A 114054-nucleotide genomic window follows, 5' to 3' on the forward strand; every position below is an offset into this window, starting at 1 on the left:
CACCCGCACGGCGACGCCTCGATCTACGACGCCTTGGTGCGCATGGCGCAAGACTGGTCGCTGCGGGTGCCGCTCGTCGACGGACAGGGCAATTACGGCTCCATCGACGGCGATCCGCCGGCGGCGATGCGCTACACGGAAGCGCGGCTCACCAAGGTGGCGCACGAACTGCTGGAGGATATCGACAAGGATACGGTCGATTTTCAGGACACCTACGACGCTTCCGGCAGCGAGCCGCGCGTCCTGCCGGCGCGCTTCCCCAATTTGCTCGTCAACGGTTCGGGCGGCATCGCCGTTGGCATGGCGACCAACATTCCGCCGCACAATCTCATGGAAGTGTGCAACGGCGCCATTGCGCTCATCGACAATCCGGCGATGGATTTGCCGGACCTGATGGAAATCATTCCCGGCCCGGATTTCCCCACCGGCGCCATCGTGCTTGGCCGCTCAGGCATCTACAGCGCCTACGCCACCGGTCGCGGCTCCATCGTCATGCGCGGCCGCGCCAGCGTCGAGCCGCGCGGTAACGACCGCGAATCCATCGTTATCACCGAGGTTCCCTACCAGGTGAACAAGGCGACGATGATCGAAAAGATGGCCGAACTGGTGCGCGACAAGCGCATCGAAGGCATTTCCGATATTCGCGACGAGAGCGACCGGCAGGGCTACCGCGTCGTCATCGAGTTGAAGAAGGACGCCAACGCCGAGGTCATCCTCAACCAGCTTTACCGTTTCACGCCGCTGCAAACCTCGTTTGGCGCTAACATGGTCGCGCTGAACGGCGGCAAGCCGGAGGTGATGAACCTCACCGACATGCTGAAGGCCTTTGTCAGCTTCCGCGAGGAAGTGATCAGCCGGCGCACGAAATTCCTGCTGAAGAAGGTGCGCGACCGCGCGCATATCTTGGTCGGTCTGGCGATCGCCGTCGCTAATATCGACGAGGTGATCAAGCTTATCCGCTCCGCCCCCGATCCGGCGACGGCGCGCGAGCAGTTGATGGAGCGGCGCTGGCCGGCCGGTGACGTCGAATCGCTGATCCTGCTAATTGAAGATCCGCGCCACCGCATCAACGACGACAAAACCTACAATCTCTCCGAGGAACAGGCGCGCGCCATCCTCGAACTGCGCCTGCAACGCCTGACGGCACTTGGGCGCGACGAAATCGCTGACGAGTTGAACACGATCGGCGCAGAGATACTCGACTATCTCGACATCTTGTCGTCACGCCTGCGCATCCAGCAGATCGTCAAGGACGAACTTGCCGCCGTGCGCGACGAGTTTGGCACGCCGCGCCGCACCGAGCTTACCGACGGCGGCTCGGATATGGATGACGAAGACCTGATCCCGCGTGAGGACATGGTCGTGACCGTCAGCCACACCGGCTACATCAAGCGGGTGCCGCTGTCGCTTTACCGGGCGCAGCGCCGTGGTGGCAAGGGCCGCTCCGGCATGTCGACCAGGGACGAGGATTTCGTCACGCGCCTGTTCGTCGCCAACACGCATACGCCGGTGCTGTTCTTCTCGTCGCGCGGCATCGTCTATAAGGAAAAGGTGTGGCGTCTGCCCATCGGCAACCCGCAGTCGCGCGGCAAGGCGCTGATCAACATGCTGCCGCTCGAGCAGAACGAGCGCATCACCACCATCATGCCGTTGCCCGAGGATGAGACGAGTTGGGGCGAACTCGACGTCATGTTCGCGACCACGCGCGGCACGGTGCGACGCAACAAGCTTTCGGATTTCGTTCAGGTCAACCGCAACGGCAAGATCGCCATGAAGCTGGAGGAGGAGGGCGACGAGATTCTCGGCGTCGAAACCTGCACCGACAATGACGACGTGCTTTTGACGGCGAATTCGGGCCAGTGCATCCGCTTCCGGGTAGACGATGTGCGCGTGTTCCAGAGCCGCAATTCGGTCGGCGTGCGTGGCATCGCCATGGCCAATGGCGACCGGGTCATCTCCATGGCGGTGATCGAGCATGTCGATGCCGCGCCGGCGGAGCGGGCAGCCTATCTCAAGCGAGCCGCCGTCGAGCGTCGCCTGCTTTCGGGGACTGGCGACGAAGAAGAGATCGCGCTGACCAATGAGGAGGTCAGCGAGGAGGCCGAGCTTTTAGACGACCGCTACGAACATCTGAAGCAGCATGAGCAGTTCGTGCTGACGGTGACGGAGTTCGGCTATGGCAAGCGTTCGTCGTCCTACGATTTCCGGCTGACCAATCGCGGCGGCAAGGGCATTCGCGCCACCGACGTCTCCAAGGTCGACGAGATCGGCAAGCTGGTGGCGGCATTCCCGGTCGGCAACGACGATCAGATCATGCTGGTTTCGGACGGCGGCACGGTTATCCGCGTGCCGGTCGCGGGCATTCGCTTTGCCAGCCGCGCGACCAAGGGCGTGACCATCTTCCATACGGCCGAAGGCGAAAAGGTCGTGTCCGTGGAGCGGATTTCAGAACCGCAGACCGACGATGAAGGGGAAGAGCCTGGCGGCGTCGGAAATGGGGACGCAACCCCCGTTGTCGAAACCGATTCTCCGGATGAAAGCCAAGGCTGAGGATTAAACCTGCACGCGCCGGCGAAAAGCCGGCGGTGCTTTGCAGAAGAACAGGCGTCAGAAGCGGGTGTTGAGGTCGAAACCGCTGGAGCGCTTGGCCTTGGTCCTGACGCGCACGCGCTCGGCCTCCTGATGCAGGCCGAAAAGAGTGGCAATCAGCATGGCGACGGTCATTGCGATAGCGAGCATGTAGATCATCATGGTTTTAATCTCCTGCTTCCTTAACGTTCAGGTAGGAATTTGGTTTCATCCCGGTAAGGGTCACGATAGTGAACGCTCTGTGAAGAACGCGTGATCGACCCGTTCATCGGGCGTTCATCCACCGTCGTCCGATTGCCTTTGACCGGCTGTCTCGCTAGAAGCACCTGCCATGACAGAACGCATTGCCCTTTATGCCGGCTCCTTCGACCCGCTGACCAACGGCCATCTCGATGTGCTGAAGGCGTCGCTTGCGGTTGCCGATACCGTTTATGCCGCCATCGGCGTTCATCCAGGCAAGAAGCCGCTGTTCTCGTTCGAGGAACGGGTTGCCCTCATCGAGCAGGCCACGCGTGAAGAGTTCGGCAGCGACGGCGCGCGAATCAAGGTCGTCGCCTTTGACGGGCTGGTGATCGATGCAGCGAAAAAGCATGGCGCGTCGATCATGATCCGCGGCCTGCGCGATGGCACCGATCTCGACTACGAGATGCAGATGGCCGGCATGAACGAAACCATGGCGCCCGACCTGCAAACCGTCTTTTTGCCGGCAAGTCCTTCAGTACGCACGATTACCGCCACATTGGTCCGCCAGATTGCCTCAATGGGCGGCGACATCCGCCCCTTCGTGCCCGCAGCAGTCGTCGGCGCGCTCACTTCCAAATTCGCGAAATAGCCCCGGAGTTTTCCCAATGCAGCTTAAAAAGCTCGCCGCGTATTTTCTCGTTATCGCCGGATTGCTGGCCGGCTCCGCGACGGCTTTTGCCGCCGAGCCTGAGAACACCATGATCATCACCCTCAAGGACGGCGATGTGACCATCGCGCTGCGGCCGGACCTCGCGCCCAAGCATGTCGCGCAGATCAAGAAGCTGGTTGGCGACGGCGCCTATGACAATGTCGCTTTCCACCGCGTCATCGACGGCTTCATGGCCCAGACGGGCGATGTGCGCTACGGCGACATGAAGGACGGGTATAATGCCGAAGCCGTCGGCACCGGCGGTTCGGACCTGCCCGACCTGCCGGCGGAATTCTCCACCAGCGAACATTTCGTGCGCGGCGTGGTCGGCATGGCGCGGTCGCAGGACCCGAATTCGGCCAATTCGCAGTTCTTCATCATGTTCGCGCCCGCATCCTCGCTCGATGGGCAATACACCATCGTCGGCACCGTCGAGAGCGGCATGGAACTGGTGGACAAGATCAAGAAGGGCGACCAGGCGCAGAACGGCGTTGTCGCCGACCCCGACAGCATGCTCAAAGTGCGCATTGCCGCCGACAAATAAACAGAACCACATTATTGTTTCCAAAAGGATATTTCTGACATGGCTGAGATCAAGGACCGCGAGAACGCGCTCATCATGGAGACGAGCAAGGGCAAGGTCGTCATCGAACTGTTTCCCGACCTGGCGCCCGGCCATGTCGGCCGCATCAAGGAACTGGCGCGCGAAGGCGCGTATGACGGCGTGGTGTTCCACCGCGTCATCGACGGGTTCATGGCGCAGACCGGCGACGTGAAATTCGGCAAGACCGGCAGCAAGGATTTCGCGCCGGCGCGCGCCGGCATGGGCGGTTCCGAGAAGCCGGACCTCAAGGCCGAGTTCTCCAACGTCAATCACGCCCGCGGCACCTGCTCCATGGCCCGCTCGCAGAACCCGAATTCGGCCAATTCGCAGTTCTTCATCTGCTTTGGCGACGCCGCCTTCCTCAACCGCCAGTATACGGTCTGGGGCCAGGTCATCGAAGGCATGGAAAATGTCGACAAGATCAAGCGCGGCGAGCCGGTGCAGGATCCCGACACGATCGTCTCGGTGAAGGTCGCCGCCGACGTCGCCGCGTAAACCCACATGATCTGGGGCGTGCTCTGGGGTGCGTTCGGCGTGGTGGCCGGGTCCTTCCTGGCCATCCAGGCGCCGATCAACGCTGCGCTCAGCCGAGGGCTGGGCATGCCGCTTGCGGCAGCGGCGGCATCCTTCCTGGCAGGCACAGTGGCCCTGTTCGTTGTGACGGCCGTGGTATCCCAGGCGCAAGGCGTATCGCTTGGCTGGCGCGTGCCGCCGCCGTGGATGTTCGTGGCCGGCGGCTGCCTGGGCGCCGCCTTCGTCACCGCCATCATAATCCTGATACCGAAGCTTGGGGCCGCCGCCACGATGGGTTTCGTGGTTGCCGGCCAGTTGTTCGCGGGCATTCTGGTGGACCGTATCGGCTTTCTGGGCCTGGCGGTGCGCGAGATTTCCGTCGGCCGCATCGCCGGCGCGGTCCTTTTGCTCGGCGGAGCAGTGCTCATACGGATTTACTAATGCGCGTCGACCTTTTCGATTTCGATCTGCCGGAGGCGTCCATCGCGCTGCGCCCGGCGGTTCCGCGTGACAGCGCCCGATTGCTGGCGGTCAGGCCGGGCGAGGGGCTCGAGGACCGGCTTGTCAGCGATCTTCCTTCCATGCTGAAGGAGGGCGACGCCATGGTGTTCAACGACACCAAGGTCATCCCGGCCCAATTGAAGGGCATGCGCCGGCGCGGCGAGGCGGTGGCGCAGGTCGAAGCGACGCTGCATATGCGCACCGGCCCGGATCGCTGGCTGGCCTTCATGCGGCCCGGAAAGCGCGTCGCCGAGGGCGATCGCATCCATTTCGGTCATGACGGAAACTCCTGCTTTCTCGGCCAGTTGGACGCAACGGTTCTTGAAAAAGGCGAGGGCGGTGAAGCGCTGCTCGGCTTCGATGTTTCCGGCCCGTTCCTGGACGAAGCGCTGCACAGCGTGGGCCACATTCCGCTGCCGCCCTACATCGCCTCCAAACGCGACGACGACGAGCGCGATGTTCGCGACTATCAAACTATCTACGCCCATGAAGAGGGCGCGGTCGCGGCCCCCACCGCCGGCCTGCATTTCACGCCGGAACTGTTCGCAGCCCTCGATGCAAAGGGCGTTGAGCGGCATTTCGTGACCCTGCATGTCGGCGCCGGCACCTTCTTGCCGGTAAAGGCGGACGATACCGCCGACCACAAGATGCATTCCGAAACCGGCTACGTGTCGGCGGATGTGGCCGAGGCGCTGAACGCGGCCAGAGCGCGCGGTGGTCGGATCATTGCTGTCGGCACCACGTCGCTTCGGCTGCTGGAAAGTGCTGCCGGCAAAGACGGCAAGCTCGCCGCATGGTCCGGGCCGACCGACATTTTCATCACGCCGGGCTATCGCTTCAAAATGGTGGACATGCTGATGACCAATTTCCATCTACCGCGCTCGACGCTGTTCATGCTGGTTTCGGCGTTTTCCGGGCTTGAAACCATGCGCGCCGGCTATGCGCATGCCATTGAATCCGGCTATCGCTTCTATTCCTACGGCGATGCCAGCCTGCTGTTCAGGCGAGAAGCATGACCACAGAATTTTCCTTCAAGCTGCTGGCCACCGACGGCAAGGCGCGGCGCGGCGAAATTTCGATGCCGCGCGGACAAATCCGCACCCCGGCTTTCATGCCGGTCGGCACCGGCGGCACCGTGAAAACCATGTATATGGACCAGGTGCGCGATCTGGGCGCCGATGTCATTTTAGGCAACACCTATCATCTGATGCTGCGCCCCGGTGCGGAGCGTGTCGCAGGACTCGGCGGATTGCACGAATTCGCCCGCTGGCCGCACCCGATTTTGACGGATAGCGGCGGGTTTCAGGTCATGTCGCTGTCGAAACTGCGCAAGCTGACCGAAAAGGGCGTTACCTTCCGCTCGCATATCGACGGCGCGGCCTATGAAATGACACCGGAACGCTCCATTGAGATTCAGGGTCTGCTCGATTCCGATATCCAGATGCAGTTGGACGAATGCACCGCCCTTCCGGCCGAGCACAAGGAAATCGAGCGCGCCATGGAATTGTCGGTGCGCTGGGCCGAGCGCTGCAAGACGGCCTTTGGCGACCAGCCCGGCAAGGCGATGTTCGGCATCGTGCAGGGCGGCGATATTGCCGATTTGCGCGTGCGCTCCGCGCAGGCGCTCGCCGCCATGGAACTGAAGGGCTATGCGGTCGGCGGGCTGGCGGTCGGCGAACCGCAGGCGGTGATGCTCGACATGCTCGACATTACATGCCCGGAACTGCCTGCGAACAAGCCGCGCTACCTGATGGGCGTCGGCACGCCCGACGATATCTTGAAATCGGTGGCGCGTGGCATCGATATGTTCGATTGCGTCATGCCCACCCGCGCCGGTCGCCACGGCCTCGCCTATACGCGGCGCGGCAAGGTCAATCTGCGCAACGCCCGCCATGCCGACGATCCACGCCCGCTGGACGAGGAAAGCGATTGCCCGGCCGCCCGCGACTATTCGCGCGCCTATCTGCACCACCTCGTGCGCTCGCAGGAGGCGCTGGGCGCGATGCTCCTGACCTGGAACAATCTTTCCTATTATCAAAAGCACATGCACGACATTCGCGCCGCCATCGAAGCGCAGGCCTTCGAGGCAAGGGCTGCGGAAATCTCCGAAGGTTGGGCGATGGGCGATATCCCGCTGCGCTGAGCCTGATGAAGCGCGCGATGCTTGAAAGGCCGGCTGCAGTCTGCGACAAGAGCAGGCATCAGCGTACAATAGACAGGACCGTGCCATGAAGGCGTTTTTCGTGCAGATAAAATGCGATCTGGGCAGGGCCTACGACGTGGCGAGCGCGCTTGCGGATGCCGAGATCGCTTCGGAAATCTATTCGACTGCCGGCCAGTTCGATCTTCTTGCCAAGTTCTATGTCGGCGACGAGGAAGATATCGGCCATTTCGTCAATCAGAAGGTGCAGGTCATCGCCGGCATCAAGGACACCTTCACGATGGTGACTTTTCGCGCCTTTTGAGCGCCATTCCGCTGCGTAATCCCTAAATCGCTTGCTTTTCTTGCTTTCCGCATTTGAAATGGCGGCGGCAGGAGAGCGGGCGATTGACAGCTTTCGACGAGATGCTTCCGGAAACATCGGGACTGAGAAGTCCTTATTCCGTGTACGATCGCTGGTTGAAAGAACAGGAGCCGGAAAGGCTCACCCAGAAAATGCAGGACGCCGAGCGCGTCTTCCGCAAGACGGGCATCACCTTTGCCGTCTATGGCGAGCAGGAGGCGGCCGAGCGGCTGATCCCGTTCGACATCGTGCCCCGCATCATTGCCGGCAACGAATGGCGCAGGCTGACCCAGGGCATCGAGCAGCGCGTGCAGGCGCTCAACGCCTTTCTCGACGACATCTACCATCGCCAGGAAATTTTGCGCGCGGGCCGCATTCCCAGGGAACTGATCGCCAATAATGAGGCTTTTCTGCCGGAAATGATCGGCGTGCGGCCGCCGGCCGGCGTCTACACCCACATTATCGGCGTCGATATCGTGCGCATCAGCGAGAACGAATTCTACGTGCTGGAAGATAATGCGCGCACGCCTTCCGGTGTTTCCTACATGCTGGAAAACCGCGAAACCATGATGCAGCTGTTCCCGGAGCTGTTCCAGAAGATCAAGGTTCGCCCGGTCGAGAACTATCCGCAGCTTCTGCGCCAGTCGCTGGCAGCGGTGCGGCCTGAAGGTGTCGAGGGCGTCCCCACCATCGCGGTGCTGACGCCGGGCAGCTTCAATTCCGCCTATTTCGAGCATGCGTTCCTGGCCGACCAGATGGGCGTGCAACTGGTCGAAGGGCAGGATCTGCGCGTGGTTGACGGCCATGTCGCCATGCGCACCACGCAAGGCTACAAGCAGATCGACGTGCTTTACCGGCGCGTCGACGACAATTATCTCGATCCGCTGACCTTTAGGCCGGATTCGACGCTCGGCGTGCCAGGCATCATGGATGCCTACCGCGCCGGCAACATCACCATCGCCAACGCGCCCGGCACCGGCATCGCCGACGACAAGGCGATCTATTCCTACATGCCGGAGATCGTGGAATTCTACACCGGCCGCAAGGCGATCCTCGGCAATATTCCGACCTGGCGCTGCTCGGAGCCGGACAGCCTGAAATATGTGCTCGAGCATATCGATGAACTGGTCATCAAGGAGGTTCACGGTTCAGGCGGCTACGGCATGCTGGTCGGGCCTGCGGCGACGAAGCAGGAATGCGAGGATTTTTCGAAGAAACTCGCCGCAAAACCCTCCAACTACATCGCTCAGCCGACGCTGGCGCTGTCCACCTGCCCGATCCTGACGGAAAAAGGCCTCGCGCCGCGCCATGTCGACCTGCGCCCCTATGTACTGGTGTCCGACCGCATCCAGATCGTGCCGGGAGGCCTGACACGCGTAGCGCTCAAACCGGGCTCGCTGGTGGTCAACTCCTCGCAAGGCGGCGGGACGAAGGACACGTGGGTGCTGGATGATTGAACCTCAATCCTGGGGCTGCTGATGTTGCTCGGTCGTACCGCCAACGGGCTTTACTGGATGAACCGCTATATTGAGCGGGCGGAGAACATGGCACGGCTGGTTGATGCCGGGCTGCGCATGGCGCTGACCAGAACGCAGGAGGCATCCGAGGAGTGGGCCTCGGTGCTGTTGAGCGCCGGCGCCGACTACGCCTATTCGCAGAAATATGCCGATTATACGTCCGCCAACGTCGCCGACTTCCTGCTGCGCGACGTGTCGAATCCGTCAAGCGCCATGGTGTCCATCGAGACGGCGCGCAACAACGCCCGCATGGTGCGCACCGCGTTGACCCGCGAGACGTGGGAGGCCATCAACGAAGCGTGGATGTCGCTGAAGCGGATGCTGGCCACCCCCATCGACGAGCGCGACCTGCCGGCCGTTCTCGACGCCATCAAGCGCGAGACGGCGCTGATCCGCGGTGCGTTCTACGGCACCATGCTGCGCAACGAGATTTTCGACTTCTCGCAGCTTGGCACCTATGTCGAGCGCGCCGACAACACGGCCCGCATCCTCGACGTGAAATATTATGTCTTGTTGCCGTCGATTTCCTGGGTCGGTTCGAGCCTGGACAATTCCCAGTGGGAATCGATCCTGCGCTCCGTGTCGGCGCATCGGTCCTATCGCTGGAACTACGACGCCGCCTACAAGCCGGCCAACATTGCCGACTATCTCATCTTGAACGCGCGCATGCCGCGCTCGCTGACCTTCTGCTATCGCTTCATCGCGGAACATCTGAAATTTCTTGGCGACGATTACAGCGAGCGCCACACTTGCCATGCGACGGCGGAAACGACGCACGCGATGCTGAAGGGCGGCTCGATCAAGAGCATATTCGACACCGGCCTGCATGAATTCCTGACCGACTTTATCCAGTGCAATACGCGGCTCGGCGACGAGATCGGGCAAGATTACCGGTTCTACTGAGCATGATCCCGAAAAGTGGGAAGCGGTTTTCGGATGAGATCATGCGTCTAGGGAAAGTTGGATGAAACTAAAGATCACCCATCGCACCGAATATCGCTACGACGCGCCTGTGCAGTATGCGTTGCAGCGGTTGCGCCTGCTTCCGCAGAGCGGGCAGACGCAGACGGTTCTGGCGTGGTCGCTGGCCATCGATGGCGCGCGCGAGGAGGTGCGGTTCGCCGACCAGTTCGGCAATGACACGCGCCTGCTGAGCGTCGATGGCGAAAGGAATTTCATAACGGTCGAAGCTTCCGGCGACGTGGTCACGCACGACACCGCAGGCGTTGTCGGCCCGCATCAAGGCTTTGCGCCACTGTGGCTTTTCAAGAGCCAGACGCCGTTGACGACAGCCGGCGACGGTATCCGCGCGCTGGTTGCGTCGGTGGATGACGGCACGGAGATCGAGCGCCTGCATCGGCTGATGGTGATAATCGGCGAACGGGTCGCCTATACGCCGGGCAGCACCACCGTGGCGACCCCGGCCGAGGACGCTTTGGCGCTGGCAACGGGCGTCTGCCAGGACCATACCCATATTTTCTGCGCGGCCGCGCGCGTTCTGGGTTTCCCCGCCCGTTATATCAGCGGCTATCTGATGATGAACGATACGGTGGAGCAGGCGGCCAGCCATGCCTGGGCGGAAGCGCATGTTTCGGGGCTGGGCTGGGTTGCCTTCGATGTCGCCAACGGCATCTCGCCGGACGAGCGCTATGTCCGGGTGGCGACCGGCCGCGACTATCGCGACGCCATGCCCGTCTCGGGAATTCGGGTAGGACAGGCGCAAGAAGAGCTTGCGGTCACCGTCACCGTAGAGCAGTAATCCGAAAAATTCGCTGTTAGAGGACTGCATGACCTATTGCGTCGGCCTGAAGCTGGATCGCGGGCTCGTATTCATGTCGGATACGCGCACCAATGCGGGCATGGATTCCATTTCGACATTCCGCAAGATGCATGTCTGGGAGGAGCCGGGCGAGCGCGTGATCGTTTTGATGTCGGCCGGCAATCTGGCGTCGACCCAGGCCGTCGTCAGCCTGCTGGACGAGCGCAGCAAGGCGGTGTCCGACCGGCAGGCAACGGTGCTGGCGACGCCTTCCATGTACCAGACGGCGCGCATGGTCGGCGATACGATCAAGGAAGTGATCGCCAGTTCCTCGCCGGAGGGCGAGAGCGCCGATTCTTCATTCAATGCGTCGTTCATCCTGGGCGGGCAGATCAGGGGCAGCGAACCGCGGCTTTTCATGATTTACCCGGAAGGCAATTTCATCGAAGCCAGTGACGACACGCCGTTCTTCCAGATCGGTGAGACCAAATACGGCAAGCCGATCATCATCCGGGCGTATGAAAGAGCGATGAGTTTTGCCGAGGCGGTAAAGCTGTTGCTTGTCTCGTTCGATTCGACGCTGAAATCGAACCTTTCCGTGGGCCTGCCGCTCGATCTTCTTTTCTATGAGAAGGAAAGCTTCAAGGCAGGCTTCAGGAAACGGATAGGCCAGGACGATCCGTATTACCGCACCATTTCGGAAGGCTGGTCGAACGCGCTGAAGGAGGCGTTCCAGAAGCTTCCGGATTTTCCCGACAAATAGGACGGTCAGCCGCCAGTGCTCCACCGATGAATGCCGCGAAAGCCTTTTCCATTTTCGTTTTTGGTTATAAATAAAGAAAACGAAACTGGAAACCGACCGATGTTTCTTTCGCCGCGCCATTCCGAAATCGTCCAGATGGCCAAGGACAATGGGCGCGTGCTGGTCGACGATCTGGCGACGCATTTTAATGTCACGCCGCAGACCATCCGCAAGGATCTGAACGATTTGTGCGACCAGCGGCTGTTGTCCCGCATCCATGGCGGGGCGCTGTTTCCGTCCGGCATCGAGAACATGGAATATGAGGCGCGTCGCAAGATCGCCGCCGATGAGAAGGATATAATCGGCCGTGCGGCGGCAAGGCTTATTCCAGACAATGCCTCGCTGTTCGTCAATATCGGCACCACGACGGAAGCAGTCAGCAAGGCGCTGCTCGATCATCAAGGGTTGATGGTCATCACCAATAACATCAACGTTGCCAACAGGATGCGCGTCTATCCTTCGATCGAGGTGGTGATCGCCGGCGGCGTGGTGCGCGGCTCCGACGGCGGCGTCGTTGGCGAGGCGGCGGTGGATTTCATCAAGCAGTTCAAGGTCGATTATGCGGTGATCGGTGCGTCCGCGATCGACCATGACGGTGCGCTGCTCGATTTTGATTTTCGCGAGGTGAAGGTAGCCCAGGCGATTATCGCCAATGCGCGGCATGTCATCCTGGTTTCGGACCAGACCAAGTTCGAGCGCACCGCGCCGGTTCGCATCGGGCATCTGTCGCAGGTCGATACGTTCATAACGGATCGCTGCGACATCGCTTCCATTCGCCGTATATGCGCGGAATCCGAAGTGGACCTGATCGAAGCTGCGCTCGAATGAGCGGCGTTTTCAGGCAGTTGTCGCTCCGATATTTCGTTTGACACGCGTTATAATTTCGAAATAATCAAAACGTATTTCGAAATCAGCGATTGCGCTGCAATCCGAAAATATCGGAGGGGTCCGTGGACGCATCGCAGGTCCATGACATTTTTGTCATAGGTGGCGGCATCAACGGCTGCGGCATCGCCCGCGACGCTGCCGGGCGCGGCTTTTCCGTTTTCCTGGCCGAAATGAACGACCTGGCCAGCGGCACCTCTTCCGGCTCGACCAAACTCATTCATGGCGGCCTGCGCTATCTGGAATTCTATGAGTTCCGGCTCGTTCGCGAGGCGCTTATGGAGCGCGAGGTGCTGTGGCGCAACGCCCCGCACATCATCTGGCCGATGCGGTTCGTGCTGCCTTACGCCAAGGGACTGCGCCCCGCCTGGATGCTGCGGCTTGGCCTGTTTCTCTATGACCACATTGGCGGGCGCAAGCTCTTGCCGGCGACCAAGACGCTGGACATGCACACCGATCCGGCCGGCAAGCCGCTGAAACCGCTCTTTCAAAAGGCGTTCGAATATTCCGATGGCTGGGTCAACGATGCCCGGCTGGTTGCGCTGAACGCCCGCGACGCGGCCGACCGTGGTGCTGTCGTCCGAACCCGCACGAAGGTCATCGGTGCGCGGCGCGAGGGGGAACTGTGGTCGATCACGCTTGAAGATGCGCGCACGAAGAAGACCGAAGAGGTCAAGGCGCGCCTGCTGGTCAATTGCGCCGGGCCGTGGGTGGATCATGTGCTGTCCACCGTGGTCGGCCAGAAGGACGCGCACAATGTCCGCCTCGTTCAGGGCAGCCACATTGTAGTGCGCAAGAAATTCGACGATCCGCGCGCCTATTTCTTCCAGAACAAGGACGGCCGTATCATTTTCGCGATCCCCTACGAGGAAGAATTCACGTTGATCGGCACCACCGACCGCGATTTCACCGGCGACCCGCATGTCGTGAACATCAGCGATACCGAGATTGATTACCTGTGTGCTGCAGCAAGCGAGTATTTTGCCGAGCCGGTGCTGCGCACCGATATCGTCTGGACCTATTCGGCGGTCCGGCCGCTCTATGACGATCATGCCTCGAAAGCGCAGGAGGCCACCCGCGACTACGTGCTGAAGGGCGAGGGCGGCGACGGTCAGGCACCGATTCTCGACGCTTTCGGCGGCAAGATCACCACTTATCGCCGGCTGTCGGAATCCATGCTTGAAAAGATCGAAGGCTATTTGGGCAAGCGCGGCAAGCCGTGGACGGCCAGCGCCCCGCTGCCGGGCGGTGATTTTCCGGCAACCGGGTTTGAGGCGGAAGTCGCGAAAGTGGAGAAGGCCTATCCCTTCCTCGATGCGCGGTATGCCCGCCGGCTGACGCGGCTTTACGGCACGCGCGTACGGGCGTTGCTGGGAGAGGCCAAATCGCTTGCCGATCTGGGCCGCGATTTCGGCGCGCAACTGTACGAGGCCGAAATACGCTATCTTTCGCAAAACGAGTGGGCGCAGACAGCCGAGGACGTGCTGTGGCGGCGTACCAAGCGCGGGCTGCATTTCAACGCTGCGCAGACGGCCGCGCTCGACGAATTCATGCAGGGGCTTTGACCCGGTTGATGCGCGACCATTGATTTCAGGGAGGGGGAATGACCGGTTTTATCCTGGCGATAGATCAGGGGACGACATCAAGCCGCGCAATCCTGTTCGACGGAAAGATGAAGATCGCGGGCGTTGGGCAAAAAGAATTCGCGCAACATTATCCCGCCTCCGGCTGGGTCGAGCATGACCCGGAGGAAATCTGGGCGAGCGTCCTCTGGTCGGTCAAGGCGGCGCTGAAGAACGCCGGGCGCGACGCGTCCGGGATCGCTGCAATCGGCATTACCAACCAGCGTGAAACCGTCGTCATCTGGGACAAGGCGACCGGCAAGCCGATTCATCCGGCCATCGTCTGGCAGGACCGGCGCACGGCACCTCTGTGCCAGAAACTGAAGAAGCAGGGGCTGGAGAAGAAATTCACGAAGAAGACCGGGCTTTTGCTCGATCCGTATTTTTCCGGCACAAAAATCGCCTGGATGCTGGACAAGGTGAAGGGCGCAAGAAAGCGCGCCGAGCGCGGCGAATTGTTGGCCGGCACCATCGACAGTTTCCTGATCTGGCGGCTGACCGGTGGAAAAGTGCATGCTACGGATGCCACCAACGCCTCGCGCACGCTGGTTTACAACATCGAGAAGAATGCGTGGGACGACGAACTGCTCGACATCCTGAACATCCCGGCGATCCTGCTGCCGCAGGTGAAGGATTGCGCCGATGATTATGGAGTAACGGACAAAAATCTGTTTGGAGCCGAGATAAAAATCCTCGGCGTCGCCGGCGACCAGCATGCCGCGACCATCGGCCAAGCCTGTTTCCAGCCGGGGATGCTGAAATCCACCTACGGCACCGGCTGCTTCGCGCTGCTCAACACGGGCACCGATATCGTGCGGTCGAAAAACCGGCTTTTGACCACGATTGCCTATCGCCTGAACGGCCGCACCACTTACGCGCTGGAGGGTTCCATCTTTATCGCTGGGGCCGCCGTTCAGTGGCTGCGCGATGGCTTGAAGATCATCGCCAAGGCGGAAGAGACGGGAAAGCTGGCGGCGGCAGCCGATCCGACCCAGGAGGTCTATCTGGTGCCGGCCTTTGTCGGGTTGGGCGCGCCGCATTGGGATGCGGAAGCGCGCGGCGCGATTTTCGGTCTGACCCGGAATTCCGGCCCGGCGGAATTCGCCCGCGCCGCACTCGAATCGGTTGCTTATCAGACGCGCGACCTGCTCGACGCCATGCGCAAGGACTGGAAAGCCGCTTCGTCCGAGACGGTGCTGCGGGTCGATGGCGGCATGGTGGCGTCCGACTGGACGATGCAGCGGCTGGCCGACATTCTGGATGCGCCGGTTGACCGGCCGACAATTCTCGAAACGACGGCTCTGGGCGCGGCCTGGCTGGCAGGGTCGCGGGCGGGAGTCTGGCCGCAAGCGGACGAATTTGCCAAAGCCTGGGCGCTCGACCGCCGCTTCGAACCGGCAATGGCGGAGAAGCAGCGCACCGCCAAGCTCAAGGGCTGGCGCGACGCCGTTCGGCGCACGCTGAGCGCCGGTTGACACGAAAAGGGCCCGCGCCGGTAACAGCGCGGGCCTTTCCAGTCGATCAACTCTACTCAGTATGGCGAGCGGCACTGTTGGCGCGGACCGTTATAGGGCTGGAACGTGTTGTCCGAAGCCCGATAGGATCTATACCGGTCATAGCAATATTGGACATGCGAATTGCCGCTATAAGCCGGTGGCCTGTCATTAGCGATGGCGCCGGAAATAATCGCGCCTGTAGCGAATGCGGCTAGCGGGAACCATAGATTGCCGTGACGGCGGTAGCCTCGGCGATAATGATCGTGGCCGCGATGTCCGCGCCAGTAGCGACGGCTATCGTTACGGGAATGACGCTGCCAATTCCGCCGCTTCCACTGCACTGTTTGCACGTTCGGCGTCGTCATTTGCTGTTGTGGAACATACACGGACGCCGCTTGGGCGGGGATCATTCCCGCACCCGCAAACGATAAGCTCAACACGCCGGCCATTATGCCCGATGTAATCTTGTTCATGACTTTCTCCTCAAAAATTGGTCCCTTTGGTGCAAACAACGATTGGGCAACCCATTCGTTCCGAGCAAGCTCCAGATTGTCAAACCGCGTTGCGTGCGGTTCCGTTGGCAACCGTAACGCAGCGCAACGTTGGCCGGTTGCCAAACCACAGGGATCCACTGTTAAAGCGAGGTCTGATGCCTTGCTTTTTTCGGTTGACCGACCCGAGCAGTCTCCCTATGTTCCGCGCACTTTCCGGGGTGCTTCTGCGCTCGCGAAAGGACGCAATCCTGTCTCGGCGCATCGAATACATGCCCATGGTTTGCGGAAGGTGTATTGCACGCTGCAGGTCGGGCCGCTCGCCGGCATTGCAGGACGGCGATCGATCAAGGCGGGCGGGTAGCTCAGTGGTAGAGCATTCGACTTTTAATCGAATGGTCGTGGGTTCGATACCCACCCCGCCCACCACTGACAAATCAAGCAGTTAGAAAACAAGCGAGACATGGCCCCCGGCATGGCGTTCCAGCCGGCCCGCCAGATCCAGTTCGAGCAGCACCATGAACACCTGCGCCGGATGCAGGCCGGTGTGATGGATGATCTCGTCGGCGGCCACCGGCGTCGGTCCCAGCGCTTCTATGATACGTGCACGGTCGTCCTCGCCGGGCGGCGTTACGGAGAAATCCGGCGGTTCCTCCAGCGGCAGGGCGAACGACGCAGGCATCGCCGAAAGCGGGGAGAGCGCGCTGATAACGTCATCCGCCTCGGTGACGAGAATAGCGCCGTCCTTGAGCAGGCCGTTGGCGCCGCCGGCGCGCGGGTCGAGCGGCGAGCCCGGCACGGCGAACACCAGCCGCCCCATTTCGCCCGCAAGCCGCGCGCTGATCAGCGAGCCGGATCGCTTTGCCGCTTCCACCACCACCAGTCCGAAGGCAGCACCTGCGACCAGCCGGTTGCGGCGCGGAAAGTCCTGCGCGCGCGCTTGCCAGCCGAACGGCATTTCGGAAATGACCGCGCCGCCGCGCTCGCAGATATCCTCGATCAGCCCAATGTTTTCGGGCGGGTATGGCATGTCCAGGCCCCCGGCGAGAACGCCCACCGTGCCTGTCGAAAGGCTACCCTCATGGGCTGCGGTATCGATGCCGCGCGCCAGGCCGGAGACGACGGCATAGCCTTCGCGGCCAAGGTCGGCGGCAAGCGCGCGGGCCATCTTGATGCCGGCAAGCGAAGCGTTGCGTGCGCCCACGATCGCCACCGCCGGCAAGCCGAACACAGCCCCTTGGCCCTTCATCGCCAAAAGCGGCGGTGGGTGGTCGATGGCTTTCAGCAGCGGCGGGTAATCCGCCTCGCCGATGCCGACGAAGCGTGCGCCAGCCTTTTTGGCGGCTTCCATTTCCGCTTCTGCTTCCGCAAGCGAAGGGATGCGCCCGAGGCGGTTCGCACCGCCCGAAATCATCAGCTCGGGCAGCATTTCAAGCGCTGTTTCGGCTGAGCCGAAGCGGTTTATCAGATCGCGAAACGTGGCCGGGCCAACATTCTGGGTGCGGATCAGCCGAAGCCAGGCGAGCCGCTGCCGGTCGTTGAGACGAGGCGCAGCAGTGCGCTCGTTCATCCCTTGGCGCCGATCCGGCCCTCCGTGCCTGCCATCAGCCGGGAGATGTTGGCGCGATGCTTGATGAAGACGATAAGGCTCATGAGCGCAAACAGCATGGCGATTTGCGGCGACGCCTGAAACCACAGTGCTACCGGCACCACGACGGCGGCCGTCAGCGCCGCGAGCGACGAGTAGCGGAAGATGATGGCGACGATCAGCCATACGGCCGCGAATACCAGCGCGCCCTGCCATGCCAGCCCGAGCAGTACGCCGAGATAGGTGGCGACGCCCTTGCCGCCCTTGAAGCCGAGCCACGCCGGGAAAAGATGGCCGATGAAAGCGCCAAAACCCGCCCACAGGCCGAGCCCCGGTCCGAATTCCGCGGCGTAGTGGGCGGCGATCAGCACGGCGGCCGTGCCTTTCAGTATGTCAAGGATCAGCGTGGCGGCAGCGAGGCCCTTATTGCCGGTTCGCAGCACATTGGTCGCGCCGATATTGCCGGAGCCGATGGCGCGCACATCGCCCAGCCCGGCGGCGCGGGTAAGCAGCAGGCCGAAGGGGATCGAGCCGAGCAGATAGCCGAAAATCAGCGCGATAATGTAAAAACTGGTCATGGCTCCCCCAGGTTGGCCGGGCCCATGCCAGCCTAAGCCGAAAACACTGTGCGGCCCGCGACCATCGTTTGCAAGACCTTGCCCTGCAGGCGCGCGCCCTCGAAACAGGTGTTCTTGGAGCGCGAGCGGATGCCGCTTTCGCTGACCACCCACGGCTCGTCCAGATCGACCAGCGCCAGATCGGCGGATGCGCCGGGCTTCAGCGTACCGCCCGGCAGGCCGAACAGCTTTGACGGAGCCGTGGACAGCAGTTCGATCAGCCGAAGCAAGGAAACGTCCTCATTGTGATAAAGCCGGAGCGCGGCGCCCAGCAGCGTTTCCAGCCCGATCGCGCCCGCTGCGGCGTCGGCGAAGGGCAGGCGCTTGGTGTCCACGTCCTGCGGATCGTGCGAGGAGACGATGAGGTCGATCGTGCCGTCTTTCACGGCCTCGACCATCGCCAGCCGGTCGTCTTCGGCGCGCAGCGGCGGCGTCAGGCGGAAAAAGGTCCGGTATTCGCCGACATCGTTTTCATTGAGGCAAAGATTGTGGATCGACACGCCGGCGGAAACATTCGCGCCGTCTGCTTTGGCGCGCGCGATCGCGTTCGAGGCCATCGCGGTGGAGATTTTTGCAGCGTGGTATCCGCCGCCCGTCAGCCGCGCCAGCGCGAGATCGCGCTCCAGCGGAATGATTTCCGACTCGCGCGGAATGCCGGACAAGCCCAACCAGCTTGCATAGAGCCCCTCGTTCATGACGCCCGACGCGGCAAGGTCGGCGTCCAGCGTCTCATGCGCGATGACCGCGCCGAAATCGCGTGCATAGGTCAGCGCGCGGCGCATCACGGCCGAACTGGCGATGGTGTGGCGGCCGTCGGTGAAGGCGACGCTGCCGGCCTCGCGCAACAGGCCGAACTCGGTCATTTCGCGCCCCGCGAGCCCCTTGGTGATGGCGGCGGCGGGATAAACGTTGACGCTGGCCGTGTCCCTGGCGGTGCGCAGCACGAATTCCACCAGCGCCACATTGTCGATCACCGGATCGGTGTCGGGCATCATCACGATGGAGGTGACACCGCCGGCCGCCGCCGCATGGCTGGCCGAGGCAATGGTTTCGCGATGCTCGCCGCCCGGTTCGCCGATGAAAACGCGCGAATCGACCAGACCGGGGATGATCGTTTTGCCGGTGCAATCGATGACGGCAGCACCTTCCGGCGCGCCCTGATTGAGCGCGGATTCTCCTGCCGCCGCTATCTTGCTGCCGTCGATAATGACTGATCCGACCTCATCGATGCCACGCGACGGATCGACGATGCGGGCGCGCTGGAGGATGGTGATGCTCATGCGCCGCGCCCCTCGTTACGGCGCGGGTCGAGCAGCGCTTCCATCACGGCCATGCGCACGGCAACGCCCATCTCCACCTGTTCCTGGATGACGCTTTGCGGACCGTCGGCGATCTCGGAGGCGATTTCGACGCCCCGGTTCATCGGCCCCGGATGCATGACCAGCGCGTCGGGCTTGGCCGCCTTCAGCTTTTCCGCATCAAGCCCGAAATAGCGGAAATACTCACGGATGGAGGGCACGAACGCGCCCGCCATGCGCTCGCGTTGCAGGCGCAGCATCATCACCACGTCGGCGTCCTTCAGGCCTTCGGCCATCGATTTGGCGACGATGACGCCCATGCGCTCGATGCCGGTGGGTAGAAGCGTCGAGGGTGCCACCACGCGTACCTGCGCGCCCAGCGCGTTCAAAAGCATGATGTTGGAGCGCGCCACGCGCGAATGCAGGATGTCGCCGCATATCGCCACGATCAGCTTCGACAGCGGCCCCTTGGCGCGGCGGATGGTCAGCGCGTCGAGCAGCGCCTGCGTCGGGTGCTCATGCGCGCCGTCGCCGGCATTGACCACCGAACAGCCGACTTTTTGTGCCAGAAGCGCGGCGGCGCCGGCTGACTGATGGCGGATGATCAAGATGTCGGGCCGCATGGCGTTCAGCGTCATCGCCGTGTCGATCAGCGTCTCGCCCTTCTTCACCGAAGAACTGGCCACCGCCATGTTCATCACGTCCGCGCCGAGCCTTTTTCCCGCAAGCTCGAAGGAAGCCTGCGTGCGCGTGGACGCTTCATAGAACAGGTTGATCTGCGTTCGCCCGCGCAAGGTCGAGGTTTTCTTCTCCGGCTGGCGCGAGATCGCCACCGCGCGGTCGGCACGGTCGAGCAGCAGCTCTATGTCGGCGGGAGAAAGCGTGCTGATGCCAAGAAGATGGCGATGAGGGTATAGCGGCAGGGGGGGCGCGTCTGTCATCTTAAAGGCGTGCTATAGGGCGCGGCCGCGCACCTCGCAAGCACAGGCTCTGGATTACATGGCTTCTCCCCGGTATTTTCGTCGCGCACGCGCTCGGGCTTAGGCTATAACGCCGCGACGGCGCGGATTCTTTCAACCGGTGCCTTCGAGCATGAGGAGAGGGCGTGAGCGACGAAGTGACGAACCAGCCGCCGCCGCTGACGGGTGGCAATGCCTGGCGCGGCGATCCGCTGCTGATCCAGCTTGCCGAACAGTTTTCCGACCCCGTGCGCAAGGATCTCGACGCGCTCGGCCGCTTCGTGCTGACGCATGAGGCTCAGGATCTGGCGCGCCTCGCCAACACCGAGACGCCGAAGCTCAAGACGCATGACCGCCAGGGCCGGCGGCTCGATCAGGTCGAGTTCCATCCGGCCTATCACGCGCTGATGCGCCGTTCGGTGGCGAATGGCCTGCATTCCTCCGTATGGGAAAATGGCGATGCCGAGATCGGCCGGCGCCATCAGGTGCGCGCCGCGCGCTTTTACCTGACAGCCGAACTCGAAACCGGCCATCTGTGCCCCATCACCATGACCAGCGCCTCGCTGGCGGCGCTGATGGCCAGCCCAAAACTGTTTCGCGAATGGGCCCCGCGCGTCACCACGCGCAAATACGACCAGAGCCAGAAGCCACCGGTGGAAAAAACCGGGCTGACGCTCGGCATGGGCATGACCGAAAAGCAGGGCGGCACCGATGTGCGCGCCAACGTCACCCGCGCCGAACGGGCCGGCAGCACCGGCTTTTACCGCCTCAATGGCCACAAATGGTTCATGTCGGCACCGATGTCCGATGCCTTTCTGGTACTGGGGCAGGCGGCGGAGGGGCTGTCGTGCTTCCTGGTGCCACGCATTCTGGGCGACGGCTCGGGCAACGGTTTTCATTTCCAGCGGCTGAAGGACAAGCTCGGCAACCGTTCGAATGCTTCCTCGGAAGTCGAGTTCGACAACGCCATCGGCGAAATGGTCGGCGATCCCGGTGCTGGCGTCAAAACGATCATGGACATGGTGACGCTGACGCGGCTGGACTGCGCCGTCGCTTCCTCGGCGCTGATGCGGGCGGGACTGGCGGAAGCCGTCCACCATGTGCGCCACCGCCAGGTTTCCGGCGCAAAACTGATCGACCAGCCGCTGATGCAGCGCGTATTGGCCGACATGGCACTCGATGTCGCGGCAGCGACCGCGCTGTCGTTCCGGCTGGCGCGTTCCTTCGACGAGGCGGCGGGCGACCGGGGCGAGGCGGCTTTTGCCCGCGCCATGACGCCTGTGGTCAAATACTGGGTCTGCAAGATCGCACCGCCGTTGCTCTACGAGGCAATGGAGTGCATGGGCGGCAACGGCTATGTCGAGGAAGCGCCGCTCGCGCGCTATTACCGCGAGGCCCCGGTCAACGCGATATGGGAAGGCTCGGGCAACGTCATGGCGCTCGACGTGTTGCGCGTGCTCAACCGCGCGCCCGGCCTGTTCGAGGATGTGCTGGCTGGCATCGACCGCGATCTGGGGGCGGGCGGACGCGGCACTATCGGCGTGCTCAAGGCCGCCATGCAGGTGGCCAGCACCGACGAAGGCTCGGCGCGTCTCTTGACGGAGCAACTGGCGCTTTCGGCGGCGGCGGCGGAACTGCGACGGCTGGGGGCAGGGCGCATCGCCGACGCCTTTGTCGAGACGCGGCTCGCCGGGCAATGGCGCAATACCTACGGCATGTTGGATGCCCGTCACGATGCCCGCATGATCATCGATACGCTGTACCCGCCGACAAGTTGAATTTTAGCGGCTCGGCAAGGGGCGTTTGGCTACCTGTTAATTTCCGTTAACCTTAACAAATGGTTTAGATTGCGGCTTCGGCCGGCAAGGCTCACTGTTATGGTTACCGAAACGGAATCGCCATGCAGCCACTGGTAGTCCTATTATCGATATTTCCGTTGCCAGCCTCTGCACGCCGCGGAAGGGCGTTCTGATGCGCCATTGGATGCGCTATCTGCTGGTGATGTGGGCAGCCCCGCTGGTTCTGTTCTGGGGCTGGTTCTTCCTGTCCTACTACGACATCAATTTTGGCTACGTGATGCTGACGCGCCAGCTCCACGATCTCGTTTTCGAGCTTTATGGCGAAATGCTGGGCATCGATCCCACAATCATCCCCGGCATGATTGCCAAGGCCTGCGTGTTCGATGCGTTGATCGTGCTGGCAATCTGGGCGTTCCGCCGCCGCCGCACCATCGCCGTCTGGTTCAGGTCTGCGCGCGAGCGCTGGCAGGGCCATTCAGCACACGAAGCCGGTCCAAGGCTCCCTGCAGAATAAAGGCGGCGGCTGCCGAATCGATCTTGCCGGCGCGCTTCTTGCGTGAAAAATCCATCTCGATCAGCGTTCGCTCGACTGCCACGGTCGAAAGCCGCTCGTCCCACATCACGAAGGGCAGGTCCGAAAGCGGCTTCATGCTGCGCACGAAGGCGCGTGATCGTTGTGCGCTCGGCCCTTCCGAGCCGTCCATGTTGACAGGCAGGCCGATGACGACCGCACCGACATTTTCTTTTGCGAGCTGCGCAAGCAGTGTCGTCGCATCCAGCGTGAACTTCTTGCGCATGATGACGGGGCGTGGATGGGCGAACGAAAAATTCTGATCCGACACCGCCACGCCAATGGTCTTGTCGCCGAGGTCGAGGCCGGCCAGCGTCTTGCCGCCGGTCAGATAGGCGGGAAGCTCTTCTATCGTGACAATGCCCACAGGCTTTCCTTTGACTTGAACCGACAGGGTTCTATCCTTGGCCCGACAAAAAATCGAGGAGACGCAAGCAATGAAACTGACATGGTACGGCCATTCCGCCTTCAAGGTAGAAACGGCGGATGCGAAAATCCTCATCGATCCGTACCTTATCGGCAATCCGTCCTGGAACGGCGGGGTCGAAGGACCGGCCGAAGGCGTCACCCACGTTCTGCTGACCCACGGCCATGACGACCATATCAGCGGCGCGGTCGAGGTGCTGAAGAAGACCGGCGCGCAGCTCGTCGCCAATTTTGAGATCTGCATGTATCTGGTCGGCAAGGGCGTCAGCGGCGACACGATCAATCCGGGCAATATCGGCGGCACCGTCGATTGCGGCTCGTTCACCACGACATTCGTGCAGGCGCTGCATTCCTCATCCACGCAAGGGCAGGGTGGCGAAAACACCTATCTCGGCAATCCGGGCGGGCTGGTGCTGCATTTCGGCGGCGAAAAGACGCTCTACCACATGGGAGACACCGATATTTTCTCCGACATGGCGCTGATCCACGAACTGCATCAGCCGCAGATCGGTATTGTCCCCATCGGCGACCGCTTCACCATGGGCGGCGCGGTGGCGGCCCTTGCCTGCCAGCGCTTTTTCAAGTTCGACACGGTGGTGCCGTGCCATTTCGGCACCTTTCCGATCATCGACCAGACCGCCGACAAATTCACGGCCGGGCTGGAAGGGTCGGGCATCAAGGTCGCGCTGCCCAAGATCGGCGAGACCATCGAGCTTTGACACAAGCCCGACCTGTTGCGCCGCGCGCCGAGCAAAGCTATAGCGCGGGCTGGTTTTCCAAGGCCTAACCTAAGGGTCCCATTATGTCCGTTGATCTTCCGACAGTGAAGCGCGTCGCGCGCCTTGCCCGCATCGCGGTGAGCGAGGAGGACGCGCAGCGCATGGCCGGCGAACTCAATGCCATCCTCGGCTTTGTCGAGCAATTGAACGAGGTCGATGTGGCCGGCGTCGAGCCTATGACATCGGTGATGCCGATGGCGATGAAGAAGCGCCAGGATGCCGTCACCGATGGCGGCAAGGCCGACGACATCGTCGCCAACGCGCCCGCGACCGAGGAGAATTTCTTCCTCGTGCCGAAAGTGGTGGAGTAGGCGGCAGCGCCGTCTCCACCCCACCTTGAATTTCATGAAGCAGCCTAGCGCTGCATGAGCCGAAACGATCCCGCCATGACCGACCTGACCAGACTGACGATTTCCGAGGCCCGCGCAAAGCTGCGTGGCAAGGAGATCACGGCAAGCGAATTGACCGACGCCTATCTGGCGGCAATCGAGCAGGCTAATCCCTCGCTCAACGCCTATGTCGCAGTGACCGCCGACAAGGCGCGCGCCATGGCCAAGGCGTCGGACGAAAAGCTCGCCAAGGGCGACAGCGGCGCGCTGGAAGGCATCCCGCTCGGCGTCAAGGATCTGTTCGGCACCGAAGGCGTGCATACGCAGGCCGCGAGCCATGTGCTCGACGGCTTCAAGCCGCGCTACGAATCGACTGTCACGGCCAATCTGTGGGCCGATGGCGCGGTCATGCTGGGCAAGCTCAACATGGACGAGTTCGCCATGGGCTCGTCCAACGAGACGTCCTATTACGGCCCGGTCGTCAATCCGTGGCGCGCCAAGGGCTCGAACAGGCAGCTGGTTCCGGGCGGTTCGTCCGGCGGTTCGGCGTCCGCGGTTTCGGGCTTCCTGTGCGCCGGCGCCACCGCCACCGACACCGGCGGCTCGATCCGCCAGCCGGCGGCGTTCACCGGCACGGTCGGCATCAAGCCGACCTATGGCCGCTGCTCGCGCTGGGGCATCATCGCCTATGCCTCGTCGCTCGATCAGGCTGGCCCGATTGCCCGCGACGTACGCGACGCCGCGATCCTGCTCAAATCCATGGCTTCGGTCGATGACAAGGACACGACCTCGGTCGATCTGCCGGTGCCGGATTATGAAGCGGCGCTCGGCAAGCCGATCAAGGGCCTGAAGATCGGCATTCCGAAGGAATATCGCGCCGATGGCATGTCGCCGGAAATCGAGACGCTGTGGCAGAAGGGCATTGCCTGGCTGAAGGACGCCGGCGCCGAGATCGTCGACATCTCGCTGCCGCACACCAAATATGCGCTGCCGGCCTACTACATCATCTCGCCCGCCGAGGCCTCGTCCAATCTCGCCCGTTATGACGGAGTTCGCTACGGCCTGCGCGTGCCTGGCAAGGACATTGTCGAGATGTACGAAAACACCCGCGCCGCCGGCTTCGGGCAGGAAGTCAAGCGCCGCATCATGATCGGCACCTATGTGCTGTCGGCCGGCTATTACGACGCCTACTACATCAAGGCGCAAAAGGTGCGCACGCTGATCAAGAAGGATTTTGAGGACGTCTTCGCCGCCGGCATCGACGTCATCCTGACGCCGGCGACGCCTTCCGCCGCCTTCGGAGTCGCCGATCAAGAGATGGCCGCCGATCCGGTGAAGATGTATCTCAACGACATTTTCACCGTGACCGTGAACATGGCCGGCCTGCCGGGCATCGCCGTTCCCGCCGGCCTCGACGCCAACGGCCTGCCGCTCGGCCTGCAACTTATCGGCAAGCCCTTCGATGAGGAAACGCTGTTCCAGACCGCGCATGTCATCGAACAGGCGGCGGGCACGTTCCAGCCGGAAAAGTGGTGGTAGTGCGTCTTAGTGCGTCCTTCGAGGCTCGCTTCGCTCGCTCCTCATCCTGAGGTGTGAGCGAAGCGAGCCTCGAAGGACGCAGGACGATACTGTAATCGACAAAGCTCCACGCTCCTCATCCTGAGGGACATCTCGAAGGACGCACGACCCCTATGTTCTTCATTCTCTCGAAAATCGTCGGCTTCTTCATCCAGCCGCTCAATTTCGCGATCCTTCTGCTTTTTGCGGGGCTTGTGGCGACCGTCTTCGGCCGGCGCCGGCTGGCGGCGGGCAGCAGCGCAGCGGCCTTGGCGGTGCTGGCGCTCTCGGTCTGGACCTCGCTCGGCGCGCTGATGCTCACCCCGCTGGAGGACCGCTATCCCAAGCCGGCCCTGCCGCAAGCGGTCGATGGCATCGTCGTGCTTGGCGGCGGTTTCGAGGGCGCGATCAATCTGGCGCGCGGCGGGTATGAATTGAACGCCGGCGGCGACCGCTATGTCGAGGCCGCAATCCTCGCCCGCCGCTTTCCGGCGGCGAAAATCGTCGTGTCCGGCGGTGCCGGCGCGCTGGTGCTGGAGGGCGAGAGCGATGGCGATACCGCGCCACGCCTGCTGATCGCGCTCGGCGTCGAACAGGACCGGCTTGTTCTCGAAACACGTTCGCGCAACACCTACGAGAACGCGGTCTTCACCAGAGAGATGGTGACGCCGAAACCCGGCGAGACATGGCTTCTGGTAACATCGGCCTTCCATATGCCGCGCGCCAAGGCGCTGTTCGACAAGGCCGCCTTTGCGACGGTGCCGTGGCCTGTCGACTACCGCACCACCGGCAAGGAAGGCGTCAGCCTCTTCGCCGACAATGCGGCCGATTCGCTTCAGGCAACCACGCTTGCCATCCGCGAATGGGTCGGGCTCTTCGCCTATTGGCTGACCGGCAAGATCGATTCTCCGTTTCCGGGGCCGGCCTGAGCGTTTTTCCCGCGGATGTCGCGGCCGGATCAGGCAAAGTCGGCGCATGCGGCGTGTACGGATGCGAATCCGCAGAAAGAGAGTGCAAGTTCCTATATATAAATCTGTCTGTATGCTCGTTCGGGGTTACTTGGGAGATTTCGCGCGTGTTCCTTTCGGTTTTCGACCTGTTCAAGATCGGCATCGGGCCGTCGAGTTCGCACACGATGGGGCCGATGACGGCTGCCGCCCGCTTTCTCGACGAAATCCTGCATGGCGACTGGCCGCGCCCGGCCGGCGTCGCCGTCGATCGCCTCGGCGCCAGCCTGCATGGCTCGCTCGCCTATACCGGCATCGGCCATGGCACCGATCGCGCCGTCATCCTCGGCCTGACCGGCGAAACGCCGGTGACGATCGATCCCGACAAGGCCGATAGGCTCATCGCCGCGATCACGGCGGACAAGCGCATCTCGCCCCCCGGCCACCCGTCCTACCGCTTCGACCCGGCCACCGATCTGGTCATGGATCGCAAGACGAAACTGACCGGCCACGCCAACGGCATGGCGTTCTACGCCTATGATGCGACCGACCGGCTGCTCCTCAAGCGCATCTATTATTCAGTCGGCGGCGGCTTCGTCCTGTCCGAGGAAGAACTGCAGCGCGCCAAGGCCGGCGGCTCCGTGACCACGGAAGGCAAGAAGGTGCCGTATCCGTTCAAGCGCGCCGACGAAATGCTGGTTATGGCGAAAAAGAGCGGTCTTTCCATCGCCGAGATGAAGCGCGTCAACGAAGAAACCTATATGATGCGCGAAAAGCTGGACGCCGGCCTCGACGGTATCTGGGACGCCATGCGCCGCTGCATCGAGCGCGGGCTTGCGCAGGAAGGCATCATGCCGGGCGGCCTCAAGGTGCGTCGGCGCGCCCGCATGCTGCACGACAAATTGCAGGAACAGTGGAGCCAGAACAAGCCGAACCCGCTGCTCGCCAATGACTGGCTGTCGGTCTACGCCATGGCCGTCAACGAGGAGAACGCCGCCGGCGGGCGCGTCGTCACGGCCCCGACCAATGGCGCGGCCGGCACGCTGCCTTCGGTGCTGCGCTATTGGCTGCATTTCCATCCCGAGGCCGACCAGCCCTCGATCCGCGATTTTCTGCTGACGGCGGCGGCGGTTGGCGGCATAATCAAGACCAACGCCTCGATTTCCGGCGCCGAAGTCGGTTGCCAGGGCGAGGTCGGGTCTGCTTCTGCCATGGCGGCCGCTGGCCTGTGCGCCGTCATGGGCGGCACGCCCGAGCAGGTCGAAAACGCCGCCGAAATCGCGCTGGAGCATCATCTGGGCATGACCTGCGACCCGGTCGGCGGGCTGGTGCAGGTGCCATGCATCGAACGCAACGCGCTTGGTGCGGTCAAGGCGGTGACGGCCGCCTCGCTCGCCATCAAGGGCGACGGCACGCATTTCGTGCCGCTCGATGCCGCCATCGAGACGATGCGCCAGACCGGCCGCGACATGAACGAGAAATACAAGGAAACCAGCCTTGGCGGCCTCGCCGTCAATGTCGTGGAGTGCTGACAAACTGCCTGTGCACAACGCGACTTGGCGTTGAACCGCCGCCGCATCAGCGCTAAATTCCGGTCATGCCCCTGAACATCCTGAAATTGTGCGTCGGTGCCGACAGCGTTGAAGACCTGGAAGAGTGGGTCGCGACCTGCCTCGACGAGCGCCGCCGCAAGGGTGAGCCGCTCGAACACTGGCACACCACACGCATGATGCCGACACGGGGTGCCGAGATCGTCGCTGGCGGCTCGCTCTACTGGGTCGTCAAGGGCAACGTCCAGTGCCGGCAATTGATAACCGAGATTCGCCCGTTCACCGACGCCGAGGGCATCAAGCGCTGCAAGCTGATGCTGGGCCAAGACATCGTTCGCACCGATTGGCAGCCACGCCGCGCCTTTCAGGGCTGGCGTTATCTCAAGCAGGCCGATGCCCCGGCCGACCTTGGCAAGGGCAAGGCGGGCATGGCCGAGATGCCGCCGAAGCTGCGGCTCGAACTGGCTGAACTTGGCCTGCTGTGAGGCAGATGGTCCGGCAGTCGGATATTCTTGCCTGCAAGCCAGGTCGGCACAGGGTGACGGGCTTGCAAGCCGTCCGGCTAGGCCACATCTTGTCTGCATGACCGAAAAGAAATCAACGCTGCCGGCAAGCGCCGACAAATCGGCGGCTATGGCGCGCTCGGACAAGAGCGAGATCGAAGCCTTCGTGCAGCAGGCGCGCGCGCTTGGCGCGACGGCGGCGGGCTCGGGGCGGTTGATCCTGTCGCTCGATGCGACGATGAGCCGGCAACCGACCTGGGATCTTGCCTGCACGCTGCAGGGTGAAATGTTCGACGCCGTCGGCAAGGCGGGCGCGCTTGCTGTGCAACTGGTCTATTTTCGCGGGCTGGGCGAGTGCCGCTCGTCCGCCTTCGTCACCGACACCGGAAGTTTGAAGCGGCTGATGACGCGCATCGAATGCCGCAGCGGTCATACTCAGATCGGCAAGGTGCTTTCCCATGCCCTGAAGCAGACCGCGTCCGCCAAGGTCAATGCGCTCGTCTATATCGGCGATGCGATGGAAGAAAATGTCGATGACCTCGCGGAAAAGGCCGGCCGCCTCGGGCTGCACGGCGTTCCGGTCTTCATCTTTCAGGAAGGCCACGATTCCGGCGCGGAGGCAGCGTTCAAGGAAATCGCGCGGCTGACCAAGGGAGCCTGGTTTCGCTTCGATCGGCGCGCCGCCGCCAATCTCGCCGGGCTGCTGTCAGCGGTAGCCGTGTTTGCGGCCGGCGGCCTGAAGGCGCTGGAGGCGAGGAACAGGCCGGAAGACCGGCTTATGATCCAGCATCTGCAAGGTGGCGGACACTGATGGGCGTCCTTATCGCACTTGTCGCGTTGCTGCTTGTTCTCCTGGGCGCTGTCATGCTCTTCCTGCGTACAGATCCCGCGAAACTGGCCGGCGGCATGAAGACGCTTGTACCTGTGTTGCTCGGGCTGGCCGGTCTTGCCGCGCTGGTGGTTGGCCGCGAAGGTGTCGGCGGCCTGCTGCTGTCGGGCGCGTTCGCCTGGTATGGGTCGATGCGGATGAGGCGGGCGGCAAAGCCGACGGCGGGCAAGCATTCCATGGTGCGCACGGCGGCGCTCGAAATGGAACTCGATCACGGCACCGGCGCGCTGGAGGGGCTGGTGCTTGCCGGTCGCCATGAAGGCAAGATGCTGGGCTCGATGGGGCTTGGCGAATTGCAGCAGCTTTACCGGGAACTGCCGGGCGATCCCGAAAGCCGGCAGTTGCTAGAGACTTATCTTGACGGCCGTTTTCCCGTCTGGCGCGACAACGCGCAGGCGAATGGTGGCGAGGGGCTGGGTGTGTCGCCAGGTTCTGGCGCCATGACTAAGGAGGAGGCCTACAAGATCCTTGGTCTTGAAGCGGGAGCCGCCGCGACGGATGTCCGCAATGCGCACCGCCGCCTGATGCAGCGCCTGCATCCCGACATCGGCGGCACGTCTTTCCTGGCGGCGCGGATCAACGAAGCCAAGGACGTCTTGCTCTCCAACCACAACTGATCTCCTTCGACAAAAAACATTTCCGGGAGAGGACGCCGCCTATTGCTGGACGGCGTAACACTGAATTTTCTGCTTCTTCAGGCCATTGCAGGCCTTCCACGCCGCGCCCTTCGAATCGAAACCGCCGAAGCGGGCGCGGAAATAGGTCACGCCGTCCATCTTGAAGGGCATGGTGAAGGCCGAGGCGTCGGCGAGCAGCCGGGGTGCCTGCTTGGAGGTCTTGTCGAGGATCGCCTTGGCTTCGCCCTTGCTGGGCGAGGAGGCGACCTGCACGGCCCAGCCGGATGGCAGCGAAGCCGTATTGACCGGGTCGACCGGCTGTTCTGCCTCGGCGTAGGCGGCGGCGACCACCGGGGCGGCTGCCTTCTCCCGGGGCGCTTCCTGTTCAGCCATCTTGAAGGGGATGTTTTCCTTCAAGGGCTTCACATTGTCCGGCGCTGAGGCAAGTTCCTCGCGTTCCGGGCGGCTGTCGGGAGTGGGCGCGTCCGTCTTGGGCAGCAGCGACTTCACCAGCGCCACGACAGTCTGGCTGTCTTTGGTCTTGGCGATCAGGTCGCCGCCACCGCCGCGCGGCGAAGCTTTCGGCATATAGGTTTTGATCAGCGCCGCCATCTCGTTGTCGCGGCTGGCGCCCGACGTTCCGCCCATGACGACGGCAACGATGCTGCGCCCACCATCCTTGGCGGATGAGACGAGGTTGAAACCGGACGCACGGGTATAGCCGGTCTTGATGCCGTCGACGCCCTTGATGCGGCCAAGCAGGCGGTTATGCCCGTTGATGCGCCGCTTGCCGTACATGAAGGAGCGTTGCGAAAAATAATCGTAATATTGGGGGAAATGCTCGCGCAGCGCGATACCAAGGATCGCCATGTCGTGGGCCGAGGTGAACTGGCCGGGGTCCGGCAGGCCGTTGGCATTGCGGAAGACGGTGCTCTTCATGCCGAGCGCCCGTGCCTTGGCGGTCATCATGCGGGAGAAATTCGCTTCGCTGCCGCCGAGAAGTTCGCCCAGAGCGGTCGATGAATCATTGGCGGATTTCGTCACCATGGACAGGATCGCGGTGTCCACGCTGATCGCGCCGCCCTTCCTCACACCGAGCTTTGTCGGCGGTTCAGCGGCGGCGTTGGCCGAAAACGGAACCTTCGAGGATTTGCTGATCTTGCCTTTGGCGAGCGCCTCGAATGTCAGATACAGCGTCATCATCTTGGTCAGCGATGCCGGATAGCGGCGTCCGTTGGCGTCCGACGCGTAAAGCGTCTTGCCGGTGTTGGCGTCGACCACGATCGCCGAATGCCGTGCCGCGAACGATGAAGTCGCCCCGGCCACCGTGAATGTCATCGCCAGCGCGAGCATCATCACGGCCTGAAGCGGAGAACGAAATTTGGAGTTGATGCCTGCCGACGCCTGACGCACTGCCACATCCTTTGAATTTTGTTGCAATCGGAGGCGGCAAAGGGTCCAACCTCACTTTTCGAGGCAACCTACGTCGGCAGCGTTACCAATCCGTTTATGGTAACCGGCGCGTTCACCATTTTTGTCGGACTCGACGCGAATTTTAAGAAAATATTGGCTAACTTCGGCACGTGCGCGCCCCTCGCCGCCGATCCATATCGGGGCGCTTACTCTGGAATAGGCGTGCTCCCGCTTCAAGATTTTGAAAATCGCCCTAGATTGAATAGCCAGCCATATTGTCACCCGGCGAGAAGGGCTTAAAATCCCGTACCAAGCACCTACATGTCGATCACATGAGGATGAGTTCAGCGGCCAGAGCCAAGAGGCAGGAATACGTGAATAGACTTTCTGCCATAACGCGCGTTGCGCGCATGCAAGACGGAGAACGCGGCGGCAATGGTGCCGGCCGGGGCACCGCCGTCATTACGCGAACCAAAACCAAAACCAAGAAACCCAGTCTTTACAGGGTCCTGATCCTCAACGACGACTACACGCCGATGGAGTTCGTCGTTCATGTCCTGGAACGTTTTTTCCAGAAGGACCGCGAAGGCGCCACACGCATCATGCTCCATGTTCACAATCACGGAGTGGGCGAGTGCGGTATCTATACATTCGAGGTGGCCGAGACCAAAGTGTCCCAGGTCATGGATTTCGCCCGACAGAATCAGCATCCGCTGCAATGCGTGATGGAAAAGAAGTGAGGTAACATGCCGGCTTTCTCCCAGGGCCTGGAAAAGGCGCTTCACCAGGCATTGACGCTCGCCAATGAGCGTCACCATGAATATGCAACCCTCGAGCACCTGCTGCTCGCACTGACCGACGACGCGGAGGCCGCAGCCGTGATGCGCGCCTGCAATGTCGATCTGGACGATCTGAAGCATACGGTGCTGACCTATATCGACACCGAACTGGACAATCTCGTCACCGGTTACGACGAGGATTCCAAGCCGACCGCCGGTTTCCAGCGCGTCATCCAGCGCGCGGTTATCCATGTGCAGTCCTCCGGCCGGGAAGAAGTATCCGGGGCCAACGTGCTCGTTGCGATTTTCGCCGAGCGCGAGAGCCACGCCGCCTATTTCCTGCAGGAACAGCAGATGACCCGCTACGACGCGGTCAACTACATCTCGCACGGCATCGCCAAGCGCCCCGGCGCTTCCGAGGGCAGGGCGCCGCGCGGCGCCGAGGAAGGTGAGGGCGGCGCGAGCGGTTCCGAGCAGCAGGAGGATCCGGCCAAGAAGAAGCAGCAGGACGCGCTGACCGCCTATTGCGTCAATCTGAACATCAAGGCCAAATCCGGCAAGATCGACCCGCTGATCGGCCGCGCGTCGGAAATCAACCGAACCATCCAGGTGCTGTGCCGTCGTTCCAAGAACAACCCGCTCTATGTCGGCGATCCCGGCGTCGGCAAGACGGCCATCGCCGAGGGGCTGGCCAAGCGCATCGTCGAGGGCGACGTTCCCGAGGTGCTTCTGGACGCAACCATCTTCGCGCTCGACATGGGCACGCTTTTGGCCGGCACCCGCTATCGCGGCGACTTCGAGGAACGGCTGAAGCAGGTCGTCAAGGAGCTTGAGGACTATCCGGGCGCGGTTCTGTTCATCGACGAGATCCACACGGTGATCGGTGCTGGCGCAACATCGGGCGGCGCCATGGATGCATCGAACCTGTTGAAGCCGGCGCTTTCTTCGGGCGCGATCCGCTGCATCGGATCAACGACTTACAAGGAATTCCGCCAGTTCTTCGAGAAGGACCGCGCGCTGGTGCGGCGCTTCCAGAAGATCGACGTCAATGAGCCGACGGTCGAAGACGCCATCGAGATCATGAAGGGCCTGAAACCCTATTTCGAGGAATTCCACAAGGTCAAGTACACGGCCGAGGCGATCAAGGCCTCCGTGGAACTTTCGGCCCGCTACATCAACGACCGCAAGCTTCCCGACAAGGCGATCGACGTGATCGACGAGAGCGGCGCGTCGCAGATGCTGGTGCCCGAAGCCAAGCGCAAGAAGACCATCGGCATCAAGGAGATCGAGGCGACCATCGCCACTATGGCGCGGATTCCGCCTAAAACGGTTTCGGCCGACGACGAGAAGGTTCTGTCCGGTCTCGAAATCGAGCTGAAGCGCGTCGTCTATGGCCAGGATACGGCGATCACCGCGCTGACTTCGGCGATCAAGCTGGCGCGTGCCGGCCTGCGCGAACCGGAAAAGCCGATCGGCTCCTATTTGTTCTCAGGCCCGACCGGTGTCGGCAAGACCGAAGTGGCCAAGCAGTTGGCCGCCTCGCTCGGCGTCGAGCTGATCCGCTTCGACATGTCGGAATATATGGAGCGCCACACCGTCTCGCGGCTGATCGGCGCGCCTCCCGGCTATGTCGGCTTCGACCAGGGCGGCCTTTTGACGGACGGCGTCGACCAGCACCCGCATTGCGTGCTGCTGCTGGATGAGGTCGAGAAGGCGCATCCGGACCTGTTCAACATCCTGTTGCAGGTGATGGACCATGGCAAGCTGACCGACCACAACGGCAAGCAGATCGACTTCCGCAACGTGATCCTCATCATGACCACCAATGCGGGCGCATCCGATGCGCAGCGCGCGGCGATCGGCTTCGGCTCGACAAAGCGCGAAGGCGACGATGTCGAGGCGATCAACCGGCTGTTCACGCCGGAGTTCCGCAATCGGCTCGATGCGATCATCCCGTTCGGTTCGCTGCCGATCCCGGTCATCCACCAGGTCGTGCAAAAATTCGTCATGCAGTTGGAGGCGCAGCTTTCGGAGCGCGGCGTCCTGTTCGACCTGTCGCCGGACGCCATCGCCTGGCTGGCCGACAAGGGTTACGACGAGCGCATGGGCGCACGCCCGCTCGGCCGCGTCATCCAGGAGCACATCAAGAAGCCGCTGGCCGACGAAGTTCTGTTCGGCAAGCTGAAGAAGGGCGGCACGGTAAAGGTCACCGTCGAGAAGAAGGAAACCGGCGAGACCGGCCTAAAGCTCGAATCCATCGCCGACGAAGCGCCGGTAAAGCCCAAGCGCGAGCCGGAAGAGGGGCCGAAGGCCAAGAAACCGGCGGCAAAAAAGCCCGCAGCCAAGAAGGCTGTTGCGCAAAAGCCGACGCCAAAAGGCCCCGATTCCAAGGGCCCTAATGCCAAGAGCAAAGACGGCGGCAAGCGCAGCCTGGTGCCGCAACTACCCCGCAAGAACTGATTTTTGCGACCGCACATGAGAAAAGCCCCGGAAACGGGGCTTTTTTCTTGGCGTGAGCATCGGCTGAGTGCCCGCCGATTTGCTGCCAATATGGTAAAAATTCGATTCAAACTTTGTTGGTAGTTTCTTGTTAGGACTTGGGTTCGGCTTTGTCCGGCGGTGCGTTCTGCCGCCGATCTGTTTTGTCTTGCGTACAGGTTCAGATGCGAACGCCAAGCGTTGTCGCCCTCATTTCGGTATTGTGCCTGGCTGGCTGTACGTCCACTTCCGGTATCGATTCGCTCCAACTGGACCAGCCGTCGAACGAGACGACAAGCTCGGTGGTGCGGCCAAGCGCGCCGATCACTGCCAGCGCGATGGCCTCGGTCGAGGCCGCGCCGGCCTTTCCCGATGCCTCTCCCCCGTCGTCGCCGATGCCGCCCATGGCGCTTGCCGACCCGGATGGGCTGGCGACCAGCGCGGCGAAATCGATCACCCTCGTCGCGCCGACCAAGCCCGCCGTGCAGCCCGAACCGGCGGTCGCCCGCACGATCTACGGCTACGGTTTTCGCGATGCCAAGCCGATCAATTTCGGCAAGCGCTCGCCCCGGCGTCTCGACGTCCACGGCGTCGACGTATCGCGCTGGCAGGGCGACATAGATTGGCCGAAGCTGCGCCGCCAGGGCGCCAATTTCGCCTACATCAAGGCAACCGATGGCGGCGACCATCTCGATCCGATGTTCAAGAAGAACTGGCGCGAAGCCAACGAAGCCGGCCTGCGGCGTGGTGCCTACCACTTCTTCTACTGGTGCCGAACGGCCAGTTCGCAAGCCGACTGGTTCATCCGCAACGTGCCGAAGGTGGACGGCGCGCTGCCGCCGGTGATCGACGTGGAATGGAACGGCGAATCGAGCTGCAAGCGCCGCCCGTCGCGCGCCGCCGTGTTGGAGAAGATGCAGGTCTTCATGGACAGGCTGGAGCGTCATTACGGCCAGCGGCCCATCATCTACACCGCCCCCGATTTCTACGAGGACAATCTGGAAGGCGCGTTCAAGAACCACCCGTTCTGGCTGCGGGCGGTGGCGCAGCACCCGGCAAAAGTCTATCCGGGCCGCAAATGGCTGTTCTGGCAATATTCCGGTTCCGGCCTATCGCACGGCGTGAGCGGCAAGATAGACCTCAACGTATTTCACGGCTCCGAGCGCGAGTGGCGCAACTGGGTGAACGGGCGGCAGACGATAGCCGACGCGGACTGAGCCCATAACTCGCCATCGCCACGCTACCTCAGCCCGCCCCAAGCCTACTTGCTCCAGACCAACGGCACGCGCCACCATCTGGCTCGCGACAAGAAAAGCCTGACTTTTCCGGTGTTCGGAAGCGACAGCCGCCCCAAACGCGTTTCACCGTTGCCACGCCCTGCATTCGCAGTCTGGCCATTTCAAAGAACGCTGCCTTTTGGGCAGGTGGGAAGCGCGACGCGAGGCCGTGCCTTCGATAATTTAGTACATGGCGCGAACCTCGCGTCACGCCGGCGTTTTCCGTTTCCGTCCGGTCCGCTACACCGTCCGGCATTTGCGCCTTCCGGTTTGTGTGCTCGCTCCAGCACGCACGGGCCATAATACCCGCGGGTGACCCTCTGGACGGAACCTCCCCGGGCGACAGGCACGTTTCCCTGCCACCGGAGGCGCCGGTTTCTCCCCATACGCTCACCGTCGCGACCGGCGTTCCCATGGGAGAAACTGCCGGGGATTATGCGGGGAGGCGGGGAGGGTGTGGATATATTTATTTCGAGGGAGCGCTTGGAAAATAAAGTTTCGCCGGCAGGTGCCGATTGGGTTTTACATCTCCGATTTTGCATGTCTCGAAGCAAGGCTGATCGTGGAAATCGACGGTAGCCAGCATGCGGAGTCGGAACGCGACCAGGTTCGCGATGCGGACCTCAAAGCGCGTGGCTTCCGTGTACTGCGCTTCTGGAATGATGAGGCGCTACGCGAACCCGACGCTGTCTGCGATACCATCATCGCCTATGTGCGGGATGTGAACTTGCAGCCGTGGCGGTAACTGGAACACCCCTCATCCGACCTCGCTGCGCTCGGCCACCTTCTCCCACAGGGGGAGAAGGGAGAGTACGTCATCCGCGTCTCCGCCAACCACCGTCGTAGGCGACGGGCGATGGGTTTTAGTGCAGGACTTGCCTTCTCCCCCTGTGGGAAAAGGTGGATTGGCGCGAAGCGCCAAGACGGATGAGGGGTGTTGGCCGAAGCGCGACATTTCAGGCTGAGGAGCCGATGTATCGTGTCTTTCTTACTTCTTCATCCGAGGGGCACACTCAGGCCCCCTCTCCTGATAGCAAGAAGGAGCCTGAGACTGTTACTGTTAGCTTAGCCGAGATTATTGCCGCTCTTGCCGTCTGGATTCGAGACGGGTGTCTTTACACCGTTGATATTACGAACATGATAGTTGTCGTAATTTGCACGTTCAATTTGTCGTACAAACTCACTTCGCGACATATCGGTACCTTTGCGATTGTCGTGAAATCCAACGTTACGTCCACTCGGCGTTTCTCTGGTGACGCTTACGCGTTTGCCTGCCATTGGGTTGTTCCTTTCTATGGCAATGTACCGAAGCTACCTCGACTCCGAGAACCGACTCCCCATATGGTGACCTTGCAACAGGGGATGGGATTTCAGTCTCGTCGCCCCGCGTGGGCTTCGGCTTATTCGCGGTATCCAAAGCCGGTTCGAAAGGATCGGCTTTGGTGTTTCTAGAGCACTCTTGCCTCTAAATATTTTTAGATCTTTTTCTTGGTTTGTTCCCTTTGCCATTTCGGCCCGATCTTGCGACCGGGCCGATGGTTGTTACGTTTCAGATGTAATCAGCTACACCCGCTCGTCGCCCCGCAGGTATCGCACTTCTCGCACGTTCCGTTCCTTACCATGGTAAAGTTCTGGCATTCGGAGCAACTGTTGCCGGTATAGCCTTGCAGCAGCGATTTGGCGCGGCGGTCGGCGGCGAGTTTCTTTGCCTCGGCGGCTTCTTGCGCGGCGGCGTCGGTGAACAGTGCTTCCGGGGCGGCTTCCCGAAGCTGGTTCTCGTCCGACAATTCCTTGGCGCGTTCCTCATAATCGCGCTTGAAGGCGACGGGTTCGTCCGATTTCGGCGCGGAAGCCAGCGCCAGCACATTCGAGCCGGAAAAGGCCGTGGGGGCCGCGCGCTGAGGGGAGGATTTCTCGCCCGCAAGCCCCCCGGCAAAGCCTTTTGGCTCCGTGCCCGACGACACCAGCTTGACCGGCGAAGCGCCGCGCGTCAGCCCCTTGGAGAAGGGCAGCGCCTTGCCTTCGTTGATGCCGCGGCCAAGGGCGGTGTTCGAAAAATCCGTCTCGACATGGGCGAGGTCGCCGCGGTCGAGATAGGAAATAGCCAGTTCGCGGAACACGTAGTCGATGATCGACGTGGCGCTCTTGATGGCGTCGTTGCCCTGCACCATGCCCGCCGGCTCGAACCGGACGAAGGTGAACGCCTCGACATATTCGTCCAGCGGCACGCCATATTGCAGGCCGAGCGAAATCGCGATGGCGAAATTGTTCATCATGGCGCGGAAGGCGGCGCCTTCCTTGTGCATGTCGATAAAGATCTCGCCAAGCCGCCCGTCGTCGAACTCGCCGGTGCGCAGATAGACCTTGTGGCCGCCGACGACCGCTTTCTGGGTGTAGCCTTTTCTGCGGTTCGGCAGCTTTTCGCGGTCGCGGTAAAGCCGCTCGACGACGCGCTCGACGATCTTTTCGGTGACCTGTACGGCGCGCTGCGCGGCGGGTGCCGCGATCAGCGCCTCGAGAGCCTCATCCTCCTCGTCGTCCTCATCGGCGATCAGCGAGGAATTCAGCGGCTGCGAAAGCTTCGAGCCGTCGCGGTAGAGCGCGTTGGCCTTCAGCGCCAGCTTCCACGACAGCATGTAGGCGCTCTTGGCGTCTTCCACCGTCGCGTCGTTCGGCATGTTGATGGTCTTGGAGATCGCACCCGAAATGAACGGCTGGGCGGCGGCCATCATCTTGATATGGCTTTTGATGGACAGCGAACGCTTGCCAATCTTGCCGCACGGCGAGGCGCAATCGAACACCGGCAGATGCTCGGCCTTCAGGAAGGGCGCGCCTTCCAGCGTCATCGCGCCGCAAACATGGATGTTGGCGGCCTCGATGTCCTTGCGCGAAAAGCCGAGCGCCGGCAGCATCTCGAACGAGAAATCGTTGAGCTGCTCGTCGGTGAAGCCGAACGTTTCTTTCACCCAGTCCGCGCCCAGCGTCCACTGGTTGAACACGAACTTGATGTCGAAGGCGGATTTCAGCGCGGCGTTGAGCGCCGTAATCTTCTCGTCGGTAAAGCCCTTGGCCTTGAGCGAGCCGGGGTTGACGGCCGGCGCCTGGTTCAGATTGCCGTGGCCGACCGCATAGGCGTCGATCTCGGCAATCTGGCTTTCGGAATAGCCGAGCGAGCGCAGTGCCTCGGGCACGGCCGCGTTGATGATCTTGAAATAGCCGCCGCCGGCGAGCTTCTTGAATTTTACCAGCGCAAAATCGGGCTCGATGCCGGTGGTGTCGCAATCCATGACCAGCCCGATCGTGCCGGTCGGCGCGATCACGGTCGCCTGCGCGTTGCGAAAGCCGTGTTCCTCGCCAAGCTCGATGGCGCGGTCCCAGGCGGCCTTGGCGTGCGTCACCAGTTCCTTTTGCCAGATGTGGTCGGCATTGAGCGGCACCGGATTGACGGCGAGCTTCTCGTAGCCGTCCTTGTCGCCATAGGCGGCTCGGCGGTGGTTGCGCATGACGCGCAGCATGTTGGTGGCGTTGCGGTCGTAATCCGGGAAAGCGCCGAGTTCAGCCGCCATTTCGGCCGAGGTCGCATAGGAAACACCGGTCATGATGGCGGTAAGCGCTGCGCAGATGGCGCGGCCCTCGTCCGAGTCATAAGGAATGCCCGAGGTCATCAGCAGGCCGCCGATATTGGCGTAGCCAAGGCCGAGCGTGCGGTATTCGTAGGACTGCTTGGCGATCTCCTTCGACGGAAACTGCGCCATCATGACGGAGATTTCGAGCACCATGGTCCACAGCCGCACCGAATGCTCATAGGCGGCGATGTCGATGGTGGCGTCGCTGTTGCGGTAGGGCAGGAGGTTGATCGAGGCGAGATTGCAGGCGGTGTCGTCGAGGAACATGTATTCCGAGCACGGGTTGGAGCCGCGGATCGGACCAGCCGCCGGCGAGGTGTGCCAGTCGTTCATGGTGGTGTTGAAATGCAGGCCGGGATCGGCCGACGCCCAGGCGGCATAGCCGATCTTTTCCCACAGATCGCGCGCCTTCATGGTCTTCATGACGCGGCCGTCCTTGCGGGCGGTCAGGTTCCAGTCGCCGTCCTGCTCCACGGCGCGCAGGAAATCATCCTTGAGCGAAACGGAATTGTTGGAGTTCTGGCCGGAAACGGTGAGATAGGCTTCCGAATCCCAGTCGGTGTCGTAGGTCTTGAAGTCGATCGAGGTATAGCCCTGGCGCGCGAACTGGATAACACGGCTAACATAGTTTTCCGGCACGCCGTCCTTCTTGGCGAGCTTGATCTCGCGCTTCAGCGCGGTGTTGATCGACGGATCGAAGCACTCGTCGTCATGACCTTCGCAATTGACGCAGGCCTTCATGATGGCGTCGAGGTGCTTCTTGACGATCTTCGAGCCGGTGACGAGCGAGGCGACCTTCTGCTCTTCCTTGACCTTCCAGTCGATGAAGGCCTCGATATCGGGATGGTCGGCATCGACGATGACCATTTTGGCGGCGCGGCGCGTGGTGCCGCCGGACTTGATCGCACCGGCGGCGCGGTCGCCGATCTTCAGGAACGACATCAGGCCCGACGAGCGGCCGCCGCCGGAAAGCTTTTCGCCTTCGCCGCGCAGCATCGAGAAGTTGGAGCCGGTGCCGGAGCCGTATTTGAACAGGCGCGCCTCACGCACCCACAGGTCCATGATGCCGCCCTCGTTGACGAGGTCGTCCTGCACGCCCTGGATGAAGCAGGCATGCGGCTGCGGATGCTCATAGGCCGACTTCGACTTGGTCAGCTTGCCGGTGAAGGGGTCGACATAGAAATGGCCCTGGCCGGGACCATCGATGCCATAGGCCCAATGCAGGCCGGTGTTGAACCATTGCGGCGAATTCGGCGCGACGCGCTGCGTGGCCAGCATGTAGCAAAGCTCGTCGCGGAATGCGCGGGCGTCGTCTTCCGCCTTGAAGTAGCCGCCCTTCCAGCCCCAATAGGTCCAGGTGCCGGCAAGGCGGTTGAAAACCTGGCGCGCGTCGATTTCCGAACCGTAGCGCTCGGCTTCGGGCAGCTTGGCAAGCTCGGCCTCATCGGCGACGGAGCGCCACAGGAAGGCGGGTACGTCGTTTTCCTCGATCTTCTTTAGCCGCGCGGGGACGCCGGCCTTGCGAAAATACTTTTGCGCGAGAATATCGGCTGCGACCTGGCTGAACTGCGCCGGCACATCGATATTATCGAGGCGAAACACCACGGAGCCGTCCGGATTCTTGATCTCGGACAGCGCCTTGCGGAATTCGATCTCCGCATAGGCTGCCCCGTCCTGTCCGCCCTTGGTGAAGCGCCGCTCGATCCGCATTGGTCTGGTCCCTTTGATTACGTCTATATATAGCGCTTTTCGACGGGGATTTCCGCCCCCAATTCAAGCCGCGCACAACCCCGTCCGCCGGGCGCCCCAAGACGCCGACAATTCCATTCGCCGTTTCCGCCGAAAAGGCCGCAGAAGCTTCCTGCGAAGCGCTGCTTGCCCGTCGGTGAACCCCGCCAATCTTTCAAAACTGAAACTTTTGTCGATTCCCTCGCTTGAGGGAAGTTCACTCTATCTAGTGTCGAGCCTGCCTTCAAACACTAAATATAGTGTTAACAGACAATTTATTCCAGCCCGCAATTTCTCCCTTTTTTCCCGTCCGAAACTGAAATTCCTAAGCCGCCGCGGCCCAGGTGAAATGGGCGAAATGCGGCTGAAACGCATGAAATCGGGAAAAGGCCGGCCTCAAAACTTTCCGGTCACGCCCGCAACAGGAGCGCATGGCCCATAAAAGGCGACTCGGATTGCGTCGTCAAGAGTTCGTTTCGGGAACTTTCCTGACCCCAACATATTGTGTGTCACTTATGTGGATAACGGGGATAGAAAATGAGCCGGCAATGTTTGGGATTGCCGCGCGGCCGGTTCTGACGGGGCACGGCCTGCCGTCGCCAATGCGTTCCGGACAGACGCTGTCAGGAGACTTTCCGGTCCGCGGAGTGCAGGCCACGCGAGCGAAATGCGATGAATTGCTGGGACGCGCCGGGATCAGACCGCAAAACGGTCCGGGTCGGAGGCGAAATAGGCGATGATCTGGCCAAGATCCGGCTCGTTGACCATGGCGGCGGCCTCGCTGGCGGCCACCCATTTGCGCGTGCGCGCACGCTTTTCCTTCCACCGGTCGGCCACGCTGTCGACCCGCAGCGGGAACACGAGCACTTCGCACGGCACTTCCTCGCCCGAAGCCAACCCTTTGGCGTAAAAATATCTTCCGGCTTCAAGCGTGGAAATGGCGCCGCTCAGGCCGGCTTCTTCCGCGGCTTCGCGCGCCGCGGCCAGGCACAGCGGTTCGCGGGCTTCCGGCCAGCCCTTGGGCAGCACCCAGCGGCCCGTATCGCGGCTGGTGATCAGCATGATCTCGATTGTGTCTTCGAAGCGCCGCCAGGGCAGGGCGGCAACCTGCAGCCGACACGGCACCGTGCCGAAGAGCTTGCGTACTCGTTCAGCCAGGTGGTTGTGGTTCTGCGGCCCGCTTAGCACTTGATTCCATACCCCAATCGGGAATCGTTTGCCGACTCAGGAATCTTACGGCCAATTAGATGGAATAAAAGTAAAAATACGCGGGACCTGGCCGCTTTTATCGAGAGGGGCGGTGCTTTTCCTCAGCCGGCGTGGTCGTCGGCGATGGGCTTCTGGTAGGTGAAGCCCATGTCCCAGGGGAAATAGATCCACGTATCCTGGCTGACCTCGGTGACGAAGGTGTCGACCATCGGGCGTCCCTTGGGCTTGGCATAGACAGCGGCAAAATGCGCCTTCGGCATCATGGCCCGCACGATCGCCGCCGTTTTTCCGGTATCGGTGAGGTCGTCGATGATGAGCACGCCTTCGCCGTCGTTCTCCAGTAGTTCCGGTGTGACTTCCTTCAGCACCTGCAACTGCCCCTGGCTGGTATAGTCGTGATAGGAGGCGACGCAGACCGTCTCGATGACGCGAATGCCAAGCTCGCGCGAAATGATCGCCGCCGGCACCAGCCCGCCGCGCGTAATGCACACGATCGCCCTCCACTGGCCCTTGGTTCCGGCCAGCCGCCACGCCAGCGCGCGCGCGTCGCGGTGGAACTGATCCCAGGAAACGGGAAAGGCTTTTTCGGGAAGGGACATTTTCGCGCACTCCAGCGCGGGAGCCGCGCGATACAGGAAGGAATGCGAGCGGAATTAGCCGGAAAGCCGGACACTTGGCAAGGGCGACAGAGCAAACGGGCAGGGGAGTGTGCGGTTGGCTTGCTATCGCGACAGGAATACGGCGATCTGGCCCGATTGAAGCATGGAATGGGTCACGCCGCCGAACAAAAGCCGCCGCAGCCATGAATTGCTGTAGGCGCCGAGCACGAGCAGGTCCGCGCCCGTTTCCGTCAGCCGGTTCTGGATGACGTCTTCGACGGAACTGCCCTTGGTCTTGCGGCAGGTGATGCTGACGGTCGCACCGTGGCGGGCAAGGGCTGCCGCAATCTCGACGCCAGCCGTATCCATGTTCTCTTCCAGCGTTTCCGGCGGGTCGACGACGAGGATTTCGGTCGTTTCGGCCTCCACCATGAACGGCACCGCGTCGAAGGCGGCGCGGGCTGCCTCGCGCGTGCCGTTCCAGGCAAGCAGAATGTGCTTGAAATTGCCGGCGACCGCGCCCGAACGGGGCACCACCAGAACCGGGCGGCCCGCATCGTAGACGAGCGAGCCGACATCGGCCTTGGAATCACTGTGTGCTTCCCCTTGTGCCGCGATAATCAGGTCGGCGGCGCGGACGGTGGAAATGCCCGAAAGCGCGCTATCACCGGAAAAGCTTTCGAGCGCCCGCCACTCGAACGACAGGCCGGAGCTTTCCACCACCTTCAGGAAGGCGGCGTGCAGCCTGTCGGAGCGCTCCTTGTTCAGGGTTGACGACACTTGCAGGAATTCCGTGTCCGGGAAGCCCGTGGCCGAGGTGTAGGGAATGGGCAGCGTCTCGGCATGAATGCCGATGAGATGGCTTCCAAAGCGCCGCGCGAGCGCAATGGCGCAATCAAGCGCGCGGTCGATGTCCTGTTCGCTCTGGAGAATGGCGGCGATGGTTTTGAAGCGCATGAGAACTCCCCTCCCTTAACCGTGAATCATGCCGGCGTTATAAAACGCGAGCAGGGCACTCAAGTTCCGGCAGCCCGGCCGATGCGCCCGATACCGCCGCTCAATCGGCGTTGGCGAAGCCGGATACCATGGCCTCGACATCGGCGCGGGCAGCGTCCAGTGCTGCTTGCGTGCGCGCCCGCACCACCAGTTCCGTCCAGAACTTGCCGTCACCGTATTTCGGGTAGGAGCCGATGATGGTGTCCGGATGCGCCTTCTGTATGGCGCCGAGCGGCCCGCCGATAAGGCCTTCCCCGTGTGGGCACGGCACCGTGGCCGTCAGCATTTTCGTGCCCACTTTAAGCGTCGGCACGACATTGTCGAGCATTGCCTGAAAGATCGAAGGTACGCCGGCCATGACATGCACATTGCCGATGCGAAAGCCGGGCGCGGTCGAGATAGGATTGACGATGAGATCCGCGCCGCGCGGCGTACGCGCCATGCGCTTGCGCGCTTCGGTGAACTCGATGCCGCGTCCGGCGTAGCTTTCTTCCAGCATGGCGTAGGCTTGGCGGTGATATTGGCACGGCACGCCAAACGCCCTGGCGATCGAATCGGCGGTGATGTCATCATGCGTCGGGCCGATGCCGCCGGTGGTGAAGACATAGGTGTAGCGGGCGCGAACCGCGTTCACGGCGGCGACGATCTCGTCCTCCTCGTCCGCGACGATGCGCACTTCCTTCAGGTCGATGCCAACAGTGGTCATGATGTCAGCGAGGTGGCCGATGTTCTTGTCCTTGGTGCGCCCGGACAGGATTTCGTCGCCGATGACGAGCATGGCGGCGGTAACGATTTCGGTCATGGGAGAACTCCGGCTGGGGCGGCTGCAATTCCATACTCCCGAGCCGGAGGCGGAGCAATGCCGCCCGTCCGGTGAACAATCCGTGCTCTATTAAGTGGCTTACGGTGAACGCTCAGATGCCTAAATGGAGGTGACGGCAATTAGTGCCGACCGAATTTACACACCCCCGACGGGGCAAAGGAGACGACAATGGCAAAAGTGCTGGTGGTTTATTATTCGAGCTGGGGTCACATGGAGCAGATGGCGAAGGCGGCCGCTGAAGGCGCGCGCGAAGCCGGCGCTGAAGTGACCGTGAAGCGGGTCAAGGAACTGGTGCCGGAGGCGGTAGCCAAGGCTGCCTACTACAAGCTCGACCAGGACGCCCCGTTCGCAGATCCGCTGGAACTGGAAAACTACGACGCCATCATCGTCGGCGCTTCGACGCGCTATGGCGCCATGGCCTCGCAGTTGAAGAACTTTTTTGACCAGACAGGCCCGCTCTGGGCCAAGGGCGCGCTGGTCAACAAGGTCGGCTCGGTCATGGTTTCGACCGCCACCCAGCACGGTGGCGCGGAATTGGCGCTGATTTCGACGCAGGCAATGCTTCAGCATCACGGCATGATCATCGTGCCGCTGTCCTATGCCTATCAGGGCCAGATGGGCAACGACGTGGTGCGCGGCGGCGCGCCCTACGGCATGACCACCACCAGCGACGGCGACGGCTCGCGCCAGCCTTCCGCGCAGGAACTGGAAGGCGCGCACTTCCAGGGCAAGCGCGTAGCCGAGATCGCAGCCAAACTGCACGGTTGATTTTTCGCCGATTTTCTATTCGCACTGGAACGGGCGGCTCGTTGAGGCCGCCCGTTTTTCTTGTTCAGTCGGCCAATGCTGCTCGAATCTTTTCCGCGTTTTCGGCCAGCACTTCCGGCTTTTCCATGGCGCCTGTATGCGGCTTCAGCGCGATGCCCTCGAAGCGCGGCAGGACGTGGACGTGCAGGTGATAGACGCTCTGGCCGGCAGCCGCCTCGTTGAACTGCTGGATGGTGACGCCGTCCGCCGCAAACGCCTTTTTTACTGCCACCGCGATTGTCTGGACCACCGCGAACAACGGCCCGAAGGTGGCTGGGTCGGCGTCGAGCAGGTTGCGCGACGGCGCTTTCGGCACCACAAGCGTGTGGCCCTGGCCTTGCGGCATCACGTCCATGAACGCCACCACCGCGTCATCCTCATAGACCTTATGGGACGGAATTTCGCCCTTCAAAATCCTGGCGAAGATGTTGGTGTCGTCATAGGCCATGTCAGTGTCTCGTTTCCATCTGTGTGGGGCCTATCATCGCCTTTAGAGTGACCGCGAATCAATAGGCAGGACGTGCATGACCTGGAATGTTTTTTATCTCACGATCGCGATCATGTTCGAGGTCGTGGCGACGTCGGCGCTGAAACTGACCGACGGCTTCACCAATCTGCTGCCATCGCTGGTCGCGGTGGCGGGCTATGCGCTGGCGTTCTATTTCCTGTCACTGCCCCTGCGAACCATGCCGGTCGGCATCGTCTATGCGCTATGGTCCGGGGCGGGCATCGTCCTCATCACGGCCATTGGCTGGCTGTGGTTTCGCCAGACGCTCGACATGCCGGCGCTGGTCGGCATGGGCTTCATCATGGTCGGCGTCGTCATCATCAATCTGTTTTCGAAGACGGTAGCCCATTGAGCGCCGGATCTTCCTTGCGAAACGGCGTGTGCTCATCCAGATAGTCGCTCATGCGCGCGACCTCGCGGCGTTCGCGCTTGAGGTAATCGGCAATGGCGCTGCGCAGGCCCGGATGCGCGATATAGTGCGCTGAGTGCGTGGTGACGGGGCGGTAGCCGCGCGCCAGCTTGTGCTCGCCCTGCGCGCCGGCCTCGACCACCTTCAGCTTGCGCTCGATGGCGAAGTCGATGGCCTGATGGTAGCAGACCTCGAAATGCAGGAAGGGATGGTCCTCGATGCAGCCCCAGTTGCGCCCGAACAGCGTGTCGGAACCGATGAAATTGATCGCACCGGCAATATAACGCCCATCGCGCTTTGCCATCACCAGCAAAACATCGTCGGCCATGTGCTCCCCAATGAGGGAAAAAAATTCGCGGTTGAGGTAGGGCCGGCCCCATTTGCGGCTGCCGGTATCCATGTAGAAGGCGTAAAAGTCGTCCCAGACGCGTTCGGTAATATCCTTGCCGGTCAGCCGGTCGATGGAAATACCGCCGGCCAGCGCCTCGCGCCGTTCCTTTTTCAGCGACTTGCGTTTTCGCGAAGCTAGCGTGGCGAGGAAATCGTCATAGCTAGAAAACCCCTCGTTGAAGAAGTGGAACTGCTGGTCGGTGCGGTGCAAATAGCCTGCCGTCTCCAGCATGACGGCGTCCTCTTCCGGCAGGAAGGTGACATGGGCGGAAGAAACGCCAAGCTTGTTCGTCACCAGCTTCAGGCCGGAGGCGAGCGCTGCCTTTACCGCATCGACATCTTCGCCGTTGGTGACAAGCAGGCGAGGGCCGGTGGCCGGCGTGAAGGGAACCGAGCATTGCAGCTTGGGATAGTAACTGCCGCCGGCCCGCTCGAAGGCGTCGGCCCAGCCATGATCGAACACATATTCGCCCTGGCTGTGCGACTTCACGTAACAGGGTACCGCACCCAGCAGCCTTCCGTCGGGCGTTTCCAGCCGCAAATGATGGCCCTGCCAGCCAGTGCTTCGCAAGGCGCAGCCGGAATCTTCCAAAGAGCTTAGAAAAGCGTGAGATATAAAAGGGTTGTAGCCGTTTTCTGAATCGGTGCGTGTGGTGCCCGAAAGGCTGTCCCATTCCTGCCGGGTGAAGGCACCGATGCCCGAAGCCACGCGCACCGCGTATTGCGCCGATGCTGCTTCCTCCGCTTGGCTTGGATGATCCATGGGCAATATTTAGGTTTTCAGCGGGTCCATGCAAGCCTGCCGGGAGAACGCATCAGGCAATGCGCACCCCGTCCGGCTCGAAACCCTCGAATGTCATCTGGTCGGCATATTTGAACGTCAGTTCGACCGCCGGCTGGTCATGCACGGTCCAGGTGATGACCGGCATTTTCAGCTTCTCGCGCACAAAACTGACGAACGGGTTCGGCAGGTCGCCGGCAGCATAGGAGGTGAAGGCGATGTCGTGCGCCAGCATCGAAAAATGCGCCTCGATCAGATTGTTGTCGCGGCCATAGGCGGTCAGCCCGCCGGGAATGCCGGGCGCGTCCTTCGAAAAGTCGCGGATCAGCCAATGATCGAACGACATGATCGCGGCTTTGCCCTTGTAGCGGGCAAGCTGCCTGCCGACACGCGCCACCAGCCCCTCGTCCCGGCCCGGTGTACCCTTGACCTCGACGACGATCGGCACGCGGCCACCGACACGCTCCAGAACCTCGCCAAGCGTCGGCACATGATCGGCGGTGCCGCCGATGCGCATCGCGCCAAGTTCGGCCGCCGTGCGCTGCCACACGAAGCCGTCCTCGCCGGTCAATCGCTTGAGGTTGTCGTCATGGATGACGACCGGCACCCCGTCCGACGAAAGATGCACGTCGCATTCGATGGCATAGTTGCGCTCGATGGCCGCGTCATAGGCGGACAGCGTGTTTTCCCACCGCGTCTTGTTCATGTCGTGAAAGCCGCGATGGGCGACAGGCCGGGCGATCAGCCAGGAAAGGTCGTTCATGTGCCGGGCTTTCTCACTCGACTTCGAAGATGGATTCGACTTCGACCGCCGCATTGAGCGGCAGCGCGGCCATGCCGACGGCGACGCGCGCATGCTTGCCGCGCTCGCCCAGCACTTCCGCGAACAGGTCGGAAGCGCCGTTGCCGACCAGATGCTGTTCGGTAAAGTCCGGCATCGATGCGACAAACACGGTGATGCGCACCAGCCGGCGAATTTTTTCGAGATCGCCGAGTGCCGCCTTGGCCTGGGCGAGCACGTTGATCGCGCAATATCGGGCCGCTTCCTGGCCGGTCGCCGTATCGACATCGCGGCCGAGCAGGCCGGTGAAGGCGAGTTTGCCGTCCTTGATCGGCAACTGGCCGGAGGGAAACAACAGATTGCCGGTCCTGACGTAAGGCACGTAGTTCGCGGCAGGCGCCGCCGCCACGGGAAGCGTGATGCCCAGATCGCTCAGCCGCTTTTCGATTGTTTCGCTCATTTTATTTCCCTATTGCTGCATGGTGCCCGTTGGCTGGGGGGAAAGTGCTATTTTTGCCTCGCTTCCGCCACGACTTTTTTCTAGCTGGACCATCTTTCCCCGACGGCTGCCATTAGCCGTCCTTTGTCGGAGCCTGTCCATGCGCGCAAAGCGCCTTGCATTCTACGCCGTCTTGATGGCCGCCACCTCGGCGGCGGTTCCGGCCTTCGCGGTGCCGGTGCTTCAGGCGCACCGCGCCGTCTACGATCTTTCGCTGGACAAGGCCTCCGACCGCTCCGGCATCACCGGCATCACCGGGCGCATGGTCTATGAGTTCAACGGCTCGCCTTGCGAGGGTTACACGGTCAATTTCCGCTTCGTCACGCAGATCGCCACCAGCGAAACCACGAGGCTGACCGACCAGCAGACCACGACCTATGAGGACGCGAAGGGCAAGACGTTTTCCTTCCTCACCAAATCCTTCTCCGACCAGCAACTCGACAAGGAAGTGAAGGGCACGGCCACAAAGGACGCCAAGGGCGTCGAGGTCGATATCGAAAAGCCGCAGAAGGCTGTCGTGCAACTTGCCGCCACGCAGTTTCCGACCCAGCATCTGGTCGAACTGATCGAAAAGGCCGAAAAGGGCGAGAAGTTCTACGAAACGAGCCTGTTCGACGGTTCCGAGGATGCCAACAAGGTGATGACCACCACGGTCGTCGTCGGCAAGAAGACGCAGGCCGCAAAGGGCGATCCTGAGTTGCCGGCGCTGGCCCGGCTTGGCAAGGACAAGTACTGGCCGGTCGACATCGCCTATTTCGACCTTTCCGACAAGGAAAGCGGCGAGGAAACGCCGGCCTACCGGATCAGCTTCAAGCTGCACGAAAACGGGCTGACGCGCGATCTGGTGATGGACTACGGCGATTTTTCGATGACCGGCAAGCTGGTCAACCTGGCCCTGTTCGACACCGCGCCGCAAAAGACCTGCGCGCCTCAATAGTCAGCCGATGGCTGTCTATGTCGATGCCGCGATCTGGAAATGGGCCGACAGACTGTGGTGCCATCTGCTGGCCGACGACACGGAAGAACTGCACCGCTTTGCAGCTCAGCTCGCCATCAAGCGTTCTTCCTATCAGGGACCGCCAAAAACGTCGGCACCGCACTATGACATTACCGGCCTCGAGCGCGACCGCGCCGTGCGCCTTGGCGCGGTCGAATGCAGCCGCGACGAGATCGTCGCGGTATTCCGGCGGGTAAGGGTAAGGAACGGCAAGGTTCCGCGCTGATTGCGACAAGGGCTTTTCCTGGCCCAATGGCCCGGCTGTTTCGTCGACGCCGGTTACGATGGTATGGGTGCCGGGATTGCTCGTAACGGGCAAAAATCAGATTTGAGAGGAACGATCATGGCCGCACAGAAAGTTGCCGTTGTCACCGCCGGCGGTTCCGGCATGGGGGCGGGGGCTGCCAGGAAACTCGCGGCCGATGGTTTTCAGGTCGCCATCCTATCGTCGTCGGGCAAAGGCGAGGCGCTTGCCAAGGAACTCGGCGGCGTCGGCGTCACCGGCTCCAACCAGTCGAACGATGATCTTCAGCGGCTGGTCGATCTCGCCATGTCGACATGGGGCCGCATCGATGTGCTGGTCAACAGCGCCGGCCACGGGCCGAGGGCGCAACTACTCGAGATCAGCGACGAAGACTGGCACAAGGGCATGGACACCTATTTCATGAACGTGGTGCGCCCGGTTCGCCTCGTCACCCCGATCATGCAGAAGCAGAAATCCGGCTCGATCGTCAACATCTCGACCGCCTGGACTTTCGAGCCTTCATCGATGTTTCCGACTTCCGCCGTGTTCCGGGCGGGCCTTGCCTCCTACACCAAACTGTTCGCGGACGCCTATGCCGCCGACAATGTGCGCATGAACAACGTGCTGCCCGGCTGGATCGACAGCCTGCCCGGCACCGAGGAGCGCCGCGAGGCCGTGCCGATGCAGCGCTACGGCACCACCGAGGAGATTGCCGCCACCATCGCCTTCCTGGCGTCGGAAGGAGCCGGCTACATCACCGGCCAGAACATCCGCGTCGATGGCGGCCTGATGCGCTCGGTTTGACGGCAGGCAGGCTCGGCGCTTGCGTTTAGCGCGCTTAGCCTTTATAGGCGCGCTCATTCCACACACGGACTTTGGTGTTTGCCGGGAGAAATCCGACAAAAACCTCCGGTGGCGATAAGGAAATCCATCCTTTCGCCTGTGTCCGTGGAGGCTAACCGGAAAGGACCTATAAGAATGGCTCTGCCTGATTTCAGCATGCGCCAGCTTTTGGAAGCTGGCATTCACTTCGGCCACCAGACTCACCGCTGGAACCCGAAGATGGCGCCCTACATCTATGGCGCGCGCAACAACATCCACATCATCGACCTGTCGCAGACGGTTCCGCTGCTGCACCAGGCTCTCAAGCAGGTTTCCGACACCGTTGCCCGTGGCGGCCGCGTGCTGTTCGTCGGCACCAAGCGCCAGGCATCCGACATCGTTGCCGATGCAGCCCAGCGTTCGGCCCAGTATTACGTCAACTCGCGTTGGCTCGGCGGCATGCTGACCAACTGGAAGACGATTTCGAACTCGATCCAGCGCCTGCGCAAGCTCGACGAGATGCTGGCCGGCGAGGCTCAAGGCCTGACCAAGAAAGAGCGCCTCAACCTCGACCGCGAGCGCGAGAAGCTCGACAAGGCGCTGGGCGGCATCAAGGACATGGGCTCGACGCCCGACCTGATGTTCGTGATCGACACCAACAAGGAAGCGATCGCCATTCTCGAAGCCAAGCGCCTCGGTATCCCGGTTGTCGCCATCATCGATTCGAACTGCGATCCAGACAAGATCGACTTCCCGATCCCCGGCAACGACGACGCGGCCCGCGCCATCCAGCTTTATTGCGACCTGGTCGCCAAGGCTGCCATCGACGGTATCGCCCGCCAGCAGGGCGCGCTCGGCGTCGACATTGGCGCTTCGGCTGAGGCTCCGGTCGAGCCCGCGCTCGAACCGGCACCCGCTGCCGACGAGGCGCCTGCTGCCAACGAGGCGCCTGCTGCCAACGAGGCTCCGGCGGGCGAAGCCCCGCAGGCCTGATTGCCAAGGCCAACCGGCCTTCGCATTTCCTACATTGTGACGCGCTAAGCGTCCGGTATCGCGCATCGCCGATTTTTCGGTGGTGCGCATTCCCGTTTTGAACAAAGAGGCAAAAAATGAGCATTTCAGCAGCACAGGTCAAAGAACTGCGCGACCTGACCGGCGCCGGCATGATGGACTGCAAGACAGCGCTTGCCGAAACCGGCGGCAACATGGAAGAGGCCGTCGACTGGCTGCGCAAGAAGGGCATCTCCAAGGCCGATAAGAAGGCTGGCCGCACCGCCGCCGAAGGTCTGATCGGCGTCGATGCCGGCGTTCGCGAGGCGTCGATCGTCGAGGTCAATTCCGAGACGGACTTCGTTGCCCGCAACGGCGCCTTCCAGGAACTCGTCGCCAATGTCGCCAAGGTGGCGCTGGCCTATGGCGCAACCGAGGCGGTTGCAGCGGCTAAATATCCGGGTTCCGACAAGTCGGTCACCGACACCATCAAGGATGCCGTCGGCACCATCGGCGAAAACCTCGGCTTCCGCCGCTCGGCCAAGCTGACCGTCGAGCACGGCGTTGTTGCGACCTACGTGCATAACGCCGTTGCCGACAATCTCGGCAAGCTTGGCGTGCTGGTCGCCATCGAGACGACCGGCGACGCGCACAAGGCCAACGCCTTCGCCCGCCAGGTGGCCATGCACATCGCCGCGATCAACCCGCTGGCGCTTTCGACCGACGAGCTGGACCCGGCCGCCGTCGAGCGCGAGAAGGCGATCTTCTCCGATCAGGCGCGCGCTTCCGGCAAGCCCGAGAACATCATCGAAAAGATGGTCGAAGGCCGCTTGCGCAAGTTCTACGAGGAAGTCGTTTTGCTGAAGCAGGCTTTCGTGATCAATCCCGATATCACGGTCGAGCAGGCGCTGAAGGAAGCCGAAAAGGAAATCGGCGCACCGGCGAAAATCACCGCCTATCTGCGATTCGCCCTTGGCGAAGGCATCGAGAAGGAAGTGACGGACTTTGCAGCGGAAGTCGCGGCAACCGTCAAAAAGTAACGGCGCTTCAAACGCTTCACGGCATTTGCGCTACCAATGAAACGAAGGGCGCCGCGTGACATCGCGGCGCCCTTCGTGTATCGCAGGCCCAAGCATCCGGAGCAGGCAGGCCGCAAGGCGCGCCATCCGCAAACCACACTCGCCAGAGCCTGCATTCGCCAGAATAATGAGGGACCAATGACGCCCAAGCCGCTTTACCGACGTGTGTTGCTGAAGGCGTCGGGCGAGGCGTTGATGGGCGAGCAGCATTTCGGCATCGACGTTTCGGTGGTCGACCGCATCGCCTCCGACATTGCCGAAGCGCGCGCGCTGGGCGTCGAAGTGGGCGTAGTCATCGGCGGCGGCAACATTTTTCGCGGTGTGGCCGTGGCCTCCAAGGGCGGCGACCGTGTCACCGGCGACCACATGGGCATGCTTGCCACCGTCATCAATTCGCTGGCGCTGCGCACCTCGCTCATCAAGATCGGTGTCGATGCCGTGGTGCTTTCCGCGATCGCCATGCCGGAACTGTGCGAAAGCTTTTCGCAGCGCCAGGCGACCGCCTACATGGACGAGGGCAAGGTGGTGATTTTTGCCGGCGGCACCGGCAACCCGTTTTTCACCACCGATTCGGCAGCAGCGCTGCGTGCGGCGGAAATCGGCGCGGACGCCCTGTTCAAGGGCACGCAGGTGGACGGCGTCTATTCCGCCGACCCTAAAAAGGACCCGAGTGCCACCCGTTTCGAGCGCATCACCCATGCCGAAGTCATCAACAAGGGCCTGTCCATCATGGATACGGCCGCAATTGCGCTTGCGCGCGAAAACAACATACCGATAATCGTCTATTCCATCCACGAAGGGGGCGGCTTCGGCGAAATCCTCAAGGGTGGCGGTCGCTGCACGATTGTCGCGGACGCTTGACGGTACTTTTTTTCCAAAGACGCGGAGCCCGGATGAACGGGCCGAGGAGTTAAAGATGAGCGATTATGACGATCTGAAGCGGCGCATGGACGGGGCAATCGCCGCGTTCAGGCAGGATATCGCCTCGCTGCGCACGGGCAGGGCGTCCAGCAATCTGCTCGACGCGATCCAGGTGCAGGCATACGGCACGGCGATGCCCATCAATCAGGTGGCCAACGTGTCGGTGCCGGAACCGCGCATGATCTCGGTGTCCGTCTGGGACAAGTCGATGGTCAGCGCCGTCGACCGCGCCATCCGCGAGGCCAACCTGGGCTTCAATCCCATCGTCGACGGCACCAATCTGCGGATACCGCTGCCGGAACTGAACGAGCAGCGCCGCAAGGAACTGGTAAAGATTTCCCACACCTATGCCGAAAACGCCCGCGTCGCCGTGCGCCATGTGCGCCGCGATGGCATGGAAACGCTGAAGAAGGCCGAAAAAGACGGCGACATCAGCGAGGACGATCAGCGCAAGCAGGCCGACCAGGTGCAGAAACTGACCGACGATACGATCAGCACCATCGACAGTCTGCTTTCCGATAAGGAAACTGAAATCATGCAGGTCTAGGGTCAGGCTGGCCCGAAAGCGAGAACATGACAACGCCCGCGCATGTCGCGATCATCATGGACGGAAATGGACGCTGGGCCAAGGCACGCGGCCTGCCGCGCCTTGCCGGCCATCGCGCCGGCGTCGAGGCCTTGCGCAAGACCGTGCGTGCGGCCCCCGGCCTCGGCATCTCGTACCTCACGGTCTATGCGTTTTCGTCGGAGAACTGGTCGCGGCCCAAATCCGAGGTCAGCGATCTGATGGGCCTCTTGAAACTGTTCATCCGCCGCGACCTCGCCGAACTGCATCAAGCGGGCGTGCGCGTTCGAATCATCGGCGACAGGGCTAACCTCCAGCCCGACATCAAGGCGCTGCTGGAGGAAGCGGAAACGCTGACCGCCGGCAATGCGGCGCTGACGCTGGTCATCGCCTTCAACTATGGCGGGCGCGACGAGATCGTGCGCGCGGCGCAAAAGCTGGCGAAACTGGCTGTGCGTGGCGAACTCGAGGTCGAGGCGATCACCGCCGACCTGTTCTCCGATTCGCTCGACACCGGCGATATTCCCGATCCCGAGCTTGTCATCCGCACCAGCGGCGAGCTTCGCCTGTCGAATTTCCTGCTCTGGCAGGCAGCCTACAGCGAACTGGTGTTCCTGCCGTGCTTCTGGCCGGATTTCAACGAAGAGCATCTTGTGGACGCGCTGCGCGATTTCGCCCGGCGCGATCGCCGCTTCGGCGGCTTGACGCCTCGGGAAGCGGTTTCATGAGCAATCTTCAGGTCCGTATCATTTCGGCCATCGTCATGGCTGCGGTCGTGCTTGGCCTTACCTGGCTTGGCGGCTTGCCGTTCCGGCTTTTATGCGCGCTGATTTCGGCTGCGGTCTTTTACGAATGGTCGCGCATGGCGCGGCAAAAGCCGGCTACCGGCCTTGGGCTGGTGCCGGAAGCGCTGATGGCGGTTTTCGTGGTGGCGCTGCTTGCCGGGCTTGCGGCGCATATCCTTCTGTTGCTCGTCCTTGCCATGGTTGTCGTCGGCGCGATTCTCGGCGCTGTGGGCAAGACGGGGCAGTGGGAAGCGGGCGGCCTTGCTTATGCCGGGCTATCCGGCCTGACGCTGGCCTTGCTGCGCGACGGCGACCATTCCGGCCTGATGGCGATCCTGTTCCTGTTCGCGGTGGTGTGGGCAACTGACATTTGCGCCTATTTCGTCGGGCGCGCCGTTGGCGGTCCCAAGCTCGCGCCGTCGATCTCGCCCGGCAAGACGCAAAGCGGAGCGCTGGGCGGCACGGTCGGCGGCGTCGTCGCGGGCCTGCTGCTGGCTTTGGGCATGGGGTCCGGCAATCTTGCAACACTGGGCCTGGTGGCGCTGGTTCTGTCGGTCGTCTCGCAAGCCGGCGACCTGTTCGAATCCTGGGTCAAGCGGCAGCACGGCGCCAAGGATTCCAGCACGCTCATTCCGGGCCATGGCGGCGTCATGGACCGCGTCGACGGCCTTGTCGCGGCGGCGCTGGCCCTATACGTGATCGGCTGGATGCTGGCTTCCGCCGATCACCCCGCGCAGGGGCTGTTTCCGGTTTGACCGGCGGGGTTCGGGACATAGCGCCAAAAAGGTCACGGATTTGCCCGCTTTGGATACACAGTCACGGTGCTGCCTGCGCCGCAGGCGTATTGGGGTTGTGAATTGAACGAAATTTTCCACGCGCTTTTCAGCCCGCAGGGCCTTGTTGTGGGAACGCTGGTGCCGTTCCTGTTCGTGCTGACGGTCGTCGTTTTCGTGCATGAAATGGGCCATTATCTCGTCGGCCGCTGGTGCGGCATCGGCGTTCAGGCGTTTTCCGTCGGTTTCGGCCCGGAACTGATAGGCTTCAACGACAGGCGCGGCACCCGCTGGAAGCTGTGCGCCATCCCGCTGGGCGGCTATGTCAAGTTCGTTGGCGACATGAGCGTCACATCCAGCCAGCCCGGTGAGCAGGAAATCGACGCGCTAAGCGATGCGGAGCGCAAGGTCGCCTTTCACACACAGCCGGTGTGGAAGCGCGCGGCGACCGTTTTTGCCGGCCCGCTGTTCAATTTCCTGCTGACCATCGTCGTCTTTACCGTGCTGTTTACCGCCTATGGCCGCTATGTCGCCGAGCCGATGGTGGCGGAAGTGACCGTTGGAAGCCCGGCCCAAAAGGCCGGCATCCTGCCCGGCGACCGTTTCGTCAGCGTCGACGGAACGAAGGTCGAGACCTTTGCCGATGTCCAGCGCCTAGTGTCGGGCCGCGGCGGCGACACGATCACCTTCGTCATGCTGCGCGACGGCCGGGAAATCACGGTTTCAGCAGCACCCCAACTGATGGAGCAGGAAGACGCGCTCGGCAACAAGATCAAGGTGGCGATCGTCGGCGTCGTCAACAATCAGGAACTCGGCCAGCCGCGGCTGATAACCTACGGTCCGGGCGGCGCATTGGTGGCGGCGGTCGAGGAGACCGGGCACATCATCCAGCGCACCGGCCAATTCCTGACGCGCTTTGCCGTTGGTCGCGAGGACAAGTGCCAGTTGGGCGGTCCGGTGAAGATCGCTGGCATGGCCGGACAGGCGGCCAAGCTTGGCTTCGAATGGCTGGTGCAACTTGTCGCGCTGCTGTCGGTCGGCATCGGCTTCCTCAACCTGCTGCCGATTCCACCGCTTGATGGCGGGCACCTCGTCTTCTACGCCATCGAGGCGGTGATCCGCCGCCCGGTGTCGGAACGCGCGATGGAAATGGTCTATCGCGCCGGCATGTTTCTGGTTTTGGCCTTCATGGTGTTCGTTTTCTGGAATGACCTGTTTGGGTGCTGAAATCATGAACAAATTCGTCTCTGGAGCGAACCCGTTGAGGGCGCGTTTACCATGATGGGGCAATTGCGTGACGCGAATGCCACGCATTGAGCCTAAGTAAATACAAATTAACCAGAAGCCTTGCGTGTAGGGAAAATCCGGTTAATACGGTACGAGAAAATAACCGCGAACGTCCGGTCTTCTCGCCGTGGGGACTTCGAGAAAAAGGTTTTATAGCTCGATGAAGGCAGCATCCAAGTTCAAGAGCGCCGCGTCCGCGGTCGCTTTGTCTGCCGCGCTGGTAGTACCCGGCGCGATTGCCGTGCAGTTTGCTGCCGTCGCCGCCGCTGCGGCTGCCGTCGTCAGCAGCGTCAAGGTGAGCGGCAACCAGCGTATCGATGCGGACACCATCCGCAACTATGTCGGCATCAAGCCCGGCAAGGCTTTCTCCAGCGCCGATATCGACGAGGCCGTCAAGACGCTGTTCGGCACCGGGCTGTTCTCGGACGTGCAGGTCAACCAGGTCGGTTCCTCGCTGGTGATCAAGGTCGCGGAATACCAGGTCGTCAATCAGGTCCTGTTCCAGGGCAACAAGAAGATCAAGGACGCGCAACTGTCCAATACGGTTCAGTTGAAGCCGCGTGGTTCCTATTCGCAGGCCACTGTCGATGCCGACGTCGAGGCGATCAGGGCAGCCTACCGGCACATTGGCCGCGATGACGCCACGGTGACGACGCAGATCATGGATCTGGGCGACAACCGCGTGAACGTCGTTTTCGACATCAACGAAGGCGACCGCACCAAGATTGCCGCCGTCAACTTCGTCGGCAACCACGCCTATTCGAGCCGCCGCCTGTCCGACGTCATCAGCACCAAGCGTTCGGGCGTCCTGTCGTTCGTCCTGCGCGACGATATCTATGACGAGCAGAAGCTGCAGGCTGACCAGGAACTGCTGCGCCGATTCTATTTCAACCACGGCTATGCCGACTTCCAGGTCGTCTCCGCCGTGGGTGCGCTCGATCCGTCGACCAACGAGTATACCGTGACCGTCACGGTGGACGAGGGCGCGCGCTATACGTTCGGCGACGTCAGCGTCGATAGCACCATCCCCGAAGTGGACAGCAAGTCGCTGCAGTCGGTAGTCGAGACGCGTAGCGGCGACGTTTACAACGCCAAGGATGTCGAGGATTCCATCATCGGCCTGACCGAGAAGGTGGCCGGTTCCGGCTACGCCTTCGCGCAGGTGACGCCGCGCGGCGACCGCAATTTCGAGAACCACACCATTTCGGTTGTCTATACGGTCGATCAGGGCACCAAGGCCTATATCGAGCGCATCGAAATCCGAGGCAATTCGCGCACCCGCGACTATGTCATCCGCCGCGAATTCGATCTCAGCGAGGGCGATGCCTTCAACCAGGTCATGGTCAAGCGCGCGAAGAAGCGGCTGGAAGACCTTAATTACTTTACGAGCGTCGATATTTCGACGGCACCGGGTTCGGAACCCGACCAGGTTATCCTGGTTGTCAATGTGGTCGAAAAGTCGACCGGCGAGTTCTCGATCGGCGCCGGCTATTCGACGGGTGGCGACACGCCCGGGCCGACGGTTTCCGGTTCCGTCACCGAGCGCAACTTCCTCGGCCGCGGCCAGTTCATCCGCCTGTCCGCTGGCGGCGGACGCCATTCGCGCGACTATGCGGTTTCGTTCACGGAACCGTATTTCCTCGGCCGCCGCATCGCCGCCGGCTTCGACATTTTCCGCTCGACGCGCGAATACGACACCTACGATTCGCAGTCGACGGGCGCCACGGTGCGCTTCGGCCTGCCGATCACCGACAATATCTCCACGCAGTTGGCGTACAACATCTCGCAGGAAGAGTATAAGTTCGCCGACAATTGCGTCTTTCCAGGTACTGTGGACTATAATCCGGCTGCCTGTGATATTTCCTCGGCTATTCGGGACGCCATTATCGATCCGGCAACGGGCGAGGAGCGCGATCCCTGGATCAAGTCTTCGATCAGCGCCGGTTTGACCTACAACACCATCGACGACATGAAGAACCCGCGCGACGGCATCTACGCCAACTTCAACACCGAAGTCGCCGGTGTCGGCGGCGACGCGAAGTTCGTGAAGGTCACTGCGCGCGCGTCTTATTACCGGACCCTCTCGGAGCAGTTGGATCTGGTCGGCCTGATATCGGCCGGCGGTGGCCACGTCGAGAGCTATGGCGACACCGGGCTGCGCGTGTTCGACCACTTCCAGGGTACCGACCGCATGATTCGCGGCTTTGAATACAACGGCTTCGGGCCTGTGGCGTCGGATACCAGCGGCGACCATCTCGGCGGCACGACCTATTTCAACGCCTCGGCTGAAGCGCAGTTCCCGCTGCCGGTCGTTCCGGAAAGCCTTGGCCTGCGCGGCGCGGTGTTTGCCGATGCGGCAACGCTTTATGGCAACGACCTTGCAGGTGTTAACCCCGACTCGACGGGCATGGATTGGCGCGCCTCGGTCGGTGTCGGCCTGCTGTGGGCTTCGCCCTTCGGTCCGTTGCGCATCGATTATGCCGTTCCGGTCAAGAAGAGAGATACGGACGATGTGCAGGAGTTCAACTTCGGTATGTCGACCCGCTTCTGACCTTCCGGTCGCCCTGCTTGCGGACCGTGCCGGCCCGCGAGCGAATGTTCCTATATAGCTGGATATTGCCCAGGAATGACTGATCCGGTGTTTTTCGTGCCTTCACGCCGGCTTACGGTGGGCGAGGTGGCGAATCTTACCGGGGCCGTCCTGGCCGATCCCGGCCATTCCCAGATCGTGATCGATACACTGGCTCCCGCCAGCGAGGGTGGCGCGGGTGCGCTGGTCTTCGTCGAGGGCAAGCGTAATTTCGCGCTGTTGAACGCGCTGAAGGCGGCGGCGATTCTTTGCCCCGCCGAAGCAGCAAAAATTGCCCCGGTGGACGTTGCCGTCCTCGTTCATTCGCGGCCGCAGCAAGCTTTCGCGCTGGTTGGACGGCTGCTTTTCCCGACCGCGGCCATGCCCGGGCCGATGACCTCCGAGACCGGGGTTTCCCCGCACGCCCATGTCGATCCGACCGCTGTTATCGAGCTAGGCGCGATCATCGAGGCGGGTGCCGTCATCGGGCCGCACGTGGCCATCGGCAGCGGCACCGTCATTGCGCCGAATGCCTTTATCGGGCAATCCTGCCAGGTCGGCCGCGACGGCTATATCGGGCCTAGCGCCAGCATCCAGTATGCGCTGATCGGCAATCGCGTGGTTGTCCATGGTGGCGCGCGGATCGGGCAGGACGGTTTCGGTTTCGTCTCGGGCGACAAGGGGCCGGAGAGGATGCCGCAGGTCGGGCGGGTCGTCATCCAGGACGATGTCGAGATCGGGGCGAATTCGACGGTGGATCGCGGCGCCATGTCGGACACCGTCATCGGCGAGGGCACCAAGATCGATAATCTCGTTCAGATCGGTCACAATGTGCGCATCGGGCGTGGCTGCATCATTGCCGGACATTGTGGTCTGTCCGGTTCCGTGACATTGGGCGATTTCGTGATGCTGGGCGGCCGCGTCGGCATTGCCGATCACGTTTCGATCGGCGCCGGCGCGCAGGTTGCAGCGTCTTCCGGGTTGATGCATGACATCCCCGCCGGCGAGCGTTGGGCGGGGCTGCCGGCGCAGCCGACGCGCGAGTTCTTCCGCGAGCTGTCGCTGATCCGGTCGCTGGCGCGAAACAAGAAGGGTGACCAGAATGGGTGAAGGCTCCGTGGTGCTCGAATCCGTCGACATACTCGGCCTGCTGAAACTGCTGCCGCATCGTTATCCGTTCCTGATGATCGACCGCATCGTCGAGATCGACGGCGACGATTCGGCCGTCGGTATCAAGAACGTCACCATTAACGAGCCGCATTTCGCCGGTCATTTCCCCGAGCAGCCGGTCATGCCCGGCGTGCTCATCGTCGAGGCGATGGCGCAGACGGCCGGTGCCATCTGCATCCGCGCCGTTGGCGCGGAACGGCCGTCGCTGGTCTATTTCCTCACCATCGACAACGCCAAATTCCGCAAGCCCGTCGTTCCGGGTGACCAGTTGAGAATCCGCGTCCGCAAGATCAAGATGCGTGGCAACCTGCTCAAATTCGCCTGCGAAGCCACGGTAGACGGGGGCAAGGTTGCCGAGGCCGAGATTTCGGCGATGATGGTGGACAAGGATTGAAATCCGGGTGCTTATGAAAATCCAGACAGTCATTCATCCGTCGGCGGTTGTCGAGGCCGGCGCCCAGATCGGCGCAGGCGTGCAGATCGGTCCGTTCTGCCATATCAGCGCGGACGCGGTTATCGGCGACAATGTCGAGCTGATCGGCCACGTCTCGATCCTCGGCGCGACCACCATCGGGGCTTCCACGAAGGTCTACCCGATGGCGACATTGGGCGGGCCGCCGCAAAACACCAAGCACAAGGGCGGCCGCACCACGCTGGTCATCGGCTCCAACTGCATGATCCGCGAAGGCGTGACCATGCATCTCGGCACCGATTCCAGCCGCGGCGAGACGACGGTTGGCGACAATGGCAATTTCCTCGCCTATGCCCATATCGCGCATGACTGCATTGTCGGCCACAACGCCACTTTCGCCAATGGCGCGACGCTGGGCGGCCATTGCGAGATTGGCGACAACGTCTATATCGGCGGGCTTAGCGCCGTGCACCAGTTCGTGCGGGTCGGCGACAACGCCTTTCTCGCCGGCTGCTCGGCATTCGTCGGCGACGTCATCCCCTACGCCATCGCCGTGGGCAACCGCGCCAGCCTTCGCGGCCTGAACATCATCGGGCTGAAGCGGGCCGGCCTGAAGCGCTCGGACATCCAGTTGTTGCGCCGGTGCTATAACGCCATCTTCGACCGCTCGCGCACGGTTGCCGAGAACGTCGAACACGCCAGGGACGAATTCTCCGCTTCGCCCGAAGCCATGAAGATCATCGACTTCATCACCCATCGTGGCCACCGTCACTACGCCGTCCCGCGTCTCAAGGGCGGGGCCGCTGACGATACCGATGACGAGGACTGAGAACCCGCCGCCTGTCCAGTTCGAGGCCGGTTCGCGGGTCGGGATCGTCGCGGGGGGCGGCAGGTTGCCGGAAGCCGTGGCGCACGCGCTTGAACAGCAGGGCCACAGGCCTTTCGTCGTGCTGCTGGAAGGCGAGGCGGACCCGGACGGGCCGCTTGGCGCTAACGACCATGCCCTTCTAAAGCTGGAGCATTTCAGTTCGCTCGTGCCGCTGTTGAAGCGCCATGGCGTCACCCATGTGGTGCTGGCCGGCGAGGTCAAGCGGCGGCCGAAGCTGTCGGCCATCCGCCTCAACGCCAGTCTTCTCGCCGCCCTGCCACGTTTGGCCATCGAGCTTTCGCTGGGTGACGACGGGCTGCTGCGGGCCATCTTGCGCTACATCGAGCGGCGTGGCGTCAAGGTGGTCGGCGCGCACGAGGTGGTGCCTGAACTGGTCGCCATCGAGGGCTGCCATACCAAGGCCGCACCCCTGCCGTCCGACAGGCGCGACCTGGAAGCCGCCCGCGCTGCCGCCGAAGCCATCGGCGCGCTGGACATCGGGCAGGCCGCAATATCGGTCGGCGGGCGCGTCATCGCGCTTGAAGGCATTGAGGGCACGGACGGCTTGCTGGCACGGGTGCGCGATCTTCGCGACCATGGCCGCATCGCTGGAAAAGCGCGCGGCGTGCTGGTCAAATGCGCCAAGCCCGGCCAGGAGGCGAGGGCGGACCTGCCGTCCATCGGCCCGAACACCATCGACGGCGTCCATGCCGCCGGCCTGGCCGGCGTCGCAGTCGAGGCCGGTCATTCGCTGATCCTCGACGGGCCGGAAATGATCGCGCGCGCCAATGCGCTCGGCCTGTTCGTGGTCGGCCTGCCGCCGAAAGGTGCCGCCCATGGCCGGTGAGCGCGCCCTGACCATCGCCATCGTCTCCGGCGAGGAATCCGGCGATCTTCTCGGGGCCGACCTCGTCCGCGCCTTGCGCAAGGCGACTGGCCGCGAGATCCGGCTGGTCGGGGTCGGCGGGCGGCATTTGCAGGAACTTGGCCTCGTCTCGCTGTTCGACGCCGGCGAAATCGCGCTGGTCGGCTTCAGTGCGGTGGTTCGCGACCTGCCGCGGCTGATCCGCCGGATCGGCCAGACGGCAAGGGCGATTGTCGCAGAAAAACCCGACTGCCTCATCACCATCGACAGCCCCGACTTTTCGCTGCGCGTTGCCAAAAAGGTGCGCGCCGCCGATCCGGCGATCCCCATCGTCCACTATGTCTGTCCAAGCGTCTGGGCGTGGCGGCCGGGCAGGGCGGTGGCGATGCGGCCCTATGTGGACCGCATCTTGTGCGTGCTGCCGTTCGAGGTGGCCGAACTGGATCGCCTCGGCGGCCCTCCCGGCACCTATGTCGGGCATCGCCTGACCCATAATCCGGGCGTTCTGGCGGCAGAGGAGGCGCAAGCCGCACCCCGCGATCTATCCGCGGATCGCGAAAAGACGCTGCTCATCCTGCCCGGTTCCCGGCGCAGCGAGGTGCGCAAACTGATCGGCCCGTTCGGCGAGACGGTTTCGCTGTTGCGCGCGCGCGGGCACCGCCTTCGCCTGTTGCTGCCGACGGTCCCGCATGTCGCGGAACTGGTTCGCTCGGCTGTTGCCGGCTGGGAGCTTCAGCCGGAAATCACCGTCGATCAGGAACAGAAATGGCACGCCTTCGGGCAGGCCGACGCAGCGCTGATCGCGTCGGGCACCGTATCGCTGGAACTGGCGCTGTCCGGGGTTCCGATGATCTCCTGCTACAAGCTCGATCCATTGGCGCGCAGTATTGCGAGGAGAGCGTTGATCGCGTGGTCGGGCTCGCTGCCAAACCTCATTGCCGATAAGCCGCTCGTTCCCGAACGGTACGACAAATTTGTGCATCCGCCGGTGATCGCGCGCGAGCTGGAAGCGCTGTTCGCCGATACCGGCTTGCGCGCGTGGCAGAAGGCTGGCTTTGCCGAAGTGGCACGGCGCATGGCAACGCTGCGCCCGGCAGGCGATCTGGCGGCCGAAGCGGTGCTGGAAGCAGTAGGGCAGTAGGGCAGTAGGGCAGTAGGGCAGTAGGGCAGTAGGGCAGTAGGGCAGTAGGGTGTGCATTCCCTGCATACTGCCCTATTCCCCTAATCTCCTACCTCTTCGCGATCGGCACGTAGTCGCGCTCCGGCGAGCCCGTATAAAGCTGGCGCGGGCGACCGATCTTCTGGTGCGGGTCCTCGATCATTTCCTTCCACTGGGCGATCCAGCCGACGGTGCGCGCAACCGCGAACAGCACGGTGAACATGGTGGTGGGGAAGCCCAGAGCCTTCAGCGTGATGCCGGAATAGAAGTCGACGTTCGGGTAGAGCTTCTTCTCGATGAAATATTCGTCGGTCAGCGCGATCTTTTCCAGTTCCATGGCGATGTCGAGCATCGGGTCGTCCTTGATGCCGAGTTCGGTCAGGACCTCATGCGCGGTCTGCTGCATGATCTTGGCGCGCGGATCGTAGTTCTTGTAGACGCGGTGGCCAAAGCCCATCAGCCGGAACGGGTCGTTCTTGTCCTTGGCGCGATCGATGAATTCAGGGATGTGGTCGACATGGCCGATCTCGCCCAGCATGTTCAGCGCCGCCTCGTTGGCGCCGCCATGCGCCGGTCCCCACAGGCAGGCGATGCCCGCCGCGATACAGGCAAACGGATTGGCGCCCGAAGAACCGGCGAGCCGCACCGTCGAGGTCGAGGCGTTCTGCTCGTGATCGGCGTGCAGGATGAAGATGCGCTCCATGGCGCGCGCCAGCACCGGGTTGACCTTGTATTCCTCGCATGGCACCGCAAAACACATGTTCAGGAAATTGGCGGCGAAGCCGAGGTCGTTCTTCGGGTAAACGAAGGGCTGGCCGATATGGTATTTGTAGGCCATTGCCGCGATGGTCGGCATCTTGGCGATGAGGCGCATGGAGGCGACCATGCGCTGGTACGGATCGGAAATATCGGTCGAGTCGTGATAGAACGCCGACAGCGCGCCAACCACGCCGCACATCACCGCCATCGGATGCGCATCGCGGCGGAAGCCGGTGAAGAACTTGGACATCTGCTCATGCACCATGGTGTGGCGCGTGATGCGGTGGTCGAAATCGTCCTTCTGGGCCTTGGTCGGCAGTTCGCCGTACAGCAGCAGGTAGCAGACCTCCAGGAAGTCGCCATGTTCGGCAAGCTGGTCGATCGGGTAGCCGCGATGCAGCAGGATGCCGGCGTCGCCGTCGATATAGGTGATGGCCGAATCGCAGCTTGCGGTGGAGGTAAAGCCTGGATCGTAGGTGAAGGCTCCTGTCGTCGAGTACAGCGCGCCGATGTCGATGACGTCCGGCCCGACGGACCCGCTTCGCACCTTGAGTTCGTGAGTTTTGCCGCCAAATTCCAGCGTTGCAGTTTTTTCGGTCATCGCAAACTCCTAAAGTTCTGTATGCCGGCTTCCCGATCATACGTTCCTGACATCGACAGGCGGCAATTCAATTGACCTGCAACGGGTGGCCGGTGCGGCTTCCGGCATGGATAAAAACAGTAGTTAATGTTGCACCGCAATAGACCTGTTTCAATCCAAAACTATGACAGCATAGCTGCCCTAATCGATTTGATCTCCAACACGTGACAGACTTTCTTCGCGGCCGAGCACCGCAAGGACATCGAAAACCCCGGGCGAGGTGCTTTTGCCGGTAAGGGCCGCCCGCAAAGGTTGCGCCACGGCCCCGAGCTTGTGTCCTTCAGCAGTCGCGAACGTGCGAATCGCGGCTTCGGCATTGGCCGCCGACCACTCGCCGGACACGCCTTGCAGCGCGGCCAGTGCGCCGCGCAAAATGCCCTTGGCCTCTGCGGTGAGCACGGTGGCTGCTTTCTCGTCCAGCGGCAGCGGCCGCTCCGCAAACAAGAAGGCCGCGCCATCCAGCAGTTCCACCAGCGTCTTGGCGCGCTCCTTGAGGCCAGGCAGGGCTGCAAGCAACTGCGTCTTGCGGCTGGCGTCGAGACGTGCGGCAACCGCGGGGCCGCCTTCGAGATAGGGCAGGGTGGCAACGAAGATGTCGAGCAGGGCCACATCGTCCATGCGGCGCATATGCACGCCGTTGATCGCTTCCAGCTTGGCGAAATCGAAGCGGGCCGCACCCTTGTTGACGTCGGTTATGTCGAACCATTTGACCATGTCGGTCACCGACATGACCTCGTCGTCGCCATGGCTCCAGCCAAGACGCGCCAGGTAGTTAAGTAGCGCTTCCGGCAAATAGCCCATGGCGCGGTAAGCCTCGACGCCGAGCGCCCCGTGGCGCTTCGAAAGCTTGGCGCCGTCCGCCCCGTGGATCAGCGGAATATGCGCCATTTCCGGCACCTCCCAGCCCATGGCGCGGTAGATCACCGTCTGGCGCGCGGCATTGGTCAGGTGGTCGTCGCCCCGGATAATATGGGTGACGCCCATGTCGTGGTCGTCGACGACGACGGCATGCATGTAGGTCGGGTTTCCGTCCGAGCGCAGGATGATGAAATCGTCGAGATCCTTGTTGGGAAAGCGCACCTCGCCCTGCACCAGATCCCGCACCAGCGTCTCGCCGTCTGTCGGCGCCTTGATGCGGATCGCACCCGGCACGCCTTCGGGCGCTTCGGCGGGATCGCGGTCGCGCCAGCGGCCATCATAGCGCGGCGGCCGCCCCTCGGCGCGCGCCGTTTCGCGCATTTCGGTAAGTTCGGCAGGTGTTGCGTAGCAGTAATAGGCCTTGCCTTGCCGCACGAGTTCTTCGGCCACTTCGCGGTGGCGCGGCGCACGCTCGAACTGCGAAACCGGCTCGCCGTTCCATTTCAGGCCGAGCCAGCTAAGGCCGTCGAGAATGGCGGCGGTCGCCGCTTCCGTGGAGCGCTCCCGGTCGGTGTCTTCGATGCGCAGCAGCATCGTGCCGCCGACATGTTGCGAATAGAGCCAGTTGAACAGCGCCGTACGCGCGCCGCCTATGTGCAGGAAGCCGGTGGGCGAGGGGGCAAAACGGGTGACGATCTTGTCGGGCATGTCGAATTCTCGAAGGAAATGGTTTTTGCGCGCGGGGTTTCGCGCCTCGCGCGTTCATGTAGCATAGGAGGTCGAGGGCGCAAGGGGCAGACCCGATGGCTGGACTGGGCCGGGGCAGCACGCACAGCGCCGGCGCAAGTGAAAACGCCGGCGAACGGCTGCTGCTGGGCCTTGCGCCGCCGAAGGAACGCCAGTCGGTTGTCGAACCGCAAAATCTCGCTTTGCCGCACGGCACGGCCGGAAGTTTTGTCCCGACCATTCCGGCGACCATCGATCGCGGCAAAATAGGGCGTCGCCGCTTTGCCGTCGCCACCTTGCCAGGCCGGATAGCGGCTGCTTCCATTACCGAGCTTGATCGCGGCGTCGTGTTTCTACTGGTGCCGGTGTTTCTCGCCATCGGCGTGGCGCTCTATTTTTCGCTCGATGCCGAGCCCGGCTTTCTGCAACCGGTAGCGCTGGTCTGCGCGCTGGCCGGCGTGGCGTTCCTGTCGCGCGCGCGTCCGTTACCGTATCTCTGCCTGACCGCCGCCCTGCTATGCAGCCTTGGCTTCCTCGCAGCCAAGATCGAGACGTGGCGTGCCGGCACCCAGACCATGGGATCGGAAATATCGACTAGCCTGACCGGGCGGGTCGTGTCGGTCGATCAGATGGAAACCGGCCGTGTCAGGCTGACCCTCGACGTACTCTCGACGGCGAGGCCGACGCTGCGTTATGCGCCGGAGCGGGTACGGCTGTCCGCGCGTACGATTCCGCAAGGCGTTACCGCAGGTTCTGTGCTGAACGGTTATGTCCGGCTTTTGCCGCCGACCGGCCCGGTGCGGCCCGACAGCTACGACTATTCCTTCCAGAGTTATTTCGACGGTATCGGCGCGAGCGGCTTCTTCCTGAGCAATCCGAAGCGGGTTGCCTCGGCGTCGATGCCGGTATCGGCAAGGGTGGCGTCCGCGATCGAAAACGCGCGCGAAGCCATTGCCGGCCGTATTCGGCAAAGCGTCGGCGGTCCCGAAGGCGAGATCGCCGCCGCGCTGATCGTTGGCGTGCGCGCCGGCATCCCGGACGCCATCAACGAAGCCATGCGCAAGACTGGCATTTACCACATCATCTCGATTTCTGGCCTGCACATGGCGCTGGTTGCCGGCACGATCATGCTGCTGCTGCGCGGCGGGTTCGCGCTGTTTCCCGATTTCTCCTCGCGCCGGCCGGTGAAAAAATATGCCGCCGCCGCCGCGCTCTTTTCCATCGCCGCCTATCTTGCCATTTCGGGCGTCGTGGTGGCCGCCGAGCGCAGTTTCATCATGCTGGCGGTCATGCTGCTGGCCGTGCTGTTCGACCGCGCGGCGCTGACCATGCGCAATCTGGCCATTTCCGCCATTGCGGTGATCGTGGTGTCGCCGCACGAGGTCGTCGGCCCGAGCTTCCAGATGTCGTTTGCGGCAACCGCGGCCCTGGTCGGCGCCTATGCCGGCTGGTCCGATTACCGGTCGGGGCGGGCAGGCGGCAAGGTGCCCGCGCGCCGCTCTGTCGCAGGCTTCTGTCACGCAAATTCCTGGCGGGAATGGGCGGTCTCGCGATGACGTCCATCATCGCCGGAGGCGCTACGACGCTTTATGCCATGTGGCATTTCCAGCGCGTCGCGCCGCTCAGCCTGTTTGCCAATCTGGCGGTGATGCCCATCGTCTCGGTCATCGTCATGCCGTTTGCCGTGCTTGCCGCGCTGGCCATGCCGTTCGGCGCGGATGGCCCCTTCCTCTATGTCATGGGCAGGGGGCTGGCCGCGATGATCGTCATATCCGACTGGATCGCGGCGCGCTCGCCCATCGACGCGGTCGGCCTCGTTTCCGTCCAGTCGGTGCTGTTCATCACCGGCGCGCTGGTCTTTGCCACGATGGCGACCACCTGGCTACGGCTTGCCGCACTACCCCTGGCGATTGCCGGTCTGCTGGCGGTGCCCATGGTGAAGACGCCGGACGTGCTGGTGTCGGAGGACGCTCGGCTTGTCGCCGTGTCGATCGGCGGAAGCGAACTGGCGGTCAACCGACCTCGACCCAACGCGTTCACCATCGACAATTGGCGCCGCGCGCTCAATGCCGAAACCGTCATTAAGCCGGAGATGGTCAAGGTTAAAACCTCAGGGGCCAAAACCCTCGAGTTCGACCTTGCCGACAGCATGGAACTACCGCCGGGAACGCCGTTCCTGTGCGCGCAAGGCCTGTGTGTCGCCCGTCACGAGGCCGGCGCGCTGGTTGCCCATGCGCAGGACGCCAAGGCGGCCAGACCCGCCTGCGCCTTCGCGAGCGTGATCATCATCGACGACGCGACCGCCTCCGACCCATGCCGCGATCCGCTGGTCACGGTGATCACCAAGCGCCAACTGGCTCGCTCCGGCAGCGTCGAGATATTCTTCAACCGGCAATCGGCAGCAGTACCGGCGGAAATCCGTTTCGCCGTCGAAGAACACTATCGGCCCTGGCACACGCAGCGGAAGTTTTCACGCGAGGCCCGCGGCTTGCCGCCTTATAAAAAGGTGGTTCGGACAAGAACCAAAACGACCGGTGTCACCACAGCGGGCGACGATTGAGCCCAACGCGGCGGCTGTCGAGCGATCTTGCTGGATTAAGTCAGCGTTTTGAACACGACGGCCGAGTAGCATTTGCCATGCCAGTTCAGGAAGGCCGTCGACTCAGTAACGTCGGATCAACCCGACCAGTTTGCCCTGCACCTTGACCCTGTCAGGTCCGAAGATGCGCGTTTCGTAGGCGGGATTGGCGGCTTCAAGCGCGATGGACGCGCCCTTGCGGCGAAACCGCTTCAACGTGGCTTCTTCCTCATCGACGAGGGCGACGATAATTTCGCCGGGATTGGCGGTGTTGGCATTGCGGATGATGACCGTATCGCCGTCGAAGATGCCGGCCTCGATCATCGAATCGCCCTTCACCTCCAGCGCGTAGTGCTCACCGCCCATGATCATGTCCGGCGGAACCGAGATCGAATGCGTCTTGTGCTGGATGGCGTCGATCGGCACGCCGGCGGCGATGCGTCCCATGACCGGGATCGAGACATTGGCGGCGACATCGTCGTCATTGCCCGCGCTCTGCAGCCGAGAGTTCTTGCCTTGCCCGCCCGAATTGCCCTGGCCCGAACCATTCTGACCCTGGCCGCCCTGAATGACGCTGGGCGAAAATTTGCGCGCCCCGTTGAAACTGGGCGTCAGCGATTCCGGCATGCGCAAGACTTCGAGAGCACGTGCGCGGTTGGGAAGCCGCCGGATGAAGCCGCGTTCCTCCAGTGCGGTAATCAGGCGATGAATCCCCGACTTCGAGGCAAGATCGAGCGCATCCTTCATCTCGTCGAAGGAGGGCGGAACGCCGCTCTCCTTCAGCCTTTCGTTGATGAAGAGAAGCAGTTCGTGTTGCTTGCGCGTCAGCATGGCGGCCCCCGGCGGTCCGATATGGAATCGGAAAAACAAAACCAGAACAAACAGTATCTGTTCCAGTTGTGTTCCGCAACCATTTAAAGTTTAATGAATGTGTTGACGATTTGTTCAGCGTAACATCAGCACGCGGCAGGCGTCGCCGGCCTGCGCGGCAGGCGCAAAGGGTTCGCGCACGATCAGGCCGCCCGCTTCAGTCATTCTTCGCAGCATCGACGAATCCTGAACACCGAACGGCGTCGCCACCAGCGCGCCTGTATCGTCGCGCACCGCCGCGCGAACATAGTCCTGGCGCAGATCGTTGGCCGGCATGGGTGCGCCGAGAAGCGCCTCGCGCAGGTCGGGGCGGTAGGCGCGGCCGCCAAGGCGCGCAAGCAGCGGCTTGAGGAAAAGCTGAGAGCACACCAGGCTGGCGACTGGGTTGCCGGGCAGGCCGATGCAGCGGACATTGTCCAGCCGACCCGACATCAGCGGCTTGCCGGGGCGCATCGCCACCTTCCAGAAGTCCAGCACCATGCCCTCCTCGGCAAGCACGTCGTGGACGAGATCGTGGTCGCCGACGGAAGCCCCCCCCAGCGTGACGATGACATCGGCACCGGCTGCCACGGCCTGCCGCACCAGCGCGGCGATGGCCTCCCTGCGGTCCGCCGCAATGCCGAGATCGAGCGCGCGCGCGCCGACCGAATGTGCGGTTGCAGCGACCCCGTAGGCGTTGGACGAGATGATCTGGCCGGGGCCGAGCACGCTGCCCGGTGCGCGCAATTCGTCGCCGGTGGCGATGATGGCGACCAGCGGCCTCCGCACCACGCTCACGCTTGGATGATTGGCGGAGGCCGCGAGCGAAAGGGCCGCCGGATCGAGCAGGCGGCCGGCCTCCAGAAGAACGTCACCGGTAACGAAATCGAGGCCGGCGCGGCGGATGTTGCGGCCCTTGTCCGTCGGCTCCAGCACCTCGACGGTCGCGTTGCCCAGATCGTGGACGTTTTCCTGGATGACGATGGTGTCTGCGCCTTCGGGTAGCGGCGCGCCAGTGAAGATGCGCACGGCCTGGCCCGCGTTAACGCTGCCGGCAAAGCTGCGACCGGCCGGCGCCGTGCCGATCACCGACAGCCGTGCGGGCAGGGTGGCGATATCGGCGAAACGCACCGCATAGCCGTCCATGGCGGATGCGTCGAAGGGCGGCTGGGTGCGCAGCGCCACGATCGGCTCGGCCAGCACGCGGTCCATCGCCTCGAGCAGGGGGACACTTTCGCCGGCCAGCGGCTCTGCGCCGGCCAACAGGCGTTCAAGCGCTTCGGAAACCGGGATCAGCGCCATTTCACGCTTCCGCTTGATAGTGACCGGATTTGCCGCCAATCTTTTCCACCAGCCGGATGCCGGAAATCACCATGGCGCGGTCGACCGCCTTGGCCATGTCGTAGATGGTCAGGCAGGCGACGGAAGCGGCGGTCAGCGCCTCCATCTCGACGCCGGTCTTGGCGGTGACGCGGGCCAGCGCGGTAATTTTAAGGCCGGGCAAAGCATGATCCGGTTCGATGTCGACCGACACTTTGGTCAAAAGCAGCGGATGGCAGAGCGGGATTAGTTCGTGCGTCTTCTTGGCGGCCATGATGCCGGCAATGCGCGCGGTGCCGAGCACGTCGCCCTTCTTGGCGTTGCCGGCGAGGATCATCGCCAGCGTTTCGGGCAGCATGGTCACGAACCCCTCGGCAATCGCCGTGCGGGTAGTCTCGGCCTTGTCGCCGACATCGACCATATGCGCCTCGCCCTGCGCACCGAGATGGGTGAGGCGGCTAGACATGTTCCGCGGCGGTGGCCGCCCCGGTCAGCAGCAGCCGTGTCGCCTGCGCCACATCTTCCTGCCGCATCAGGCTTTCGCCAATCAGGAACGTGCCGATATGGCTCTTTTCCAGCCGCTTGCAGTCTTCGTGCGAAAAAATACCGCTCTCGCTGACCAGAAGCCGGCCCACTGGGACCATCGAGGCCAGCCGCTCGGACACGTCCAGGCTGGTTTCGAACGTGCGCAGATTGCGGTTGTTGATGCCGATCAGCCGCGATTCGAGCTTTAGCGCGCGTTCCAGTTCGGCCTCGTCATGCACCTCGATCAGCGCGTCCATGCCCAGCGCGAAGGCGGTGTCTTCCAGTTCTCGCGCCATGGCGTCATCGACGCTGGCCATGATGATGAGGATGGCATCCGCGCCCCAGGCGCGCGCCTCATAAACTTGATAGGGATCGAACAGGAAGTCCTTGCGCAAAGCGGGCAGGGCGACTGCCGCCCGCGCACCGGTCAGAAATTCCGGCGCACCCTGGAAGGACGGCCCATCAGTCAGCACGGAAAGGCAGGCAGCGCCGCCCGTCTCGTAGGCTTTCGCCAGCACCGGCGGGTCGAAATCGGCCCGGATCAGACCTTTTGAGGGGCTTGCCTTCTTGATCTCGGCAATCAGGCCGAATTTTTTGGCGCTCCGCTTGGCTTCCAGTGCCGCCAGAAAGCCGCGCGGCGCGTCAGCATCGGCGGCGCGCGCCTTAATCTCGGCCAGCGGCGTGCGGGCCTTGGCGGCGGCGATCTCGTCGCGCTTGTAGGCTTCGATCTTGCGCAGGATATCGGCCATGGCTCTATTCGTTCGATACTTTCACAAGCGCGTCGAGCATGGCAAGCGCGCGGCCGCTGTCGATCGTCTGGGCGGCGGTCTGCATGCCGTCGGCAAGCGTCGTTGCCCTTCCGGCAATGACAAGGCCGGCACCCGCGTTCATTAGCACGGTGTCGCGGAACGCGCCTGGCGCTCCGCCGAGCATGGCCCGCAGCGCCTGCGCGTTAGTAGTGGAATCACCCCCGCGCAGATCCTGCTTGTTCCAGCGTTTCAGGCCGACGGCTTCCGGGGTCAGCGTGAAATTGCGGATTTCTCCGCCGACGAGTTCCGCCACCTGCGTTTCGCCGGTCGTGGTGATCTCGTCATAGCCGTCGCCATGGACGACCCAGACATGCTCCGCGCCCAGCGTCTTCAGCGTCTCGGCAACGGGAATGACCCATTCGGGAGAAAACACGCCGACCAGCTGGCGGCTGACGCCGGCCGGGTTGGAGAGCGGCCCCAGAAGATTGAAGATGGTGCGCGTGCCAAGCTCGACGCGGGTCGGCCCGACATGCTTCATGGCCGGGTGATGCGCCGGCGCGAACATGAAGCCGATGCCGGCCTGCTTTATGCAGCGGCTGATGGCTTCCGGCGGCAGGTCGATCTTGACGCCGAGCGAAGTCAGCACGTCCGCTGTGCCGGTCAGGGAGGAACTGCCGCGATTGCCGTGCTTGGCGACCGGCGCGCCGCTGCCGGCGATGACGAAGGCGGCTCCGGTCGAAATATTGAAGCTGTGCGAACCGTCGCCACCGGTGCCGACGATGTCGATCGCATCGGCGGGCGCTTCCACGCGCAACATCTTTTCGCGCATGGTGGCGACCGCGCCGGAAATCTCTTCCACCGTTTCGCCGCGAACGCGCAGCGCCATCAGGAAGCCGCCGATCTGGCCGGGCGTGGCATCGCCCGACATGATGATGTCAAAGGCTTCGCGCGCTTCCTCGAAGGAGAGGGCGCTACCGCCGCCAACCTTGGCGATATGGGCTTTCAGCGTGTTCATCTTGCCAGTGCTTGGCTGATTGCGGTCTGGTCGATCTGGACGGGATACTGCGTCTGCAACTGGGCGACCAATTGGTCCAGCAGATCGTCCGACATGCCGGAAGCGAAGGACTTTTGCATATCCTCCGGTACGGAACTGGCGTCGGCGGCGGCCGGCTCGATTACCTGCTCGACCTTGAACACGATCTGGCCGTCCCCGGTCGGCGCTGGAATAAGGCCGATGCCGCCTTCGCCAACGCCGAAAGTGGCGGCCGCGCCCGCCTTGCCGAAATCGGCGTCGTCGGTGTCGCGCTTGACGCCGCGCTTGGTCTGTTTTTCGAGCTTCAACTCACTGGCGATCGCGTCCAGCGTCTCGCCGGTCTTCATGCGCTTTTCCACGTCCTGAGCCTTTTCGACAAGCAACCTGGTCGTTTCGGCCTGCGTCCAGTTGGCGACGACTTTCTCGCGAACTTCGTCCAGCGTGCGGTCGCGCGCCGGCGTAATCTCGTTCACCTCATAGAACACATAGCCCTGCGCATCCGTGGCCAGTGCCTGGTTTTCCGCGCCCACTTCCGCATCGAACACCGCCTTGATCAGGTCAGCCGATGCCGGCAATCCCTTGACGACGGTTGCGTCGGGCGTCTGCCCGGTGCGGTCTATCGCATCGACGGTGGCGACTTTCAGCTTCAGCTTCGACGCGGCTTCCGCCATCGAGTCGCCGGCGGCACGGGAATCCTCATAGGAATCATGGGCGTCGAGCAGGATTCGGTTGGCCTCGGCCAGCGCCAGATCCTTGCGGATTTCGTCGGAGACGTCGGCTTGCGACTTGACGATTTCGGGCTTGATCTCGGTTACGCGAAGCAGGACCGGTCCAAAACTTCCCTGCACGACCGCGCTGACCTCGTTGACGTTCAGCGAAAAGGCCGCATCCGCCACCGCCGTGTCGGCGATCTTGTCCTTGGACAAGGTGCCGAGCAGCGTGTCGGCCGGCGTCTTGCCCTCGGCCGTGATGAGCTTGTCGAAGGTGCCCCCGGCCTTGAGCGAATCAAGCGCGGCACTGGCGGCGTCGGTGGACTTGAACACCAGTTGCTCGACCGTACGCATTTCCGGGGTCGTGTAGCGCGCCTTGTTCTTCTCGTAATCTTCGTGGACCTGCGCGTCGGTCACGCCGCTCAAATCCATGATGTCTTCCGGCTCGAGCTTCACATAGGAGAATTTCCGGTATTCGGGCGCGGCATAGGTCTTCTTGTTTTCGTCGAAATAGGACGAGAGCGCGCTATCGGAGGGGGCGGCCAGCGGTTCGACCAGCGATTTCGGCAGCGTGATATAGTCCACGGTCCGGTCCTCGCCGCGATAAAGCGCTACGGCGTGAAGGAAGGTGTCCGGCGCTTTCATCCCATCCGACACAGCCTGGACGATCTGCTGGCGCACCGCCACCTTGGCGCGGTTTACCAGATAGTCTTCCGGGCGCATGCCGGCCTGGTTGAGCATGTAGTCGAAGGTGCGGCGGTCGAACTGTCCGCCCGGACCCTTGAAGGCGGGGTCTTCGCGCGTCAATTCCGCCAGGCGGTCCTTGGAAAGGCCGAGGCCGATCTTGCGCGCCTCTTCATCGAGCAGCGCGCCGGAGACGAGCTGCCCCAGCACCTGGCTGTCGATGCCGAGCGCGGTCGCCTGTTCGCGGCTGATGCGCTGGCCGAACTGCTGAGACATGGCGTTGACCTGGCCGTCATAGGCCAGCCGGTACTCGTTGACCGAAACCGACGTGCCGCCGACCGTAATCACCGATTCGTGGCCGGCAAGCCCCCCGGCCATGCGGCCGGATATGCCCCATACGGCAAAGCTGAGCACCAATATCGAGAGCAGGCCCTTCGCGACCCATGAACCTGCAGCGTCTCTTAGCGTACCAAGCATCGTCACTTCCGATTGTTGCGGAGGCGCATTTTGGCGTGCGCCACGTCTGAAACAAGGGCAATAGCGTCCTTAGGCCTAGCTGTCGATTGCTTTGTGACCTGATTTTGATAGGCAAGGGGGAAGCAAGCAGTCTGGAGAACGAAGTCCCATGACCCCTGGAATCCGCCCGCTCGTCGCCGGCAACTGGAAGATGAATGGCACCAGCGCATCGGTGAACGAGCTGAGAATGATCGGCAACGGCTTCCTTGGCGGGCTTGACGCCGAGGTGGAAGCACTCGTGTGTGTTCCGGCAACCCTGCTGGCGCACGCCGCCGAGATCCTGTCGCGCAGCCCGGTAAAGGCCGGCGGCGAAGATTGCCATACGGAAGAGCACGGAGCTTTCACCGGATGCATTTCGGCCGAGATGCTGAAGGACGCAGGCGCAAGCCATGTCATCGTCGGCCATTCGGAGCGCCGCGCCATGTTCGGCGAGGATGACGCGACCGTCTGCGCCAAGGCCGCCGCCGCATGGCGCGCCGGGCTGGTCGCCATCATCTGTATCGGCGAGACGAACGAGCAGCGCCAGCAGGGACAAGCCCTCGACGTGCTGGCGCGCCAGGTGGCCGGGTCGGTGCCGACGACCGCTACGCCGGCCAACACCATCATCGCCTATGAGCCCGTCTGGGCGATCGGGACGGGCCTGACCCCGACCGTTGCCGACGTGGCCGAGGCGCATGCCCACATTCGGGCGAAGCTGGCGGAAAAGCTTGGATCGGGCGCCGGCAAGATGCGCATTCTTTATGGCGGCTCGGTAAAACCGTCCAACGCATCCGAATTGCTCGGTGTCCACAATGTCGATGGCGCGCTCGTTGGCGGCGCCAGCCTGAAGGCCGCCGATTTTCTCGGCATTGCCGAAGCCTACAGGCGCGTTTGAGGCAGATAACGACGTTGCAAACGCCCCCGCGCCTCCCATATTCGGGCGGCGGGCTTGGAAATGCCATCAAAGCAATGTAATGACCCGCCAAATCAACGGTCGCGCCAGTGGCCGCACTAGGCATTGCCAGGATCGTTCATGGAAACCATACTGATCGTCATCCACCTCATAGTCGTGATCGCGCTTGTGGGCGTGGTGCTGCTTCAGAAGTCTGAAGGCGGCGGCCTCGACATCGGCGGCGGTTCCGGCTTCATGACGGCGCGTGGTGCGGCCAATACGCTGACACGGGCGACGGCGATCCTGGGTACCATCTTTTTCGTGACGTCGCTTTCGCTGACCCTTCTCGCCCGCTACGGCGAAAAGGCGACCGACATACTGGATCGCGTTCCGGCACCAATAACCCAGCAGAACGGCAACGGCGTGCTCGACCAGCTGCCCGGAACCACGACGCCGGCGAAGCCCGCGGATACTGCGCCGACGCCTCCTTCGGATAACGAGGCCGCTGCACCCGCGACGCAGCCGGCGCCTGCCACGTCCGCTCCGGCAACGCCCGCTCCGGCATCAAACGGCACGACGGAGCCCGCAGCGCCGCAGGTTCCAAACTAGAATCAGGCTCTTTCTGCCAACTCGATCCTGCCGCGACCTGTTGTTGTTTGAACACAGTCGCGGCAAATGCCGCGCGATCACGAAGATTCGACCCGCTGCCGGCTCATCCCCTGCTTGAGCGCTTCGCGCTTATTTGATTTAGGTAATTTGCGGCACAGTCGACGCCCTTGGGGGACGTCGGGCGCAGCCGTGGGCAACAAGCTTTGTACGATCGGATATTCGCCATGCAGCTTCGCAGCTTCATTCTTGTTGGGTTTTGTGCGGCATTTTCGATGAGTTCCGCCGCCTTTGCCGGAGCGCCGGCAAGCATTGCCGCACCGCAGGCGGTTGCAAAAACGGATGTGATCCAGGTAGCGGCCAGGAGCGACTCGGCGCAGCTGAAGATCCTCAAGAAGAAGAAAAATCCAACCGCCGCCGATCTGGCGCAGATCAAGGAACTGGAAGCGAAGATCAAGGCCGACCGGGCACAGGCCAAGGCCAAGGCGCTGCAGGCGCGCAAGCTGGCGCTGCGCGAGGCCGCCAAGGCCAGGGCAGACGCCGCGCGGCAGGCGTTTCTGGCCAAGACGGGCAAAAAGGAAGTGGCGGCGGTCGACAAGACTGCGGAGAAAGCCTCCGACAGGAAGGCTTCGAAGCTCATCAACCTGACGGCGCCTCTGGAGCCGGCGCAGGCCGATGAGAAGCCGCTTTCCGCCGAAGTGATGAACATTGCCGTGACCGGCAACAATGGCGAGCTGCGTAGCGAGCCGAAGCCCGGCCAGAAGCAGAAGCCGCAAAGCAATGGCGGCGGGCTCTTCGCGGGACTGTTTGGCGGGACGTCTTCTTCCTCGATCTCGCTTCTGCCCGAAACGCGCGCGCTTGACCGCGTGCTGGCCGAAAAGGAGGCGAAGCGGCCTTTCAAGGTGAAGCCGGAATTCGTGCCGCAGGAAGTCGAGTATCGTGGCTATGAGGCTGGCACCATCGTCATCGATACCGGCGCGCGCCGCCTGTATCTGGTCGAATCGTCTTCGACGGCGCGCCGCTATGCCATCGCGGTGGGCAAGGAAGGCCTGCAGTTCAAGGGCACGGTCGCTGTCGGTGACAAGCAGGAATGGCCGCGCTGGATCCCCACCAAAGAGATGCAGCAGCGCGAGCCGAAGCATTACGGCCAGTACAAGGATGGCATGCCCGGCGGCGGCGCGAACCCGCTCGGCTCGCGCGCCATCTATCTCTACGACGGCAAGAAGGACACGCATCTGCGCATTCACGGCACTATTGCCCCGCAGACGATCGGAACCAGTGCCTCCAATGGCTGCTTCCGCATGATGAACGATCATGTCATGGACCTCTACCGGCGCGTGAAAATGGGCACCAAGGTCGTCATCCTCTGACCTTCCGATAAAATTCAAAAAAGGGTCGGCGCAAGCCGGCCCTTTCGTTTTGCTGGGCGCCTAGAGGCGTCAATTCCGGGAAAAACCCATCGCGGCGGTTTTTTCACTGGCGGAATCAATTCGGCCGCGCTAAGCGATGGTTCCCATGGCGCGATATGTTTTCATCACCGGCGGCGTGGTTTCTTCGCTTGGCAAAGGTATAGCTTCAGCGGCTCTTGGGGCGCTTTTGCAGGCGCGCGGCTATCGCTGCCGTCTCAAGAAGCTCGATCCCTATCTCAACGTCGATCCGGGCACGATGTCGCCGTACCAGCATGGCGAGGTTTTCGTCACCGACGACGGCGCTGAGACCGATCTCGACCTTGGCCATTACGAGCGCTTTACGGGCCGCTCCGCCAACCGCCAGGACAACATCACCACCGGGCGCATCTACAAGAACATCATCGAGCGGGAGCGGCGCGGCGACTATCTCGGCGCGACGGTGCAGGTCATTCCGCACGTCACCGACGAGATCAAGAATTTCGTCCTCGACGGCAATGACGATTTCGACTTCGTGCTGTGCGAAATCGGCGGCACCGCCGGCGACATCGAGGCGATGCCCTTTCTTGAGGCGATCCGGCAGCTTGGCAACGACCTGCCGCGCAACAATGCCGTCTATGTGCACCTGACCCTGATGCCTTATATCCATGCGGCAGGCGAACTGAAGACCAAGCCGACCCAGCATTCGGTGAAGGAACTGCGCGGCATCGGCATCGCGCCCGACATCCTGCTCGTTCGCTCCGACCGTGCCATCCCCAAGGAAGAGAGGCGGAAACTTTCGCTGTTTTGCAATGTGCGCGAATCGGCGGTCATCCAGGCGCTGGATGTCGGCCACATCTACGACGTGCCGATGGCCTATCACAAGGAAGGCCTCGATTCCGAGGTGCTGGCGGCGTTCGGTATCGAGCCGGCACCCAAGCCGCGCATGGAGCCGTGGCAGGGCGTAACGCACCGTATCCACAACCCGGAGGGCGAGGTGTCCATCGCCATCGTCGGCAAGTACACCGGCTTGAAGGATGCCTACAAATCGCTGATCGAGGCGCTGGCGCATGGCGGCATCGCCAACCGCGTCAAAGTCAAGCTCGACTGGATCGAGAGCGAGGTGTTCGAGAAGGAAGATCCGGCACCCTATCTGGAAAAGGTGCACGGCATTCTGGTGCCCGGCGGTTTTGGCGAGCGCGGCTCGGAAGGCAAGATTTTGGCGGCGAAGTTCGCGCGTGAGCGCAAAGTGCCGTATTTCGGCATCTGCTTCGGCATGCAGATGGCCTGCATCGAGGCGGCGCGCTCGCTTGCCGGTATCGACAAGGCCTCTTCCAGCGAATTCGGCCCGACCAAGGAACCGATCGTCGGCCTGATGACCGAATGGCTGAAGGGCAATATGCTGGAAAAGCGCCGCGAGGCGGGCGACCTCGGCGGCACCATGCGTCTCGGCGCCTACGAGGCGCGGCTGGCTGAAAATTCCAAGATCGCCCAGATTTACGGCAGCACCGATATTTTCGAACGCCATCGCCACCGCTACGAGGTCAATATCGACTACAAGCAAAAGCTTGAGGAGTGCGGGCTGGTGTTTGCCGGCATGTCGCCGGACGGCGTGCTGCCGGAGACGGTGGAATATCCGGACCATCCGTGGTTCATCGGTGTGCAATACCACCCCGAGCTGAAGAGCCGCCCGCTCGAACCCCATCCGCTGTTCGCCAGCTTCATCGCCGCCGCCGTGGAGCAGAGCCGGCTGGTCTGACGGGTTCGCTAAGGAAATTCTTGCGCGCTAAAAATTATCTGACTAAAGTCAGGTAATGGATGCAGAGCTTATCAGGCAGGTTCGCCTGTTCAACCGTCTCGTTACGCAGCGCGTCGGCGCGTTGCAGGACAGCTATCTCAGCCGCGGCCGGCCGCTTGGCGAAGCTCGGCTGCTGTTCGAGATCGGCCCGGATGGACAGGATGTGCGCGCGCTTCGCACTACCTTGAATCTCGATTCGGCCTATGTCAGCCGCTTGCTGCGGTCGTTGGAGGCGCAGGATCTTGTCACGGTGGAAAAGCAGGCCGGCGACGCAAGGACACGCCGCGCGGTCCTGACGGAAAAGGGCCGGGCCGAGTTCGACAGCTATGACGCGCTGTCCGACGAACTTGCCGGAAATCTGCTCGCGCCGCTGGACAGTGCGCAGCGAGCCCGCCTGATCGCGGCCATGACCGAAGTGCGCAACCTGCTTGCCGTCGCGCCGATTGAAATCGTCGTTGTGCCACCGGGTGACAAGGATGCGCGCTGGTGCCTCGACCAGTATTTTCTGGAACTGGAACAGCGTTTCGACGGTGGTTTCGACCGGGCAAGCGGCAACAAACTGTCGGATGCCGAGATGACCCCGCCGGCGGGCTTTTTTCTCGTCGTCCGATGCGGCGACAAACCCATCGGCTGTGCGGCGCTGGTAAGGCTTGACGCGGCAGCGGCTGAAATCAAGCGCATGTGGATATCGCCTGCATCGCGCGGGCAGGGTGTGGCGAGCCGCCTGCTTGGCGAACTGGACAAAATCGCGAAAAAAGCGGGTTTCAAAAAGCTTCGACTGGATACCAATCGCGCCTTGACCGAGGCGCAGGCGCTGTATCGCCGCCAGGGCTTTATCGAAACGGCGCGTTACAACGATAACCCTTACGCCGACTTCTGGTTCGAGAAGGATCTGGCCACTCGGTAGGGTGGGGGGCCACGCCGCAGAGCGTAGCCCCTGATTTCAGGCTCAGGCCCGCACCGCCTTTGCACCAGCCCCAAGCGCTGCCGTGCGCAGCACGTAGTAGATGACGCCGGCGATGCCTACGCCGAAGAACCAGCCATAGACGCCCCACCATTCGGGCAGCCAGTTGGTGAAGTTCGGCAGGATCGACGAGAATACGGTGCCGACGCCGGCGGCGATCAGCGCGTTGACGTGCCAGCCGCCTTGAAAGCGGAATTCGCCGTTCTCGCGGTAGAGCGCATCGACGTCCAGTTCGCCTTTGCGGATCAAATAGTAGTCCACCATCATCACGCCGAAGATTGGCCCCATCGTTGCACCAATGGCGCTGACGAAGGCCGCCGCCCCGCTTTCCCAAGGCGCGAAGGGGTAAAGCACGAGTGCGATCAGGGCCGCGATATAGCCGCCCTTCTTGAAGTCGATCTGGCGCGGGAAGACGTTGGAGAAGTCGAAGGCGGGTGAAACGAAGTTCGCCACGACGTTGATGCCCAGCGTCGCGACCGCAAAGGTCAGCGCCGCGAGCGTTGCCAGGAACCAGCTGTCGAACTTGGCGGAGATGTGTTCGGGATGGATCAGGACTTCGCCATAAACGTCATATGCGGCGATGGTGGTGACGCCCGCCACCAGCGAGAACAGCACGAGGTTGATCGGCAGGCCCCACAGATTGCCGATGCGCACCGCATCCTTGTTTTTGCCATAGCGGGAAAAATCGCAGAAATTCAGGTAGAGCGCGGAGAAGTAGGTCACCCAGATGGCAGCGACCGCAAACAGCGCGGTCCATGAACCGGGTACACCGGGCACGCCGGCATCCTTGGTCTGCGCCAGCAGCACATCCATCGGAATATCGCTGTTGATCGCGAAGGTGCCAGCCTTGACGCACAGATAGATGGCCAGGATCAGCATCATGATCCAGACGGCGGGACCGGCCCAATCCTGGAATTTCCGGACCGTTTCCATGCCGCGCTGGATGATCAGCAATTGCAGCCCCCACATGATGAGGAAGCAGATCACCTCAAGCCCGGAATGCCCGAGAAAATGCGTGTTCTGGTGGAATTGCAGGAACCAGTCGGTGCGGACCAACAGGGCGACCAACGCCCCGGAAGCCAGAGCCGTCTGCGCGCCGTACCAGAAGCAGGCGACGACCGCGCGCACCAGCGCCGGCAGATTGGCGCCCCATATGCCGAAGGAAGCGCGCGCCAGCACCGGGTAGGGCACGCCGGTCTTTACGCCCGCATAGCCGACCATGTTCATCAGCACGTAGATAATCAGCGAGCCGATGCCGATGGCGACGATGAAATTGACGAAGCCGCCGCAAAACAGGAACAGGCTGGCCGCGAGATAGTAGCCCCAAAGGCTGTGGACGTCCGATGTCCAGACGTTGAAGATCGAAAACGGCCCCCAGTTTCGAACCGTTGCCGGCGCGAGATCTTCATTATAGAGGCCTGGTGAAGCACCTTGTATGGTCATGGAACATCCCCCTGTTCACCCGCGCCCTCCAGCGCGTAATGGGACAGGATATGCTTGACGCAAGGGAACCCGCAAGCATCGGATTAGCCTGCTTCCACAGGAAAGATATTCAATGCAAACCGTGATTGTCATTGTGCCAGCTTAGGGACGCGAGTCGGCTGGAAGGCTGGTGTCCGACGCTGGCGGTTGCATTTTCGGCGGTTCGGGACGACACCAATCGGAAGCGATTTCAAGGAGGAGACCATGGCATTTTCGTACATGCCGGGCTTTGGCAATGACTTCGAGACCGAAACCATGCCGGGTGCGCTGCCGCAAGGCCGCAACTCGCCGCAGCGGCCGGCCTACGGGCTTTACGCCGAACAGCTATCCGGTTCGCCCTTCACCGCGCCGCGCGGCACCAACGAGCGCTCCTGGCTCTATCGCATCCGTCCGAGCGTCAAGCACACCGGCCGTTTCAAGGCCGCCGCTTATCCACACTGGAAGACCGCGCCGAACCTTGGCGATCATGAACTGGCGCTCGGCCAGTACCGCTGGAACCCACTGCCGATGCCGACCGAACCAACCGATTTCATCGCCGGCATGCGCACCATGACCACCGCCGGCGATGCGCTCGGCCAGTCGGGCATGGCGGCACACGTCTATGTCGCCAACGCCTCTATGGTGGACGATCATTTCTTCAACGCCGATGGCGAAATGCTGGTGGTGCCGCAAGTCGGCCGGTTGAATTTCATCACCGAAATGGGCGTCATCGAGCTTTCCCCGGGCGAGATCGCCGTGCTGCCGCGCGGCCTCGTCTTCAAGGTCGAACTGGTCGACAAGGAAGTGCGGGGCTACGTCTGCGAGAATTACGGCGCCAAATTCACCATGCCGGATCGCGGCCCGATCGGGGCCAATTGCCTCGCCAATCCGCGCGACTTCAAGACGCCCTGCGCCTGGTTTGAGGAAAAGGAAACGCCGTGCCGAATGATCGTCAAATGGTGCGGCGCGTTTCACGTCACGGACCTCGATCACTCGCCGCTCGACGTAGTCGCGTGGCATGGCAACTACGCGCCCTACAAATATGATCTTGCAACGTTTTCTCCTGTGGGCGCGATCCTGTTCGACCATCCGGACCCGTCGATCTTCACCGTACTTACCGCGCCTTCGGGCGAGGATGGCACGGCCAATGTCGATTTCGTCATCTTCCCGCCGCGCTGGCTGGTGGCGGAAAATACGTTTCGTCCGCCCTGGTACCACCGCAACATCATGAGCGAATTCATGGGTCTCATTCACGGTCAGTACGACGCCAAGGAGGAAGGCTTCGTGCCGGGCGGCATCAGCCTGCACAACATGATGCTGGCGCACGGGCCGGACGCGCCGGGCTTCGAAAAGGCTTCAAGGGCGGAGTTGAAACCGCACAAGCTGGATAACACCATGGCCTTCATGTTCGAGACGCGTTTTCCGCAGATGCTGACGCGCTACGGGGCCGAACTGCCGCAACTGCAGCGCGATTACATTGACTGCTGGAAAGACCTGAAAAAACGCTTCAACGGCACGCCGGAAGGCGACTGGTCTTGAGCGGCGACCGCCTGGTGCTGCTGGGCTCGAAAGGCGGGCCGGCGATCCGGCCGGGCGGGCCGTGGCCGAGTTCGTCGCTGCTGGAAATCGGCGGGCGAAAGATTGTTGTGGATTGTGGACTGGGCGTTACGCGCGGCATCGCCGATGCCGGCATGAGCCTGAAGGCGCTCGATCTTGTTTTCATTACCCATTTGCATTCCGACCATGTGCTGGAACTGGGGCCGCTCATCCACACGGCATGGACCGCCGGTCTTGCAACCCCGGTGACGGTGTATGGCCCGCCCGGAACCGCCGACTATTGGCGGTATTTCATCCGCTCGCTCGAATTCGACATCGACATCCGCATCGACGACGAAGGCCGCCCCGACATTCGCGACCTCGTCCACGTCGAAGAATTTTCCGAAGGCGTGGTTGTCGACGGCGACGGGCTGGAGGTTTCCGCCCTGCGGGTAAGCCATCCCCCGGTGACGGATTGTTTTGCGCTGCGCTTCGAGCATCGGGGGCGAAGCGTGGTGTTCTCGTCCGACACCGCCTTCTTTCCGCCGCTGGCCGGTTTCGCCAAGGATGCCGATATTCTAGTCCATGAGGCGATGCTGGAAGAAGGCGTTGAGCGGCTGGTCGCGCGAACCGGCAATGGCGCGACGCTGCGGGAACATCTGCTGGCAAGTCACAGCTTTGCCGATGAGGCCGGCCGCATTGCTACTGACGCCGGCGTGGGCCGGCTGGTGCTCAATCATCTCGTTCCAGGCGATGATTCCGCGATCGGTGAAGCCGACTGGATCGCCGCTGCCCGAAAAACATGGGCAGGTGACTTGACGATCGCGCGCGACGGGCTTGTTGTGGCGATAGGCGCGAAAAGCGCGCCGGGAGAGGAACCTGCATGAAGCTTGCAACCCTGAAGAACGGGACGCGCGATGGTAAACTGGTCGTCGTCTCGCGTGATCTGACGCGCTTCACCGATGCCTCTTTTCTGGTGTCGACGCTGCAAGGCGCACTGGACGACTGGCAGCGGATCGCGCCGCATCTGGTCACGATGGCGCAATCGCTCGAAGGCGATGCCGTGCCGTCGGCGCGTTTCCATGAAAATGACGCGCATTCGCCGCTGCCGCGCGCCTATCAGTGGGCGGACGGCTCGGCCTATGTGAATCACGTCGAACTGGTGCGCAAAGCGCGGGGCGCCGCGATGCCGGACAGTTTCTGGACCGAACCCTTGATCTATCAGGGCGGCTCGGATGCTTTTCTTGGCCCCCGCCAGCCGATCCGGCTTGCCGATGAAGCCTTCGGCATCGACATGGAAGCGGAGATCTCGGTCATCGTCGGCGACGTTCCGATGGGAGCGAGCGTCGAGCAGGCGCGTGACACGATCCGGCTGGTCATGCTGGCCAACGACGTGTCGCTGCGAAACCTTATCCCGGATGACCTGGCAAAGGGTTTTGGGTTTTTCCAGTCGAAGCCGTCTTCCGCCTTCTCGCCCGTTGCGGTGACGCCGGACGAACTGGGCAATGCCTGGGACGGCGGCAAGCTCAGCCTGCCGCTGCTGGTCGACCTCAACGGCAAGCCGTTCGGCCGCGCCAATGCCGGCATCGACATGACCTTCGATTTCCCGACGCTGATCGCGCACGCGGCCAAAACGCGGCCGCTATGCGCCGGCACCATCGTCGGTTCGGGCACCGTGTCGAACAAACTGGACGGCGGACCGGGCAAGCCGGTGTCGGCTGGCGGCGTCGGCTATTCCTGCATCGCCGAACAGCGCATGATCGAAACCATCGAAAGCGGCGCGCCAGAAACGCCGTTCCTGCGCTTTGGCGATACGGTGCGCATCGAGATGAAGGATGCGGCCGGCCGCTCGATTTTCGGTGCGATCGAACAGATTGTGGAGAAATACGAGGGTTAGGTTATCGGCCTATTCCGCCGCTTGCACCTTCAGCACGCCGCGGCGGATCTGGTCTTCCTCGATGGATTCGAACAGCGCGCGGAAATTGCCTTCGCCAAAGCCTTCGTCGCCCTTGCGCTGGATGAATTCGAAGAAGATCGGGCCGATCACCGTCTTGGAAAATATCTGCAGCAGGATCTTGGTCATGCCGCCGTCGACCACGCCTTCGCCGTCGATGAGAATGCCGTGCTTCTTCATGCGTTCCAGCGGCTCGTCATGGCCGTTCACGCGCGCCTGGCTCTTTTCGTAATAGGTTTCGGGAGGGCCAGGCATGAATTTCAGCCCGTTCGCGGCGAGCCTGTCGGTGGCGTCGTAGATGCCGTCAGTGCCGACCGCGATGTGCTGGATGCCTTCGCCGTTATATTTGCGCAGATATTCCTCGATCTGGCTCTTGTCGTCGGTGGATTCGTTGAGCGGGATGCGGATTTTTCCGCAGGGCGAGGTGATGGCGCGGGAAACCAACCCGGTCATCTTGCCGGCGATGTCGAAGAAGTGGATTTGCCTGAAGCCGAACAATTCGCGGTAGAACGCCCACCATTTGTCCATGTTGCCGCGATAGACATTATGGGTCAGGTGGTCGAGATAGTAGAAACCGACCCCTTCTGGCTTCGGATCGCGTGCGCCCAGCCATTCGAATTCGGCGTCATAGGCCGAACCTTTTTCGCCGTATCTTTCGACGAAATAAAGCAGCGAGCCCCCGATGCCGACGATGGCCGGCACGTCGAGCGCCTTGTCGTCGCCTTCATAGGGCGTGGCGCCCTTCGCCACTGCGCGATCGAAAGCATGTTTCGCATCGACCACCCGCCACGCCATCGAGGGCGCGCAGGGACCATGTTCGCCGACGAACCGCATGGCGTGCGAGCCGGGCTCGGCGTTGATCACATAGTTGATGTCGCCCTGCCGCCAGACGGTGATGTTCTTCGTCCGGTGTTTCGCTACCGGCGCGTAGCCCATGCGGGAAAAAAGTTCCGCCAGTTTCTCCGGCTCGGGATGCGCGAATTCGACGAACTCGAAGCCGTCCGTGCCGGCCGGGTTGGCGTCGCTGATCGTGGCCGGCGGTGCATCGTGCGGGAAGGGCCCCATGGTAAAATCCTCGGCTTGGCCTGAATGGAAATTCTGACCAATTATAGCGCCCGTCGCCCGCATGGTGCTTGCATTCGAACGCTTAGGATGTGCATCTGATGCGAGAAAGACGCATGGAGGCGTAGAAAATGGCTGAAGACGCGCGCATCGATCAGTTCGACCGCAAGATAATGGCGCTTCTGCAAGGTGATGCGCGGCTCACCAACAACGATCTTTCCGAGCAGGTCAATCTGTCGGCGTCGCAATGCTCACGGCGGCGTCAGCGGCTGGAAGAGGATGGCTTCATCCGCGGTTATTGTGCCGTGCTTGATCGCGACAGGCTGGGCTTTTCGCTGGTCAATATCATCTCGGTGACGCTCGCCACCCATAACCGCGATAATGCGCGCCGCTTGGGTGAGCTTTTGGCGCGCCTGCCGGAAGTGCTGGAGGCGCATGCCCTGACCGGCGAGATGGATTACATCCTGAAGGTAGTGACACCCGACCTGAAATCGCTGTCGGACTTCGTCAACGGCGTGCTTCTGCCGCACGAATCCGTGCAACATGTGAAAACGGCCATCGTGCTGCAGACGCTGAAGGAAACCGGCGCGCTACCGATTTAAGCTTTCGCTTGCTGGATCGCGGCATAAAGATTGGTGCAGCGCGTGCCGGAACGGCAATAGGCGAGCACCGGTCCTGCGACCTCGTCCAACGCCGCCGCCTGATCCTCGACATTTTCCATCGTCATCTGGCCGCTGATGACGGGAATGTAGCGGAAGGCCAACCCCGCCGCTTCGACCGCCGCTTGAATAGCGTCGTGCGAGGGCTGGCCCGGTTGCTCGTCGTCGGGCCGATTGCAGATGACGGTCTTGAAACCGGCTGCCTTGATGGCGGCGATCTCGTCTGCTGTGACTTGCGGCGAAACCGAATAGCTGTCGGTGATCTGGCGAATGTCCATGATTTATCCTCGCTGATGCGTCGGCGGCAGTCATGCCATTCCGCAAGCCGGTGGGCAACTGCCGCCGCGAATTTCCAATCCTCAGCTACCCAATATCGCGCCTTTGATCTGGGCGGCATTGTTGCGCATCAGGTCGATATAGGTCGAGGCCGGACCATCGGCGGGCGACAACGAATCCGAATAAAGCGTGCCGCCGATCTTGATGCCCGTCTCTGCTGATATCTGCTCGATCAGTTTCGGATTGGTGAGGTTTTCGACGAAAATGGCGGCCGCCTTGTCGTGCCTGACCTGCTCCACCAGCTTCGCTACATCAGCTGCCGATGGCTCGGACTCCGTCGATATGCCCTGCAACGCCAGGAAGGTCAGGCCGTAGGCGTGTTCGAAATAGCCGAAAGCGTCGTGCGAGGTGATGACCACGCGCTTGGCTTCGGGGATCGAGGCAATCGCCGCCCTTACCTCGCCGTCCAGCGCATCGAGTTTCCTGATATAGGCGGCCGCATTGGTCTGGTAGCCGACGCAGCCATCGGTATCGGCGGCGCAAAAGGCATCGGCGATGTTCTTCACATAAATCTCGGCATTGGCGACGGACTGGAAGGCATGCGGATCGAGCGGGCCATGATCGTGACCTTCATGGCTTTCCTCATGCGCGGTTTCTTCCTCGGCGAATTCCGGCTTGAATTCGAGCGGCTCTATGGCCTTGGTCAGTTCCACGATTGCCGCCTTGGTGGCGCTGGCTTCGACCAGCCGCTGCAAAAAGCCTTCGAAATGCAGGCCGTTGACCAGAACGACATCGGCGCCCGCCATGGCGACCGCATCCGCCGGCTTCGGTTCATAGACATGCGCGTCGCCGTTCGGGCCGACCAGCGTGGTGATCTCGACACGGTCGCCTCCGACATTCTTGGCGAAATCGCCGATAATCGAGAAACTGGCGACCACCTTCAACGGGGCTGCCGCTGCCGGCGAAGCGGCCAGGGCAGTGAATGTTATAACGCTCATCGCAAAGGCGGCATGGACAGTCTTCAGCATGGGTGATCTCCTTGGGGTGGATCAGGCGGTTCTGTGGCGGTGGTGTATGCGGGCGCGAACGATACCGCGCGTGCCGAACAGGATCGACGCGAGGTAGACGACGCCCGCCGACAGGATGATGGCCGGGCCGGATGGCAGCGACGCATGGTAGGACAAAAGCAGGCCGGCGATGCAGGATGCAAAACCGATCAGCACCGCCAGCACGCACATCGGTTCGACGCGCGCCGTCCAGAAGCGGGCGCCGGCGGCAGGCAGGATCATCAGCCCGACCGACAGCAGCGTGCCGAGGGCCTGGAAACCGCCGACAAGATTGAGCACGACAAGGCCAAGAAAGATGAAATGCACCGGGCTGCCCAGCCGGCTGACCGAGCGCAGGAACAGCGGATCGAGGCATTCGGCCACCAGCGCGCGCCAGAACACGGCAAGGCTGGCGAGCGTGACCGCGACGATGCCGCCGATCAGCACCAGCGCTTCATTGTCGAGCGCCAGCACCGTGCCGAACAGGATATGCATGAGATCGATGCTGGAGCCGCGCATCGACACCATCAGCACGCCGATGGCCAGCGAGATGAGATAGAACGCCGCCATCGAGGCGTCCTCGCGCTGGACGGTGAAGCGCGAGACGGCCCCGGCGCAAAGCGCCACGATGACGCCCGCGATCAATCCGCCGACGGTCATCGGCAGGATGTCGAGGCCGTAAAACAGGAAGCCGGCGGCAGCACCCGGCAGGATGGCGTGCGACATGGCATCGCCCGCAAGGCTCATGCGTCGCAGCATCAGGAAAACGCCGACCGGGCAGGCGCCCAGCGACAGCATCAGCGAGCCGAAAAGCGCGCGCTGCATGAAGCCGAAGTCGGCAAAGGGCGCGACGAAAAGATCAAACAGCATGGTCATTCGGCCGCCCTGTGCTCGACGCCGTGGTGGTGATGGTCGTGCGCGTGGTCGTGCCCCTCGGATTCGGGCTCGCACCATGGCGCGTCGTCCTCCCAGGCCTCATGGAAGCGGCGCGCCCGTAGCAGGTTCGCGGGCTCCAAGGCAGCCGACGTCTCGCCCCATGCCACCTTCTGGCGGGCGAGCAACAGCGTTTCGGGAAAATTCTGCCGGACAAGGTCGAGATCGTGGACCACGACGAGAACTGTGCGTTCCTCGCCATGCCAGCGCTTGATCAGCGCGACCAGATCGGAAACCGTCTTGCTATCGATGGCGTTGAACGGCTCGTCGAGCAGGATCAGGTCGGCATCCTGCACCAGCACGCGGGCGAACAGCGCGCGTTGCAACTGGCCGCCGGACAGCGTGTCGAGCGGGCGCTTCTCGAAGCCGGTCAGGCCGACCGCCGTCAGCGCCTGGCTGACCGCGTCGCGGTCATGGCGCGTGTGACGCCCGAGCAGCCCGCGCCGGGGCCACAGGCCGAGCGAAACCAGATCGACGACGCGGGCGGGAAACGACCGGTCGAGTTCCGATTGCTGCGGCAGATAGGCGATGCGTGTGCTGCTCGCCCGGTCAATGCGGCCAGCCATGGGCTTCAGCACCCCGGCGATGCCCTTCATCAAGGTCGATTTGCCGGAACCGTTCGCGCCGACAACCGCGGTCAAGGCACCCTTGGCCACGACGCCGCCGAGATGATGCACCGCGGGGTGGCTGGCGTAGCCGAGCGTGAGATCGTGAAAGGTGAGACAGGCTTCGGCCATCCGATCCGAGCTTTCCATGTGGGGGCCGCCATTGCCGGCGTGGATCGGTTGGGTATGTGATGTTATTACATATGTCAATAAAGCGAGCGGCGGAAAATGACCTGCGGAGCGTTTTTGCCGCCCCGTGGATCAAAGGCGCGGACTTGCCCCAAGGCGACGGCGACTCTAAAGAGGCTGGACCGTCAACTGAAAGGAATTTTCATGAGCATTCGTCGTATCGATGCAGGCCCCCGGATGAGCGGCGCGGTCATCCATGGCAACACCGTGTACCTCGCCGGCCAGGTTGGCGAAGCGGGAACGTCGGTCGGGCAGCAGACCAAGGACATTCTGGCCACCATCGACGGCTTGCTGGCGAAGGCCGGCACCGACAAGACCAAAATCCTCCAGGCGATCATCTGGCTTGCCGACATGAGCACCTTCGCGGAAATGAACGCCGAGTGGGACAAGTGGGTGCCGCAGGGCAACACGCCGGCGCGCGCCACCGGCGAAGCCAAGCTTGCCACGCCGGAATACAAGGTCGAGATCATCATCACGGCCGCGATCTGACTAAAGCATCGGACCGAAAAGTGGTTACCGGTTTTCGGAAAATCCGATGCTCGAACAAAGAGATAGAGCGGACGCCCGGATTTATCCGAGCGTCCGCCGCAGGCTGACTCTCATGCGCGTTCTTCGTACCCAGGACTACCGTGAAATGCCGTGGAAGAACGGTGGCGGGACGACGACGGAAATTTTCGTCTCGCCCGCCGGTGCCGGCATGGACGATTTCGACTGGCGTATCTCCATGGCGCGCGTTGAAGCCGGCGGGCCATTCTCGCTGTTTGCCGGCATCGACCGCACGCTTTCCATATTGGAAGGCGAGGGGATTGTGCTGAGTATCGGCGGCGGGATTCCGGTTGAGCTCACCGCCCGGTCGGAGCCGTTGCCTTTTGCGGCCGACGAGGAAACTCATGCCGTCCTCATCGGCGGGCCGGTGACCGACCTCAATGTGATGACAAGGCGCGGCCGGGCCACCCATACGATCCAGCGGATAACGGTTACCGAGCCGATTGAAATCGCGCCGGGCGTTGGCACGACCCTGCTTTTTTGTGCCCAGGGCCAACTCCGCGTGCCGGGCGAAAGCCCGATCGTGCTCGGTCCGCGCGACACCCTGCTGGTGGGCGAGCAGGCACGGCCGATTCTGCTTGAGCCGGAGCGGGAGGCGGTAGCGTTCCTCGTCACGATCTCGGGTAGCGGCCGCATCCGTTAGCGCCGGTTTCGAGGTGTTTTCGACTACCGCGTTCAAATTCGGCACGCCGGTCTCCCACATCACGAAAAAGCCAGAATCCTTGCCTCTCGCTCGGCGCGGAGATGGAACAAAACCCGCGCTTGCAGGTTGTCGAACAGGCTACGACTGCTATGGTCATGGATCGCCACCGGTTTTACCGTGTGCGATAGTCTCAGCTTGGAAATATACAGCAGCGGCAATGCCAAGACAGCGTGCTGCCCCATGGAATTTTGAATGAACATACAGTCCAGCCTTGCCAAAACGGATAAGACAATCGCCGCAAAGGCTGCCGCCGCCAAATTTGGCCCAGTAAAGGCCGGTGCGAATTTCCCCGCTGATGTCCAGGAACCGATCCGCTCTCCGTTCCTGGATGAGGAACGCCTGCGCGCGCTGGGCGAGAGCCTTGCCAGAGGCGAAGTAGCCGATCTGCCGACATTGCAGCCTTTCGATTTTCAAGCCCGCATCCGCGAGAGTGCGCGCAAGATCCTCGAAGTCTATCGTTCGACGAACGCGGCGCAGGGCAGGGGTGAAACGGTTACGCCGGCCGCTCAATGGCTGCTCGACAACAATTATCTGGTCGAAGAAACCATTTTCCAGATCAAGCGCGACCTGCCGCGCCGCTTCTACCGCCAACTGCCGACCTTGCAGCTTGCCGACGGAACCAGCGTGCCGCGCGCGCTTGTCATTGCATGGGCCTATGTCTCCCATTCGGACAGTTCCGTTGCCGCGCAGACGTTCAAGGTCATCGTCGAGGGGTTCCAGTCCATCGAGCCGATGAAGATCGGCGAGATATGGGCGCTGCCGTCGCTGCTGCGTTTCGTGCTGGTGGAGAATCTCCGCCGCCTGGCCGTGCGGGTCAACCGGTCGCACGACATGCGCCAGATCGCCAATGACGTGGCCGACCGCGTGCTGGCCTCCAAGGAGGACGACGATGCGGCAATCCTGTCTCCCTACGGCGTTCATGCGCAGGACACGACCTTTGCCACCCAACTGCTCTATCGCCTGCGCGACGGGTCGCAGAATTCCGGCAAGGCGCTTGAGTGGCTGGAGGGAGAACTTGAGAAATCAGGTTCGGACGCCGAAGAAATCATCATCGGCGAGCATCAGACGCTGTCCAGTGGCAACGTAACCACCGGCAATATCATTCGCGGCCTGCGCCTTATCAACGATGTCGACTGGACCGACTGGTTCGAAGGTGTGAGCCGCGTCGATGCGCTGTTGCGCGAGCGCACGGATTTCGATGCGCTCGACTTCGCATCGCGCGACCAGTACCGCCAGTCCATCGAGGATCTGGCGCGCCGCTCGAGCCTGTCTGAATACCGCGTGGCGGAATTGGCCACCGAAATGGCCGGAGCTACCGAGCCGCTGGATAACCAGGAAGGGCCGGAGGCGGGCATTGTCGACGGCAAGCACAGCGATGTCGGATTTTTCCTGGTCGGGCCGCGCCGACGGGAACTGGAACGGTCGATCGGCTACCGTGCCGGCATCGCGCTCAGGTTTGGCCGGGCATTCCGCAAGACGGGCTGGCTCGGCATCGTTCTTCCGGTGTTCGCGCTGACGGTCCTGTTGCTCGGTCTCGCCGGTGACGCGCTCCAGCCGCTTTTGCCATGGCCGGCGATCGTGCTGATGCTGGTTCTGTTCGCCGTGCCAGCGAGCGAAGGCGCGCTGGGGTTCTTCAATACCGTGGTTCTGCTGTTTTTGAAGCCGACAAGGCTTGTCGGCTATGAATTCAAGGGTGGCGTGCCTGCGGCCGCGCGCACGCTGGTGGTGGTGCCTTCGCTGATCGGCTCGCGTGACGATGTCGAGGAAAACATCCGCAACATCGAGGTTCATCACCTCGCCAATGTGTCGGACGAACTCTATTTCGCGCTGCTTTCCGATTGGCCCGACAGTTCAAGCGAAGTCGATCAGGGCGACATCGAAATCCGGGACTTCGCGAAGGCCCAGATCGCCAAGCTGAACGCACGCTATCCGAGCGAAGGCGCGCCCCTGTTCCATCTGTTGCACCGGCGCCGGCTCTACAACGCCGCTCAAGGATGCTGGATGGGTTGGGAACGCAAGCGTGGCAAACTGCATGAGCTGAACCTGCTGCTGCGCGGCGACAGCGACACCACCTTCATGCCGCTGGACGCGCCGCTACCGGAAGACGTCGTCCATGTGATGACGCTCGACGCGGATACCCGCACGACCCGCGATGCGGTCGCGCGACTGGTGGGCAAGCTGTGCCATCCGCTCAACCGTCCGCATTTCGATAGTGCGCGCCGCGAAATGACCGCCGGCTACGCCATTCTTCAACCGCGCATCACGCCCTCGCTGACCTCAGGCGACGAGGCTTCCTTTTTCCAGCGCGTGTTTTCCGCCAGCCGTGGGCTGGACCCTTATGTCTTTGCCGTTTCAGACCTCTATCAGGATCTGTTCGGAGACGGTTCCTTCACCGGCAAGGGCCTCTATCATATCGATGCGTTCGAAGCGGCCTTGAAGGATCGCATCGACGAAAACACCATTCTCAGCCACGATCTGCTCGAAGGTTCGCTGACGCGTTCGGCGCTGGTAACGGATGTCGAACTGGTCGAAGACTATCCGACCCGCTATTCCGTCGATGCGTCGCGCCAGCACCGCTGGGCGCGCGGCGACTGGCAGTTGCTGGGCTTCATCTTCAATCCACGGTCCGGCGTTCCGGCGCTGTCGCGCTGGAAGATGATCGACAATCTGCGCCGCTCGCTCACGCCGATCTTCTGGGTCATGGCGGCGATTGCCGGCTGGGCGCTGCTGCCGTTCACGCAGGCAGCGCAATGGCAGGCGCTGTTGATCCTCAGCCTGTTCATGGCTCCGACCTTCGACATCGTCAATTCGATCTTGCCCAAGACCCGCGACGCGACCGCGCGCGGGCATTTCTCGGCGCTCGCGCATGACGTTGCCTTCGGCACGGCCATGGTCGCGCTGAAGATCGTCCTCATGGCGCACAGCGCCTGGATGATGGGCGATGCGATCGTGCGTACGCTGTATCGGCTTTTCGTCAGCCGCAAGAACATGCTCGAATGGCGCACCGCCTCGCAGGCGCAAAAGAGCAGCGGCAACGACCTCGGCTCCTATTACGCCATGATGCATGGCGCGGTCGTCGTGGGTCTGGTCGGCCTTGCCATCCCCGTGCTCGCCGATTCCACCGGCGCGTTCGTTGCGTTCTTCTTCGCCTTGTTCTGGATCGGTTCGCCGGCCTTCGCCTGGGTCATCAGCCGTTCGGCCGAAACCGAAGACAGGTTGCGCATCTCGCCCCGCGACATCCATGCGCTGCGCATCGTGGCGCGCCGCACCTGGCATTATTTCGAAACCTTCGTCACCGCCGACGACAACCATCTGCCGCCGGACAATTTCCAGGAAAGCCCGGCCCCCGTGGTCGCCCACCGGACGTCGCCGACCAATGTCGGCGTCTATCTTCTGTCCGTGGTGTCGGCGCGCGATTTCGGCTGGATCAGCCTGTCCGATGCCGTCAACCGCATCGATGCGACGATGACCACCATCGAAAGCATGCCGCGCAGCCGTGGGCATCTCTTCAACTGGTACGACACGGTGACGTTGAAGCCGCTCTATCCGCTTTATATTTCCAGCGTCGACAGCGGCAATCTTGCGGGGCATCTCGTGGCGGTCGCCGCTACATGCGCCGAATGGGCCGAAGCGCCCTCCGTTCACCTGCAGGCCGATTTCGAGGGCATCCTCGACACGGTCGCCATTCTCGACGAAAGCCTCGACGAACTTCCCGACGACCGTCGCCAACTGCGTCCGCTTCGCCAGCGCCTGGCCGACCGTCTCGACGGCGTGCGCCGCGCGGTCCAGACGATCAAGGCGCAGCCGGAAATGGCCTCGATCCGCACCATCAACCTGACGGTGCTGGCCGGCGAAATCCGCAAGCTTGCCGCCGCCATTCATACGGAGGCCGGTTCTGCCCGCAGCAATGTGATCGTGGACTGGGCCGCCCGGCTCGAAGCCACCTGCGAAGCCCATGTCCTCGACGCCCATAGCGACGATGCGGCCATCGCGGCCTTGCGGGTCAAGCTGCTGGAACTGCGCGAGCGCACGCGCCGCTTCGCCTTCGAGATGGATTTTTCCTTCCTGTTGCGGCCGGAGCGCAAGCTGTTGTCGATCGGCTACCGGGTGGAGGAGCATCAGCTCGACGAAAGCTGCTACGACCTTCTGGCATCAGAAGCGCGCCTGACCAGCCTGTTTGCCATCGCCAAGGGCGACCTGCCCACCGAACACTGGTTCCGTCTCGGCCGCCCGATCGTCGAGATCGGCTTCCAGGGCGCGCTGATGTCGTGGTCCGGCTCGATGTTCGAATATCTGATGCCGCCCTTGGTGATGAAGGAGCCGCGCGGCAGCATCCTCAACCAGACCAGCAAGCTCATCATCAAGCGGCAAATCCAGTATGGCGATTCGAAGAACGTTCCGTGGGGCATTTCGGAAGCCGCCTACAATGCGCGCGACCGCGAACTGACCTATCAATACACGAACTTCGGCGTACCCGGTCTTGGCCTGAAGCGCGGTCTTGGCCAGAACACGGTGATCGCGCCTTACGCCACGATCCTGGCGGCCCAGTTTACCCCGCGTGAATCGGTCGCCAATCTGGAGCGCCTGAAAAGCATCGGCGCGCTTGGGCCGCATGGCTACTACGACGCGGTCGATTTTACGCCGCAGCGCGTGCCGGAAGGCAGCGACCATGCCGTCGTGCACAACTACATGGCGCACCATTCGGGCATGTCGATTGCAGCCGTTGCCGACGCGATTTTCGAAGGCCGCCTGCGCGACCGATTCCACAGCGATCCGGTTATCGAATCGGCCGAATTGTTGCTGCAGGAAAAGGCGCCTCGCGAAATCCTTGCCGCAGCCGTGCGTACGGAAGCCGATGAGCGGACCGCCAAGGCCGAAACCGAGGTGCAAAGCCCGGATACGCGCATCATCCTCAACCCGCCGCGGGCGCTTCGCTCTACCAGCCTGATGTCGAACGGCCGCTATTCGGTGATGCTGACGGCAACCGGCTCCGGTTATAGCCGATGGGGCGAGGTGGCGGTAACCCGCTGGCAGCCGGACCCGACCGAGGACCGGCTTGGCACCTACCTCTTCCTGCGCGATGCGGATACGGGCGACTGGTGGTCGGCTACCACGGAGCCGAAAGCCGCTCCCGGCGAATTGGCCCACACGCATTTTTCCGACGACAAGGCGAGTTTCGTCAAGACGGTGGGAACGCTGCGCTCCGAGGTCGAATGCATCGTCGTGTCCGAAGGCAATGGCGAGGGCCGCCGCATTACGCTCTACAATGACGGCCCCATCGACCGCCATATCGAGGTTACTTCCTTCGCCGAACTGGCGCTCGCGCCGGAAGCCTCCGACAATGCCCATCCGGTTTTCTCGAAAATGTTCGTGGAGACGGAAATTGCGGCAGACAACGGTGCGATCTTCGCGGTTCGGCGCAAGCGCGAAACGAGCGAACAGGACATAGCCGCCGCGCATTTCGTCACCGATCCGTCGGGCCTGTCGCGCGATACCGAGGCGGAAACCGACCGCCGCGCCTTCATCGGGCGAGGGCGCACCATCGCCGATGCGGCCGCGTTCGACCGTGGCGCCACGCTGGGCGGGCATGACGGGTTCACGCTCGACCCCGTCGCGTCGCTCCGGCGGCACGTACGCGTCCCCGCCAACAAGAAGACCTCGCTGACATTCTGGACGGTTGTGGGCGCGAACCGCGCCGAGATGGAATCAGCGATTGCCCGGCTTGACCACCCGGAAAGCTTTTCGCGCCAGTCGATGCTTGCCTGGACGCGCTCGCAGGTGCAGACGCGCCATCTTGGCCTCAGCCTTGCCGATGCCGCCAATGTCCAGAAACTGGCGCGATACCTCATTTATCCCGACGCCTTCCTGCGCCTGCCGGCGGATGCCATCGTCTCTGGCCTCGGCAAGCAGTCGGGCCTCTGGCCGACCAGCGTTTCCGGCGACTATCCGATCTTCGCCATCCGGATTTCGGATATTGCCGACATCGAGATCGTCGCCCAGGCGCTGCGCTTTCAGGAATATATGCGCGCGCGCGGCCTGATGGCCGATTTCGTCGTCATCAACGAGCAGGCGTCCTCCTATGTGCAGGATTTGCAGCAGGCGATCGAGACGCTGTGCGAGAACAGCCGGCTGCGCGGTACCGAACTCGGACCGCGCCAGCATATCTTCGCCGTGCGCCGCGACCTGATGGACGAGGGCACCTACAAGACTCTGCTGGCGGTTGCCCGCGTCGTGCTGCACACCCGCAATGGCACCATCTTCGACCAGATCGAGCGCGCGGAAACGGCCGCCCTGCAGGAAAGGGACACGCTGGCGCTGCAGGATGCGGCGCAGTCGGCCGGCATCGCCTTGCCGGCGCCAAAGCAACGAGCAAAGTTTGACGATCGCTCAGCAGACGGTTCCGGATTGAGCAATTGGAACGGCTTTGGCGGGTTCGAGGGCGACGGGCGGCATTATGTGGTGCGCCTGACCGGCCACCGCGTGACGCCGCAGCCATGGATCAACGTCGTATCCAACGCCTCGTTCGGCTTCCACACATCGGCGGAAGGCGCGGCCTTCACCTGGAGCCGCAACAGCCGCGACTACCAGTTGACGCCGTGGTCGAACGATCCGGTGACGAACCGGCCGGGCGAGGGCATCTATATTCACGACCTTGCCAGTGGCGAAGCTTTCTCGCCGATTGCGGCCGTCGTGCGCGACCCGGCAGTGACTTACGAAACGTGGCACGGCCAGGGTTTTTCGACGTTCAGGGCCACGCGCGGCCCGCTGGAGATGGACCTCACCCACGTCGTCGATCCGGTCGACCCGATCAGGATTTCCAGGCTGCGCATCCGCAATACCGGCTCTGTGGCGGCCAGGCTGCGGATTTACGCCTATGCCGAGTGGGTGCTGGGCGGCCATCGCTCAAAAACGGCCTCCACCATCGTTCCCTCGATGGACGAAGCGACGGGTGCCTTGCTGGCGCAAAACCCCTACGGGCTGGACTATGGCGACCGCATCGCATTTCTGGCGAGCGACCGTAAACCAGATTCGATGACGGCGGACCGCGAGGAATTCCTGGGCCGTCATGGCAACACCGAGACGCCCGATGCCGTCCTGTCCGGCGCGATCCTGTCGGGGCGCATTGAAGCCGGCGAAGATCCTTGTGCGGCGATTGCCCGCGACATCGAGATACCGGCTGGCGGCGATGTCACGCTGCTTTGGCTGATGGGCGATGCCGCGTCCGCCGAGGAGGCCTCAGCGCTCGTCCAGCGTCACCGTGAAAAGGACTTCGACCAGCGCCTTGGCGACAATGAGCGCGCGTGGCGCGGCTTTCTCGATACGATCCAGATCGAGACGCCGGACAAGGCGATGGACGCCATTGTCAACCACTGGCTGCCCTATCAGAGCCTTGCCTGTCGTATTCGCGCGCGCTCGGCGTTCTACCAGGCGAGCGGTGCCTATGGCTTCCGCGACCAGTTGCAGGACACGATGGCGATGCTATCGCACGACCCTGCCCTTGGGCGCGAGCAGATACTCAATGCGGCCGGGCGGCAATTTGCCGAGGGCGATGTCCAGCATTGGTGGCTGCCGCGCACCGGCGCCGGCGTGCGTACCATCATTTCGGACGATGTCGTCTGGCTTGCGCATGCGGTCGCCCGCTACATCGCCGTGACGGACGACAAGGCGATCCTCAAGGAGCAACTGCCCTTCATTGAGGGGCAGGCGCTGGCCGAGGGCGAACACGATGCGTTTTTCGTGCCGACGGTTTCGGACAAAAAGGTCTCGCTCTACGAACATTGCGCGCGCGCGCTCGACCTTGCCATCAAGCGCAGCAGCGCCGGCGGCCTGCCCCTGATGCTTGGCGGGGACTGGAACGACGGCATGAACCGTGTCGGCGCCGAAGGTAAGGGCGAGAGCGTCTGGCTAGGCTGGTTCCTGCTCGCGACCCTCGGCGATTTTGCGGCGATCGCCAAGGCCGAGGGCGATACCAAGCATGCCCAGGCATGGGAGAAGCATGCGCGCACCCTGAAGCGGGCGCTTGAGAATACCGCGTGGGACGGCCAGTGGTATCGCCGTGGCAGCTTCGACGACGGTACGCCGCTCGGCTCGCACGCTTCCGACGAGTGCAAGATTGATTCCATCGCTCAGTCATGGAGCGTGCTGTCGGGCGAGGGCGATCCGGCTCGCTCCCGCACGGCCCTGGAGCAGGTGATCGAGAGGCTGGTGGATGACGAACTGAAGATCGTAAAGCTGTTCACGCCGCCTTTCGCCAATACCGAGAAGGATCCGGGCTACATCAAGAGCTATCCGCCCGGCGTGCGCGAGAACGGCGGCCAATACACCCATGCCGCGACTTGGTTCGTCATCGCCCTTGCCGAAATGGGCCGAAACGACGACGCCTATCGCTGCTTTTCGATGCTCAATCCAGTCAATCATGCGCTGGATGAGGCGGCGGCCGAGCACTACCGCGTCGAGCCTTACGTGGTCGTTGCCGACGTCTATGCGGAAGATGGCAAGGGCGGGCGCGGCGGCTGGACCTGGTACACCGGGTCCGCCGGCTGGCTTTATCGCGCCGCCGTGGAAGGCATCCTCGGCATCCAGCGCCACGGAAAGAAGGTGGAGATCGCTCCAAGGATTCCCAGCCATTGGGATGGGTACTCCGCGACGCTCAAAATGTCGGGCTGCGAGTGCAGGATCAAGATCGTGCGCGACAAGGCCGTCAAGACGGTCACGCTTGAAAAGGGCGGCGTGAAACAGAAGGGCGCATCGTTTGAACTGAAGGACGGCGCCACAATTGAGGTCGTCGTCAAAATCCCCGCCTGAGGCAGGGCGCGGGGGCCGGTTGATTAAATAAAGGCAGCGGTGCGCCTCTGCCTTTATTTTGCCGCACGGCTGACGTTTTGCCTGTCTTCTCAATCCGTTAGATGATCACGCCAGATTTCGATCCGTTGTCATGTTTTGTTCGAAGATTCGGAACGGAAGGGTCTCGCGGCCATTGTTTTGCACGCCTTCTATCGGTACCTGTCTGCCAGATCGAAGCGCCAGCAATGATTTCGGTGGAGTAGGCGAGTGTCCCTTCTGCAAATCTACTTGAGAGCACTGGGTTATCTTGCTTCGGACAAGAAGCGCGTAGCCTTCATTTGTGCAGCCAATGTAACCCTGGCTATCATAACCATCCTTGAGCCCATCATGTTCGGCCGCGTTATCGACGCGATGTCGGATCGCCGTGATGTCGTGCCGACGCTGGTGCTGTGGGCCGGTATCGGCATCTTCAACATCATCGCTTTCGTCTGGGTGGCGCGCGGGGCGGACCGTTTTGCGCATGCAAGACGCGGCGAACTGCTTTGCCAGTCCTTCGAGCGCGTCATCACGATGCCGCTTTCCTGGCACCAGCAGCGCGGCACCTCCAATTCCTTGCATACGCTGTTGCGCGCAATCGAAGCGCTGTTCAGCCTGTGGCTCGAGTTCATGCGCCAGCATCTCTCGGCGGCGGTAGCCCTTTGCCTGCTCGTTCCCACCGCGCTCAACCTCGACGTCCGCATGGCGGCCGTGCTCCTGGTCCTCGGCGTTGTCTATGTCGGCGTCGGCCGGCTGGTGATGCGCAAGACCAAGGTAGGCCAGGCCAATGTGGAGCGGCATTATCATCAGGTCTTCGGCCATGTGACCGACTCCGTCAGCAACGTTTCGGTGCTGCAGAGCTACAACCGGATCGGCCTGGAGGCGGCGACGCTGCGCCAGCATGTGCGCAATCTGCTCAGCGCCCAGAACCCCGTGCTCGACTGGTGGGCCATTGCCAGCGCCCTGCAGCGGCTGTCCTCGACCATCTCGATGATGGTGGTGCTGCTGATCGGCGCTTATCTGGTGACGCACGGCCAGTTGCGCATCGGCGACGTGGTTGCCTTCACCGGCTTCGCCACGATCCTGATTGCCCGGCTCGACCAGATTTCGGCGTTCGTCAATCAGATTTCCGACGCCCGCGCCAAGCTTGAAGAGTTCTATAAGCTGGAAGATTCCGCGGTGGACGCCGCCGAGCCGGAAGGCTTGCGCGAACTTGGTCCGGTTACCGGCCACATCCGCTTTGAAGATGTGTCGTTCTCCTTCCCGAATTCCGGCCAGGGTCTCTGCGACGTCTCTTTCGAAGTGCAGGCGGGGCAGACCATCGCCATCGTCGGCCCGACCGGCGCCGGCAAGACGACCGTCATCAACATGCTCCAGCGCGTTTTCTCGCCGGACAGCGGGCGCATCCTCATCGATGGCATCGATACCCGAACGGTGACGCGCAAGTCGCTTCGCCATTCGATTGCCACCGTGTTCCAGGATGCCGGCCTGCTCAACCGGTCGATCGAGGACAACATCCGGGTTGGCCGCGCCGACGCCACCTATGACGAGATTCACGCGGCGGCGGAGGCCGCATCCGCGCAGGAATTCATCCTGTCGAAAGGCGGCGGCTACGACACGCTGGTCGGCGAACGTGGCGGCCAGCTTTCCGGCGGCGAACGCCAGCGCATCGCCATCGCCCGCGCGGTCCTGAAGAACGCTCCGATCCTCGTTCTGGACGAAGCGACCAGTGCGCTCGATGTCGAGACGGAGGACCGCGTCAAGGAAGCCATCGACGTGCTTCGGCGCGATCGCACGACCTTCATCATCGCCCACCGTCTGACCACGGTGCGCGACGCCGATCTCGTCGTGTTCATGGACAAGGGCCGGATCATCGAGATGGGCGGCTTTGCCGAACTGTCGCTGCGCAATGGCCGCTTTGCCTCGCTGCTGCGCGCCGGCGGCCTGCTCAACGACGAGGAAGTCCGCCGCCTGAGCCGCATTTCGCCGCCCGTTGCGGACGCGGCAGCCTAACCGCCGGTTCGGCCTGCGACATCGAAGCTCGATTGCCGCAGCCGCCGCGCCGGTCTATGTAAAGTCGCATGAGCGACACGAGCGAGCGCCCCACGACCTGGACCGACCTTGCCAATCCGACGCGTTTCGTCGGGCTGGCCGACAGGCTTGTTCCGTTTCTGGCGGGCCTGTCCGCAATTATCCTGGCGGTCGGCCTTTATATGAGTTTCGCCGCGCCGGAAGATTTCCAGCAGGGCATCACCGTTCGCATCATGTACATCCATGTGCCGTTCGCGTGGCTTGCCATGCTCTGCTATTCGCTGATGGCGGCGTCGGCGCTCGGCACGCTGGTATGGCGCCACCCGCTGGCCGATGTGGCGTTGAAGTCGGCAGCGCCCATCGGCGCGGTTTTCACGGCGCTGGCGCTGATTACCGGCTCGATCTGGGGCAAGCCCATGTGGGGCACCTGGTGGGTGTGGGATGCGCGGCTGACATCGGTGTTCGTCCTGTTCCTGATGTATCTCGGCATCATCGCGCTGACGCGCGCGCTGGACGACGCCGGGCGCGCCGCATGGGCGGCGGCGGTCATCACGCTGGTCGGCTTCATCAACATACCGATCATCAAATTTTCGGTAGATTGGTGGAACACGCTGCACCAGCCGGCTTCCGTGTTCCGGCTGGACGGACCGACCATCGATCCCAGCCTTTTGTGGCCGCTGCTGGTCATGGCAGTCGGCTTCACGGTGCTGTTCTTCGCGCTGCATCTGACGGCGATGCGCACCGAAATCAGAAGGCGGCGCGTCGCCGCCATGCGCCGCATCGCGGCGCGCAGCGCCGAGCGCCGATAGTCATCACGCCATAAGTCCGCGCGCTGCCACCGGCAGCGTTTCCACCACCGTTTCACCGGAAATAAGGTGAACCTTGTCGAACAGGTTCACCACGACGCAGCAATGGTCGGGCACGATGCGCACCTGCTCGCCGATGCGAAGATCGGCATTACCTGCGAGCAGCAATGTGCCATGCTCTTCGCTCAACCCGCTGACGGTCGCGCCTGGCATGTCCAGCACCTCGCCGAAATCGGAAAGCCCGAGTGTGTCGCTGGAAAGCGCCTTGCTGCCGGCGTCCATGATGGCGCGGGTCGCGGTCGGATGGCTAACGACGGTGGCCAGCACCGTCAATGCGCAGTCGTCCAGCGTGGCCGCCCCATGCGCGATCTGATAGCGATCCATGTAGATGTAGGTGCCGGGGCGGTACTCGGTAATGACCGTGTCATCGCCCGCGCGCCACATATCAGGCGTGCCGCCGCTGGAAATGCGCGCGCAGGCATGGCCATCCGTCGCCAGAGCGTCGCGCGCGGCCCGTAGCCACGCTTCTGCCTCGTCAGGCCGCCCGGCGGCGGGAAATGTCATCAGACCGCCGAAGGAAAGGCCCTTCGACGCTTCGATCCGGCGCGCGAGTTCGACCGCCTCCACAGCCGTCTGGACGCCGCAGCGGCCTCCGCCGGTATCGCATTCCACCAGAACCTCTAGCCGGTGCCCGGCATCACTGAAGGTCGAGGAAAGCCCCGCGAGCACCTCCGCATTGTCCACGGTGACCGAGAGCGTGATGCGCCGATGCAAGGCAAGCAGCCGCTCCAGTTTCGATTTGCCCAGGATGTTATAAGGCAGGAAAATATCGGTAAGCCCTGCATCCGCCATCACCTCGGCCTCGCCGATTTTCTGGCAGGTTATGCCCACCGCACCGGCGGCAACCTGCTTTTTCGCCCAATACGGTAATTTGTGCGTCTTGATGTGCGGCCGAAGCTTTTGGCCATGCCGGTCGGCATGGGCCTGCGCCCGATCGATATTGGCCTGCGCCCGATCGATGTCGATGAGGACGGATGGGGTATCGAGGTCGTAAATGCTGGTCATGTCTTGCCACCGTTAAAACCCCGAGGTTTATGGCGCAGATCCCGCCTCGTGTCACGCCACCGGGAGCGCGATCCTGCCGTCCTACATCCTGCTGGCCGGATCGACAGGAGATCGGCATTCGTCTATGCGGATTGGACGAGCGGTCACCCAATTCGGCTCCGGGAGAGCACGGCCATGAAGCGTTCCGACATCAACACGATCATTCGCGAGGCGGACGCTTTTATCCGTTCGTTCGGTTATGTCATGCCGCCCTTCGCCTATTGGACGCCGGACGAAATGAAGGCGCGCCGGCAGGAATCCGCCGGCATTTTCTCTTCGCGGCTCGGTTGGGACATCACCGACTACGGCCAGGGCAAGTTCGAGGAACTTGGCCTGTTCCTGTTTACCGTGCGCAATGGCCGTTTCGAGGACATGAAGAAGGGCGCCGGAATGCTCTACGCGGAAAAGATCATGATTTCCCGCAAGGACCAGCTTTCGCCGATGCACCGCCACGTCATCAAGGCCGAAGACATCATCAATCGCGGCGGCGGCAAACTTGTGCTGGAGCTGTTCATGCCAGATGCCGATGGCGGCATCGATCCCAAGGCGGAGGTTTCCGTTCCGGTCGACGGCACCATTCGCAAACTACCGGCAGGCGGCTTGCTGAAGCTCGATCCGGGCGAGAGCGTGACCCTGCTGCCGGGCGTCTGGCATGCGTTCTGGGGCGAGGGGAGCGACGTGCTCATCGGCGAGGTGTCCACCGTCAATGACGATTTGACCGACAATGTCTTTCGCAATCCCATTGGGCGGTTCTCGGACATCAAGGAGGATGTCGCGCCCTTGCATCTGCTTGTTTCCGACTACGAGCGCTGGGTGGGTTAGGCCGCAGGTTCTTCGTGTTCGCGCAAATGTGACAGGTTACATGCGCGACATTGCCGAGGCCGCATGATAACCGCGCTCTCGCGTTGGTGGTCCGGTCGACGGCCTGCCTCCGAAACTGGGATAAGTTCGTGAACCGCATCGTCCCACTTGTCCTCGCAGTCGCCCTGTTCATGGAGAACATGGATTCGACGGTTATCGCGACCTCGCTGCCGGCGATCGCCATCGATATCCAGAGCAGCCCTATCGCGCTGAAGCTTGCGCTTACCGCCTATCTGGTGTCGCTGGCGATTTTCATTCCCGTCAGCGGCTGGATGGCCGACCGCTTCGGCGCGAAGAATGTGTTCCGCACCGCCATCGTCGTGTTCATGGTCGGGTCGGTTGCGTGCGCCGCGTCGAACTCGCTGGCCGCCTTCGTGGTGTCGCGCTTCCTGCAGGGCATGGGCGGCGCCATGATGACGCCGGTGGGCAGGCTGGTGCTGGTGCGCGCCACGCCCAAGAGCGAACTGGTCGCGGCCATGTCGTGGCTCAGCATTCCGGCCCTTGTCGGCCCGCTGGTAGGCCCGCCGGTCGGCGGCTTCATTACCACCTATTTTTCCTGGCACTGGATATTCCTGATTAATGTGCCGATCGGCATCATCGGCATCTGGCTCGCCACGCGGTACCTGCCGAAGACGCCGTCCATGACCATGCCGCGCCTGGATGTGCCCGGCTTCGTCTTGAGCGGGGTAGCAGCGTCGGGCGTGGTATTTGGCCTATCTGTCATGGGGCTGGCGGCCTTGCCGCCTTATGTCGGGATCGTCACCACCCTTGTCGGCCTGGTGTCCGGCGCGGCCTATCTGTTTCATGCGCGGCGCGCGCCAAACCCGCTTCTGGACCTCAGCCTTTTCCGCAACCAGGTGTTTCGGACTTCCGTGCTCGGCGGCGGCCTGTTTCGCATCGGCATCGGCGCCGTACCGTTCCTGCTGCCGTTGATGCTGCAGATCGGATTTGGGCTGACGCCCTTCCAGTCGGGCATGATCACCTTCGTTTCGGCCATCGGTGCGATGGGCATGAAGCTTGCCACGACATGGGTTTTCCGGATGGCGGGTTTTCGAAAAGTGCTGGTGTTTGGCTCGCTGATATCCGCCGCGTCCGTCGGCGCGAACGGCTTTTTTACGCCCGAAACGCCCTATGCGCTCATCCTCGTCATATTGCTGGCCGGCGGCTTCCTGCGCTCGATGTTCTTTACCGGCATCAATGCGCTGACCTATGCCGAGATTTCATCCGAAGATACCAGCAAGGCAACGCCGATCGCAGCCGTTGGGCAGCAATTGTCCATCGCCCTCGGCGTCGCTGTTGCCGGCGGTATCCTGGAAGCGTCGACGCATTTTCACGGCGCTTCGCTGACGCTTGCCGATTTTCACATCGCATTCTTCATTGTCGCCGGCATATCTGCGTTGGCGGCAATCTGGTTCGTGCGCTTGGCCACGGACGCCGGCAGCGCCGTATCCGGTCATGGCGCTCGTGCCGCCAGGTCGCTCGAACCTGAAACGCCTTCGGCCTGAACGGACCTGTCGCGATCAGGCAGTTTCGGGCGGCGTACGGCCCTTGAATTCCTTGGCCAGCAGATAGAGTTCGACCGATTCCTCGCGCGATGCCGGCGGCTTGACGTGGTGCACCGAGCGGAAATTCTTCTTCAGCAGCGCCAGCACCTCGTGCTCGGTGCCGCCCTGAAACGTCTTGGTCAGGAAGTGGCCGCCGGGCCGCAACACCGAGATAGCGAAATCCGCGGCCACCTCGCACAGATGTTCGGTGCGGATGTGGTCGGTCCTGCGGTGTCCCGTGGTGGGGGCCGCCATGTCCGACAGCACCACGTCCGGCTCGCCGCCCAGCGCCTCGATCAAGCGCGAAGGGGCGGCATCGTCGAGGAAATCCATTTCCAGCACGACCGTTCCGGGAACCGGATCCATGCCGAGATAGTCGATGCCGACGACATGCGGCTTTTCGGCAGTCGAGTTCGTGCGCGCCGCGGCGACCTGGCACCAGCCGCCGGGTGCTGCGCCCAGATCGATGACCTTCATGCCGGGCTTCAGCAGATGATAACGGTCGTCGATCTCGATCAGCTTATAGGCCGCACGCGATTTGTAGCCATCGGCCTTGGAGCGTTGAACGTAGGGGTCGTTCATATGGCGCTCCAGCCAGCGCCGCGAACTTTCCTTCAAGCCGCTCTTTTTCTTGATGCGCGTTTTCATGACGCGCATGCCGGCAGTCGTCGGCTTCTCAGGTTTTTTGGTCATGACCGATATCCACCGCGCCAGTTGTTGCGCCACACGCCGTCATCGGCCATCAATTCGCTCAAAATGCCTTCGCGCAAGCCCCGGTCGGCAACGCGCAGGCGCTCCGAAGGCCATACGGCACGGATCGCTTCGAGAATGGCGCATCCGGCCAGCACGAGATCGGCCCGGTCCGCGCCGATGCACGGATTGGCGACGCGCTGCTGAAAATCCCAGCCGACCAGCCGGTCGACCATAGCATCCACGCTGTCGCGATCCATCCACAACCCGTCGACGCGGCGGCGATCATAGCGTTCGAGGTCGAGATGAACGCCGGCCAGCGTCGTAACCGTGCCGGAGGTGCCAAGCAGGTGGAATTTCGATCCTGCCACGACATGCTTCAGGCGGTCGCGCCCCTCGAAGGCGTTGAGATGCGTGGCGACATCGTCGACCATCGCGGCAAAGGTTTCGCGTGTGACCGCACGGCCACCAAAGCGCTCGGCAAGCGAGACGACGCCGACGGGTAGCGACGTCCACGACACGATGTTGTTGGCAAGGCGCTGCGAGCGACGGCCGGAAAGATCGATGAGCGCGATTTCGGACGAACCGCCGCCGATGTCGAACAGGACGACGCCTTGCGTATCCCGCTCAATCAGCGAGCCGCAGCCCGAAACGGCCAGCCGGGCTTCCGTCTGCCGGTCGATGATCTCCAGCTTGAGGCCGGCTTCGCGCTCGACGCGCTCGACGAATTCAAAACCGTTATGCGCGGAACGGCAGGCCTCGGTGGCAATGAGCCGCGCCCGCCGGATCTTGCGATGGCTGAGCTTGTCGCCGCAGATTTTCAAGGCCTCGACGGCGCGGTCCATGGCGACGTCAGCCAGCCTTCCGCTCGCGGTCAACCCTTCGCCCAACCTGACGATGCGCGAAAACGCGTCGATGACGCGGAACTGACCGTAGCGGGTGGGCACGGCAACGAGCAGGCGGCAATTGTTGGTGCCGAGATCGAGCGCGGCAAATATCGGCAATTCCTGTGCCACCGGGCGCGGACGGTGCGGCTCGGTCTGGGCGGACGCAGCCGGCGGTGCGGCATCGACGGGCCGTGGCGCGGCAGGCTGGATCGTTGCCGAGGCAACAGATGTCGGGCCGGAAGCGGCTTGGCCGGGCAGGGCGCTTCCATCGCGCGCAAAAACCTTGCGGCCGCGCTTGCGTTTGCGCCGCTTCTTGCCCCGGTGGGATTTATTCGGGTCCTCCGCAGCCCCGTTTCCAGGCATGGCCGCCGCGATTTGGCACGGCGGACGCGTTGCGGGCGAGTCCCCCTTGCCGTCGCCGGGCATGGGGGAACTGCTGGACACGCTTGGCGCCGGCGCTTCGGCGCCGGTGTCGCGGTCTTTCACTGTCGTTCCTTCCAGCGCCGCGCGAACCGTTGCCGGGACGCTGCACGCGCATAAGTATTTCTACGTTGGCGACAGATTAGCAGCGCCGTGCTGGATCACCAAGAGCGCGCGCCGCAAAAAAGATCGCTTCGCTTTTTTCCGCTGGCCAAGCCTTGGACCGGCAGCGTCTGGGGATTGCCGTTCGACCGACGATGTTTCGTCCCAATTGAAACGGCGAGCAGGCTTGACTATTTTGCGGCGGTAGCTACAAGGCAGCGCAGAAACGGGATCGCTTCCGCAAGGCAGCCGACCGAAGTTTACCGCTCGGTCCGCTCGTTTCACCATGCGCATGCACTAGCGCCTCTTGGGGAATAGGTTAACGGTAGACCCACGGACTCTGACTCCGTTAGTCCTGGTTCGAATCCAGGTTCCCCAGCCATCTTGTTTTTCATAATAAAATCAATCACTTAGAAAAACTCGTTAGCAGGGTTCGTTAGCACCTTTTGTTAGCTCGCGGGCCTGTGGATATCATATCGATAGCCGCCTTAGAGCGACCTTTGCGGACGCCTTGACAGGCGAGGGGATAGGATGGTCCGTTGCGGGCGGGCAATTCATTCGGGGGACTAATTTTGAAGAAGCTGATTCTGGTCGCGGCAGCGCTCACGCTCACGGGGTGCGTCTCGCAACAACAAGTTAGTGACGTGATGGCCTCGCAACGGCCGCCATCAAATGCAATTCGGAAGGAGATTGCGAATAGCGCGCGGGATTACCTTATTGATCCGTATTCGGTGCGGGATGCGGAAATCTCTAGCGTGATGGACGCGCCGGGAGGGAAGCTGCAATTCGTTTGTGTCAAGGCCAACGCCAAGAATGCGATGGGCGGATACACCGGCCGCACGGCGCTTTCTATTCGTTTGGTCGGAAGCCGGCCAGTAAGCACCAATCCTAGCGCGGCTGCTTGCTCTATGCCGCTGCTTCGCTGGTATCCTTTCGGTGAGCTTGAGCGCCTGAAAAGTCTTTAGACTAGCAACCAGCCGAGTGCGCCTTGCGCGAGGATCACGACAAGCAGGCAATACCAGTCGGCCCGACCAGCCTATATCTGGGGTGTGATCGGGCCACTTGTCACCGGGCATCAGCGATCACCAAGGCAACGGTAGATTTCCAAAAATCTGGAATCCCAAACCGACAAGCACCCATGTCAATCCTTTGATTGAAAGGTCTTTGGCTTCACCATTTTCCACAAGGTCATCTACATAATTGTGCAGGCTGGCAGAAAACCGCTCCACGGAATCCGGATCAAGAATTCCGTTTTGATCGAGTAGGTTGATGTCAGGAGCTTTAAATTTCGCAGCGTTCTTTTTCAATTGCCGCGCTTCGTTACGAGAGCGAAGTTTTAGAAAATAAATCGTCAGGTCATATAGCCATAGATACCAGCGATGTTTTTGCGTCGCGCGCTCTGCATAGGTGTGCTGATATTTGGTCTGAATGATTTTCGCGACGTTGACATTGCGCGTCCCGATACGGCCTACGAAGCGACGTAAGCCACGGCCAAAAATGAATGGCCATTCTTTTGTCAAAAGCAGAACGCCCCAAAAACCCGCACACAAGCCGATAACATTTGCCCATTGCTGCACCAGATGCATTATTCGCTCACTCCCCCTCCTTTGCCATCTCATAGGAATTGCGCGCGGGTGACGGCTGGTCAAGCGATGATCCTTTGATTGCTGGAAACCAAGCTTCTTCGACCATGCGCGCTGCTGCACGAGCCGAAGTTTCAATGCCGTGAAGCTCGCCAACATTTCGGCTGATTTCCGGGCCGAAAGCGTTCATCGCCCAAAACCAGCGGCCTTGCTGCGGGCCAGCGTCATAGAGATAAATGCGGCCAACGTTGCCGCTGTAGCCCTCTGCCAGCGCCTTATAGTCGGCTTCCTTGTCTTGCCATGCCGGTTGCCATTTCAAGAGCAAGGGCAAAGCTTCGCCGTCCGCCACCTTTTCAGGTTCGGCCATGGTGGAAACTCCTTCGATTTAATGCCGCCACCGTGGCGGTGAGTCGGTCAAGGATTATGTTCCTATTTTGTTGCCATTTCTCTTTCTTGACATAGGTGGCGCGACGGATGGAAGGTGCATGTATCTTTATCGGTTTAGGGAGACGCGGAAACGATGGGATTCTTAGTTCGGGATTGCTATCGATGTGGAACGAAAAGTGTTCAAATGATTGCGAGAGGTTTTACTAAAATAGACGAACTGAATAGCGACGTCTTTTTCAGCTGCCAAGTCTGTAACAGGGGGAGCATTTACAGAGGGCAGCCGCAATCTAGCCCAACTGACACGCCCGGCCAACTAGATCGTGGTCGACATTTTGACAATGAGCCGGTTATGATTGAAGTGGCAAAGCCGCTGCTATCCCTGGACATCCCAGAGCGTATCCGTAATCTATTCCTTGAGGCAACAACCTGTCGGCGGACGCGGAAATATGAAGCCGCTGGCGCGATGTTTCGTAAGACAATCGACGTTGCAACCAAACACATTTATGCGACAGATGATCGCCTTCAGGGGAAAAATCCCGCCGACGCTCCGCGCTCAAGAATCCGCTCACTAGGCGACATGAAAATTCTTGATGGTGATATTGTTGAACTGGCCGACGTTGCCGTTCTCGACGGCAACGATGCTGCTCATGACGTTGATCCCTACACCGCCGAGGAAGGCGAAGCGCTGGAGGATTTAACTGCCGATCTACTCGACCGACTCTTCGTGCGGCCAGCGAAACTAGCTGCGGTGAAGGCTAAACAGATAGCAGCCGGGCAACGGAAGGCGTGAAAAGCCCGCCGGGGCGAGCGGCGGGCTTCTGGTGGGTCGGCAGTTACTTGCGGCTAGGCTGCCTCCTGCACTGTGTCTACGATCATTTCGGCAAGCTCCATCACGTGGATTGCCGGTCCGGTGAGGGCTTCGCTGATTATGTCGGCAACGTCATAGATCAGGGCACCGCGCGGATCGATTTCGACCGGCTGAAGTGGGATGATGCCGCAAGCCGGCTCCGATGCTCCCTGATACTTGGCTCCCGCAGCGGCGACGAGCTCGCGAAGTTGGGGAGA

Annotated in this window: 105 protein-coding genes, 2 tRNA genes and 2 pseudogenes (2 of these 109 cut by a window edge); 70 read left to right on the forward strand and 39 right to left on the reverse strand. The window is 62.3% G+C overall.

The features are described 5' to 3' along the window. Nucleotides 1–2550, forward strand: partial view of a DNA gyrase subunit A gene (gene gyrA, locus ACX3P1_RS05880; RefSeq protein WP_459078622.1) — the 3' portion only. The gene continues 258 nt to the left of window position 1, outside the view; only the last 2550 of its 2808 coding nucleotides appear in the window; the start codon falls outside the window, past its left edge; the stop codon is at nt 2548–2550. Nucleotides 2551–2607: 57 nt separating this feature from the next. Here the strand turns inward: gyrA and ACX3P1_RS05885 are convergent, their stop codons facing one another. Next, entirely contained in the window at nt 2608–2751 is a 144-nt protein-coding gene (locus ACX3P1_RS05885; RefSeq protein ID WP_459078623.1) for a hypothetical protein, read from the reverse strand. A 169-nt stretch (nt 2752–2920) separates the two neighbouring features. On the opposite strand from ACX3P1_RS05885, the gene coaD reads away from it, so the two are divergent. The 14 genes from coaD to glpK all read left to right on the forward strand — a co-directional run bounded on the left by coaD (nt 2921) and on the right by glpK (nt 15663). Next, complete coding sequence (gene coaD, locus ACX3P1_RS05890) at nt 2921–3421, forward strand: pantetheine-phosphate adenylyltransferase (protein WP_459078624.1); 501 nt, start codon at nt 2921–2923, stop codon at nt 3419–3421. Nucleotides 3422–3437: 16 nt separating this feature from the next. After that, nucleotides 3438–4025 carry a peptidylprolyl isomerase gene (locus tag ACX3P1_RS05895; protein ID WP_459078625.1) on the forward strand — a complete coding sequence of 196 codons (588 nt, stop codon included), beginning with the start codon at nt 3438–3440 and terminating at the stop codon, nt 4023–4025. 39 nt (nt 4026–4064) lie between these two features. Beyond that, entirely contained in the window at nt 4065–4580 is a 516-nt protein-coding gene (locus ACX3P1_RS05900; protein WP_459078626.1) for a peptidylprolyl isomerase, read from the forward strand. Nucleotides 4581–4586: 6 nt separating this feature from the next. After that, complete coding sequence (locus tag ACX3P1_RS05905; RefSeq protein ID WP_459078627.1) at nt 4587–5039, forward strand: DMT family transporter; 453 nt, start codon at nt 4587–4589, stop codon at nt 5037–5039. Further along, nucleotides 5039–6115, forward strand: coding sequence for a tRNA preQ1(34) S-adenosylmethionine ribosyltransferase-isomerase QueA (queA, locus tag ACX3P1_RS05910; RefSeq protein ID WP_459078628.1), 1077 nt, complete (start codon nt 5039–5041; stop codon nt 6113–6115). Before ACX3P1_RS05905 ends, queA begins: the two co-directional genes overlap by 1 nt. Continuing rightward, a complete protein-coding gene (gene tgt, locus ACX3P1_RS05915; RefSeq protein WP_459078629.1) occupies nt 6112–7242 on the forward strand; it encodes a tRNA guanosine(34) transglycosylase Tgt in 1131 nt (376 codons plus the stop codon). The genes queA and tgt overlap by 4 nt, the downstream gene beginning before the upstream one ends. A gap of 85 nt (nt 7243–7327) precedes the next feature. Next, on the forward strand, nt 7328–7564 hold the full coding sequence (locus tag ACX3P1_RS05920) for an Lrp/AsnC ligand binding domain-containing protein (RefSeq protein WP_459078630.1): 237 nt from the start codon (nt 7328–7330) through the stop codon (nt 7562–7564). Between the two features lie 83 nt (nt 7565–7647). After that, nucleotides 7648–9060, forward strand: coding sequence for a circularly permuted type 2 ATP-grasp protein (locus tag ACX3P1_RS05925; RefSeq protein ID WP_459078631.1), 1413 nt, complete (start codon nt 7648–7650; stop codon nt 9058–9060). Nucleotides 9061–9081: 21 nt separating this feature from the next. Continuing rightward, entirely contained in the window at nt 9082–10023 is a 942-nt protein-coding gene (locus tag ACX3P1_RS05930) for an alpha-E domain-containing protein (RefSeq protein WP_459078632.1), read from the forward strand. Nucleotides 10024–10084: 61 nt separating this feature from the next. Then, entirely contained in the window at nt 10085–10879 is a 795-nt protein-coding gene (locus ACX3P1_RS05935) for a transglutaminase family protein (RefSeq protein ID WP_459078633.1), read from the forward strand. Between the two features lie 28 nt (nt 10880–10907). Beyond that, a complete protein-coding gene (locus ACX3P1_RS05940) occupies nt 10908–11642 on the forward strand; it encodes a peptidase (RefSeq protein ID WP_459078634.1) in 735 nt (244 codons plus the stop codon). Nucleotides 11643–11741: 99 nt separating this feature from the next. Further along, the gene (locus tag ACX3P1_RS05945) at nt 11742–12509 is read left to right on the forward strand and encodes a DeoR/GlpR family DNA-binding transcription regulator (protein WP_459078635.1); all 768 of its coding nucleotides are present in this window, start codon (nt 11742–11744) and stop codon (nt 12507–12509) included. A gap of 122 nt (nt 12510–12631) precedes the next feature. Further along, complete coding sequence (glpD, locus tag ACX3P1_RS05950; protein WP_459078636.1) at nt 12632–14131, forward strand: glycerol-3-phosphate dehydrogenase; 1500 nt, start codon at nt 12632–12634, stop codon at nt 14129–14131. A gap of 38 nt (nt 14132–14169) precedes the next feature. Then, the gene (gene glpK, locus ACX3P1_RS05955) at nt 14170–15663 is read left to right on the forward strand and encodes a glycerol kinase GlpK (RefSeq protein ID WP_459078637.1); all 1494 of its coding nucleotides are present in this window, start codon (nt 14170–14172) and stop codon (nt 15661–15663) included. A 56-nt stretch (nt 15664–15719) separates the two neighbouring features. Here the strand turns inward: glpK and ACX3P1_RS05960 are convergent, their stop codons facing one another. After that, the gene (locus ACX3P1_RS05960) at nt 15720–16157 is read right to left on the reverse strand and encodes a BA14K family protein (protein ID WP_459078638.1); all 438 of its coding nucleotides are present in this window, start codon (nt 16155–16157) and stop codon (nt 15720–15722) included. 372 nt (nt 16158–16529) lie between these two features. On the opposite strand from ACX3P1_RS05960, the gene ACX3P1_RS05965 reads away from it, so the two are divergent. Continuing rightward, nucleotides 16530–16604 (forward strand) — tRNA-Lys (locus ACX3P1_RS05965). Nucleotides 16605–16620: 16 nt separating this feature from the next. Here ACX3P1_RS05965 and dprA read toward each other — a convergent pair. Genes dprA through ACX3P1_RS05985 form a run of 4 tightly spaced genes read right to left on the reverse strand, consistent with a single transcriptional unit; the run spans nt 16621 to nt 20619 of the window. After that, complete coding sequence (dprA, locus tag ACX3P1_RS05970; RefSeq protein ID WP_459078639.1) at nt 16621–17745, reverse strand: DNA-processing protein DprA; 1125 nt, start codon at nt 17743–17745, stop codon at nt 16621–16623. After that, nucleotides 17742–18341, reverse strand: a complete 600-nt coding sequence (plsY, locus tag ACX3P1_RS05975; RefSeq protein ID WP_459078640.1) for a glycerol-3-phosphate 1-O-acyltransferase PlsY — start codon at nt 18339–18341, stop codon at nt 17742–17744. Before plsY ends, dprA begins: the two co-directional genes overlap by 4 nt. Nucleotides 18342–18373: 32 nt before the next feature. Then, the gene (locus ACX3P1_RS05980) at nt 18374–19660 is read right to left on the reverse strand and encodes a dihydroorotase (protein WP_459078641.1); all 1287 of its coding nucleotides are present in this window, start codon (nt 19658–19660) and stop codon (nt 18374–18376) included. Further along, a complete protein-coding gene (locus ACX3P1_RS05985) occupies nt 19657–20619 on the reverse strand; it encodes an aspartate carbamoyltransferase catalytic subunit (protein ID WP_459078642.1) in 963 nt (320 codons plus the stop codon). Before ACX3P1_RS05985 ends, ACX3P1_RS05980 begins: the two co-directional genes overlap by 4 nt. 164 nt (nt 20620–20783) lie before the next feature. On the opposite strand from ACX3P1_RS05985, the gene ACX3P1_RS05990 reads away from it, so the two are divergent. Together ACX3P1_RS05990 and ACX3P1_RS05995 are read left to right on the forward strand one after the other, a co-directional pair. Next, entirely contained in the window at nt 20784–22415 is a 1632-nt protein-coding gene (locus ACX3P1_RS05990) for a DNA alkylation response protein (protein ID WP_459078643.1), read from the forward strand. 205 nt (nt 22416–22620) lie between these two features. Further along, a complete protein-coding gene (locus ACX3P1_RS05995) occupies nt 22621–22950 on the forward strand; it encodes a DUF6105 family protein (protein WP_459078792.1) in 330 nt (109 codons plus the stop codon). On the opposite strand, the gene ruvX is transcribed toward ACX3P1_RS05995, so the two are convergent. After that, complete coding sequence (gene ruvX / locus ACX3P1_RS06000; RefSeq protein ID WP_459078644.1) at nt 22880–23374, reverse strand: Holliday junction resolvase RuvX; 495 nt, start codon at nt 23372–23374, stop codon at nt 22880–22882. The genes ACX3P1_RS05995 and ruvX overlap by 71 nt on opposite strands. Nucleotides 23375–23444: 70 nt before the next feature. Here ruvX and ACX3P1_RS06005 point away from each other — a divergent pair, with 70 nt between their 5' ends. From ACX3P1_RS06005 to ACX3P1_RS06040, 8 genes are all read left to right on the forward strand, one after another. Beyond that, complete coding sequence (locus ACX3P1_RS06005) at nt 23445–24152, forward strand: metal-dependent hydrolase (protein WP_459078645.1); 708 nt, start codon at nt 23445–23447, stop codon at nt 24150–24152. An 83-nt stretch (nt 24153–24235) separates the two neighbouring features. Continuing rightward, the gene (gene gatC, locus ACX3P1_RS06010; protein WP_459078646.1) at nt 24236–24523 is read left to right on the forward strand and encodes an Asp-tRNA(Asn)/Glu-tRNA(Gln) amidotransferase subunit GatC; all 288 of its coding nucleotides are present in this window, start codon (nt 24236–24238) and stop codon (nt 24521–24523) included. A gap of 75 nt (nt 24524–24598) precedes the next feature. After that, complete coding sequence (gene gatA / locus ACX3P1_RS06015) at nt 24599–26080, forward strand: Asp-tRNA(Asn)/Glu-tRNA(Gln) amidotransferase subunit GatA (protein ID WP_459078647.1); 1482 nt, start codon at nt 24599–24601, stop codon at nt 26078–26080. Between the two features lie 152 nt (nt 26081–26232). Further along, the gene (locus ACX3P1_RS06020) at nt 26233–27027 is read left to right on the forward strand and encodes a YdcF family protein (RefSeq protein ID WP_459078648.1); all 795 of its coding nucleotides are present in this window, start codon (nt 26233–26235) and stop codon (nt 27025–27027) included. A 146-nt stretch (nt 27028–27173) separates the two neighbouring features. Beyond that, a complete protein-coding gene (locus tag ACX3P1_RS06025; RefSeq protein ID WP_459078649.1) occupies nt 27174–28577 on the forward strand; it encodes an L-serine ammonia-lyase in 1404 nt (467 codons plus the stop codon). A gap of 65 nt (nt 28578–28642) precedes the next feature. Further along, nucleotides 28643–29080, forward strand: a complete 438-nt coding sequence (locus ACX3P1_RS06030) for a DUF1489 family protein (RefSeq protein WP_459078650.1) — start codon at nt 28643–28645, stop codon at nt 29078–29080. A 97-nt stretch (nt 29081–29177) separates the two neighbouring features. Beyond that, nucleotides 29178–29909, forward strand: a complete 732-nt coding sequence (locus ACX3P1_RS06035) for a vWA domain-containing protein (protein ID WP_459078651.1) — start codon at nt 29178–29180, stop codon at nt 29907–29909. Continuing rightward, entirely contained in the window at nt 29909–30604 is a 696-nt protein-coding gene (locus ACX3P1_RS06040; RefSeq protein WP_459078652.1) for a J domain-containing protein, read from the forward strand. Before ACX3P1_RS06035 ends, ACX3P1_RS06040 begins: the two co-directional genes overlap by 1 nt. A 39-nt stretch (nt 30605–30643) precedes the next feature. Here ACX3P1_RS06040 and ACX3P1_RS06045 read toward each other — a convergent pair whose 3' ends face one another. Then, nucleotides 30644–32017: a D-alanyl-D-alanine carboxypeptidase gene (locus ACX3P1_RS06045; RefSeq protein ID WP_459078653.1), complete on the reverse strand. Its 1374-nt coding sequence runs from the start codon at nt 32015–32017 to the stop codon at nt 30644–30646. 410 nt (nt 32018–32427) lie between these two features. Between ACX3P1_RS06045 and clpS the strand changes: the two genes are divergently transcribed. The 5 genes and pseudogenes from clpS to ACX3P1_RS06070 all read left to right on the forward strand — a co-directional run bounded on the left by clpS (nt 32428) and on the right by ACX3P1_RS06070 (nt 37296). Next, complete coding sequence (clpS, locus tag ACX3P1_RS06050; RefSeq protein WP_459078654.1) at nt 32428–32757, forward strand: ATP-dependent Clp protease adapter ClpS; 330 nt, start codon at nt 32428–32430, stop codon at nt 32755–32757. Nucleotides 32758–32763: 6 nt separating this feature from the next. Then, nucleotides 32764–35256 (forward strand): ATP-dependent Clp protease ATP-binding subunit ClpA, encoded by a 2493-nt coding sequence (clpA, locus tag ACX3P1_RS06055; RefSeq protein WP_459078655.1) that lies wholly within the window; start codon nt 32764–32766, stop codon nt 35254–35256. Between the two features lie 203 nt (nt 35257–35459). Beyond that, a pseudogene (locus tag ACX3P1_RS06060) lies at nt 35460–35604 on the forward strand (GH25 family lysozyme); the annotation flags it as partial. A gap of 188 nt (nt 35605–35792) precedes the next feature. Then, nucleotides 35793–36491 (forward strand): annotated as a pseudogene (locus tag ACX3P1_RS06065) (glycoside hydrolase family 25 protein); the annotation flags it as partial. Between the two features lie 568 nt (nt 36492–37059). Beyond that, nucleotides 37060–37296 (forward strand): endonuclease domain-containing protein, encoded by a 237-nt coding sequence (locus tag ACX3P1_RS06070; protein ID WP_459078793.1) that lies wholly within the window; start codon nt 37060–37062, stop codon nt 37294–37296. 320 nt (nt 37297–37616) lie between these two features. Here ACX3P1_RS06070 and ACX3P1_RS06075 read toward each other — a convergent pair whose 3' ends face one another. From ACX3P1_RS06075 to ACX3P1_RS06100, 6 genes are all read right to left on the reverse strand, one after another. Continuing rightward, nucleotides 37617–37829: a hypothetical protein gene (locus ACX3P1_RS06075; RefSeq protein ID WP_459078656.1), complete on the reverse strand. Its 213-nt coding sequence runs from the start codon at nt 37827–37829 to the stop codon at nt 37617–37619. A 281-nt stretch (nt 37830–38110) separates the two neighbouring features. Next, nucleotides 38111–41887, reverse strand: coding sequence for a vitamin B12-dependent ribonucleotide reductase (locus ACX3P1_RS06080; protein WP_459078657.1), 3777 nt, complete (start codon nt 41885–41887; stop codon nt 38111–38113). Between the two features lie 714 nt (nt 41888–42601). Next, nucleotides 42602–43093 carry an NUDIX hydrolase gene (locus tag ACX3P1_RS06085; RefSeq protein WP_459078658.1) on the reverse strand — a complete coding sequence of 164 codons (492 nt, stop codon included), beginning with the start codon at nt 43091–43093 and terminating at the stop codon, nt 42602–42604. A 122-nt stretch (nt 43094–43215) separates the two neighbouring features. Beyond that, nucleotides 43216–43713, reverse strand: coding sequence for a xanthine phosphoribosyltransferase (gene gpt, locus ACX3P1_RS06090; protein WP_459078659.1), 498 nt, complete (start codon nt 43711–43713; stop codon nt 43216–43218). A 123-nt stretch (nt 43714–43836) separates the two neighbouring features. Continuing rightward, nucleotides 43837–44670, reverse strand: coding sequence for a universal stress protein (locus ACX3P1_RS06095; RefSeq protein ID WP_459078660.1), 834 nt, complete (start codon nt 44668–44670; stop codon nt 43837–43839). 100 nt (nt 44671–44770) lie between these two features. Continuing rightward, nucleotides 44771–45511: a competence/damage-inducible protein A gene (locus ACX3P1_RS06100; RefSeq protein ID WP_459078661.1), complete on the reverse strand. Its 741-nt coding sequence runs from the start codon at nt 45509–45511 to the stop codon at nt 44771–44773. Between the two features lie 189 nt (nt 45512–45700). Between ACX3P1_RS06100 and wrbA the strand changes: the two genes are divergently transcribed. Beyond that, nucleotides 45701–46300, forward strand: coding sequence for an NAD(P)H:quinone oxidoreductase type IV (wrbA, locus tag ACX3P1_RS06105; RefSeq protein WP_459078662.1), 600 nt, complete (start codon nt 45701–45703; stop codon nt 46298–46300). A gap of 64 nt (nt 46301–46364) precedes the next feature. Here wrbA and ACX3P1_RS06110 read toward each other — a convergent pair whose 3' ends face one another. Then, nucleotides 46365–46787 (reverse strand): HIT family protein, encoded by a 423-nt coding sequence (locus tag ACX3P1_RS06110; protein ID WP_459078663.1) that lies wholly within the window; start codon nt 46785–46787, stop codon nt 46365–46367. Nucleotides 46788–46863: 76 nt separating this feature from the next. On the opposite strand from ACX3P1_RS06110, the gene ACX3P1_RS06115 reads away from it, so the two are divergent. After that, nucleotides 46864–47199 carry a DMT family transporter gene (locus tag ACX3P1_RS06115; protein ID WP_459078664.1) on the forward strand — a complete coding sequence of 112 codons (336 nt, stop codon included), beginning with the start codon at nt 46864–46866 and terminating at the stop codon, nt 47197–47199. Here ACX3P1_RS06115 and ACX3P1_RS06120 read toward each other — a convergent pair. The 3 genes from ACX3P1_RS06120 to ACX3P1_RS06130 are packed head-to-tail and all read right to left on the reverse strand — an operon-like array spanning nt 47168 to nt 49668. Next, nucleotides 47168–48409, reverse strand: coding sequence for a GNAT family N-acetyltransferase (locus ACX3P1_RS06120; protein ID WP_459078665.1), 1242 nt, complete (start codon nt 48407–48409; stop codon nt 47168–47170). The two genes, ACX3P1_RS06115 and ACX3P1_RS06120, sit on opposite strands and share 32 nt — an antisense overlap. Nucleotides 48410–48461: 52 nt before the next feature. After that, nucleotides 48462–49190, reverse strand: a complete 729-nt coding sequence (locus tag ACX3P1_RS06125) for a glycerophosphodiester phosphodiesterase (RefSeq protein ID WP_459078666.1) — start codon at nt 49188–49190, stop codon at nt 48462–48464. A 13-nt stretch (nt 49191–49203) separates the two neighbouring features. Then, the gene (locus tag ACX3P1_RS06130; RefSeq protein ID WP_459078667.1) at nt 49204–49668 is read right to left on the reverse strand and encodes a RidA family protein; all 465 of its coding nucleotides are present in this window, start codon (nt 49666–49668) and stop codon (nt 49204–49206) included. A gap of 139 nt (nt 49669–49807) precedes the next feature. On the opposite strand from ACX3P1_RS06130, the gene ACX3P1_RS06135 reads away from it, so the two are divergent. From ACX3P1_RS06135 to lpxB, 16 genes are all read left to right on the forward strand, one after another. Further along, a complete protein-coding gene (locus tag ACX3P1_RS06135) occupies nt 49808–50644 on the forward strand; it encodes a cell envelope integrity EipB family protein (protein ID WP_459078668.1) in 837 nt (278 codons plus the stop codon). A gap of 7 nt (nt 50645–50651) precedes the next feature. Next, nucleotides 50652–50930, forward strand: a complete 279-nt coding sequence (locus ACX3P1_RS06140) for a DUF4031 domain-containing protein (RefSeq protein ID WP_459078669.1) — start codon at nt 50652–50654, stop codon at nt 50928–50930. A 117-nt stretch (nt 50931–51047) separates the two neighbouring features. After that, the gene (locus ACX3P1_RS06145) at nt 51048–51752 is read left to right on the forward strand and encodes an SDR family oxidoreductase (protein ID WP_459078670.1); all 705 of its coding nucleotides are present in this window, start codon (nt 51048–51050) and stop codon (nt 51750–51752) included. A gap of 174 nt (nt 51753–51926) precedes the next feature. Next, nucleotides 51927–52763, forward strand: coding sequence for a 30S ribosomal protein S2 (rpsB, locus tag ACX3P1_RS06150; protein ID WP_459078671.1), 837 nt, complete (start codon nt 51927–51929; stop codon nt 52761–52763). Between the two features lie 116 nt (nt 52764–52879). Further along, nucleotides 52880–53800: a translation elongation factor Ts gene (gene tsf / locus ACX3P1_RS06155; protein ID WP_459078672.1), complete on the forward strand. Its 921-nt coding sequence runs from the start codon at nt 52880–52882 to the stop codon at nt 53798–53800. Between the two features lie 177 nt (nt 53801–53977). Further along, nucleotides 53978–54700 carry a UMP kinase gene (gene pyrH / locus ACX3P1_RS06160; protein WP_459078673.1) on the forward strand — a complete coding sequence of 241 codons (723 nt, stop codon included), beginning with the start codon at nt 53978–53980 and terminating at the stop codon, nt 54698–54700. Between the two features lie 55 nt (nt 54701–54755). Then, complete coding sequence (gene frr / locus ACX3P1_RS06165; RefSeq protein ID WP_459078674.1) at nt 54756–55307, forward strand: ribosome recycling factor; 552 nt, start codon at nt 54756–54758, stop codon at nt 55305–55307. Between the two features lie 26 nt (nt 55308–55333). After that, nucleotides 55334–56053, forward strand: coding sequence for an isoprenyl transferase (locus ACX3P1_RS06170; RefSeq protein WP_459078675.1), 720 nt, complete (start codon nt 55334–55336; stop codon nt 56051–56053). After that, a complete protein-coding gene (locus ACX3P1_RS06175; protein ID WP_459078676.1) occupies nt 56050–56865 on the forward strand; it encodes a phosphatidate cytidylyltransferase in 816 nt (271 codons plus the stop codon). Before ACX3P1_RS06170 ends, ACX3P1_RS06175 begins: the two co-directional genes overlap by 4 nt. Nucleotides 56866–56967: 102 nt before the next feature. Then, a complete protein-coding gene (gene rseP, locus ACX3P1_RS06180; RefSeq protein WP_459078677.1) occupies nt 56968–58110 on the forward strand; it encodes an RIP metalloprotease RseP in 1143 nt (380 codons plus the stop codon). A gap of 220 nt (nt 58111–58330) precedes the next feature. Beyond that, nucleotides 58331–60721 (forward strand): outer membrane protein assembly factor BamA, encoded by a 2391-nt coding sequence (gene bamA, locus ACX3P1_RS06185; protein ID WP_459078678.1) that lies wholly within the window; start codon nt 58331–58333, stop codon nt 60719–60721. A 75-nt stretch (nt 60722–60796) separates the two neighbouring features. Continuing rightward, entirely contained in the window at nt 60797–61849 is a 1053-nt protein-coding gene (gene lpxD / locus ACX3P1_RS06190; RefSeq protein ID WP_459078679.1) for a UDP-3-O-(3-hydroxymyristoyl)glucosamine N-acyltransferase, read from the forward strand. Next, nucleotides 61842–62303 (forward strand): 3-hydroxyacyl-ACP dehydratase FabZ, encoded by a 462-nt coding sequence (fabZ, locus tag ACX3P1_RS06195; protein WP_459078680.1) that lies wholly within the window; start codon nt 61842–61844, stop codon nt 62301–62303. Before lpxD ends, fabZ begins: the two co-directional genes overlap by 8 nt. A gap of 13 nt (nt 62304–62316) precedes the next feature. Beyond that, complete coding sequence (gene lpxA, locus ACX3P1_RS06200; protein ID WP_459078681.1) at nt 62317–63150, forward strand: acyl-ACP--UDP-N-acetylglucosamine O-acyltransferase; 834 nt, start codon at nt 62317–62319, stop codon at nt 63148–63150. Next, nucleotides 63137–64036: an LpxI family protein gene (locus tag ACX3P1_RS06205; RefSeq protein WP_459078682.1), complete on the forward strand. Its 900-nt coding sequence runs from the start codon at nt 63137–63139 to the stop codon at nt 64034–64036. The genes lpxA and ACX3P1_RS06205 overlap by 14 nt, the downstream gene beginning before the upstream one ends. Further along, nucleotides 64026–65195 carry a lipid-A-disaccharide synthase gene (gene lpxB, locus ACX3P1_RS06210; RefSeq protein ID WP_459078683.1) on the forward strand — a complete coding sequence of 390 codons (1170 nt, stop codon included), beginning with the start codon at nt 64026–64028 and terminating at the stop codon, nt 65193–65195. The genes ACX3P1_RS06205 and lpxB overlap by 11 nt, the downstream gene beginning before the upstream one ends. An 88-nt stretch (nt 65196–65283) precedes the next feature. Here the strand turns inward: lpxB and gltA are convergent, their stop codons facing one another. After that, nucleotides 65284–66573: a citrate synthase gene (gltA, locus tag ACX3P1_RS06215; protein WP_459078684.1), complete on the reverse strand. Its 1290-nt coding sequence runs from the start codon at nt 66571–66573 to the stop codon at nt 65284–65286. A 180-nt stretch (nt 66574–66753) separates the two neighbouring features. Beyond that, entirely contained in the window at nt 66754–68178 is a 1425-nt protein-coding gene (gene gltX / locus ACX3P1_RS06220; protein ID WP_459078685.1) for a glutamate--tRNA ligase, read from the reverse strand. A gap of 95 nt (nt 68179–68273) precedes the next feature. On the opposite strand from gltX, the gene ACX3P1_RS06225 reads away from it, so the two are divergent. Together ACX3P1_RS06225 and ACX3P1_RS06230 are read left to right on the forward strand one after the other, a co-directional pair. Continuing rightward, nucleotides 68274–69752: a ComEC/Rec2 family competence protein gene (locus ACX3P1_RS06225; protein WP_459078686.1), complete on the forward strand. Its 1479-nt coding sequence runs from the start codon at nt 68274–68276 to the stop codon at nt 69750–69752. Next, nucleotides 69749–70756, forward strand: coding sequence for a ComEC/Rec2 family competence protein (locus tag ACX3P1_RS06230; protein WP_459078687.1), 1008 nt, complete (start codon nt 69749–69751; stop codon nt 70754–70756). Before ACX3P1_RS06225 ends, ACX3P1_RS06230 begins: the two co-directional genes overlap by 4 nt. A gap of 102 nt (nt 70757–70858) precedes the next feature. Here ACX3P1_RS06230 and lexA read toward each other — a convergent pair whose 3' ends face one another. The 6 genes from lexA to ACX3P1_RS06260 all read right to left on the reverse strand — a co-directional run bounded on the left by lexA (nt 70859) and on the right by ACX3P1_RS06260 (nt 77121). After that, the gene (gene lexA / locus ACX3P1_RS06235; RefSeq protein WP_459078688.1) at nt 70859–71605 is read right to left on the reverse strand and encodes a transcriptional repressor LexA; all 747 of its coding nucleotides are present in this window, start codon (nt 71603–71605) and stop codon (nt 70859–70861) included. A gap of 114 nt (nt 71606–71719) precedes the next feature. Further along, nucleotides 71720–72925: a molybdopterin molybdotransferase MoeA gene (locus tag ACX3P1_RS06240; RefSeq protein WP_459078689.1), complete on the reverse strand. Its 1206-nt coding sequence runs from the start codon at nt 72923–72925 to the stop codon at nt 71720–71722. 1 nt (nt 72926) lies between these two features. Continuing rightward, entirely contained in the window at nt 72927–73409 is a 483-nt protein-coding gene (moaC, locus tag ACX3P1_RS06245) for a cyclic pyranopterin monophosphate synthase MoaC (RefSeq protein ID WP_459078690.1), read from the reverse strand. Beyond that, nucleotides 73402–74217, reverse strand: a complete 816-nt coding sequence (gene trpC / locus ACX3P1_RS06250) for an indole-3-glycerol phosphate synthase TrpC (RefSeq protein WP_459078691.1) — start codon at nt 74215–74217, stop codon at nt 73402–73404. The genes moaC and trpC overlap by 8 nt, the downstream gene beginning before the upstream one ends. A 4-nt stretch (nt 74218–74221) precedes the next feature. Next, nucleotides 74222–75232: an anthranilate phosphoribosyltransferase gene (gene trpD / locus ACX3P1_RS06255; RefSeq protein ID WP_459078692.1), complete on the reverse strand. Its 1011-nt coding sequence runs from the start codon at nt 75230–75232 to the stop codon at nt 74222–74224. Next, nucleotides 75229–77121, reverse strand: coding sequence for a SurA N-terminal domain-containing protein (locus tag ACX3P1_RS06260; protein ID WP_459078693.1), 1893 nt, complete (start codon nt 77119–77121; stop codon nt 75229–75231). The genes trpD and ACX3P1_RS06260 overlap by 4 nt, the downstream gene beginning before the upstream one ends. 148 nt (nt 77122–77269) lie before the next feature. Here ACX3P1_RS06260 and tpiA point away from each other — a divergent pair, with 148 nt between their 5' ends. From tpiA to ACX3P1_RS06285, 5 genes are all read left to right on the forward strand, one after another. Then, on the forward strand, nt 77270–78034 hold the full coding sequence (gene tpiA / locus ACX3P1_RS06265) for a triose-phosphate isomerase (protein ID WP_459078694.1): 765 nt from the start codon (nt 77270–77272) through the stop codon (nt 78032–78034). 138 nt (nt 78035–78172) lie between these two features. Continuing rightward, the gene (gene secG / locus ACX3P1_RS06270) at nt 78173–78640 is read left to right on the forward strand and encodes a preprotein translocase subunit SecG (protein ID WP_459078695.1); all 468 of its coding nucleotides are present in this window, start codon (nt 78173–78175) and stop codon (nt 78638–78640) included. Between the two features lie 224 nt (nt 78641–78864). After that, nucleotides 78865–80007 (forward strand): L,D-transpeptidase, encoded by a 1143-nt coding sequence (locus ACX3P1_RS06275; RefSeq protein ID WP_459078696.1) that lies wholly within the window; start codon nt 78865–78867, stop codon nt 80005–80007. A 136-nt stretch (nt 80008–80143) separates the two neighbouring features. Continuing rightward, a complete protein-coding gene (locus tag ACX3P1_RS06280) occupies nt 80144–81781 on the forward strand; it encodes a CTP synthase (RefSeq protein WP_459078697.1) in 1638 nt (545 codons plus the stop codon). Nucleotides 81782–81836: 55 nt separating this feature from the next. Then, nucleotides 81837–82727, forward strand: coding sequence for a bifunctional helix-turn-helix transcriptional regulator/GNAT family N-acetyltransferase (locus tag ACX3P1_RS06285; RefSeq protein WP_459078698.1), 891 nt, complete (start codon nt 81837–81839; stop codon nt 82725–82727). A gap of 42 nt (nt 82728–82769) precedes the next feature. Here the strand turns inward: ACX3P1_RS06285 and ACX3P1_RS06290 are convergent, their stop codons facing one another. Further along, nucleotides 82770–84227: an NCS1 family nucleobase:cation symporter-1 gene (locus tag ACX3P1_RS06290; RefSeq protein ID WP_459078699.1), complete on the reverse strand. Its 1458-nt coding sequence runs from the start codon at nt 84225–84227 to the stop codon at nt 82770–82772. A gap of 243 nt (nt 84228–84470) precedes the next feature. Between ACX3P1_RS06290 and hmgA the strand changes: the two genes are divergently transcribed. From hmgA to ACX3P1_RS06305, 3 genes are read left to right on the forward strand one after another with little or no spacing between them, the layout of a single operon-like run. After that, the gene (gene hmgA / locus ACX3P1_RS06295) at nt 84471–85784 is read left to right on the forward strand and encodes a homogentisate 1,2-dioxygenase (RefSeq protein ID WP_459078700.1); all 1314 of its coding nucleotides are present in this window, start codon (nt 84471–84473) and stop codon (nt 85782–85784) included. Continuing rightward, the gene (locus ACX3P1_RS06300) at nt 85781–86668 is read left to right on the forward strand and encodes an MBL fold metallo-hydrolase (protein WP_459078701.1); all 888 of its coding nucleotides are present in this window, start codon (nt 85781–85783) and stop codon (nt 86666–86668) included. Before hmgA ends, ACX3P1_RS06300 begins: the two co-directional genes overlap by 4 nt. Beyond that, the gene (locus ACX3P1_RS06305) at nt 86665–87678 is read left to right on the forward strand and encodes a fumarylacetoacetate hydrolase family protein (RefSeq protein ID WP_459078702.1); all 1014 of its coding nucleotides are present in this window, start codon (nt 86665–86667) and stop codon (nt 87676–87678) included. The genes ACX3P1_RS06300 and ACX3P1_RS06305 overlap by 4 nt, the downstream gene beginning before the upstream one ends. 9 nt (nt 87679–87687) lie before the next feature. Here ACX3P1_RS06305 and hppD read toward each other — a convergent pair whose 3' ends face one another. Continuing rightward, the gene (gene hppD / locus ACX3P1_RS06310) at nt 87688–88800 is read right to left on the reverse strand and encodes a 4-hydroxyphenylpyruvate dioxygenase (RefSeq protein WP_459078703.1); all 1113 of its coding nucleotides are present in this window, start codon (nt 88798–88800) and stop codon (nt 87688–87690) included. A 128-nt stretch (nt 88801–88928) separates the two neighbouring features. Between hppD and ACX3P1_RS06315 the strand changes: the two genes are divergently transcribed. Then, nucleotides 88929–89399 (forward strand): Lrp/AsnC family transcriptional regulator, encoded by a 471-nt coding sequence (locus ACX3P1_RS06315; RefSeq protein WP_459078704.1) that lies wholly within the window; start codon nt 88929–88931, stop codon nt 89397–89399. On the opposite strand, the gene ACX3P1_RS06320 is transcribed toward ACX3P1_RS06315, so the two are convergent. The 4 genes from ACX3P1_RS06320 to aztA form a co-directional block, all read right to left on the reverse strand. Then, complete coding sequence (locus tag ACX3P1_RS06320) at nt 89396–89734, reverse strand: protein tyrosine phosphatase family protein (protein ID WP_459078705.1); 339 nt, start codon at nt 89732–89734, stop codon at nt 89396–89398. The two genes, ACX3P1_RS06315 and ACX3P1_RS06320, sit on opposite strands and share 4 nt — an antisense overlap. 81 nt (nt 89735–89815) lie before the next feature. Further along, the gene (gene aztC / locus ACX3P1_RS06325) at nt 89816–90760 is read right to left on the reverse strand and encodes a zinc ABC transporter substrate-binding protein AztC (RefSeq protein ID WP_459078706.1); all 945 of its coding nucleotides are present in this window, start codon (nt 90758–90760) and stop codon (nt 89816–89818) included. 21 nt (nt 90761–90781) lie between these two features. Further along, nucleotides 90782–91654: a zinc ABC transporter permease AztB gene (gene aztB / locus ACX3P1_RS06330; protein ID WP_459078707.1), complete on the reverse strand. Its 873-nt coding sequence runs from the start codon at nt 91652–91654 to the stop codon at nt 90782–90784. Next, the gene (gene aztA / locus ACX3P1_RS06335; protein WP_459078708.1) at nt 91651–92448 is read right to left on the reverse strand and encodes a zinc ABC transporter ATP-binding protein AztA; all 798 of its coding nucleotides are present in this window, start codon (nt 92446–92448) and stop codon (nt 91651–91653) included. Before aztA ends, aztB begins: the two co-directional genes overlap by 4 nt. A gap of 201 nt (nt 92449–92649) precedes the next feature. On the opposite strand from aztA, the gene ACX3P1_RS06340 reads away from it, so the two are divergent. Beyond that, nucleotides 92650–92994, forward strand: a complete 345-nt coding sequence (locus ACX3P1_RS06340) for a RidA family protein (protein ID WP_459078709.1) — start codon at nt 92650–92652, stop codon at nt 92992–92994. Nucleotides 92995–93106: 112 nt separating this feature from the next. Continuing rightward, nucleotides 93107–93694, forward strand: a complete 588-nt coding sequence (locus ACX3P1_RS06345; RefSeq protein WP_459078710.1) for a HutD/Ves family protein — start codon at nt 93107–93109, stop codon at nt 93692–93694. A gap of 59 nt (nt 93695–93753) precedes the next feature. Here ACX3P1_RS06345 and ACX3P1_RS06350 read toward each other — a convergent pair whose 3' ends face one another. Next, nucleotides 93754–93954, reverse strand: coding sequence for a hypothetical protein (locus ACX3P1_RS06350; protein ID WP_459078711.1), 201 nt, complete (start codon nt 93952–93954; stop codon nt 93754–93756). Here ACX3P1_RS06350 and ACX3P1_RS06355 point away from each other — a divergent pair. From ACX3P1_RS06355 to ACX3P1_RS06365, 3 genes are all read left to right on the forward strand, one after another. Next, nucleotides 93947–102559 carry a GH36-type glycosyl hydrolase domain-containing protein gene (locus tag ACX3P1_RS06355; RefSeq protein WP_459078712.1) on the forward strand — a complete coding sequence of 2871 codons (8613 nt, stop codon included), beginning with the start codon at nt 93947–93949 and terminating at the stop codon, nt 102557–102559. The genes ACX3P1_RS06350 and ACX3P1_RS06355 overlap by 8 nt on opposite strands. A gap of 246 nt (nt 102560–102805) precedes the next feature. After that, a complete protein-coding gene (locus ACX3P1_RS06360) occupies nt 102806–104587 on the forward strand; it encodes a glucan ABC transporter ATP-binding protein/ permease (protein ID WP_459078713.1) in 1782 nt (593 codons plus the stop codon). A gap of 68 nt (nt 104588–104655) precedes the next feature. Continuing rightward, nucleotides 104656–105414 (forward strand): heme ABC transporter permease, encoded by a 759-nt coding sequence (locus tag ACX3P1_RS06365; protein ID WP_459078714.1) that lies wholly within the window; start codon nt 104656–104658, stop codon nt 105412–105414. Between the two features lie 3 nt (nt 105415–105417). Here the strand turns inward: ACX3P1_RS06365 and ACX3P1_RS06370 are convergent, their stop codons facing one another. Beyond that, nucleotides 105418–106476 (reverse strand): D-TA family PLP-dependent enzyme, encoded by a 1059-nt coding sequence (locus tag ACX3P1_RS06370; protein ID WP_459078715.1) that lies wholly within the window; start codon nt 106474–106476, stop codon nt 105418–105420. A 174-nt stretch (nt 106477–106650) separates the two neighbouring features. Here ACX3P1_RS06370 and ACX3P1_RS06375 point away from each other — a divergent pair, with 174 nt between their 5' ends. Continuing rightward, nucleotides 106651–107337: a D-lyxose/D-mannose family sugar isomerase gene (locus tag ACX3P1_RS06375; RefSeq protein WP_459078716.1), complete on the forward strand. Its 687-nt coding sequence runs from the start codon at nt 106651–106653 to the stop codon at nt 107335–107337. Between the two features lie 128 nt (nt 107338–107465). Continuing rightward, a complete protein-coding gene (locus tag ACX3P1_RS06380; RefSeq protein ID WP_459078717.1) occupies nt 107466–108881 on the forward strand; it encodes an MFS transporter in 1416 nt (471 codons plus the stop codon). Nucleotides 108882–108896: 15 nt separating this feature from the next. Here ACX3P1_RS06380 and ACX3P1_RS06385 read toward each other — a convergent pair whose 3' ends face one another. Next, nucleotides 108897–109613, reverse strand: a complete 717-nt coding sequence (locus ACX3P1_RS06385) for an RlmE family RNA methyltransferase (protein ID WP_459078718.1) — start codon at nt 109611–109613, stop codon at nt 108897–108899. Continuing rightward, the gene (locus tag ACX3P1_RS06390) at nt 109610–110983 is read right to left on the reverse strand and encodes a Ppx/GppA phosphatase family protein (RefSeq protein WP_459078719.1); all 1374 of its coding nucleotides are present in this window, start codon (nt 110981–110983) and stop codon (nt 109610–109612) included. Before ACX3P1_RS06390 ends, ACX3P1_RS06385 begins: the two co-directional genes overlap by 4 nt. A gap of 344 nt (nt 110984–111327) precedes the next feature. Here ACX3P1_RS06390 and ACX3P1_RS06395 point away from each other — a divergent pair. Further along, nucleotides 111328–111401: transfer RNA gene (locus tag ACX3P1_RS06395), tRNA-Gln, on the forward strand. 190 nt (nt 111402–111591) lie between these two features. Further along, nucleotides 111592–111984, forward strand: a complete 393-nt coding sequence (locus tag ACX3P1_RS06400) for a hypothetical protein (protein WP_459078720.1) — start codon at nt 111592–111594, stop codon at nt 111982–111984. Between the two features lie 117 nt (nt 111985–112101). On the opposite strand, the gene ACX3P1_RS06405 is transcribed toward ACX3P1_RS06400, so the two are convergent. Then, nucleotides 112102–112605, reverse strand: a complete 504-nt coding sequence (locus ACX3P1_RS06405; protein WP_459078721.1) for a hypothetical protein — start codon at nt 112603–112605, stop codon at nt 112102–112104. A gap of 7 nt (nt 112606–112612) precedes the next feature. Next, nucleotides 112613–112969, reverse strand: coding sequence for a hypothetical protein (locus ACX3P1_RS06410; RefSeq protein ID WP_459078722.1), 357 nt, complete (start codon nt 112967–112969; stop codon nt 112613–112615). 369 nt (nt 112970–113338) lie between these two features. Between ACX3P1_RS06410 and ACX3P1_RS06415 the strand changes: the two genes are divergently transcribed. Continuing rightward, the gene (locus ACX3P1_RS06415; RefSeq protein ID WP_459078723.1) at nt 113339–113779 is read left to right on the forward strand and encodes a DUF4145 domain-containing protein; all 441 of its coding nucleotides are present in this window, start codon (nt 113339–113341) and stop codon (nt 113777–113779) included. 53 nt (nt 113780–113832) lie between these two features. On the opposite strand, the gene ACX3P1_RS06420 is transcribed toward ACX3P1_RS06415, so the two are convergent. Beyond that, nucleotides 113833–114054 carry the 3' portion of a hypothetical protein gene (locus ACX3P1_RS06420; protein ID WP_459078724.1) on the reverse strand. The gene runs 9 nt beyond the window's last position, so the window shows 222 of its 231 coding nt (coding positions 10–231); its start codon lies beyond the right edge, outside the window; it ends in the stop codon at nt 113833–113835.

The organism is Mesorhizobium sp. A623, from assembly GCF_054489405.1.

Excerpts from the sequence above, each read along its gene's own strand:
- ACX3P1_RS05885 (WP_459078623.1), bottom strand. The coding sequence starts at position 2,751 with ATGATGATCTACATGCTCGCTATCGCAATGACCGTCGCCATGCTGATT.
- coaD (WP_459078624.1), top strand. The coding sequence starts at position 2,921 with ATGACAGAACGCATTGCCCTTTATGCCGGCTCCTTCGACCCGCTGACC.
- ACX3P1_RS05895 (WP_459078625.1), top strand. The coding sequence starts at position 3,438 with ATGCAGCTTAAAAAGCTCGCCGCGTATTTTCTCGTTATCGCCGGATTG.
- ACX3P1_RS05900 (WP_459078626.1), top strand. The coding sequence starts at position 4,065 with ATGGCTGAGATCAAGGACCGCGAGAACGCGCTCATCATGGAGACGAGC.
- ACX3P1_RS05905 (WP_459078627.1), top strand. The coding sequence starts at position 4,587 with ATGATCTGGGGCGTGCTCTGGGGTGCGTTCGGCGTGGTGGCCGGGTCC.
- queA (WP_459078628.1), top strand. The coding sequence starts at position 5,039 with ATGCGCGTCGACCTTTTCGATTTCGATCTGCCGGAGGCGTCCATCGCG.
- tgt (WP_459078629.1), top strand. The coding sequence starts at position 6,112 with ATGACCACAGAATTTTCCTTCAAGCTGCTGGCCACCGACGGCAAGGCG.
- ACX3P1_RS05920 (WP_459078630.1), top strand. The coding sequence starts at position 7,328 with ATGAAGGCGTTTTTCGTGCAGATAAAATGCGATCTGGGCAGGGCCTAC.
- ACX3P1_RS05930 (WP_459078632.1), top strand. The coding sequence starts at position 9,082 with ATGTTGCTCGGTCGTACCGCCAACGGGCTTTACTGGATGAACCGCTAT.
- ACX3P1_RS05935 (WP_459078633.1), top strand. The coding sequence starts at position 10,085 with ATGAAACTAAAGATCACCCATCGCACCGAATATCGCTACGACGCGCCT.
- ACX3P1_RS05940 (WP_459078634.1), top strand. The coding sequence starts at position 10,908 with ATGACCTATTGCGTCGGCCTGAAGCTGGATCGCGGGCTCGTATTCATG.
- ACX3P1_RS05945 (WP_459078635.1), top strand. The coding sequence starts at position 11,742 with ATGTTTCTTTCGCCGCGCCATTCCGAAATCGTCCAGATGGCCAAGGAC.
- glpK (WP_459078637.1), top strand. The coding sequence starts at position 14,170 with ATGACCGGTTTTATCCTGGCGATAGATCAGGGGACGACATCAAGCCGC.
- ACX3P1_RS05960 (WP_459078638.1), bottom strand. The coding sequence starts at position 16,157 with ATGAACAAGATTACATCGGGCATAATGGCCGGCGTGTTGAGCTTATCG.
- dprA (WP_459078639.1), bottom strand. The coding sequence starts at position 17,745 with ATGAACGAGCGCACTGCTGCGCCTCGTCTCAACGACCGGCAGCGGCTC.
- plsY (WP_459078640.1), bottom strand. The coding sequence starts at position 18,341 with ATGACCAGTTTTTACATTATCGCGCTGATTTTCGGCTATCTGCTCGGC.
- ACX3P1_RS05980 (WP_459078641.1), bottom strand. The coding sequence starts at position 19,660 with ATGAGCATCACCATCCTCCAGCGCGCCCGCATCGTCGATCCGTCGCGT.
- ACX3P1_RS05985 (WP_459078642.1), bottom strand. The coding sequence starts at position 20,619 with ATGACAGACGCGCCCCCCCTGCCGCTATACCCTCATCGCCATCTTCTT.
- ACX3P1_RS05995 (WP_459078792.1), top strand. The coding sequence starts at position 22,621 with ATGCGCTATCTGCTGGTGATGTGGGCAGCCCCGCTGGTTCTGTTCTGG.
- ACX3P1_RS06005 (WP_459078645.1), top strand. The coding sequence starts at position 23,445 with ATGAAACTGACATGGTACGGCCATTCCGCCTTCAAGGTAGAAACGGCG.
- gatC (WP_459078646.1), top strand. The coding sequence starts at position 24,236 with ATGTCCGTTGATCTTCCGACAGTGAAGCGCGTCGCGCGCCTTGCCCGC.
- gatA (WP_459078647.1), top strand. The coding sequence starts at position 24,599 with ATGACCGACCTGACCAGACTGACGATTTCCGAGGCCCGCGCAAAGCTG.
- ACX3P1_RS06020 (WP_459078648.1), top strand. The coding sequence starts at position 26,233 with ATGTTCTTCATTCTCTCGAAAATCGTCGGCTTCTTCATCCAGCCGCTC.
- ACX3P1_RS06030 (WP_459078650.1), top strand. The coding sequence starts at position 28,643 with ATGCCCCTGAACATCCTGAAATTGTGCGTCGGTGCCGACAGCGTTGAA.
- ACX3P1_RS06035 (WP_459078651.1), top strand. The coding sequence starts at position 29,178 with ATGACCGAAAAGAAATCAACGCTGCCGGCAAGCGCCGACAAATCGGCG.
- ACX3P1_RS06040 (WP_459078652.1), top strand. The coding sequence starts at position 29,909 with ATGGGCGTCCTTATCGCACTTGTCGCGTTGCTGCTTGTTCTCCTGGGC.
- clpS (WP_459078654.1), top strand. The coding sequence starts at position 32,428 with ATGCAAGACGGAGAACGCGGCGGCAATGGTGCCGGCCGGGGCACCGCC.
- clpA (WP_459078655.1), top strand. The coding sequence starts at position 32,764 with ATGCCGGCTTTCTCCCAGGGCCTGGAAAAGGCGCTTCACCAGGCATTG.
- ACX3P1_RS06075 (WP_459078656.1), bottom strand. The coding sequence starts at position 37,829 with ATGGCAGGCAAACGCGTAAGCGTCACCAGAGAAACGCCGAGTGGACGT.
- ACX3P1_RS06080 (WP_459078657.1), bottom strand. The coding sequence starts at position 41,887 with ATGCGGATCGAGCGGCGCTTCACCAAGGGCGGACAGGACGGGGCAGCC.
- gpt (WP_459078659.1), bottom strand. The coding sequence starts at position 43,713 with ATGTCCCTTCCCGAAAAAGCCTTTCCCGTTTCCTGGGATCAGTTCCAC.
- ACX3P1_RS06095 (WP_459078660.1), bottom strand. The coding sequence starts at position 44,670 with ATGCGCTTCAAAACCATCGCCGCCATTCTCCAGAGCGAACAGGACATC.
- ACX3P1_RS06100 (WP_459078661.1), bottom strand. The coding sequence starts at position 45,511 with ATGACCGAAATCGTTACCGCCGCCATGCTCGTCATCGGCGACGAAATC.
- wrbA (WP_459078662.1), top strand. The coding sequence starts at position 45,701 with ATGGCAAAAGTGCTGGTGGTTTATTATTCGAGCTGGGGTCACATGGAG.
- ACX3P1_RS06110 (WP_459078663.1), bottom strand. The coding sequence starts at position 46,787 with ATGGCCTATGACGACACCAACATCTTCGCCAGGATTTTGAAGGGCGAA.
- ACX3P1_RS06115 (WP_459078664.1), top strand. The coding sequence starts at position 46,864 with ATGACCTGGAATGTTTTTTATCTCACGATCGCGATCATGTTCGAGGTC.
- ACX3P1_RS06120 (WP_459078665.1), bottom strand. The coding sequence starts at position 48,409 with ATGGATCATCCAAGCCAAGCGGAGGAAGCAGCATCGGCGCAATACGCG.
- ACX3P1_RS06125 (WP_459078666.1), bottom strand. The coding sequence starts at position 49,190 with ATGAACGACCTTTCCTGGCTGATCGCCCGGCCTGTCGCCCATCGCGGC.
- ACX3P1_RS06130 (WP_459078667.1), bottom strand. The coding sequence starts at position 49,668 with ATGAGCGAAACAATCGAAAAGCGGCTGAGCGATCTGGGCATCACGCTT.
- ACX3P1_RS06135 (WP_459078668.1), top strand. The coding sequence starts at position 49,808 with ATGCGCGCAAAGCGCCTTGCATTCTACGCCGTCTTGATGGCCGCCACC.
- ACX3P1_RS06140 (WP_459078669.1), top strand. The coding sequence starts at position 50,652 with ATGGCTGTCTATGTCGATGCCGCGATCTGGAAATGGGCCGACAGACTG.
- ACX3P1_RS06145 (WP_459078670.1), top strand. The coding sequence starts at position 51,048 with ATGGCCGCACAGAAAGTTGCCGTTGTCACCGCCGGCGGTTCCGGCATG.
- rpsB (WP_459078671.1), top strand. The coding sequence starts at position 51,927 with ATGGCTCTGCCTGATTTCAGCATGCGCCAGCTTTTGGAAGCTGGCATT.
- tsf (WP_459078672.1), top strand. The coding sequence starts at position 52,880 with ATGAGCATTTCAGCAGCACAGGTCAAAGAACTGCGCGACCTGACCGGC.
- pyrH (WP_459078673.1), top strand. The coding sequence starts at position 53,978 with ATGACGCCCAAGCCGCTTTACCGACGTGTGTTGCTGAAGGCGTCGGGC.
- frr (WP_459078674.1), top strand. The coding sequence starts at position 54,756 with ATGAGCGATTATGACGATCTGAAGCGGCGCATGGACGGGGCAATCGCC.
- ACX3P1_RS06170 (WP_459078675.1), top strand. The coding sequence starts at position 55,334 with ATGACAACGCCCGCGCATGTCGCGATCATCATGGACGGAAATGGACGC.
- ACX3P1_RS06175 (WP_459078676.1), top strand. The coding sequence starts at position 56,050 with ATGAGCAATCTTCAGGTCCGTATCATTTCGGCCATCGTCATGGCTGCG.
- bamA (WP_459078678.1), top strand. The coding sequence starts at position 58,331 with ATGAAGGCAGCATCCAAGTTCAAGAGCGCCGCGTCCGCGGTCGCTTTG.
- lpxD (WP_459078679.1), top strand. The coding sequence starts at position 60,797 with ATGACTGATCCGGTGTTTTTCGTGCCTTCACGCCGGCTTACGGTGGGC.
- fabZ (WP_459078680.1), top strand. The coding sequence starts at position 61,842 with ATGGGTGAAGGCTCCGTGGTGCTCGAATCCGTCGACATACTCGGCCTG.
- lpxA (WP_459078681.1), top strand. The coding sequence starts at position 62,317 with ATGAAAATCCAGACAGTCATTCATCCGTCGGCGGTTGTCGAGGCCGGC.
- ACX3P1_RS06205 (WP_459078682.1), top strand. The coding sequence starts at position 63,137 with ATGACGAGGACTGAGAACCCGCCGCCTGTCCAGTTCGAGGCCGGTTCG.
- lpxB (WP_459078683.1), top strand. The coding sequence starts at position 64,026 with ATGGCCGGTGAGCGCGCCCTGACCATCGCCATCGTCTCCGGCGAGGAA.
- gltA (WP_459078684.1), bottom strand. The coding sequence starts at position 66,573 with ATGACCGAAAAAACTGCAACGCTGGAATTTGGCGGCAAAACTCACGAA.
- gltX (WP_459078685.1), bottom strand. The coding sequence starts at position 68,178 with ATGCCCGACAAGATCGTCACCCGTTTTGCCCCCTCGCCCACCGGCTTC.
- ACX3P1_RS06225 (WP_459078686.1), top strand. The coding sequence starts at position 68,274 with ATGGCTGGACTGGGCCGGGGCAGCACGCACAGCGCCGGCGCAAGTGAA.
- ACX3P1_RS06230 (WP_459078687.1), top strand. The coding sequence starts at position 69,749 with ATGACGTCCATCATCGCCGGAGGCGCTACGACGCTTTATGCCATGTGG.
- lexA (WP_459078688.1), bottom strand. The coding sequence starts at position 71,605 with ATGCTGACGCGCAAGCAACACGAACTGCTTCTCTTCATCAACGAAAGG.
- ACX3P1_RS06240 (WP_459078689.1), bottom strand. The coding sequence starts at position 72,925 with ATGGCGCTGATCCCGGTTTCCGAAGCGCTTGAACGCCTGTTGGCCGGC.
- moaC (WP_459078690.1), bottom strand. The coding sequence starts at position 73,409 with ATGTCTAGCCGCCTCACCCATCTCGGTGCGCAGGGCGAGGCGCATATG.
- trpC (WP_459078691.1), bottom strand. The coding sequence starts at position 74,217 with ATGGCCGATATCCTGCGCAAGATCGAAGCCTACAAGCGCGACGAGATC.
- trpD (WP_459078692.1), bottom strand. The coding sequence starts at position 75,232 with ATGAACACGCTGAAAGCCCATATCGCCAAGGTTGGCGGCGGTAGCGCC.
- ACX3P1_RS06260 (WP_459078693.1), bottom strand. The coding sequence starts at position 77,121 with ATGCTTGGTACGCTAAGAGACGCTGCAGGTTCATGGGTCGCGAAGGGC.
- tpiA (WP_459078694.1), top strand. The coding sequence starts at position 77,270 with ATGACCCCTGGAATCCGCCCGCTCGTCGCCGGCAACTGGAAGATGAAT.
- secG (WP_459078695.1), top strand. The coding sequence starts at position 78,173 with ATGGAAACCATACTGATCGTCATCCACCTCATAGTCGTGATCGCGCTT.
- ACX3P1_RS06275 (WP_459078696.1), top strand. The coding sequence starts at position 78,865 with ATGCAGCTTCGCAGCTTCATTCTTGTTGGGTTTTGTGCGGCATTTTCG.
- ACX3P1_RS06280 (WP_459078697.1), top strand. The coding sequence starts at position 80,144 with ATGGTTCCCATGGCGCGATATGTTTTCATCACCGGCGGCGTGGTTTCT.
- ACX3P1_RS06285 (WP_459078698.1), top strand. The coding sequence starts at position 81,837 with ATGGATGCAGAGCTTATCAGGCAGGTTCGCCTGTTCAACCGTCTCGTT.
- ACX3P1_RS06290 (WP_459078699.1), bottom strand. The coding sequence starts at position 84,227 with ATGACCATACAAGGTGCTTCACCAGGCCTCTATAATGAAGATCTCGCG.
- hmgA (WP_459078700.1), top strand. The coding sequence starts at position 84,471 with ATGGCATTTTCGTACATGCCGGGCTTTGGCAATGACTTCGAGACCGAA.
- ACX3P1_RS06305 (WP_459078702.1), top strand. The coding sequence starts at position 86,665 with ATGAAGCTTGCAACCCTGAAGAACGGGACGCGCGATGGTAAACTGGTC.
- hppD (WP_459078703.1), bottom strand. The coding sequence starts at position 88,800 with ATGGGGCCCTTCCCGCACGATGCACCGCCGGCCACGATCAGCGACGCC.
- ACX3P1_RS06315 (WP_459078704.1), top strand. The coding sequence starts at position 88,929 with ATGGCTGAAGACGCGCGCATCGATCAGTTCGACCGCAAGATAATGGCG.
- ACX3P1_RS06320 (WP_459078705.1), bottom strand. The coding sequence starts at position 89,734 with ATGGACATTCGCCAGATCACCGACAGCTATTCGGTTTCGCCGCAAGTC.
- aztC (WP_459078706.1), bottom strand. The coding sequence starts at position 90,760 with ATGCTGAAGACTGTCCATGCCGCCTTTGCGATGAGCGTTATAACATTC.
- aztB (WP_459078707.1), bottom strand. The coding sequence starts at position 91,654 with ATGACCATGCTGTTTGATCTTTTCGTCGCGCCCTTTGCCGACTTCGGC.
- aztA (WP_459078708.1), bottom strand. The coding sequence starts at position 92,448 with ATGGCCGAAGCCTGTCTCACCTTTCACGATCTCACGCTCGGCTACGCC.
- ACX3P1_RS06340 (WP_459078709.1), top strand. The coding sequence starts at position 92,650 with ATGAGCATTCGTCGTATCGATGCAGGCCCCCGGATGAGCGGCGCGGTC.
- ACX3P1_RS06345 (WP_459078710.1), top strand. The coding sequence starts at position 93,107 with ATGCGCGTTCTTCGTACCCAGGACTACCGTGAAATGCCGTGGAAGAAC.
- ACX3P1_RS06355 (WP_459078712.1), top strand. The coding sequence starts at position 93,947 with ATGAACATACAGTCCAGCCTTGCCAAAACGGATAAGACAATCGCCGCA.
- ACX3P1_RS06350 (WP_459078711.1), bottom strand. The coding sequence starts at position 93,954 with ATGTTCATTCAAAATTCCATGGGGCAGCACGCTGTCTTGGCATTGCCG.
- ACX3P1_RS06365 (WP_459078714.1), top strand. The coding sequence starts at position 104,656 with ATGAGCGACACGAGCGAGCGCCCCACGACCTGGACCGACCTTGCCAAT.
- ACX3P1_RS06370 (WP_459078715.1), bottom strand. The coding sequence starts at position 106,476 with ATGACCAGCATTTACGACCTCGATACCCCATCCGTCCTCATCGACATC.
- ACX3P1_RS06375 (WP_459078716.1), top strand. The coding sequence starts at position 106,651 with ATGAAGCGTTCCGACATCAACACGATCATTCGCGAGGCGGACGCTTTT.
- ACX3P1_RS06385 (WP_459078718.1), bottom strand. The coding sequence starts at position 109,613 with ATGACCAAAAAACCTGAGAAGCCGACGACTGCCGGCATGCGCGTCATG.
- ACX3P1_RS06405 (WP_459078721.1), bottom strand. The coding sequence starts at position 112,605 with ATGCATCTGGTGCAGCAATGGGCAAATGTTATCGGCTTGTGTGCGGGT.
- ACX3P1_RS06410 (WP_459078722.1), bottom strand. The coding sequence starts at position 112,969 with ATGGCCGAACCTGAAAAGGTGGCGGACGGCGAAGCTTTGCCCTTGCTC.
- ACX3P1_RS06415 (WP_459078723.1), top strand. The coding sequence starts at position 113,339 with ATGATTGAAGTGGCAAAGCCGCTGCTATCCCTGGACATCCCAGAGCGT.